This is a genomic window from Filibacter tadaridae (assembly GCF_900609045.1).
Taxonomy (GTDB): domain Bacteria; phylum Bacillota; class Bacilli; order Bacillales_A; family Planococcaceae; genus Sporosarcina; species Sporosarcina tadaridae.
The window spans coordinates 1-115343 of sequence record NZ_UXAV01000044.1; the positions used below are offsets into that span (position 1 = coordinate 1).

The window sequence follows — 115343 nt, forward strand, 5'->3', positions numbered from 1 at the left end:
AATAGGATGTATCCCTGTGGAATGAAAACACAAGACCTTTCCCGCTGCGGAAAGATGCCATTATAGAGTGTTCTGTGATTGTTGAGTTTCAAAAAAATAATAACCTGGGACTTTGGTTTCGTGCGGCCAAAATACATGAAACATAGCGCTTGACTTATTTCACATTAAACGCTGTGCAACAAAAAACAACCAACAATTCAACCAATTGTATAAATAGTCGATAAGTAGTAGACATTAACGCTTTTATCACATAAATATGTAATTGTAGTGTATTGTCGAAATAGTTTCACGCACAGGTACCCGAAATTTAGGATCTTTCCAGTCTTAACGACTGAGAAAATCTCGCTTATGATAATTGTAATATATCTCTTAATTCTTCTTCTCCTACCACAAAAGGTCCGTTTTCACCAATTAATGGATGCAACCTTAAATAAGTAATGGATTCATATCTCTTTTGAACGTCACGGGTGCCTTCCCCTGCATACAAACATACTACTCGATCTATACAAGGGCGATGCCCTGCCTCAGGAAGAACACAAAAATAACTATAATATCCTGACAGCTGCTCTTCCGTTTTATTTTTATATTGAGGGTTATAAATTGTTTTCAATTGACTAAATTTAGCATCCATAATCACTGAGTGTAGAAATAGGTTTCCTTCTTTCGTTTTTCTGAAAAAGTCAATTTTAAAATCGGGCCTTTTCTTAGGATTCGGTGTATAAAAAAGCTCCCCTTTATCTAAAGCCTCTTTTTCTGTATGAGCATGATAATGATCGTACCATATATGAACGACCTTCTCCTCGCTTTCAAGAACAAATTTCGTTCCTTCTTGGATACGGTCTGTAAGATAGAGATTCAAAACATCCTCATCTATACCTTGAATTAATGTATAACCTGAATCTATTAGCACCTTGATTACTCTAAATAAACAGAAGTATTCATAAACTAGCCATGTAGGTTTTAAAATAGGAGTTATTTGGTTGTTCTCCCCTTTATTTTCGCGAATCTTCTTCAATTCTTCAAAGATAGAATCTACTCGATAATATTGAATTTCCTTTAAAAAAGGTTTTCGAATCCCTCTTTCCACATCCCCTAGAAATGTACTATTAAGAAAGAAAATCAACTTACTTTCCATCTTTTTCAAGACATCCAGTTTTCCTTTCAAGATAGAAACTTTAATATTTGTATTCCTCATATCTTTCCCAATCATGATTAATTGACTTTTAACATTCCTTTTCGTGTTCTCACCTGAATCTCTCTTGCTCATAAGATATTCTTTTTCATCATATATACGAATATATTCCTCTTTCTGCTCTTTCAGCTTATTTCTATAGCTATTTAGGTCACGCTTAATATAAAAGGTTACATTCAATATATCTTTTTTCCAAATTAGAAGAATGTTTTTAATCCACCGATTTCCTTCAGAATCATAACTCGTAACTTTTTTTTTATTAAGCTGAAAATTACTGTGGTGATTACCCGCATTTTTTGCCAATCCCTTATTCGATACCGACCAACGAATACTTTTATGATCAATTTTACCCGAACGAATTGAAGCCTTATATAAAGACTCCATTCGATCTTTAGGATTTTTCTCAATTGCTGTCATGCAATACATAAACTCATAATATCTTTCATCGATCTTACGCGCATAATCATAATACCAATACCTCGGAAGTACTGTTTCATCATCATTGGAAAACGTCTTATTACTGTACACGAAATCATATATAATATCTTGAACTTGCTCATTGAGATAGTTGTGTATTTCTCTCACTTGTTTTTCATCCAAGTGGTTAGGAAGGACATTAATTCCCCCTATATACGTCTCGCCTTTGTAATAAACTTCCAAGAAGTATACTCCCATTCTCCAAGGAAACTCTTCCCCATTCCCCCCTTGATACAACCATCTCTTACCAGAACATCCAATACCCAAGGAATATTTTCGCTCTATTTGTCCATCCGTTTGGTCGTATAAATTTGTCTGAATGCTGCAATACGATTGTGGGTCATACTCTTCTTCATCTCCTACATAAAATTGAAGTCCAAAAATAGAACTCTCTTTTAATATTGGAAGTTTAGAAACTTCCATACCTACTTCACTTTTCCATAATTCCATCACTTCATACTTACGCTTATATTTATCCTCAAAGTAAAAAGAAAACGGCAACGGCTTTTCTTTATAATGTGTAACCATTTCTCATCAACTCTTTCGCTTTTTGCTCCAGATAAGCAATTGATTTCTCACAGTGCTGACGCTCTCCGCTTGTCAATACAATGCTAATTCTTCCATCTGAATAACCGTTCTCTTCATCATAACGACCAACCAATTTCTCGATTTGTTCTTTATGGCCTCGAATTTTTGATAAAATACGCTGCTTGATTTGGTTGTCAAAAGCTGTACCCCGGGATAGAAATGGGACGCCATTTTCATCCTTCGGGATATTGTCAAGGTAATGACCGATTTGCTCCGCGATTCGGAAGGATACCCCTGTTTGAGAATCAAAGTTACTAATTTCCTCATGAAGTTTATCTAAAATAGACAATTCTTGTTCCTCTAATGACGCTAGCCTTCGTCCGTTATTAACAATCCACCCATTATAGTTGTTGGCAGTAATTTCAGTATCAGGATTTTTGATTTCATTCTTTTCTTGATTCGCATAGTCATTAGGGTTTTCTATATTTTCATTTGTTTCGTGTTTATAAGCATCCCCAAATGTCATCTTTTCCAAAATAATCACATTACTACGGTCTAGCATCCGATTTGAGAAGTCTCGAGTGGTTTCATCGAAATTCGCTGTTCCCACAAATAGGATGTTGTCCTTAATAAGAATTCCGTCTCTTAAATGCTCTTGGACACACATGGCGCTTTTATTAAATAAGCGTAAACGCTTATTTTCGAGCTCCAAAATGGACAAGAAGTCACTGAAATAGTATTCTACTTGACCTAAGTTCATTTCATCAAATACAATCATATACATTTTCTCTGGTTTTTTACTTGCTTCGTACATAAAGGAGACCAAACCTACATCACTTTCTGTATAAACCCCTGTCTGTGGATTCAAAAACCCTAATAAATCACTTGGTTCAGTATAGGAAGGTTTCACTGGAATAAATAGTAGATTATCCCCTTCCTTCATCTTCATCGCCTCTGCATACAACATGGCCAGTTGGGTTTTCCCCGTCCCGCTCATTCCCCCTAGAATTGTAAAGTTCGATGTCTTCAGGGACGTATGGAAGTTATATAGATTTTCAAGAGAGTATCTTAATTTCTTCTTGCGCGCTAAATAATCAAGTCGAAGAATAAAGTCGCCTTCTGTCACCGTCTCTGCTAATACTTCTCCCACTAAACTTTCCGAAGTTACGGCATTGCCTGCTATCTTTTCTTTACTTTCTACCTTCTTCATCTCTTCTGTTTCTTGGATCGAAACCCCCTCATCATTGATCAAGTCAATCCAACTCAATCGAATGTCATTCGATATAAAAGCAATCTCTTTATGAACCATCCTCATGTTTCGTTCATAATCCTCAGGGATTTCTATCCGCATAACTTGCTCAGGCTTCCGACAAATATACATGTTGGAGTTGACTACGTATTTCTCTAGAACAGATTCATCAGGAATTTGATAGATATATCCATCACAAATGATGAACTCGGGTACGTCTAACGCATGATTATAGCAACTTAGCTCTATGGGTTTCTCATCTAATAACTTTCTTTCAAAACGAGTAGAAGGAACAGAGTTACTTAACACAGGTACAGGCAAAAAGTCTTGATAATTCTCATCTTCGGATTCCATTTTTTCTACTAAGAGAATCTCAAAGTTATAGTGATACCGCTCTTTTTTCATTTCATAATTTAATACCGGCTTGAACAAAATCAATTTACCTTTAAAGTGTTCTCTTAGAAACTCCACTCGATTTTCATTATTAAAATAACCGACTCTTTCCAAGTACCTTTTGTTTTTATTATCAAAAGAGATGTAAACATCGTCATTGTCTTTTCCTAGTAATCGTCTTAGTAACTCGGGCTCTCTCGATAGAGCAGTTAGATAAAATACCACCCTGTCCTCCCCATCTTTATGGTAGGCGACAGCTTTTTCTAATTCAGCGCCCAGTCGTGGTAACAGGCCATCGTCCGCTAATCTCCCTAATATGTAGCACTCCTCAATTTTCTGTCGATCTTCTCTACTAATCTCTTTATCCACAATTCCGTTCATCAATATATTCGCATCCTTTCTTTGTGGAGATTTTCAATAATTTGTTCAATATAACCGCTAATATCGTATCCAGATAACTCAAAGTAATAAATATTACTACTTTCAAAAAATCTTTTCGTCACCATCCATTCAGACGTGGAAACAAAAGAAGTTCTAGAAATGAGAACGGTTTTATCTTGATAACGATGTGTATTCTTCCCTTTACGGTGACAATGAAATTCTTGTACACCCTCCACATAATCCATAATCTCCATATTCCGGAAAAGTTCCGTATCACTCGTTACAATAATAGCTCTGTGTTTCGCCAATAAATTATGAAAGTATCTTAAGAAAGGTTCATTACTCTTTTGTATTTCAGATAACCGAACCAAGCTTGCCCTAAGCGCCTCATTATCTTGATTCACCTCAGTATATCGTTCTTTCAACCTTCCATAATGTTCCTCGACATCTTCCAATCGCTTACTTTCACCTTTTATCTCACACAATTCGTTTTCTTTTTTGTCAACCTCTTCTTCCAATCCATCGACCGTTCGATACACTTCAGTTAGTTTTTGATCATCAAATGATTGTATGACATGTTGAAGTAAGAAACTATAATTGGCTTCTAAGTACCTATTTTTTTCAATTAAAAAAGCCAACATAGGAATGTGACGGAAATTAGTTGGAGTCACAAATAATTCGTTTATAAAACTTTTTTCATCGCTATGATTAACCTTTCGGTGAACCTCTCCGTAAAATACTTCTCCTTTTTCTTCCTCTATTTGCGAAATATACTCTTTCAACCGACTATATAAATCAGCCTTGGTAAGTACTTCCTCTCTCAAAATATTCATTTTTTCATCGACGGTCAATTCCTTAAAAATCCCATTTAGTAAAGGTTCACCTTCTTTCATATTATCAGCCAGCTTCACTTTATACTCCTCATATTTGCTGGGGAATTTTGTATATACTAATGATAGAATGGCTCCTGGTGAGTACTCCAAACCCATTTCCACCATTAACCCCATTTCCTCTAGGGACAACTTTTCAAAATCAGGATGTTTCTGTGCAAAAGAAGAGCTTATTAATTCATAAACCTCTGGGATTGTTGTATTCTTCCGACCTTTGCGTTTTGGTCGTAAACCCTGCTTCAATTCTTTTATTAAAAAAGAACGTAACATTTCTATCGGAGCTAGTTCGAAATTTCTTTGAAAACCATGAATCTCAATTCTAAACCTTCTTACAACTGCTACCAATTCATCTTTAGAAAGCGCATTCACCAATACTTTTATTTCATCCATGGAACTCCCCTCACTTTGATGTAACTACTTTTTTGTTTTGTCAGAGTTTTATCACATTCCAAAGTTAATTACCCTCCCTGATTGATATATAGATATGAAGAATCTTATAACAACTTATTTAATGTAAAATCATTATATCTTTATAGTATAATGATTCATATGATTCAACCCAAAAAGGTGGGGTAGAATCATACGATTAATTCTTCGCTTCCATGAAAAAGAGAATCTACTGTTTCAACTAGTTTCTTTGAAGGTCGAATTTTACCTTCTTCGATACTTTTCGCAATTTCGAAGCCATCGCCTTCTGAAACATCATTTTTAAGTTTCGCAGCCAGTTCACGATCATTAAACTGAATGAAAATTGGTGTGTCTACTATGTAATTCGAATAGCGTGGGTCAAGTAACGGTTCATTATTCCGGGCTGGGATGTAATTATGCAAATAAGCACAAAAAGTTAAATTGATTGTTGAGTCCTGATAAAGGGCCTCATTAAAACTTTGGCGGTATCGTTTATAAGAACGCGCTTGATAGGATGGTTGAACGGTTTTTCGCTCTCAACCACCCAAGAATGTCCTGACAATCCCATCGCCTTTTTCCACCTTGGCTTTCTGCCATTGCTTTAATTCAACAATGACTGCATTTTTCCTTCCTTTTTTATCATGACCAGCAATTAGAAAGTCAATTCTTTTTTCTGTTGATGGCAACTTGTACTCGAGTAGTATATGCATATTGTCTTTCACGTCTGCGTCTCTGAGTACTTTCGCCATTTGCGGTAGTGAATTTTCCCATGATCTTAATTCTCTGGCTAAAATTGATTTATTCATAAGATGCTGTGCATTCTTTTGTAGTACATAACCAATATCATTATCAAGGATATGTTCCAAAAAACGTGATGACGGTTCATTATAGATAATCAATTTTACCCACCTCTTTTCACCTAAGAACTGCTAACCAACAGTACTTACTCAACTGTAGTGCACAATAAAACAATTGACTTGGTTCATTAGTAATTTGTTTATTGACATAACTTTACCACAGTTATCAAGTATATTCATACAACCTTTACCAAATTATGTTCCCTGGCTGAATTATAATTTGAGAATTCTTATAACAAAAAAAAACAAAAAAGTTGGTTGCAACATTTTCGGTTCTTTTGTTGATGCTTATTAAGTGGAGGAAAATACATATATAGCATGAAAAACACCTTTAACATTTGCTAGTGTTTTCAAGTTTGTACGATTATTAAATGGTCAGTCTCGGTCGCTTCCCCTCCAACTGCCCAAACAACTTCTCCACAGTCCCAATCCCAACATTCTCACACTTCGCCAAAATCACCAATTCCTTCAGCAACTGCCCAACCGTTTCTATCCAGTCTTCATTCATTCAAATTCGTCCAAGGCTCATCTGGTAGCTTTTCTGCTTAAATAACTTGCTGCAATATATTTTCTACGAATACTCTTGCATGTGTCAGCATTGTGCGCGGCCTAGTGAAGATACCGCTTTCAAGTTCACACACAACGTATGCAATTTCTTGTTATAGTATAATTTTATCATACTTCGGCATTCGGAAATCCTAATTTCTACAAATTCCACCTAAATAAGTTGAACTCATAATTCCATATAATCTCCAGCGAAGGCGCCTAACAGGGGTAGCCGAAGCAATAAGACTGATAGCGGTCTTCTATCAGGCTTATTGCGGGAGGCATCCCCGAGCGCCAAGCATTGTTGAGTGGACTCTATATGTCAACGTATAAATATAAAAGTGCCTACCTCCCGTACAGACAGAATCTGCAGGATTGGTAGGCACTCTTTTATTTACTTTTCTATAAGAAGCCCTGTTAAACTAACAATCCCCATATAATCTCCAGCGAAGGCGCCTCACCGGGGTAGCCGAAGCAATAAGACTGATAGCGCTTTTCTATCAGGCTTATCGCGGGAGGCATCCCCAAGCGCCAAGCGTTATTGGAAAGAGTACAACTCTACTTAAATAACTGATCAACCGCCCCAGCAACAGTAATCTCATCACCAAGCAAAGCTTTCTCCAATCTCCCCACTTCTTCTTTCTTACCAGGCTGGGTAAAAAACGAATCAATCAGCCGATCTGTAATCATCGAACGGAACCAATCCTTTGTCTGAGACCTGCGGCGCTCATCCCAAAAATCATTGTCCATCATCGTTTCTTTGAATTTCAACACCGTTTCCCAAACTTCTTTTAGCCCCGTTTCCTTTATAGACGATACCGGTTGTGATGTTGTTGTCCATCCTGGTGATGCCGGTTGTAGGAAATGGAGTAATTGGCGATATTCCCGAACCGTTTTTTTCGCAAGTTTCAAATTGTCACCATCCGCTTTATGGACAACGATACTGTCTGCAAGCTCCATAATTCCTTTTTTCATCCCTTGGAGTTCATCCCCCGCGCCCGTAAGGACAAGTAACATGAAAAAATCCACCATTCCGCGGACAACGGTTTCACTTTGTCCGACACCGACTGTTTCAACCAAAATCACATCATAGCCCGCCGCCTCACAAAGCAACATCGTCTCGCGGGATTTCTTATGAACGCCGCCGAGTGTCCCAGCGGTCGGGGATGGCCGGATGAAGGCCCCTGGATGTCGCGCAAGTTCTTCCATACGGGTTTTATCTCCAAGGATGCTACCGCCTGTTACTGACGAGCTCGGATCGATTGCAAGAACCGCCACTTTATGGCCTTTATCTGCAAGCATTAACCCAAATGCCTCGATGAACGTACTTTTACCCGCACCCGGCACACCTGTAATACCAATTCGGATACTGTTTCCCGCTTTCGGCAATAAATTGAGCAGTAATTGCTGTCCTGCCACTTTGTCTTCAGCTGTAATACTTTCTAAAAGCGTAATGCCTTTTGCAAGGTGTAGTCTCGACCCTTTTGCAATTTCATCTGCTATTTCTTGGACGGGAATGGTACGGTTTTTTTTCACAAATCGTTTCCGCGCCGCGGTGGCCATGCCGTCGTGTGAGGACGTGATACCGTCCATCACATTGAGCGCGCTATCGTCGGGTAGACGGTCATTGTTTTTCAATCCGATACTTCCTCGTAACCGAGTCTGCGGTAAATTTCTTCAATCACTTTTTGCGCAGCAACCGGGATGACCGTTCCCGGGCCGAAAATTGCAGCAGCGCCATTTTCACGTAGGAATGCATAGTCTTGTGCGGGAATAACACCACCGACAACAATCAGGATATCTTCCCGGCCGATTTTCTTCAGTTCCTCAAGTAGTGCTGGTACAAGCGTTTTATGTCCCGCAGCAAGTGAACTCACTCCGATAACATGCACGTCATTTTCAGCGGCTTGCAACGCAGTTTCCTCAGGCGTTTGAAAGAGTGGTCCGATATCTACGTCAAAGCCTAAATCCGCGAATGAAGATGCAATTACTTTCGCTCCGCGGTCGTGGCCGTCCTGCCCCATTTTCGCAACAAGAATACGCGGTCTACGTCCTTCATTCTCCAGAAAGTCTTCTGCCATCGCTTTCACTTCATCAATTTCCTCCGCGTTCGAGAAATTCGAACTGTATACACCACTCACCGAACGAATCACCGCCTTATGTCTTCCTGATACACGTTCAATCGCATCGGAAATTTCACCGATTGTTGCGCGTGCACGTGCTGCGTCCACCGCAAGTTCAAGCAAGTTGCCTTCGCCTGTGCGTGCGGCATTCGTCAATTCAGTGAGTGCAAGTGTTACTTCACCGGAATCACGGGTTGCCTTCATCGAATTAATGCGGTCAATTTGTTTCTGACGAACGACTGTATTGTCGATATCCAAAATATCGATTGGATCTTCCTTATCAAGTCGATACGTATTCACACCGATGATTGACTCGAAACGAGAATCGATTTGGGCTTGACGTATCGCCGCCGCCTCTTCAATTTTCATCTTCGGCAACCCTGTTTCAATTGCTTTCGCCATACCGCCAAGTTCTTCGACTTCATCAATCAATTCCCATGCTTTTTCCATCAATTCATCAGTTAGTTTTTCCACATAGTACGAACCGCCCCATGGGTCGATCACTTTCGTCATCAACGTCTCCTCTTGCAGGAATAACTGCGTATTGCGCGCAATACGAGCAGAAAAATCTGTCGGCAAAGCGATTGCTTCGTCGAGTGCATTCGTATGAAGTGACTGTGTATGTCCCATTGCAGCAGCATTCGCTTCAATCAGTGTCCGCGTAATGTTGTTGAAAGGGTCTTGTTCCGTCAAGCTCCACCCTGAAGTCTGCGAGTGTGTACGAAGCGCCAATGATTTCGGACTTTTCGGATTAAACGTCTGCATCATCTGTGCCCACATTTTACGGGCAGCCCGCATTTTTGCGACTTCCATGAAATAGTTTTTGCCGATTGCCCAGAAAAACGATAATCTTGGTGCGAATGAATCGATATCGATGCCTGCTTTCAAACCGGTACGCACATATTCCAATCCATCCGCTAATGTGTACGCAAGTTCGATATCGGCAGTGGCGCCTGCTTCTTGCATATGATAGCCGGAAATGGAAATGGAGTTGAATTTCGGCATCTTTTTGGATGTATATTCGAATATATCGGCAATAATCTTCATCGACATATCCGGAGGGAAAATATACGTATTACGTACCATATATTCTTTCAAAATATCATTCTGTATCGTGCCTGCTAACTTATCGCACGACACACCTTGTTCTTCTGCCGCCACAATGTAAAATGCCATAATGGGAAGTACTGCGCCGTTCATCGTCATTGAAACTGACATCTGATCGAGCGGGATACCGTCGAATAAGATTTTCATATCTTCCACTGAGTCAATAGCAACACCCGCTTTTCCAACATCACCCGTAACACGTGGGTGATCTGAGTCGTAACCACGATGGGTTGCCAGGTCAAATGCGACAGATAGCCCTTTTTGGCCCATCGCAAGATTGCGTCTATAGAATGCATTACTTTCTTCGGCAGTAGAAAATCCCGCATATTGGCGAACCGTCCAAGGTCTTGCAACGTACATCGTCGGATAAGGCCCGCGAGTGTTCGGCGCGATTCCTGGAAAATCATTTACATGTGCAACGGTTTCAATGTCTTTGTCGGTATAAATCGCTTTGACATCGATTCCTTCATTCGTCTGAAAAGGTTTTTTGGACGGGTTCGTTATCTTTTTCGCGGATTCCATACTAGCATGTAAATCCACTTTACTAAAATCAGGCTTGTTCATCAGTCACGCGACCTCCGTTCCATAAAGAAAAAATACGTTGTAGTTTGTCGACTTTGTTTTGGCCCGCATATATAAAACCATCTAACCCGGCTTGTAGCCACTTTTCTTCTAGTGCAGCATCATATTTTCCCGCTACATCTACAATCATTTTTTCGGGAGCTCCGGCCAAGAGTTGTTCCATTACGGTTTCTGTCATTGCAGGAGTCGCACAAACGATTGCATAATCCGGTAATTCAGCAGCAAGCCATTCATTTGCTTCCTCAGCATTTTTAAAAGCAGGGCTCCATTCTGACTGAAGGCCACCCGTCGCCAAAAATCCACTAACGAAGTCAGCACGTGGTTTGAAGTCCTTTAAATCACCGAAAGTTAACAACACCGTACGGATCTCTTCATCCGCAAATTGTGTTCTCAGTCTTTCAAATGGTCCAGCAAGACGTTCGACAGCTTGAATGCCATCCCAATCAGTGAGGGTCGTATCCGTCAGTTCAGCGTAGACATTCGTTCCGATTAATGATTTCTTGCCAGTTGCAACTTCAGCTTTGCGCTCCTCCAACAATGTGGCCAATCTACCTGATTCATCGAAAGCTTGATAGCCGCCAGACGCTTCAATTTCCAAAAACAATACCCAGGCATGTTCAACAAGTTCCGACGTCAATGTTTCGATGAAATACGTTCCACCAGCCGGGTCAATCACTTTGTCGATATGTGTCTCTTCTTTAATAACTAGTTGGATATTGCGTGCTATCCGTATAGAGCTATCTGTCGGGCCCGTCAAAATAGTATGCGGGTGAACAGTGATCATATCGGCACCACCTAATACAGCAGCGAGGGTTTCATTGCCCGCACGTAATACATTCACATAAGGATCTAGTTTCGAATAAGACCGAAGCGAAGTCGTCGCGAGAACTGGTATATAGGGTGCTTCTGTTACGTCATATGCGCTGCAGAATGCTTGCCAACAGATACGAAATGCGCGGAATTTCGCTATTTCCATAAAGAAATGAGTATCCACCGCAAAATGAACGAAGAATTCGGCGGCAAAATCAGCAAAGTCAGTTGCATTTGTAGCCTGTTCGGCACCTATTGCAAGGGCCAATGCAAGTTCAGTCACAGCGTCCGCTCCGTCATGATGCGCATGCCACATGTCTGCCCCGACTGATTTCACATTCGCATAACCGTTAGGAAGCGCCCAACCCTTCACAGAAACAGCTCCTGTTACCGCCGCGCGCTCCTCTGGTGCAACAAGTTCAAACACGTTTAAGATAGGATCATCCAGCTTGGTGTTTGTTAGATAAACGGGATAGTCTTTCATGAGGTTTGCCAGTTCTTGTTGGGACACTTCATCCCAAACCAGTTGCTTTGTACCATCGTAGACAATTGCTTCATTGCCACGGCTTATGGACGTTCTCAATCGGTCGAGGAAATCCTTCCCGTCTTCTCCGAATGTTTGCTGAGCAATTATCCAGCTTGCATCTTTTTTTATAGAACGTTTTTTATGTAGACGTTTTTCATAATCTTCTAGTGTATATAAAGGCTTTAGGTCAATTCCTTCAATGGTTTTTGTTACAAGCGATTCAAGAGGCTTCCCTCTCAAAGACTGAGTCGCTGCTTCTTTCCATTGGTCAACAGTCGACTTTTTAAATGTTGTCGTTTTCATCTTTTGTATCGTCATGATGGTTACGTCCCTCCCCCGATAATCTGTCTCTTTTAGTTTACACGACTGTGTATACCGTTGAAAGCTGAAAAATCCGAAACCGCTAGAAACGGTTTCGGATTTTCGACTACGTTAATAGACGGATGTATTTTCAGCAGTTACATTTTCAAGAATTTGTTTCACACGTGCAAGGAATTGTCCACATACAAGACCATCTAGTACACGGTGATCTAATGATAGACATAAGTTGACCATATCACGTACACCAATCATGCCACCATCCATTACAACTGGACGTTTCACAATGGATTCCACTTGTAAAATAGCGGCTTGCGGATGATTGATGATACCCATTGACTGAACAGAACCGAATGATCCAGTATTGTTGACAGTAAATGTACCGCCTTGCATTTCGGCTGACTTCAACTTGCCCGAACGTACTTTACCAGCAAGTTCTTGAATGTCGCGTCCAATGCCTTTAATCGTTTTGTCATCCGCATTTTTGATGACAGGTACGTAAAGTGAATCCTCTGTTGCAACGGCGATTGAAATATTGATATCTTTTTTCTGAATGATTTTGTCGCCTGCCCACATCGAATTCATCATCGGGAATTCTTTCAATGCTTGAGATACCGCTTTTACGAAAAACGCAAAGTATGTCAGATTAAAGCCTTCTTTTTGTTTGAAGTCCTTTTTCAATGAATCACGATAGTGAACTAGATTTGTTACATCCACTTCAATCATCATCCAAGCGTGTGGCGCTTCGTGTTTAGAACGTAGCATATTCGATGCAATCGCACGTCGAACGCCTGTAACAGGGATTTCAATGTCTCCTGCAGCAGTTGGGATATTCGTTGGCTCCGCGGCTTTAGGAGCTGGTTGTGGTGAAGGTGCTGGTTGTGCTGCACGTTCTGGAGCTTCTGGGCTAGGTGTAGCGGAAGCTGTAGGGATAGTGCCGCTTTCGATAATCGCTTTGATATCCTTGCGCGTGATACGGCCTTCATTGCCGGATCCTTCAACAAGTGTCAAGTCAATACCGTTGTCTTGCGCCAGGCGAAGTACTGCAGGTGAATAACGACCTGCTGCTGCCCCTTTTTCACGTTTTAAGGATGAACTTTGTTCACTTTTTAACGGAGAAGATGGTTCCAGAGCACCTGCTGCTGGCATTTCATTGGCAGGCTCACTTTTAGCAGGCGCCACCTCTACAGGTACTGCACTTCCACCTTCAGTTTCAATCACACAAACGATTGCTCCAACATCGACAGTTTCGCCTTCTTGTGCGATTAATTCTTTAATCGTCCCTGCGAATGAAGAAGGGACTTCGGCTGTAACTTTGTCTGTATTCACTTCTGCAAGCGGATCATATTTGTTGACCGTATCGCCTGGTTTTACAAGCCATTTCTCGATTGTGCCTTCAGTGACACTTTCCCCGAGTTGCGGCATTAGAATGTTTTCAATAGCCAATACACTTACCTCCATCTCGATTAAAATTCAGCGAGTTCACGTGCCGCTTTTTCGACTTTGTCCGGATTGACCATGAAGAACTTCTCCATTGTTGGTGCATATGGCATCGCAGGAACATCCGGTCCAGCAAGACGTTTAATAGGTGCATCCAAGTCAAAGAGGCAGTTTTCTGCGATGATTGCTGCAACTTCACTTATAATGCTACCTTCTTTGTTATCTTCAGTAACAAGTAGTACTTTGCCTGTTTTAGAAGCCGCTTCGATGATGCCTTCTTTATCTAATGGATAGATTGTACGCAAATCAAGAATATGAGCCGAAATTCCGTCCTCCGCCAGTCGCTCAGCAGCTTGCAATGCAAAGTGGACACAAAGGCCATAAGTGATGATTGTCAGGTCGTCCCCTTCGCGTTTAACATCCGCTTTTCCGATTGGAAGTACATAATCATCTTCTGGAACTTCACCTTTTATAAGACGGTATGCGCGTTTATGCTCGAAGAAAAGAACTGGATCTTCATCACGGATTGCCGCTTTAAGGAGCCCTTTTGCATCATATGGCGTTGAAGGGATCACAACTTTTAGTCCCGGTGTGCTTGCAAACATCGATTCCACAGATTGTGAATGATAGAGTGCTCCGTGGACTCCGCCGCCAAATGGTGCGCGGATAACAATCGGACAAGTCCAGTCATTATTTGAGCGATAGCGAATTTTCGCAGCTTCGGACACGATTTGATTGACAGCAGGCATGATGAAGTCAGCAAACTGCATTTCCGCAATCGGACGCAATCCGTACATCGCAGCACCAATTCCGACGCCTGCAATTGCAGATTCCGCGAGTGGTGTATCTAGCGCACGGTACTCTCCGAATTGATCGTAGAGGCCTGTTGTCGCTTTAAATACGCCACCTTTACGGCCAACGTCTTCTCCGAGAACGAATACACGGTCATCCCGTTCCATTTCTTCTTTCATTGCCAATGTGATGGCATCGATATAGGACATTACAGCCATTATTCGTTCCCTCCTTCAGCGTACACATGGAGCAGTGCAGATTCAGGTTCCGCATATGGCGTGTTTTCTGCATAATCCGTCGCTTCATTTACTTCTTTCATAATACGGGCATCTATTTCTTTTTCGAGTTCTTCCGTTAATACGCCAGCTTCTTTTAGATAAGCCGCGAATTTTGGAATCGGGTCGAGTTTACGTTCAGTTTCAAGTTCTTCAGCATCACGGTATAAACGTTGATCGTCATCTGACGAGTGAGCTGTAAGGCGGTAACAGATTGTTTCTACCAAGCTTGGTCCTTCGCCATTACGTGCCCGTTCAGCAGCTTCTTTGACCACTTTGTACACTTCAAGTGGATCAGTGCCATCAACAGTAACGCCAGGCATTCCGTAGCCGATTGCGCGATCTGATACATTCTCGCATGCGAGTTGTTTTTCGATAGGAACTGAAATTGCATATTTATTGTTTTCGACCATAATAATAGTTGGCAATTTGTGGACACCGGCGAAGTTCATGCCTTCATGGAAATCACCTTGGTTGGAAGAACCTTCACCAAGTGTAACGAATGTAACGAAGTCTTCGTTTTTAATCTTCGCTGCAAGTGCAACACCTACTGCATGTGGAAGCTGTGTCGTAACGGGTGATGAACCTGTGATGATACGATTTTTACGTTGACCGAAATGACCTGGCATTTGACGACCGCCTGAATTTGGATCTTCCGCTTTTGCAAACGCCGAAAGCATCAATTCTTTTGGTGTCATTCCGAAATGCAGGACAACGCCCATATCACGATAATAAGGAGCGATCCAGTCTTTCGTGTTATCAAGCGCATAGGCTGCGCCTACTTGTGCAGCTTCCTGTCCTTGACATGAAATGACGAATGGGATTTTCCCGGCACGGTTGAGGAGCCACATACGCTCATCGATTCGGCGGGCCATCATCATTGTTTCAAAAATGTGTAGCAGGTCTTCGTTCGTCAAACCAAGTTCCTCGTGACGATTTTTTGCCATCTTAGTTATCCCCCTTTATAAAAGAAAAAATGAGTGTTGTATATATGCGGCCAGGCGCTCGGGTCATAAGCCGTTCAGGCTGTACGGCAAAGTGCGCCGTTTCGCCTGACCGTCTTATGCCTGTCGCGCCTATGCAGGCCGCCTCCGCTTTTCGTTGTTGTCTAGCTCCGGCGGCCAGGAGCTCGGGTCATAAGCCGTTCCGGCTGTACGGCAAAGTGCGCCGTGTCGCCTGACCGTCTTATGCCTGTCGCGCCTGTGCAGGCCGCCTCCGCTTTTCTTTACATATGAATAGCTTTACCCTCTACTGCCAGTGCGGCTTCGCCCATTACTTCGGATAAGGAAGGATGTGGGTGGATTGTACTTGCTACTTCCCATGGGGTTGCGTCAAGTACCATTGCAAGCCCTGCTTCAGATATTAAATCTGTAACATGTGCGCCGATCATATGAACACCAAGAATATCATCTGTTTTCTTATCAGCAATAATTTTTACGAAGCCATCTGAATTACCGTTGACGAGTGCTTTTCCAATTGCCATGAACGGGAATTTCCCAACTTTGACATCGAAGCCTTGCTCTTTTGCTTGTTGTTCGGTAATACCGACACTGGAAGCTTCAGGGCTTGAGTAGATACAACGGGAAATTTTTGTGTAATCGATTGGTTCATTTTTTTGATTGGCAATATGCTCTACAGCTACGATTCCTTCATGTGAAGCAACATGTGCTAATTGAAGCCCGCCGATTACATCTCCAATCGCATAAATATGATGTTCTTTTGTTTGGAATGTCGGTCTTGTTTTGATATATCCTTTTTCAATTTCAATTTCCGTATTATCCATGCCGATTCCCTCGACATTTGCTTGTCGTCCAACGGATACGAGCATTTTTTCAGCTGTGTATTCTGTTGGTCCGCCTTTTAATTCGGCTGAAATTGTTACAGAGTCTTCCTTTTTAACAAGTGATTCCGGCATTACTTTAGCACTTGTCACAAAAGTGATTCCTTTTTTGGTCAATAGTTTTTTCATTTCTTTAGAAATGTCTTCATCTTCAGTCGGGATAATACGATCGGCATATTCAAGCACTGTGACCTCGACGCCGAAATCATTCAGCATAGATGCCCACTCGATTCCGATTACACCGCCACCAACGATGATGATTGATTTAGGTAATGTCTCCATAGACAATGCACCGTCTGAAGACATTACTTGTTTTTCGTCAATTTCCAAACCTGGTAACGTACGTGGACGGGATCCGGTTGCGATGATTAAATTTTTTAAAATAAGCATCTCGTTTTCTTCGCCGTTATTCATCTCCACAGAAATCGTTCCTGGCATAGGAGAGAAAATAGAGGGTCCGAGCATTCTTCCAAGTCCTTCGTAGACATCGATTTTCCCTTTTTTCATAAGTGCAGTAACGCCTGCGTGTAGCTGTTTGACCACGCCTTCTTTACGTGCTTGCACACGGCTGAAATCGAGTGTAACACCTGTTGTATCAACGCCAAAGTCAGCTGCCTTATTTTTTGCCGTATCGAATACTTCAGCACTTTTCAGCAAAGCCTTACTTGGAATACATCCTTTATGAAGACATGTTCCACCAAGTTCTCCTTTTTCGACAAGTGCTGTTTTAAGTCCTAGTTGTGCCGCGCGGATAGCTGCAACATAGCCGCCTGTCCCGCCGCCTAGTATTACTAAATCATATTCCTGTGCCATAGAAATGGCCTCCTTCATAACGACCCGTCAAGACGGGTAGATTTTAGCTGTCTCTTCCCCAGAAAGGACACGATTCGCGCCTTCCGCAAGAGCTTGCAGTTCATCTTCGCCAGGGTAGACGATAATATCAGCAATCCAGTCAACTTTTGACGAAATCGATTCGATGAATTCTTTGCCGTAAGCCAGTCCGCCCGTTAGGATAATTGCGTCCACTTTCCCACACAAAACCGCGGCTGAACTACCAATTTCTTTCGCAACTTGATAAGCCATCGCATCATAGATCAGTTTAGCTTGCTTATCGCCTGTTGCAATTCGTTTTTCTACTTTAACGGCGTCATTCGTTCCAAGATAACCGACAAGTCCACCATGACCAACCAGTTTTTTCATCACTTCATCACGGAAATGCTCCCCTGAAAAACAAAGTTCGACAAGGTCTCCCGCTGGTACTGTTCCTGCTCTTTCCGGGCTAAAAGGTCCATCACCGTGAAGTCCATTATTTACATCGATTACTTTTCCATATTCATGAACGCCGACTGTAATTCCGCCGCCCAAATGTGTAACGATTAGCTTAAGATCTTCATACTTTTTGCCGATTTGTTTAGCATACCGCCTTGCCACCGCTTTTTGGTTTAATGCATGAAAGATTGATTTTCGATCAATTAATGCAAAACCCGAAATCCGTGCAAGCGGCGCTAATTCATCAACAACTACGGGATCGACTATAAAAGCCGGGATATTGAGTGTGGTAGCAATTTCTTTTGCAAGTATTGCACCCAGATTGGAAGCGTGTTGCCCTGCATAGCCTTTTTTCAAATCAATGATCATTGCTTCATTGACCGTGTAAGTGCCACCTTCAATCGGGCGGAGTAAACCGCCTCGACCGCAGACAGCATCAAGTTCCTGTATGTTGATATCTTCATTTGAAAGCGCGTTTAGTATGCCGTCTTTTCGATATGCATACTGATCGATGATGGAAGGATACTGTTCGATTTCTTCAGTAGAATGTCGGAGTGTATTCTCCATCAACAGATTTCCGCCATCATAGACGCCAATTTTTGTCGATGTGGATCCTGGATTAATCACCAAGATTCGAAATGATTGTGCGCACACACGAGATCCTCCTTCCATCTCACCATCGATTAACTTTCACGAATGGAACCGTATTTTATAAAGCCTGATTATCTTTTTGAAAGAACACTTTTTTCATTTTGCAAGAATGTGCTACGTGTTTTAGCAACGCGCGCAATACGTTCTTCAGCCAACCGATCGGCTGCAACATATGTTGGGATGCCATCGCGTTTAGAAATTGCGAAAATTTTCTCGATTGTACCGTAGATACCTTCTACACGTTTAATAGCGCGTTCACGGTTATAACCATCAAGTTCATCTGCTACGTTAATAACGCCACCTGAATTGATAACATAGTCTGGTGCGTAGACGATTCCAAGTTCATGGATTTTGTCGCCGTGTGCAGGGTCTTTCAATTGGTTGTTCGCAGAACCTGCGATTACTTTCGCTTTCAATTGTGGAATTGTTTCATCATTGATAACAGCACCAAGCGCACATGGAGCGAAAATATCCGCTTCTTGTGAGTAGATTTCATCGATACCAACCGCTTTTGCACCAAAGTCATCTACTGCACGCTGTACAGATTCTTTGTTAATATCCGTAACAATCAGTTTTGCGCCTTCTTCATGTAGATGTTTGCATAGTGTGTAGGCAACGTTACCAACGCCTTGAACTGCAATGACTTTACCTTCAAGAGAATCAGTACCGAAAGCTTCTTTTGCCGCAGCTTTCATCCCTACATAAATGCCGTAAGCAGTGATAGGTGATGGATTGCCTGAAGAACCAAATTCAGCTGATACCCCAGTTACATAATTTGTTTCTAGGTGAATCAAGTCCATATCTTCTTCTGTTGTACCCACATCTTCAGCAGTTATGTAGCGACCGTTCAAACCTTCAATAAAGCGACCGAAAGCGCGGAACATTTCATCGTTTTTATCTGTTTTAGGGTTACCGATGATGACAGTTTTTCCACCGCCAAGGTTTAAGCCCGCAGCAGCATTTTTGTAAGTCATTCCTTTGGCAAGACGAAGTGCATCTTCTAGCGCATCTTCTTCACTTGCATATGTCCACATGCGTGTTCCACCAAGTGCTGGGCCAAGCGTTGTATCATGAATTGCGATGATTGCTTTTAGACCTGAATTTTTGTCCTGGCAAAGTACGATTTGTTCATAATCAGCAGATTCCATATATTTGAATAGTTCCATTGTTGTATTCCTCCTAGGGGTTATGTTCAATTTTGACTTTCATGATTACTTCAATTTCATTTTCTTATAGATAGAATAGCAAGTGCTAACGAATACAATTTACTTTCGGCACTGTCCGCTCTTGAAGTAAGAACAATTGGCGCTTTAGAACCTTGAACGATGGCACCGACTTTTGCATTCGCAAAATACATAAGTGATTTGTACAAAATATTGCCCGCTTCGATGTTCGGAACGACAAGCACATCCGCCTTACCCGCCGTTATGCTTGTGATACCCTTTTGTGCAGCGGATTTTGTAGAAATTGCATTATCCAGTGCAAGCGGGCCATCGACAATACAATCCGTAAGTTGTCCACGCTGATTCATTGCAACAAGTGAAGCAGCATCGATTGTGGGTGCCATAGCAGAATTCACTGTTTCCACCGCTGCAAGGGGCGCAACAATTGGCGTAGGTACACCACAGGCATGAGCGGTCGCGACAGCATTACGTATGATCTGCGCTTTTGCATCAAGGTCAGGAGCAATATTCATCGCAGCATCCGTGATGAAAAGCAGCCTATCAAACCCGGGGACTTCAAATGCAGCGACATGGGAAAGTATTTTTCCTGTTCGAAGACCATATTCACTATTTAAAACGGCTTTCAATATAACGGATGTCGGTAAGTTCCCTTTCATCAACACTTGCGCTTGCCCGCTTGAAACCGCTTTCACAGCATTGGACGCAGAGTCTACTTGACTGGAAGAATGATAGATTCGTACGTTTTCTTCACCAGCAAGATGTGGGAATTGCTTTTCGATTAGTTCAACCAGAAGTGTTTCATCGTCAAACAAGATAAATGAGGCGATACCTTTGGCAATCGAATTGCTGATTGCTTCAAGTACTTCAACATCGCCAGCTGATGCGACAGCGACAACTGGATTAAGTTCAAGTGCAGCCTTCTCAATAAGTGAATCGAGTGTAGCCATTGTTCTTCCTCCTTTACTGAACCGTTAGATGAGACTAAATTTCTCAAGTTTATAATAAAGGGATCGAAGCGAAATACCTAGCCTTGTAGCTGTTAATGATTTATTTCCTTTGTTTTCTCGTAGTGCTGTTTCAAGAATCGTCTTTTCGTGCCCATCCATAATAGATGCTAACGTGCTTTTTTCCGGAAGAATCTGTTCTTCAGCTTCGTTTCCATCCGAATACAGAGATTTTATAATGTCTTCCAGTCCAAGAACCATTTCACTTGATCCCATATAAATCATGGCGCGACTGATTACATTTTCAAGTTCGCGTACATTTCCCGCCCATTCATAATCCATAAGCCGATCCAATGCTTCGCGAGTGATTCTTTTCACATTCATACCGAACTCCTGATTCAATTTCACAAGTAAATGCTCGATTATAAAAGGAATATCTTTTTTCCGGGAACGGAGCGGTGTAATATGAATGGCTATCCGGTTTAAGAAGTAATACAATTCTTCGTTGAACCGTCCTTCGTTCATTGCTTTTTCTAATTTCTTGGAAGTTGCAGTGATAATACGGACGGATAACTGAATCGGTTGCGCACTCCCTATGTTATAAAGGATACCCTCTTTCAAAAAAACGAGCAGCTTTTCTTGAGAGTCTAATGGTAAATCCGTAATTTCATCAAGAAATAAAGTGCCTTGCTCCGATTCCTCAAGAAGTCCTTGTTTTCGCTGTCCACTTTGAGAAGTGCTTTCGACACTACCAAATAGCGTAGTTTCCAATCTGTTAGGATCCATAGCAGCACAATTAACACGGATGAACTTATTGAAACGTCTTTCACTGGAACTGTGAATGGCATGTGCGAAAAGCTCTTTCCCCACCCCCGTTTCTCCTCGTAAAAGGACGGGTAAATTAGATTTCGCGGCAAGCTTCGCCTGATCAACCGCAATTTCAATATCAGGGGAAACTCCGAAAATATCATCAAACGTATAGGTCGATTCAAGTTTACGGATAATCGTACGTGCTTGGTCAAGCTCTTTCATCAGGTTTCGCATCTCAGTTATGTCATGAATGACACCAACGCTTCCTTTCACCTGATGATCGACAATAATTGGTGCGACATTAACGATTACTTCCCGGTTGTTCTCACCAATCCGCATATTCACACCACGAACTGGCTTCCGCGATTTCAACACTTGCATATGAATGCTTTCACCTTCAGAAATGTCCGCATTTGCAGGTTTGCCAATCACTTCATTTTCGGTAAGTCCTGTGATTCGAGTATAGGCGGGATTCACCAAAATCCCGTTGCCCATGTCGTCGACCACCGAAATCGCATCATCACTTGAATGGATTATCGCCTCAAGCATTGTCTTCACTTTGTTTAAATCTGTAATTTCTTCGGCAAGCGCAAGAACACCTGTAATATCTTTAAATACAGCGAATGCACCGACTATATTGCCTACATGATCGAACAGCGGATAGCGGGATGTTACAATTTCCATTCCGTTACCTAAGATGAGTTCTCGATTGAGTTCCTGTTTTCTAGCTAAGAACACGCGTGGTAGCTCAGTTGAGGGAATGACCTCGGTAATGGGTTTGCCAATTGCCTCAGTAATGGGTACTCCTGTCATTCTCGAAGCGCTTTTGTTGAAGAAATTAACATTCCCCTCATGATTAATACCAATCATGCCTTCTTCGACCGAATCAAAAATCATCCGCTGTTTATGCATTTCAACACGAATCCGCTTAATGTATGTATCATTCTCCTTCAAAAGCTTTACAAGGAGATTTGCAACAGATCCGGGTATAAGCAGCGTGTGATTAGGTCTTGCAGCAAGCAATTCGGCAAATACCGATTCCTTGCCAGTTACATCAAAAATGATATGAACATCTGTTGTTAAATAATTTTTCCAGTCTATGCCGTAAGCAATCCCGATTTCTTTTGCATGGATGATTCCGGGAGCTTCTTCATCTGTATCGATGATAGCCAACACATTCATGAAATCTAAGTTTTGGAGAAGGTCCAGTAAGATAGAACCGCCTGTCCCTGCTCCCACAATGAGAACATTTTGCAATGATATTCATTCTCCTCTTTTGGATAATGCAATCTTTTGCAATAACAACTTAATCATACATCATTGCAGTCATCTTGACAATATAACTGAAGCAGGTAAAATAATATTCAGTAAGGAGTTGTTTGATATGGCCCGTCTCGCGGCTTTCATCGTTCTGCTGATTCCTGGAATCGCTGCAGCACTTGGCATAAAACTTATGCGCGATGCCATTTTCGGAGTATTATTTAATCCGTTTCCATACATATGGGTTCAGTTTTTCATCGGTCTACTCTTGTTCATCGCAGGGCTTTGGTTCTTTGCCGGATTTTTACTGCGTCGTGATCGAAGAAAAGGGCGCGTGCAAGCACGGAGAAAAAACTAACAAAAGACCAAGACAATTAGCTGTCTTGGTCTTTTTCTCTGTCTTCGAAACGGTTTGGATAATCAGTGATCCAACCGTCAATGAACGGAGGCGGATTGAAAGTGATTGCTTCTTTTCCCGTTACCGCGTACACGCGGACTATTTTGCCTGATTCAATAAGTTTACTTTGAAAGGGTTCAACTAGTAACTTTTTATGCAGATGAAAACCATCAGCACATGAATACTGCTCAAGATGTTCCCAATCAGTACTTTTTTTGCGGACTAACAAAGCTGTTTCCATTTCGGGATTGCACTCTTTCACTTTCTCGAGTAGATGGTAATCGAATGAAGAGATATGTACATTTTTTAAGCGAGAAATACTAGAGAGTATATCGACAACAGATTCAGGCCGATCAGAAACTGTCTCTTTCAATTCAACATTGAGAGCCATCCCATATTCTTCACAAAATAATACAACTTCGTTTAATAACGGAATACTGTGTCCTTTGAACAATCGACTATACTTTTTACCGATGCGAACTGTAGACATTTCCACGCCCGTCATTTCTGCAATATTCATCCGCAAACCAGCCACTCTATTCAAATCGGGATCATGAATTACATAACTGATGCCATCTTCAGTTACTTGTACATCTATTTCAATACCATCCGCACCTTGTTCGTAAGCCTTTATAAACGCTTGCATTGTATTTTCAAAATAAGCAGCCGATGCACCACGATGTGCGTAAACAGGTAGTTTAGACATTCAGTACATCATCCACAATCCTGAATAGCCCTCTTGCTGTTTGCTGAAGAGTAGTTGACCTACTGCCGATTTGAATAATTGTCCCCGGATACGCCTCTTTCGTTACTTCGATTTGCGGCGGTTTTGCACTTTTAATTTCCATTAGCTTCAGTTGAATATCCCTATCAAGCTCCATAATCATTTCATTGCTTATTTCAATTGTTTCCATTATCTTCGCGTATGCTTCTTCTTGTTGACTGGTACCTCCAACCGCGTCTTTATCGAATTGAGACGTATGTTGTTCCAATTTCTCCACGACATTTTGCCTCTCCTTTAATTCTTTAGCCATTTCTTGAATTTCTAGATATAGCGCATCTTTATCGGTTCCCTTTGCACAAAGATTGGTCATACGTTCGTGACTGTTTCCGGCAATCGCACTCTCTATGCTAACTACTACCTCAATTCGCCCGCCGATGATCTTTCCTGCATGTTTATCAACAAATACATTAGTTGCGATTATATCAGTGCCAAGAAGGTACAGACCCACATGTATATCTTCGCCATACAATTTACAGTTATTTGCATGTTTAATAAAAATGTCACCTTGCGCCTCGACGATTGTCGTGTTTCCGCCAAAAATGCCGCCCTTTATATAAATATCGCCCTCTTTAGATTGAAGCATTTTAGCATTTGTAATCCCTTCACTACCTTCAACAGCGATGTCCCCACTTGCAACGACGGAATAGCCTGCGAGGACCGTGCCATAAATCGTCACAGCACCTTCAAACGTAATAGATCCGGTTTCCGGTCCAACATCTCCATTAATCACTAAGTGTTTTACAACGCTTAGGACCCCTTCTTTATATACGAGAGCACCATCATGTGCTGCACGGAGTACAATTTTATCTAATTCCTGTTCTTCAATAACTGATTTACGGTCATAGACTAGGCGAACATCATCTCCAGCTACAGCTGGAACTCTATTTCCGTACACATCAGAACCATCAATTCCGGCTTGTGAAGGGATTTTCTCACCAAGCCAATCCCCCTGTTTCACCTGCGTGACAAAGTTCATTTCATAATGATTTGCGGAGCCATCTTCTTGTATAACTGGTTTGCGTTCAGGAATCACGATATACGTAATTTCTGCATCCACCCCTTTTTGTGGGGTACTTCCTAGAGCTGCAATGATTGGCTCACCGGGTGTGTATTCGTTATTTTTAATCGGGATCCTTCCATAACTGACACCTGTTTCATGTAATACTAATTCCGCTTGTTCTAGAATAGACTTTCTATTTTCTTCAAACTCATCTTTTGTGGTATTAATAAACAATTGGGCCATCATACCGTCTGCTGATACCATGACCTCGATTCTTGGTACCCATGTTCCAATGATATGATTCTCGTCTAAACCGGCAAGCGCCTTCGTTAAGATGGGAAATGAACTAATCTTTAGGCGGGGATAAGCCCTGGTGATTAAATTGAATGATTTTAGTGGGAAACCAATCTTTTTTGAATGAAGTATCACGTTGTTTTCCTGAATAAAAATGTCGAAAAAGTCATTCTGGATGAGCAATAGTTATCACCTTACCTCTCTTCTCTATTATAAGACAATCCATCCTGATTAGTTAGGCGATTCGATAAGTTCTGTCTCAAATTAACAATTTCACTTTCAACTCAAAAAGGTAAAAATACCCTTCGCACGACTATCCTAATTGCGCGAAAGGTATTTTTTGTATTCAAAACCTATTCTAATTTAACTAGCCATATGCTCAAGGCGTAATTTATCTGCAATCATTGCGATGAATTCACTGTTCGTTGGTTTGCTTTTTAAATGGTGGACCGTATAGCCGAACATTTTAGAAATCACATCATAATTCCCTCTATTCCATGCAACTTCAATTGCATGACGTATGGCACGTTCAACGCGCGATGGAGTTGTATTATATTTCTTTGCAATCTCAGGATAGAGAACCTTTGTTACAGATCCAAGGAGGTCGACATCGGTATACACCATTTGAATTGCCTCTCTCAAGAAAGCGTAGCCTTTAATATGCGCAGGTACCCCGATCTCTTTAATAATTGAAGTAATCGTTGTATCAAGGACTTTTTGACTTATAATACCAGGTTCAGCTATCATCACCGAATCTTGATGACTGTTCGATTTGGCTGGTTTCAAAGTACCGGCTACTTGGAAAATCTGATTAGCCAACCGATCAAATTCAAATGGCTTTAACATGAAATAAGAAGCGCCAAGACTTGCAGCTTGAGTCATTACATCTTCTTGACCAAAAGCTGTCAGCATAATTATATGCAAGTTCGTATTTTCGTCATTACTCGTAAGCGTCTCAAGTACTGCAATTCCATCAAGATGCGGCATGATAATATCTAATAGAAGAACATCCGGCTTTTTTTCCTCCAACATCGATAAGCAGACCTTACCATTATGTGCAGTCCAAAGAATTTCAATCTCAGTGTGTTGTTCAAAATAAGCCACCATTGTTTTCACAAGTTCTTTATTATCGTCAGCAATCGCTATTTTCAATTTCCCCATTCTCATTTCCCCCTTGGTTTTTATGTTAGTTATTATCTTCTTTACACGTAAAAGCACTCTTTCTCGCACTAATGAAAATTTCGACATTAAACATGATAACCCTTTTTATAAAGCAGAAAATGAATCTTCAGACATATGATTTCATCCCATTTCGACAAATACCATTGATATCTTCAAACTTGTCGAATCAGTTATCATAAGTTTACCATTAGACAAAAAAAGAGCCAACCTAAAATTTCAGGTTGGCTCTCTTCCTCATTCTTCACCTTCACGCATCATTTCCAAAAAGAGAGCAGCTCCCTTTTCAGGTTCATCGACAAACATATGCGTGACAGCGCCCGCAAACATGCCATCTTGGATAACAGGACTTCCACTCATTCCTTGCAGAATTCCCCCTGTCTTTTTAAGAAGGGCGGTATCTGTAAGGACAAAATGGAATTGATCTTTTTCAACCTTTGTAATTTCAATAGCAAAAGTTTCGACTTTCGTTCCTTTTATTGTCGTAAGAATTTCAGCTTTTCCTACTTTTACTTGGGTTGGGTGCATAATCTCAAGTGGTTCAGCTAACACTTTCTTATAAGCGCTGTTCCAAGTGCCGAAAATGCCGTAAACACTATTCGTTTGGATTGTTCCTAAGAAGTCTCCATCGTCTACAATTGTAGAGATTTTATAACCTGGAGAGCCCGGAGTACTCTTTTTAATTTGTCCAATTTCAGAAAGATGAATCGTTCCGTCTGTGAATAGGGGTGGTGATTTTAAAGCACTGTCGATAATTTGATGCCCGAGTGCTCCATAAATCCCTTTATCGGGATCGACATACGTTAATGTGCCTGTCCCTTCTGTCCGATCTTTGAGGAATGGAATGAGACGTTTCATCGCTTCCCCATCTGCTTTGATACGACTTGAATCTCCATTCCGCAACACCTGTAGTTCAATTTCCTTTTCGTCAGTCATCGTAGACAATGTTTTTTCAAAATCGGGTAATGTTTTAATCGATTTATCGCCTACTTGTTCAATCAGGTCACCTGCCTTTAACCAATTATCCTTGCTAATCATGACATCATTTGTTATAAACACGCCCGTTAACTCCATTTTAATGCCGATTGAATGACCCATCGGGATTAAATAGTCGCTTTTTGCAAATGCTGGATTCACAATTAGCGGTGTAAAAAGAAACAAGATACAAAACGACACGACTAATTTAAATTGTCTACTCCATTCCATATTTCACCTCCTTACTTGTGATACTGTTGGTATGTCCGTTAAGAAGGATGTTATGAGAGGGTAAATAAAGCAAAAAAGAAAAACGGCTTGATAAACGTTGAAAAACGTACACAATTGACTATGTACGTTTGTTTTTTATCTAAAGTTTTTTTTTCGTTCATGTGCCAGGTTAAGTAGTTCTTCTGCATGTTTTAATGTAAGCGGCGTAATTTCTGCGCCCGATAACATTCTGGATAGTTCGTCTGTTCTATCGGATTGAATGACATCGTGGATTGCAGTTCTTGTTCGATCACCTTGCACTTCTTTTTTAATGAGGTAATGATAATCCGCCATCGCTGCAACTTGTGGTAAGTGCGATATGCAGAGCACTTGCGAATGGGTAGCAATCATTGCTATCTTTTCAGCGATTGCTTGCGCCACCCTTCCACTCACCCCTGTATCGACTTCGTCAAAAATAAGTGACGTAACACCTTGATGTTTTGAAAAGATTGTTTTAAGTGCTAACATCACGCGGGAAAGTTCCCCACCTGAAGCAACTTTCACAAGAGGTTTCAACGGTTCCCCTACATTCGTCGAAATAAGAAATGAAACGTCATCAAAACCATTGGAATCGAAAATTCCGGTCGCCTTCTGCTTAATATCGACTTTAAAAGAAGCTTTGCCCATATGAAGTTGTTGAAGTTGTTCCATAATGGCGTCTTCCAATTGTATAGAGACCTCTTGTCGTATTATGGAGAGTTCGCCAGCTTCGATTTCCAAATCTTTTAAAAGGCTGGCAAGTCTTGCTTGTTCGGCGGATAAACGGTCATCCCTACTCAGTAAATTGTCGAGTTCATCTGCAATCTTATCACGATAGATAAGAATATCCTCAACGGTTTTACCGTATTTTCTTTTTAGAGAAATATGTAATGCCAATCGTTCTTCGACAATGTCAAGCCTCGCTGGATCGAATTCCATTTCATCCAATACATTTTTTAGTTCGTAAGCCGTTTCTTGCAAGGAATAGAAACTTGTTGCAATTATTTCTGCATGTGGTTTCATGTTTTTATCCACAGATGCTGCATCCTCAATGTCACTCATAGCAGATCCAACCCAATCCAGCGCATGTGTATCACCACTAATCGATTCGTAAGCATTATTCAAACGCTCAAATAACCGATTGAAATTTTGAAGCTTCTGCTTTTCATCCTCAAGCTCGTCCTCTTCCCCGATAATGAGAGCAGCTGCATTGATTTCTTTTAGTTGAAATGAATATAAATCGATACGTTGAGCAATTTGTTGTTCGTTTTCATTGGCGGTTTCGAGCTTTCGTTTCAACCTTTTGTAATGTCCATAAAGATCAGTATAGTTATGATGCGCGTTCGCTAGTCTTTCTCCTGCAAATTGATCGAGTAAATGAATATGTGTTCTTTCATGCATCAGTTCCTGATTTTCATGTTGCCCATGAATATCGATAAGATGTGAACCGATTTCTCTCATAATAGCAATCGTGACAAGCTTTCCATTGACACGGCAGACCGTTTTTCCATTCGAATTCAAATCCCGCCGTAATATGACAACGCCATCTTCTATTTCTATATCAAAGTCTGCCAGTTTACTGAAGACAGGGTTTTGTGGTTCATCAATTATGAACATGCCCTCCAGCTCGGCCTTTTTTTCTCCATGGCGGATGAATTCCTGGGATCCTCTACCGCCTACTAGAAGAGTAACAGCATCAATGATAATTGATTTACCCGCCCCGGTCTCTCCTGTTAGTACAGTGAGACCTTCGTTGAAAGTGACTTCCAGTTTTTCAATAATTGCAAAGTTTTTTATAGAGATTTCGCTTAACAATTGCTGTCACCTCTCTCAAAGCATCGCTAGCAATCTTTCCTTTAGTTCCATTGAAAAGTTTTCATCCCTGCAAATTATGAGACAGGTATCATCGCCGCAAATCGTGCCAAGTATTTCTTCCCAATCCAAATGATCTAAAAGTGAGCCAACCGCTTGTGCATTTCCCGGTAACGTTTTCAAAATTAAAAAATGACCCGCGCCATCAATGCTGACAAATGCATCAGTCAAAGCACGATGTAGCTTTTGTTCCGTATTGTACTTATGTACTTGAGGAAGACTATATTTGTAACGACCATCCTCCAATGGGACTTTAATAAGATGCATTTCTTTAATATCACGGGAAACGGTTGCTTGTGTCACATCTACGCCCGCGGCCTTTAGGCTATCCACTAATTGATCTTGCGTTTCAACTTCTAAGTTCGAGATAATATCCCGTATGCGTATATGTCGATGACCTTTATTCAATTTAATCACTCCGATACAAAGTATTGACCTCAACGGGCTAGGGATGCTGCATGAAAAGACTTGGATAGTATTGTTGTGTTAGTTCAATGTCTTGTAGGCATCGCGAATAATAGCCTCTAATGCTTCATCATTAAAGAGGTTTTCCGGCGTTGTTACAGAAGTTAAGTGGAAGAGAAATTCAATATTCCCCTCACCGCCTGTAACTGGTGAATAGGATATGCCGCACAGGCTAAATCCTTCTTGGATTGAGGCATTCGCGATTTTTTTCAAGACATCGAAATGGACGGAAAATTCTTTAACGACTCCTTTTTTTCCGACTTTTCCTTTCCCTGCCTCAAATTGCGGTTTAACTAGCGCAACAACATCTCCACCTAAAGCAAGTACATTTTTCAACGCTGGTAAAATAAGTGTCAAAGAGATGAATGATACATCAATTGTAGCAAATTGAGGGATCCCATCTTGAAACATTTCAGGTGTCGCATGTCTGAAATTCGTTTTTTCCATAACAGTTACGCGGGGATCTTGTCGTATTTTCCAGGCCAGCTGATTGGTGCCTACATCAAGTGCATAGCAATGGGCAGCGCCGTTTTGCAAGGCGCAATCTGTGAAGCCACCTGTTGAAGAGCCTATATCCAATACAATTTTCTTCATGACATCGACCTCGAAAACTTCTAAAGCCTTTTCAAGCTTCAACCCGCCACGGCTTACATATTTCAAAGACGTCCCTTTTATAATTAGCGGGGCATCTGACGGAATTTTCTCTCCGGGCTTATCCATCCTTGTTTCAGCTGAAAAAACGATTCCGGCCATGATAGAACGTTTTGCTTGTTCTCTTGTTTCCACCAACCCCCGCTCAACGAGAAGGATATCGACACGTTCTTTAGGAATACGGATTGTCATACCTTTTCCCTCTCTGCAACTTGATCATGAATCAGTGCTTTCATATTTTCAACAAGATGCCCCGCAGTAATGCCGATTTCATCCAACAACGCTTCTACATTTCCATGTTCGATAAATTGATCGGGTATTCCCATTCGACGAATAAGTTGTGTTGGGAATATGGAGTCATGCGTGTATTCTAAAATTGCACTACCGAAGCCACCTGCTAATACTGCTTCTTCAAGCGTCATTATAGGCATTCCTGTCGCAAGCATTCCGTCAAGCATTTCCGTGTCCAGTGGTTTAATGAACCTCGCATTGACAACCTTCACATAAATTCCATCCGTAGCTAGTATTTCTGCCGCTTCAAGAGCCATAGGTATTGTAGTGCCAAACGTCAAGATTACAGCATCATTTCCCTCACGTAGAACTTCCCACGAACCAATTGGAATCGGTCGTAGCGTTTCATCCATTGGCACACCAATACCATTACCCCGCGGATAACGCATCGCAATTGGACCACAATCATAGTCGATAGCAGTTTTCACCATATGTTGACCTTCATTTTCATCTTTTGGCATCATGATCACAAGGTTCGGCATCGATCTCAAAAATGAAATATCAAATACACCTTGATGAGTTTCACCATCAGCCCCAACAAGTCCAGCACGATCGATACCGATGAATACATTTAAATTTTGTCTGGAAATATCGTGCAACACTTGGTCATACGCGCGTTGCAGAAATGTCGAGTAGATAGCAAGAAACGGCTTCATGCCTTGAGTTGCTAGGCCCGCTGCCATCGTTGCAGCGTGTTGTTCTGCAATACCAACATCGAAAAAACGATTTGGAAATTCAGTTGCGAATGATTCAAGTTTCGATCCAACCGGCATAGCAGGTGTGATAACGGCAACTCTTTTATCATTTCGTGCAATCTTCCTGACCGTCTCAGCCACCAAGCCACTCCAAGAAGGTGCAACAGATGAGGTTTTAACAAAATCACCCGTCTCAATCTTGTAAGGACCTGTACCATGCCACGTACCAATTTTGTCGGCTTCAGCGGGAAGATACCCTTTACCTTTCTTTGTAATAACATGAAGGATAACGGGACCTTCCATCTTTTTTGCGTACTGAATATTACGTTCCAATTCAGTGAAGTCATGCCCATCAACCGGTCCAAGGTATGTGAATCCAAGTTCTTCAAAAAACACCCCCGATACGAGTAGGTATTTCAAACTATCCTTTACTCGTTCGGCTGCGGCTGCAATTGTACCGCCAATGGCAGGGATTTTTTTCAATATATATTCAAGTTCATCTTTGGCAGTATTGTATTTACCTGCAGTTCTTAACTTTCCAAGAACAGAATGAAGAGCACCAACATTTGGCGCTATTGACATTTCGTTGTCATTCAGAATCACAATCATGTTCGTTTTTTTGTGTCCGATATGATTGAGTGCTTCTAATGCCATACCACCTGTAAGCGCCCCATCACCGATTACGGGAATTACGTAATTCGTTTCCTCTTTAATATCACGGGCTGCAGCCATCCCCATAGCAGCTGAAAGAGATGTTGAGCTATGGCCGGTTTCCCATACATCATGTTCACTCTCAATCATCTTAGGAAAGCCACAAAGACCTTTAAATTGTCTTAGTGTGCCAAAATCTCCTGCACGTCCAGTTAGTATTTTATGGACATATGCTTGATGTCCAACGTCCCAAAGGAATTTATCGTTGGGACTGTCAAACAGCTTGTGAAGCGCGATTGTCAGTTCGACAACGCCAAGATTCGGTCCAAGATGGCCACCAGTAACAGATAATTTTTCTATAAGGAATACACGTATTTCTTCGGCAAGCTCCATCATCTGTTCCTTGTCGAGTTTCTTAATAAAAGATGGATTAGTGATTTCAGTGAGATCCATCATTATCACACACCTTCATAAATTGATTGCCACGGAAAAACCAATGTTTAGTACATTATAGCAAGTAAGTCTACCAGTACAAACATTACGTTCTCTTTAGGATTTACGTTCTACGATATAATCTGCGAATAAACCAAGAAGCGATTCTTCTTTTTCCAGAATGGAAAGCGCACTTTTTGCTAATTGTTGATGGCTCTTAAGTCGTTTTTCCGCATCTGCTAATCCAAGTAATGACGGATACGTTGACTTATCACTTGTCTCGTCGCTTCCTACAGTCTTTCCTAGTTCTTCAGTTGTAGACGTAACGTCAAGAATATCATCCCGAATTTGAAAAGCGAGTCCAATATTATGGGCGAAAGTCTTTAATTTATCAGTTTTCACAGCATCAGCACCAGCAATCAATGCCCCTGCTTCAATACAAAATGATAAAAGAGCACCTGTCTTATTAATATGGACGGTTTCCAATTCAAGTAATGATAATTGCTTTGTTTCACCTTCTAAATCTAACACTTGACCACCAACCATGCCACGTAAACCTGAAGCCTCTGCAAGGAGATGAATAATTTGAAGAACAACTTCGGCTGGTGTAGATGAAAGTTTTGTCAGGCAACCAAATGCGAGTGTCTGAAGTGCATCTCCTGCTAAAATAGCGACAGCCTCACCATAAATCGTATGGTTTGTCGGCTTGCCTCGTCTAAAATCATCATCGTCCATAGAAGGCAAATCATCGTGGATTAAAGAATACGTATGTATCAATTCCACGGCGCACGCGACTGTTATCGCATCCTCGGAGCTAACGTCTAAATCGTGAAGTGTTGCTAAGACAAGAAGAGGACGAATCCTTTTGCCTCCCGCATTCACTGAATAAGCCATTGCATCTCTTAACGTCAGTGATGAGGTTTCCGTTTCCAGTAATGTATTTAATCGTTCTTCAATTGCGGGCGTATGTTTACGTATGAATTTTTGCAAGCTATCATCCATTTGAGTCTGAGCCTTTTGTTGGGTCGAAAGCAATTTTGTCACCGCCTTTGTCAATAATTGAGATAAGTTGTTTTTCCGCATCTTGTAATTTGTTATTGCAATAAGCTGACAGTTCCATCCCTTTTTTATAAAGTGTGATGGCATCTTCGAGTGGGACATCTCCTGTTTCGAGCTTCTGGACAACTTCTTCTAATTTAAGCATCGCTTCTTCAAAGCGGATAGGTTGACTTTCCAATTAGCTTTCCTCCCCATCATTCGTTGTGATAGATTGAACTGTTGCGTTTACTGTTCCATCCTGCAGGCGAATCTGTACTTCCGATCCTACCTGAAAAGTTGCGACTGAATTGGTTACTATATCATTTTGGTAGACTATCGAATACCCTCGCTCCATAACGTCCAGTGGATTAAGCGCTTTTAGCATTCGAATAGATGTTTGAAATCTATCGTTCCGGATACGGATATCATGCTTCGCTGCCCTCGTCAGTCGATCATTCATACCCGAAATTTCACGGTATCCTTCTTTAATCCGTTGATTGGGAGACAAAGTGGCAAGCATCCCGTTCATTCGAAAAAGATTGGATTTTCTATTTCCAGTTACATTCTGTGCTGTTCTCAATAATCTTCCCTCAAAGCCCACTAGCTTTTCAGTAAACGGTCGATATAAACGTTCTGGAAATTGAAGTGGATATGCATTTTGATAGGTATCTAGCCGTTTGCGCTCATGTTTAATATGGCTGGACAAGGTTGTGTAAATCGATCGTTTTCGTTCCAGGATCCTTGCCACTAAATCTTCACGCGCAGGTACTGCAATTTCCGCCGCTGCTGTTGGTGTTGGGGCTCTCTTGTCAGAAACGAAATCAGCAATTGTCGTATCCGTTTCATGACCAACCGCACTTATTATAGGAACTTTACAAGAAAAGATGGCCCTTGCGACTGATTCCTCATTGAAAGCCCATAAATCTTCAATCGAACCGCCACCACGGCCTACGATAAGAACATCAATCAACCCGTATGCTTCTGCTTGTTCAATCGCTTGTACAATCGAAGGAGCAGCTTGTGGCCCTTGAACGATTGCAGGGAACAAGATGATTTCTGCAAGTGGATACCGTCTTTCAATTGTTGAACAAATATCTTGTATTGCAGCCCCGGATTGAGCTGTTACGACACCAATCGTATTTGGGTATTGGGGAAATGGCTGTTTCCAACGTCCCTCAAAAAGCCCCTCTTTACCAAGGCTTTCCTTCAGTTGTTCATACGCCAGAAATAATGCACCAATACCATCGGGCTGCATGGTTTGGGCATATAATTGATACTGTCCGCTCGCTTCGTAAACTGTCACATCACCCGTTATAAGGACGTTCATGCCGTTTTCTGGTTTGAATTTAAGTTGCGTCGCACTGGAGCGGAACATTGCCGACTGAATACGGCTCGAGTCATCTTTTAAAGTGAAATAAATATGACCGCTCGGATGGCTTTTGACATTCGACAATTCACCTTTAACGTACACATTACGCAAATGGGGGTCTGCATCGAATTTTCGTTTCACATATTTAGTTAATGCTTGGACAGATAAATATGGATTCCCAGTCAACAATCTCACCTCCCATTTTCCGGCGTATAGAAACGCTGTCTTTCTGACGAAAAACAGCGTCCTCCAAGTTTCATTATCATTATTGAGAACAGTTGCCTTTTTCATACGCTTTTTCAGCGCTATGGAGTGTGTTTTTGAGTAGCATTGTAATTGTCATCGGTCCTACTCCTCCTGGAACCGGTGTAATTGCAGCAGCTTTTTCTTTTACTGAAGTAAAATCAACGTCTCCGCATAACTTCCCGTTTTCGTCACGATTCATGCCGACATCTATTACAACAGCGCCTTCTTTTATATGCTCTGCATCGATAAATTTTGTTTTTCCGATTGCAACAATAAGAATATCCGCATCCTGTGTGTAAGAAGCAAGATTTTCAGTTTTTGAATGACAATACGTTACTGTCGCATCTCGTTGTAGCAATAGCTGTCCCATTGGTTTACCGACAATATTACTCCGACCAACGATGACTGCGTGTTTCCCTTTGATTTCAGTGCCTGTCCGTTCAAGAAGTTTGATGATTCCGTATGGTGTACAAGATAGGAAAGCTTGTTGACCAATAATCATTTTTCCGACATTCACCGGGTGGAATACATCTACGTCTTTTTCTGGATCAATTGCACTAATGACCTTATTTTCATCAATATGCTTGGGTAAAGGAAGTTGGACAAGGATTCCGTTAATGGAATTGTCTTTGTTCAATTTTGAAATATGACCGAGAAGTTCCTCTTCGGATACGGTAGAAGGAAGCTCTATAAGTTCCGACTTCATACCAACCTCTACGCTCGATTTTTGCTTATTTTTCACATATGTACGGGAAGCTTGGTTATCACCAACTAAAACTACTGCCAAACCCGGTTTACAACCATTGTCCAGTAAATTGCTTACCCTATCTTTAATTTCCAGTCTTATTTCTTTTCCAATAGCAGTTCCATCAATCAGTTTTCCAGACATACTGTTTCCCCCAACTGAAGTTATTTATTTTTCTTCAAACTTTGACAATACGCCATTGACAAAGCGCCCTGATTTTTCATCGCCGAATGTTTTACATAACTCAACCGCTTCATTGAGCACTACCCTATGCGGCACATCCGGATTGAAAAGTAGTTCGTAGGTTGCGAGTCGTAAAACAGTCCGCTCGATTTTAGGTAAACGCTCCAATGACCAGTTTTCCAGTTTTTCAACAAGAACATTATCGATTTCAGCTTTGTTTTCCACTGTTCCCCGAACTAGTTTTTCGTAAAAGGAATCAGAAGGACCTTCTGTAATATAAGTAATAGCTTCGTCTACAGACATTTCTGTCGTATCTAGTTGAAAAAGTGTTTGTATCGTTTTTTCTCGTGCTTCTCGTCGTTTCATAATCTTTTTTCTCCTCTACTGTAACTCTAATGCCTTATCATAGCATATTAAGCATGCTAAAATACAGCAAAACCGACTAAAAAGCATCATCCAGAAGGACGATGCTTTTTAAGTTAGATCGTGTCAGTTTCTGCCTCGAACTGTATCCCTGTTATATGGATATTCACTTCTTTTGTTTCAAGAGAAGTCATATGAAATATTGAATGTCGAATTTGTTCTTGGATTTCTTTCGCAACTTCAGGCACAGAATAGCCGTACTCAATCACGCAATAGACATCGATTGTCAATCCTTCTTCGGACCATTCTGTCTTAACGCCCTTACCATGCATAACCTTTCCAAACTTTTCCGCGACTCCCGTCGCGAAATTACCTCTAGTATTTGCGACCCCTGCTACTTCTGTCGTTGCTATTCCGATAATTACTTCAAGAACTTCGGGTGCTAGCTGTACACGTCCAAGCTCAACATCCCCTGACGGAGCCATTCCGACAAATGAAGGCATTGTCTTATCAGACATACCAATTCCCCTTCCTGTTAGTCCATAATATCGTATTTTTCCAGGAACTTCGTATCAAAATCTCCGGATTTGAAAACGTCATTGTCCATTAGATTCAAATGGAATGGAATGGTTGTTTCCACACCTTCAATGATGAATTCATCAAGCGCTCGTCTCATTCTTGCGACAGCTTCTGCCCTCGTATCCGCATGCACGATGAGTTTTGCAACCATCGAATCATAGAATGGAGGGATTGAATAACCTGTGTAAACAGCAGAATCGACACGCACTCCAAAACCGCCAGGAGCCATATACATGGTCACTTCCCCCGGTGAAGGCATGAAGTTTTTCGAAGGATTTTCCGCATTGATGCGGCATTCGATAGCCCATCCATTGACTTTAACATCTTGTTGTGTGTAGGCTAATTTCTCGCCTGAGGCAACTTTAAGTTGCTGGCTGATCAGGTCGATACCCGTAATCATTTCAGTAACAGGATGTTCCACTTGGATACGTGTATTCATCTCCATAAAGTAAAAATTCTTATTAATGTGATCGAAGATGAACTCAACTGTGCCCGCACCACGGTAATTAACAGCCTGTGCTGCTTTGACAGCGGCTTCTCCCATTTCACTACGGAGTTCAGGTGTCAGCGCGGGAGAAGGTGCTTCTTCCACAAGCTTTTGCATTCTACGCTGAATGGAACAGTCACGCTCACCAAGGTGAATCGTGTTGCCGTACTTATCGGCAAGTACTTGAACCTCAACATGACGGAACACTTCTACGAATTTCTCCAAATAGACGCCGGGATTACCAAAAGCGGCAGCCGCCTCTTTTTGTGTAATCTTAATCCCGTTTACAAGCTCTTCCTTATCCCTGGCAACACGAATCCCTTTTCCTCCGCCGCCAGCAGTTGCTTTAATGATGACAGGATAGCCAATTTCCTCTGCAACGCGTAATGCATTATCTTCATCCTCAACAATCCCAGTGGATCCGGGGACAATTGGTACACCGGCTTTCCGCATCGTCTCACGGGCAACGTCTTTTGTTCCCATGCGAGAAATCGCATCCGCTGTCGGACCGATGAATTCAATATTAACCTCTTCACACAACTCTGCAAAACTAGCATTCTCTGCAAGAAAACCATAGCCAGGATGAATCCCATCACAGCCAGTCATTTTTGCGACACTAATAATGTTGGAAAAATTAAGGTAACTGTCTTTCGACAACTTCGGTCCTATACAATAAGCTTCGTCTGCTAGTTCTACGTGAAGTGCTTCGCGGTCTGCTTCTGAATAGACCGCAACTGTTTTCATGCCCAATTCTTTACAAGAACGAATGATACGGACTGCTATTTCACCACGATTGGCGATTAATACTTTTTTCATATGTGAGCACCCCCTCAATTTGTTTTAACAAGGAAGAGAGGTTGTCCGTATTCAACGAGCTGACCGTCTTTTACGAGGATTTCAACAATTTCCCCTGTAACTTCCGCTTCGATTTCATTGAACAATTTCATTGCTTCAACGATACAAACAATCGACTCCGTATTTACTTTATCACCCTGTTGCACAAAAGCTGCTACTTCAGGTGAAGAAGCCGAATAAAATGTTCCTACCATTGGTGAAGTGATTTTGTGTAAAGTCGGGTCTTCCACAAGTTCAACTGCTGCCGGTGCAATAGGTGCTTCTTTTTTTACTTCAACCGGTTCCACTGTTGCCGCACGGACTTCTGCCACTTCTACCTGAACTGTAGGCTCTGTTTCCACAAGTGTTTTAACAGTTTTTGAGGCACTGCTCTTTTTCAAGACAATTTTTGTACCTTCCGATTCAAATGAAAACTTTTCAATTGAAGAGTGATCAATCAGTTTTATAATTTCACGAATCTCTTGAATTTTTAACATGATCCATTCCCCTGACTACATTTAATTTTACTTCCTCTCCATTTTAGACGTTTTCCCTTCATATTGAAACAGATATCGTTGATTTACCTCAAAAGTCTTAGTGGAAAAAGAAAAAGACCCTCATTAGGGCCTTTTCGTCTGAGTTCATTATTTTGCCATATCACCTTTAAATTCAACTTGTACATCGCGTGCTTCTTCCCAAGTAGTCATCACATAATGAGAGATTTCATCTGCCTGCGCTTTTGAATGGCCCTCTGATGATAGAACTGTAACACTTACAGCTCCGTTCTCCGCCCGTACAAATGCATCTGGGTAACCAAGAGCCATAATTTGCATTTCCATCAAGGCTTCAGTCGAATCCAGTTTCGTCAGTTTCGCCATTTCTTCGTATGCAGCATCTTTTTCTTCAGCGGTGTAATCCGCGGAGGATACTTTTGTAGTTAGCTGTTCTTTTAATTGGCTTCTTTCGTTACTTACTTCCATCCGCATATCTTCAAACAAATAGGCATCTGCAAAAACAGGTTGTGTCTTCGCTTTATCATCTGTTTTTCCGATGAGTGTTGTATTTGGCGCCTCGTCAGAGAAAATTGCGATCCCATCAAAAGGCATCGAACCCTTCTCCTTTACGTAGTAAATTGAAATAACGGCGACAAGACTTAATAACGTTAAAAACCATACTGTTCTTTTATTCGTCCTCATTGCTATTCCCCCTTTTTTCCATTTCTTGGATTACAATACGATGTTCAGGCAACTGTAGAACGGCAGATAATATTTTTAACAACTTGCTACGTACCCCATATTCCCCCGCGCCCTCTGCAACAACGAGAAGTCCCCGCAAAGGATTTTTCTCCTTTGTTGAAGAAGATGAAGTTGAAAAATAATTAGAAAGCGAATTTGCAGTCTCCTCATTTTCATAGTGGAAATATAAGGTGACCTTTCCAATGCCATCGATTTTCATTAATGCTTGTTCAAGTTCTGCATATTGCTGTACGTCATCCTCCTTTTTTTCCTTCCCTCCAATGCCAGAGCTCATGAAAATGATGACCAGGATAATAATCGCTCCCAGAAGGATGGTATGAGATTTCTTTGTTGGTTTTTGCATAACATCACCATTTTCATTCATTGGGTCGGTTAACTGACCTGTTATCCATAAATCATTTTATGCACTTTCATGAAGAGCTATGACCAAATAATAAGAAGAATGAACTTATTATCCAAATACCCATTGCTAGTTTGATGATCGGCATGAATTCGTCTTCTGCTTTTTCCGGAAATAATAACAGAATAATTGAAGATAATAATGTGATGGAAAGGATTCCACCTAAAAAAGTAGTTATCAAACCACCTCATTTCATCGTAGTGATCAGTTTTATGAGGATGATGGAAAAAAGAGCAGAATAGATAAATGCGAAAGCGATAAGAAAAGAGACTGCACATAAAACAAATAACGTCTTGCCGATATCGTCAAGAATTCCAGTAATGTCCTCATGTGCGTAGGGCTCTATCAGCGCTGCCGTCCATCTATAAAAAAATGCTGTTAGTAATGTCTTCATAGACGGAACGAGTGCAATTGTCCAAATACTTGAAATTAACCAACCACCTGCAACTACACTAGCACCTGAGGAGTAACGTCCAATCGTCCCCATGCTTTCGGTCATGAACGAACCGATAAGTGGAACGTTTTGACTTATTAGCTCTTTGATTGGCGCACTTGCAAATCCTGTCATCGCCCAGGACATGGTACCGCCAGTCGTGATGAAAATTGAATAGGCCGCAACAACAGCCGACACTGTCCCAAGAAGGGTCGTCCTAATCAGATCCGCCATCTTAGTAAACGATAATTCCGGCAGAAACCTGGAAACAAGATCAAAAATAATAGCAGCTGTCAATAGCGGGATTAGAAAGCGCTCCGTCAGTATTACTGCACCATTCGCAAATAGCAGCATAGCTGGTTGGAAATTCAACATACTGAAAGCGCCGCCTGAAGCTACCATACTTGCCGCCAAAATTGGATAGATGCCGATGAACATCATTGAAATTGAATGGGCAATATCCTTGATAAGCGTTAAATGTTCGAAAGCAGGTTGTAGCGCTACAGTAACGATAATAAAAAAGAGAATCATTCTCGTCCATTTCGCGAATGACGGAAATAGGAAATCAATCATTAGTGCCATGAATGCTGAGATGATAATGATGACAAAACTTGAGAATACTGCTCCGAGTGTCGCTTCAATAAAAGCAATCATAGCGGTCCCGTCCGATCATTTTGTAATAAGTGTAGAGAGTATCTCGACCAATTCTGTTGTTTGCTGAATCCAAAGTGTCAAAATGGTGATTTTAACTGCGAAGTGCGAAATAGTAGCAAGTGATCCATAGCCGGCTTCTGCGATATGCTTCGAAATAATATCGGATATAAAATATAGGATAGCGCTACCAATTAAAAGCCTGGCAAATGGGTCCGGCAAGGGCTCGAACAGTTCAACATACTGGATACTAAATGGGAAAATGACAGTCATAAGTAGGTAGAAAAAAAAGAGTAAGAAAATGGCTGTATACAACAACGGTTGTAATTTCGGGACGGTAAACGAGATTAAGAGCAAGATTAGGAAGACGACGATGGTTTGTAGTAATGTCAACATTAGACTGACATGGACAACCATTGAAAGAATTCGCTAATCTGCGTGAAGAAGACTTTAAGGAAACGAAGCATTTCGACCGTGATGTAAATGTAAGCGACGAAAAATAGAAAAAATGAAAATTCTTTTCTACCTGTCTGTTCAAAGAAAATATGCAAAAAACCGATGACTAATCCTATACCGGCTATACGAAGTAAATCATTTAGTTCCATCCGGTACTCCCCCCATTACAACATCCTATGTACGGACCCTGGGTCATATGAAAAAAAAAAAAAAAACACATTGTATCCCGGGTATGGGATGCAATGTGTTTTCAGTATCCAAAAAGCTACGTTATGCTCTTGATACGTATTCGGATTCCTCTGTGTTAATAATTAGTTTATCGCCAACGTTGACGAAGAACGGAACTTGAACAGTAAGTCCTGTTTCCAATGTAGCAGGTTTTGAACCACCACTTGTTGTATCGCCTTTAATGCCCGGCTCCGTTGCTGTTACTTCAAGTGTAACCGTAACAGGCAATGCAACACCTAATATTTCTTCCTTGAATTGGATTACATGAACTTCCATATTCTCTTTAAGGAATTTCAGTTCTTCTTCAATTTGTTTTGATGAAAGTTCAATTTGTTCATATGTTTCGTTATCCATAAACACGTGATCATCACCATTGGCGTATAGGTATTGCATACGACGGTTATCGATTTGTGCTTTTTCAACTTTTTCACCAGCACGGAATGTTTTTTCATTAACGTTACCTGAACGAATATTACGCAACTTCGAGCGAACGAAAGCTGCACCTTTACCTGGCTTTACGTGTTGAAAATCGATGACGCGCCAAATATCACCGTCAAATTCGATTGTTAGTCCTGTTTTAAAGTCGTTTACTGAAATCATGATGTTTCCTCCAATTGATTGATAGACTTCGATTATAAAATGATTAATTCTTTTGGTGCAACTGTTAAGCGTTCGTTACCTTCAGCAGTCATGATGATATCGTCCTCAATACGGACACCCCCGATACCAGGAAGGTAAATTCCCGGCTCCACTGTAACAGCCATATTCGGCTCAAGAACTGTTTCGGAACGGGATGACAATCCAGGTGATTCATGTACTTCCAATCCAATCCCATGACCAGTCGAATGTCCGAATGCTTCTCCGTAGCCTTTAGATTTAATATAATCTCGTGCAATGGCATCCGCTTCAATCCCAGTCATCCCGGGCTTGATGTTTTTAACAGCAAGTTCTTGGGCTGCAAGCGTGACCGCATAGATTTCTTTCAGTTTTTCGGAAGGTTCCCCTACCGCAACGGTACGCGTTATATCAGAAATATACCCATCGTAAAGAGCGCCATAATCGAGTGTGACCAAGTCGCCAGACTCAATCACTTTATCCGTTGCAACACCATGCGGTAACGCACCGCGTAGTCCCGAAGCTACGATTATATCAAAAGACGAAGAAGTTGCGCCTTGTTTTCGCATGAAAAATTCAAGCTCATTTGATACTTCAATTTCTGTAACGCCCGGTTTGATGAATGTGCAGATATGTGCAAATGCATCGTCTGCAATTTTAGCCGCTTTTTTCAAAATGACCAATTCATCAGCAGTTTTCACCATTCGAATTTTTTCTACGAGATTGGATACAGGTTTTAATTCGGCTTGGACCGCCTTTTTATAAAGTTCATAAAGCCCAAATGTTAAATCGTCTTTTTCAAACCCGATTGTGCCAAGCTTCATCAGGTTTGCTTGTTCAGCTACTTCTTCGATAATCGTTTTTGAATGCATGACGATTCGGAAACCGTCGATTTGTTTTTCTGCTTGTTCTGTGTATCGGAAATCTGTGATGAAGACAGCGTCATCATGTGAAATAAGAGCCAAACCGGCAGAACCTGTAAAACCGGTCATGTATCGTCGGTTAAACGTGTTTGTAACTAGAAGTGCGTCAATTTCATGTTCTTTTAACAGTTCACGTAATTTTTCCATTTTCATAATTGTCATACCCCTTTTCCCCGGAGGAGGAACGCTTGGAAGGCTAATTCATATCCATTTGTACCGAATCCTGACAGTTGACCGATACAAACAGGTGCAATAACGGATGTTTCCCTGAACGCTTCCCGGTTATGTATATTTGAAATATGGACCTCAATCACAGGCACATTGACTGAGGCGACAGCATCCCGCAGCGCTATACTGTAATGTGTAAATGCACCAGGATTAAAGATGATTCCATCTAACATCAACTCTTCCGCTTCATGGATTCTGTCGATTAAGTCCCCTTCTGAATTAGATTGGAAAAACGAAACGGAAGCACTATGCAGACTTGCAAGTTTGTCCAATTTTCGTTCGACATCAGCCAACGTTTCAACGCCATAGATTCCTGGTTCCCTTTTTCCTAGTCTATTCAGATTGGGCCCGTTTAGCATAAGTAGTTTCACCGTGCCATCATTCCCCTCACCGTTTTCTTTCCCATTTTATCATACCGTTCTTTAGTAGCAACTCATTTTATACTTTCAATTGAAAGTTTTTTCATGAAAACAGCCGTCCCGACAACAAATCTACAGGTGATTGCAATCATCACAAAAAAGGGTATTGAAATGGATTTAAGCGCAGCTCCCGGCGTTTCAGGTGATCCGATTGACCATTCCACGATGAAGACAATAATAATGCCCGCAATAATTGATGTAATGGAAGGTGGTATGGAATACGTGAATGATAAAGCTACATATAATAGTGCGATGATAATCATGAGTGCTAAAATTAGCAACGCCCACTTTACGCTGAAATGCGCTGATTCAAAGACTTTCCATTTTTTTGACCACCCTACAGGTGACCAGTTGATAAATTTGAATACATGTAAAAACTTCAAGCCGACTGCCATTAATAAGGCGCCCACAATTGCTGTCCAAGCTACTGTTGTTTTATTCATACAATCTCCTCCTAACTGAAGTGTCGGGAAACTCTTACAGATTTAAACGTCAACATGGAGCGTAGTCCTTATATTTAGTATAATAAACATAAATAAACGGCTGTTTCGAAAGAAAGCGTGGTTTTTTAGATGGATAAAAATTTTAAAACACCCACATATGGAGGCCAAGCAATTGTAGAAGGTGTCATGTTTGGCAGTACTAATCATACAGTGACGGCCATTAGGCGAAAAGATGATTCTATCGAATACTATTATGTTCCAAAAACAGCTAATAACCTGCTATCCGTATTAAAGAAAATCCCTTTTGTAAGAGGATTTGTAGCATTATTCGAATCAGCCCGTATGGGTTCAAAGCATTTATCCTTTTCTAGTGAGCGTTATGACGTCCTTCCCGGTGAAGAAGCCATTCCAAATACGAAAGATACATCCAATTTGACAATGGCAATCGGGGTTGCCATTGCCGGTGTGCTATCCTTCTTATTCGGTAAATTTGTTTTCACACTCGTTCCTGTATTTTTAGCAGGTGCATTACAATCCGTAGCACAAGGCAAAACAGCGCAAATCATACTGGAAACCGTCCTCAAACTTATTCTTTTGTTAGCCTACATTTCTATTGTGTCAATGACACCAATTATAAAGAAGGTGTTTCAATACCACGGTGCGGAACATAAAGTCATAAATGCATATGAACATAACCTGCCAATCACCGTTGATAATGTGCAGGCACAGTCAAGATTACACTTTCGGTGTGGAAGTAGTTTTATTCTATTTACGGTGATTGTTGGTATGTTCATTTATTTCCTTGTACCGACAGACCCGTTTTGGTTTCGCGTTTTGAACCGGATTTTACTCATTCCAGTTGTGCTTAGCATTTCGTTCGAAGTATTGCAGTTAACCAATTCGATGCGTTACGTTCCGATATTGAAATATCTAGGCTATCCAGGGTTGTGGCTACAGTTATTAACGACGAAAGAACCGGATGACAAACAAGTGGAAGTGGCTATTGCATCGTTTGAAAAACTGTTAGAAGTTGAAGAGATTGGAGTTGGCGCAATGGAGGTTAACAAGAATGCCAATTCGGCAAGTCATACAATTTTTTCGAATTAATTAAAAGGAAGGGACCTATAGTAGATCCCTTCCTTTTTTGTATTCAGTTATTGATAACAAATTGTTTGCGTCGTTTCTGCTTTGCTCTTAAAGGCCACATTTCAGTTGTGCGTTACAGTTTGTGCACGTATTACAACCGCCGATTTCTTCGACTCTTCCTTGTCTACATACAGGACATGTGTCGCCGATTTCAGACCCAATCGTCACATTTGTTGAACGAAGATCTTGAATCGTGTTTACAAGCACGATTTTTTGCTGTTCAATCACTTCTTCTACATAATCAGAATCCATCTCGTTCTCTTCTGCTTTAAGCGTAAGTACTTGTGAGTCACGGCTACCATCGACATAGACAGTACCGCCTTTTGCTCCACCTTTATACAAACGTTCATAGACACTTTCAACCTGTTCAACAGAATAGCCCCGTGGCGCATTTACTGTCTTCGAGATTGAACTGTCAATCCAGCGCTGGATGATGCATTGTACATCTGCATGCGCTTCTGGCGCGAGACTCATGGATGAGATGAACCATTCTGGTAAATGATCCGGATCCGCTTCTGGATGCTGTTCTAAATACTCCTCAACAATCTTCGCTTTTACTTCAATGAACTTCCCAAGACGTCCACTACGATAATACACAAAGGAAAAGTATGGTTCTAGACCCGTACTGACGCCAACCATTGTCCCTGTGGATCCCGTAGGTGCGACTGTCAACAAATGGGAGTTTCTGATACCGTGTTCCAAAATGGATTCACGAATGTCTTCAGGCATTTTTTTCATAAAACCAGTGTTAATGAAAGCTGTACGAAGCGTTTTTGTTTCCTCGTCCGTCTGACCGATAAGGAATGGGAAGCTTCCTTTTTCTTTCGCTAGTTCCACAGATTCACGATAAGCTGTCGTTGCAATTGTTTCAAATACTTTGTCGACAAGTACATTCCCTTCTTCGGATCCATATGTCTTTTCACAATAAATCAGAAGGTCCGCCATACCCATGACGCCAAGTCCAACTCGTCGCTCGCCAAGTGCTTGTACTTTATTTTCCGCTAAGAAATAAGGTGTTGCGTCAATCACGTTATCCTGCATCCTAACACCGACTCGTACGGTATCTATCAGTTTTTCAAAATCGACGGTTTTCGACTCTTTGTCCACCATTTCCGCAAGATTCACAGCCGCAAGATTACAAACGCTATATGGCGCTAGAGGCTGCTCCCCACACGGATTTGTGGCAACGACTTGCTGTCCATATGCTTTGGCATTGGTTTCGTTATTGGCATTATCAATAAAGAAAATACCAGGTTCTGCAGAATAAGTTGCACAAATATTGATGAGATCCCAAAGCGCACGTGCTTTTATCGTCCGATAGACACGTACTTCAAATCCTTGACGTTCCCACTCGCGTACGTCACCGACTTTGTGCCACTCTTCATTGTAGGTCGCCATTTGCGCCGGTGAATACTTTTCAACTGCTGGGAATCTAAGTTCATAATCAGCATCTGCCTCAACAGCTTTCATAAAATCATCTGTCAATGTGACAGAAATATTTGCGCCTGTAAGAAATTCCTGATTATGGACGGAATAAGTCCCGCCGTCCCGTAATTTCGTCTCGGCATCTTTTAAGATGGCTTCGCTGAATCCACCTAGACCAGGAATTGATCGGTAGTTTAGAACGCCTTGATACATCGCTTCTTCTTGTGCTGTAAGCGGTTTGAATTTTAGTTTTTCACTCGCAAGTTTTTTAATATTCTCGTCTTCCATATGTTCTAGAAGGTAACGAAGAATTCTCGGATTCTGCATTTTTGAGATGATAAATTCGCAAATGTCAGGATGCCAATCCGCTAACATGATCATTTGTGCGCCACGTCGACTTCCACCTTGCTCAACAAGATGAGTCAATTTCGCAATATCATCGAGCCATGATACAGAGCCTGATGATTTACCGTTAACGCCTCTTGCAAGTGTGTTACGAGGACGTAGTGTAGATCCGTTCGTACCCACACCTCCGCCACGGCTCATAATCTCCATCACTTGTTTCCGGTGATCCGAGATACCTTCGCGTGAATCAGCTACAAACGGCATTACATAACAATTAAAAAATGTTACGTCCGTATCCGAACCCGCCCCATACAACACTCGCCCTGCAGGTATGAAATTCAAACTGGATAACTGTCCGTAGAATTTGTCGTAAGACTCTTTCTTTTTTTCCTCAGTCTTTTCAGATGAGGCAAGGCCAGTCGCATTTCGTTTTGCAATCTGTTCATAAAAAACTTCAAGTGGTTTTTCGATGACGTCAATCGGTCTTGTAATAATGCCTTGTTCTTGCTCTTCAGGCTTATCAATAGCAGAACGATACTCTTTTTCAATACAAATATCCGCTTTTCCATTTTTTTCATCCAACGATACGATAAAGCCAAGACCGCGTGCTGGGAATTTCGGATCTTCCTTCACGGTTAAAACGACGAAATCGCCGACCTTCAACGTTTTCTTTTCTGTATCCTTAAATGAATACCGATCAATCATGACAAGTCGTGACACTCCGTCATGTTCAATTTTCATCTCTGGCGTAATTGGATGCACCTGTGGGAATTTTGCTATATCCGCATTTAACTGTGCCTTGTCCAAAATTGGTTCCTGATGCTTGGAAACGGTAACCATTAAAGCATCCTCCTTCTGGGAATATTCTAATTTAACACAACATGTTGTGTTTCTTCTTTACCCTAATCTACTACATATTGAAACAAGCTTCAATAGTGAGCAATTTACACTTAATGCCAAATGGTATATTGCCGCCTTTTTAATCTGTATGACTTTAAAAAAATAGAACCAAAGTTACAGCTTTTACTTTTTAAAAGTCCATTTATCGTTCGCATATTTCTTCCGTTCGATTTCCCGTACGAATTCCTGTTGTGTTGCTGTCAATTCAAATGGTTCAAGCGTGATATCGAGCGCTTCTTCAAAACCTTTTGAAAATGCGTGCACACATTCTTCCACTGAAATGGAACGACTTGCCAAGCGATCGATTGCCACTGCCTTTTCCGGCAAACTTTTACGCATACGTTCGCGCTGTGTTTCCGTTTCGAATTTAAACAGGGATACAAGCTTGTTCTCGTCAAGGCTCAGTAAAATTGCGCCATGTTGTAGAATAACACCTTTTTGCCGGGTTTGGGCACTTCCAGCCACTTTCTTTCCTTCAACAACGAGCTCATACCAACTTGGCGCATCAAAGCAAACAGCACTTTTAGGTTTTTTCAAATCCGTACTCTTTTCGACTGTATCCGGAACAGAAAACGCCGCATTCAAACCGAGGTTTTGAAATCCTTTCAAAACACCTCCCGAAATGACACGGTACGCTTCTGTAACCGTTTCCGGCATATCCGGGTATGCCTCGCTAACAATAACGCTATATGTAAGTTCATGCTCATGTAGAACGCCTCTGCCGCCAGTTGGACGTCTAACAAAACCGAGACCGTTTTTTTTCACTTCATCCAACTCAATTTCTTTCTCAACACTTTGGAAATAGCCAATCGACAGTGTAGCAGGCTGCCATTCATAAAATCGAAGCACTGGGCCGATTTCCCCTTTACTATGCCATTCCAACAATGCCTCGTCGAGTGCCATGTTGAATGAAGCAGTACATTTTCCCGAATTAATAAAATGCCAAACTGTTTTTCCCATCCCAAGTCCCCCTCTGCAACGTCTACCATTTTATCATTCTCATTGAACTAGCGCCAATATATCTTTATAATAAAAAGGTATAGAGAAAAAGGGGGAAGACGTTTTGGATTTTTATATTTTGGGGGCAGTATTGCTTGTCATTATCGTATATATGGTTGTCACCATGTTACGTCTTCGCAAAGCCGTCACTAACTTAACGCAAGGTGAATTTATCGAAGGCTATCGCAAAGCGCAACTCATCGATGTACGTGAAACAAAAGACTTTGATGCGGGACATATTTTAGGTGCACGGAACATTCCTTACTCCCAGTTCCGTCAACGGCACAAAGAAATTCGCCCGGACAAGCCTGTCTACCTGTATGATCAAAATGGTGGCAAAAGTGCTCGTTCTGCGCTTCTGTTAAAGAAAAAAGGCTATGAACAGCTCTACCATTTGCAAGGCGGGTTCCGTCAATGGACAGGCAAAGTAAAAAGTAAAGGATAACAAAGTTCTTCCTTCGGGGAGGGCTTTTTATTTAGTTAAAAGTTATTGCAGATAAAATTAATTTTTTCATCAAAAAACGATTCCCCTTTCGCAGGAGGAATCGTTTTTTTCTTTATGAAATTATTTTTTTATATAACGTAGCACGGGTTGACGAGCTGCTTTCGTTTCATCAAGACGACTGATGACCGTTGTATGCGGTGCATTTTGCACTACTTCTGGATTCTCTTCTACTTCTTTCGTAATTTGAATCATTGCCTCAATGAAATCGTCCAATGTTTCTTTTGACTCCGTCTCTGTCGGCTCAATCATCATGCCCTCTTCAACATTTAACGGGAAGTAGATTGTTGGCGGATGATAACCAAAATCAAGCAATCGTTTCGCCATATCAAGTGTACGGACACCAAGTTTTTTCTGTCGACGACCTGAAAGGACAAATTCATGTTTACAATGCTGTGAATACGGAAGATCGAAATACGGTTCCAATCTGCGCATCATATAGTTTGCATTCAGTACCGCATATTCAGTTACAGCTTTCAAACCATCAGGTCCCATTGAACGGATATACGTATAGGCACGCAAGTAAATGCCGAAGTTTCCGTAAAATGGTTTTACTCGACCGATTGATTGTGGTCTATCATATTCAAATGTTAACGTATTGTCTTTTTTAATTAGTACCGGTTTCGGCAGGTAAGGAATAAGCTCCTTCTTCACCCCAACAGGTCCTGAACCCGGTCCTCCACCACCGTGAGGTCCCGTGAACGTTTTGTGCAAGTTTAAATGGACGGCATCAAAGCCCATGTCGCCAGGACGTACTTTTGACATAACAGCGTTCAAGTTCGCACCGTCGTAGTACAATTTACCACCAACACCGTGAACAATTTTCGCCATTTCTAAGATATCTTCTTCGAAAAGACCAAGTGTATTCGGATTCGTAAGCATTAAAGCGGCAGTATCCGGTCCGACTTTCGCTCTCAAGTCTTCAATGTCAACAAGTCCATTTTCATTCGACTTAACTGTAATTGTGTCAAAGCCTGCAACTGTGGCGGATGCCGGGTTTGTACCATGGGCAGAGTCGGGAACGAGTACTTTTGTGCGCTCAAGATCACCATTCGCTTCATGGAATGCACGGATCATCATAAGGGCCGTCCACTCGCCATGTGCTCCCGCAGCCGGTTGGAGTGTCACTTCATCCATACCCGTAATTTCGTTCAAATGTTCTTGCAGGTCATACATAATCTCCAATGCACCTTGGACAGTCGACTCATCCTGCAACGGGTGGATATTTGCAAAACCCGGGAAACGTGCAACAGATTCGTTAATTTTCGGATTGTACTTCATCGTACAAGAACCTAAAGGGTAAAATCCAGAATCAATTCCGTGATTACGATTTGAAAGCGCAGTGTAATGACGCATAATATCGAGTTCGGAAACCTCCGGTAATTCAGCGACTTTTTCACGAACAAACCCTTCGGCCAATAACTCAGAAAGGTCTATTTCAGGGACATCAAGTTCAGGAAGACTGTAACCAATCCGACCCTCTTTAGTATTTTCAAAAATCAATGGTTGGTTATCTTTATGCATGAAGGGCCTCCATTTCCTGCACAAGTGCATCAATTTCTTGGACAAGTGCATCAATTTCCTCTTTTGTACGCTGTTCCGTAACAGCAATCAATGTATGATTAGCCAGTTCTGGATATGTTAAACCAAGATCATAGCCGCCGAGAATTCCTTTTGTGAAGAGATGTGCGTTCATTTCTTTCACAGGCATTTTACAATCAATAACAATTTCATTGAAATGTGCTCCATCAAATTTCACATTGAGGCCTGCTTTTTCGAATTCATTTTTTGCATATCTTGTTTTAACAATATTCTGATAAGCTATTTCCTGCGTGCCCACTTTTCCAAGGGCCGTCATAGCGACTGAAGCGGCAAGTGCATTCAGAGCTTGGTTCGAACAAATATTTGATGTCGCTTTTTCACGGCGAATATGTTGTTCACGTGCTTGAAGTGTAAGTACATACCCACGTCGTCCCTCGTCATCCGTTGTCTCGCCAATTAAACGTCCCGGAACTTTCCGCATCAATTTTTTGTTTACAGCGAAGTAACCGCAATGTGGTCCACCGAATGATTCAGAAATTCCGAACGGTTGTGCATCTCCAACTGTAATATCCGCTCCCAGTTTCCCTGGGGGTGTGAGTACACCGAGTGCTAGCGGGTTGGATGAAACAACGAATAACCCACCATTATCATGTGTAATTTCACCGATTTTTTCGATGTCTTCGATTTGACCGAAGAAATTTGGATATTGGACAAGTACTGCCGCAGTATTTTCATCAATTAATTCATTTAATGCAGCTACGTCCGTTATACCGTTTTTATGGGGAATTGTAACGACTTCAATTGATTGCCCAAATGCATAAGCTTGAACAACATCACGCGCTTCGGGATGTATCGTCTCAGAAACAAGTAATTTCTTTCTTCTTGTATGCCCTGAAGCAAGTGTACCCGCTTCAGCAAGAGCCGTTCCGCCATCATACATAGAAGAGTTCGCAATATCCATACCTGTCAATTCACATATCATTGTCTGGAATTCAAAAATCGCTTGTAGTTCACCTTGAGAGATTTCTGGTTGGTAAGGTGTATACGCTGTGTAGAATTCTGAACGGGAAATGACGTGATCAACTATAATCGGCTTATAATGATCGTAGACACCCGCACCAAGGAATGATGCGTATGAACGTGCATCCGCATTTTTTGCGGCCAACTGGGCTAATTCCTTTATCAATGAAGATTCTGATTTAGCTTTTTTAATCTTGTATTCACCTTTGAATCTTACTTCTTCAGGAATATCCGCAAAAAGTTCATCTACCGAAGTAATACCGATGGTTTGTAACATTTCATCTCGATCAGTTTCGGTCATTGGAATGTAACGATGGTTCATATCCACTTATCCCCTTTTCCTATAAGTTAATTGTTAAGAACGTTTATAAAATGGCGTTGCAATTAGGATAGCTTTCAACCGCTTTGTACGGATTTCGACTTCCACTTCCGTGCCCAATTCAGTATGTTCGCGGTTTAATAATGCAAATCCGATATTCTTTTTAAGTGTCGGCGATTGAGTACCCGTAGTCACTTCACCAATTTCCTCTTCACCCAGGAAGACTTTATAGCCAGTACGCGGAATCCCTTTATCAATCATCTCTATACCAACCAGTTTGCGCGGTATACCATTCTCTTTTTGAGAAATAAGCACTTCTTTACCATTAAAGTCTTCTTCCTTGTTCACTTTCACGACAAAGCCGAGACCTGTTTCAAGTGGTGAAATATCTTTTGTTAACTCTTGCCCGTAAAGTGGTAATCCAGCTTCAAAACGCAATGTATCACGGGCACCTAAACCTGCTGGTACAACACCTTCACTTTCACCTGCTTTAAGAATCTCAGGCCATAACGCAACGATTGCTTCAGGTGAACCATAAATTTCAAAACCGTCTTCACCTGTATAGCCAGTACGTGAAACAAGTACAGTGTGACCTGCAATCACGACATTGTCTTTAAAACGGAAAAACTTAATGTCTGCAAGAACTTCGTCTGTCAGTTTCTGAAGGACACTTTCAGCTGCAGGGCCTTGTAAAGCAATAAGTGCATAATCCGCTGATTTGTCTTCAATAACAACATCAGGTGTTGCAAATTTCTTCATCCATTCAAGGTCTTTTTCAATATTCGACGCATTGACAACAAGTAAATAATCATTTGTACCTCTTTTGTAAATAAGAAGATCATCCACTGATCCCCCGTCTTCATAGCACATAACGGTATATTGTGCTTGCCCGTCTTTTAACTTCGATACATCGTTTGTAACGATTTTCTGTAGATAAGATAATGCACCAGCGCCGCTTACAAGTATTTCACCCATATGGGAGACATCAAATAGCCCCGCTTTTGTACGAACTGCTTCATGTTCAGCTTTGATACTTGTAAACTGAACAGGAAGCTCCCATCCACCAAAATCAATTGTTTTTCCACCATAATTTTTGTAACTATCAAAAAGAGCAGTCCGTTTTAATGATTCAGTCAAAACTCATTCCCCCTTTAAATTCCGATAAAAAAAGACAGTGGTCCCCTATAGTAAGAGAACCCCTGTCCTTGTACCTGAAAGTTTCACCTTGCGGCTTTCCTCGTTGGTGGCCAGTTTAAACTGGCACTCTCCAGAGATGCGTCCTGTAAGAGTCTTTTTTGCCTGAGAGATTCATAACGATTGGTTACTTGCTCCTTCGGCGACGCTTTCGCGTTCTCTCCTCATACAATCATTCGCGTTATTCAATTCAATCGAAAACGATTAAGATTCGGACAACTAATGTCCTTTCGCCTTATATCTTAACATTAGATTTATGTAAGCGCAACAAATTTTAAATGCGGTGATTTTAACGAACAAAGTTGGTATACTTCGTAATGAATGTTCGTGTTTAAGCTAAAAAGAAAAGTTTTCATTTAATTAAAACGAAGAAAAACGGAAATCCAAAATAGACCTCCGTTTCCTTTCTACTTTTCTCCTTTTAATCTGCCAATTTGAAATGCAATATAATCTGTAATATCGCGCAATGATCGAAATTCTGTTTCAACTTTAAAGTGGGCAGTTTTTAAATAATGAGGCTTTCGCTCATTGAAAAGAAATTCAAGTTCGGCACGTGTCGACCGCTGTACAATTGGTCGATTCTTATCTGTAGAAATTCTACGCCAAATATCGCGAAAAGGTGCATTGAGGAAAAATACCAGGCCTGTTTTCCGCATGATTTCCCTATTTTCTCTTCTCATAGGTACACCACCACCTGTCGCGATAATACAAGATTCATCTCTAAATGAACGAAGAAACTCCGTTTCCATCTCCCGAAATCGTAATTCGCCGTACTTTTCAAAGATTTTTGGTATGGGCATTCCCATTTTTTTCACTATTTCTTTATCCATGTCGTAATATGGCATTTTCGTAACGAAACTGAGACGTTTACCAATCGCGCTTTTTCCGCATCCCATATAACCGACCAAATATACTTTTTTCATGTCATCACCCATCCGATAGGGCGCTTTCGAGTATTCACTCGCCCCGTTTCATCGTTTTCACCGTTTCGTTTTCATAGTATGTGCCTAGAGAATCATAAGTCCTGTATAGACTATCATGCCATGAAACGATAGAGAAAAGAAAGAGGCTAATGAAAAATAATAATACGATTGCCGCAACAAGCACCACTCCCCGCTCATTCCGGATAGAGTCCAACGACAAAACTCCTTCCTTTCCGGGTTCCGTCAACCATCAGAACGTCGGTGGTCAGTGTACTACCATCAAGTGAAAAAGTGACTTCTTTCACGTTCGTGAACAATGGGATATGACCATTCTCCTTTACTCTTTTCCGAATGGTGCTACTTCTTTGTTCGATAATGATTGAATCAGTTCCTTTCCATAAACGAAGTGAGCTACCATCAAGGGGATCATCAATAGCAGTAACATCCGACAACACAGACTGCATATCCACAGCGAATAATTCCCATTCTGTTGACGTGTAATCAGCATATTGGCGTTCAATAGGTCCTTTCCAGAAAAAGAACAGTAAGAAAAACTGGATGAAAATAGCCATTATAAGTAGATGAAACATACTTTCAAGAAGCGAATACCCTCCCTCATCCGATGAATTCAAAAATCGACACATTTGCTTAACTCCTCACCGAAAGGCGTGTAAGACACACATACTGACTGTTCATCGATAACCCAATCATAGTCTACATCTTTCACTTGTCGAGTTCCTTCTGTTAATCCATATGCACTAAAAGTGATAGCACCTTGATAAGCAGTTTCAGCTGCAACCATTGCGGCCTTTTTTAACTGAAGATTCACCGTCATCGTAGATGCAAAAGGGAGTAATGTTCCAAATGTGACCATTATGATCGCTAAAGCTAGCAACGATTCCGGCCATGAATACCCATCATCCTTTATGAAGAATCATCCTCCCTCTTTGAAATTGGAAAGTGATATTGATGGTACCTGAACTTGTTCCTATAGCTAAAACACCAAACTTCGCAATATCTCCGTTCGAGTAAAAATCAACATACTTTATCGAGCTGGAACTTATATACTTCATCCCTTTAGGGAATGTGGTTCTAGCAAACTCGGACCCTCCCTGAACAGAAGTAATATATGTCGTTCCTGAATTCGTGAATTGCAGTCTTGTCCTTACATTATTAGCAATTGAATAGGCTTGTAAGTTATGAATGGACGCAATTAGAGATTGTAGTGCAGCCTCCTCCGTTGTAGTCCGAATCCATTTGTCTCCAAGCGGTATGATAATCACTGTCATGATAGATACGACGGAAAGAACAAGCAGCAATTCAAGAAATGTAAAACCGCTGCTTTTATTCGCCACCGCTTGTCCCATCAGCTTTTCCAACTTTTCCATCTACATCTATTTTGAGTTGTGTACCGTCAGGACACTGTGCTCCTTCGGGGAGGTATCCCTTAGCCGAGAGTTCCTCTATCGATTTAGGAATACTGTGTTCGTCCATTTTATAAGCTTCCACCTCTCCTTGGACCATTTTCAAATATGCTGCACAGCCTTTTTCGTCAATCGATTTTGAGTGCTTTGTCACATTTGGGATGGCTATCAATATCAGAACTGAAATGATCAGCAACACAATCATCATTTCTATCAAAGTGAAGGCCTCTTCACCTTTTAATCGTTTCATCTTTTTACCCCCTTCAAAAGTTATCCATCATTCCATATACAGGTAATAGTAAGGCAAGATAAGCAGCTAAAATGCAAATGGCAATCAGACTAAATAAAATTGGTTGAAGTAAAGCCAATCCTTTTGAGAGCTGTCGATCAATCGTTTCATCAAGTTGTTCGCTATAAAGGGTCAATTCTTTTGGCAAATAACCACTATCTGCTCCATGTTTTGCAAAAGCGGACATTTGCGCCAGTAACCCATCTGTCATCTGAACGGCCATATGAAAAGGTTCACCGTAAACAACTAATTCACGTACATTTTTTGCCATTTCACCAAGTATTGGATCTAACTCCTGATTATTTAAAATATCTAATGCATCCTGCATAGATAAGCCCGAGTGGAGAAGACTTCCTAGTTCACCAGAAAATACTCTTGTTTTATATTCTGAAAAGAACACACCGATAATAGGTAGTGATAAAAGAAAACGGATTTTTTTTGCTGGCTCCATTTTCCTAAATGCAACATAACAACCAGTCGTGATAAGTAGCATGATAAGGATTACTCCAACGATGACATCTGGTATCTTTGACACAATTTGCGGAAGGGACGACACAAACCCATTCGATTGACCCTGTCTAGAAAGCGCTAAGGCCTCCATATTTGGCAAGAAAAATTTCCTGAAAGCGAAAAGCAAGGCTGCAATGAATACAAATAAAACAGCTGGATATGCAAGTAGATTTTTAAATTTCTTTTTCTTCTCTTCCGCACTTTTTAAACGTTCCGCCATTCCCCGTAAGGCATGAGCCAGTCGGCCGTCCATTTCCGCGATGGCGACAGGAAGTAACGCACTTGTTGTAAAACCAAGCCGCTTTAAGATATGCGTTACATCCTGCCCTTCCTTAAAATCATTATCTATAAGGGTAAGTACATCTGTATATTCCTTACAGTGATACGGCAATAATAGATTTAGACCATCATTGAATGTATACCCTTCCATTAAGAGGACGGAAAGCCTTTCGAGAAAAGCCGGTCGATTATCGAGAACAATACCCTTTCTAAAAGAAAAGTTTTTTATAGTTTTATCCATGACGACCTACATGTAGTGAATTGTATTTTTGAACAAGCGCCTCTATCCTTAATTCATCAGGCATATGGACTCGTTCTCCATTCATGATTGAATCGGTCATTTGATCGAGCATCTCCCCTTGGATAATTTCAAACACGGCACTGACTTCGTCATTTGCTTTTCTAACAAGTCGCTGTGTCGAAATACAAACAACCGTTTGTCTCAACTCTTCCGCCGAAATACCAAAATCCAACATTCTATAAAAACAGCCTGCCGGATCTTTGGAATGGACAGTTGTAAGGACTAGATGTCCAGTTAGCGCTGCCTGAACAGCTACTTTGGCAGTTTCACTGTCACGAATTTCGCCTATCATAATCACATCTGGAGAATGGCGTAGAATCGCCTTCAAACCTGTGGAGTATGTCATCCCCGAACGTTCATTGACTTGAATTTGTAATAAATGCGAGTGATTGTTTTCAACCGGGTCCTCAAGTGTAATAACATGTCGTTCTAGATTATTCACACAATGCGCAGTTAGCGAATAGATGGTTGTTGTTTTTCCACATCCGGTCGGCCCTGTCAATAGTATGAGTCCTTGCTGCTCGGATACTGCATTACGCAACATATTGCCCCAAGAATCTTCCAGACACAATTCGTCAATCGATACAATTTTGTCATGTTTTTGAAGACGAATCACAACACTTTCTTTCATCTGTATGGAAGGTATAGTTGAAACTCGAAATGAAAAATTTACACCTTCTATTTGTTTATGGAATGACCCACTTTGTGGTTTTCGTTTATCGCTTATGTCAAGTGACGAAAGAAACTTGTAAAATGAAATCATACGACTTGCAAGTTGTGGGGGAAGCGATCCATACTTATCGAGTCTTGCATCTTTTTTAAATGAAACATCATAGCCATCTAGTGTCGGCACAAGATGAATATCATTCGCTTCGTAAACAATGGCTTTTTCGAGTAATCGGAAGCATTTGTGTTCAACAACATTATGTTGCTTATCCATTCAACACCCCTCTTTCACCTAAAACGGGTAATTCGCGTTAAACTATAAAGCGGAAGACCACTTTCCGCAATGGAACGGATATTGCTTTCTCCGTCTTAGATCAAAGTATACGGATGAACGAGTAAGTTGGGAATGGTTTTCCTCAAAGCCGAATTGTGTATTCATTAAAATGGCCTATTTCTCGTTTTTGACCCCAAAATCCGCCTTAAAAACCCGTTTTCAAGAAATGGCGAACAGTTTATATTTTTTACACGTCTTTGTCACAATGAGAGAACGATTGTAGTTTACATCTACGGTCGCTATCCTTTATAATGAATGTGAGCTTATTGTAATGTTTTATAAGGAGGGACACACACATGGATAACATGTTCAAGCTGTTGGGCTTCTGGACAGGCATTTTCGCTGTAATGTTCTTTATTGGCGACATGCTACCAGCTGCACTTCTTTTTGTTGCGAGCACGGGGTTCTTCCTTCTACTTGGATATTTGAACCTGACTGAACGCATGTATATGTATTTATTTGGAGCTTATTTGATGGTTTTCATGGTCGGATTCAGCTACTACTCAACATTCATACATGTACCAGGTGCTGGTCACTAAAAGTACAAAACAAAAAAACAGCCAATACGGCTGTTTTTTGTTTACCTATTTTCAATTAAGTTAAAAGCCATTCAAAAACGGATTCGTATCTTTCTCGTCTATAGGTGTTGTCGATGCTTCGTGACCCGGGTAAAGTATAAAATCATCATCTAGCGTCAATAACTTATCATGGATCGAGGCAAGTAATTCATTCGTATTACCACCTGGTAAATCTGTTCTTCCAATACTTCGTTTAAACAACGTATCGCCAACGATTGCAAAATGATCATCGCTGAATACATATGTTACACTTCCTGGTGAATGACCTGGTGTATGCTTCACTTCAAATGTAAAGGGACCAATCTCCATCAAACCTTCTTTAGTTATAAGATGGTCTGCTTTTCGAATGCTGACCCGCGGCAGTGTTGGATAGCGCGCTGAGCCATTTAAATCAGCATTAGAAAGCCAATCCTGTTCATCTTCATGAATATATACTGGAATGAAAAACTTATCACGTACAATGTCAACTGCCCCAATATGGTCGAAATGCGCATGCGTCAAGAGAATTGCACAGGGTGTCAATTCCGCTTTCTTCACTTTCGCTATAATGCGCGCTCCCTCTTCGCCCGGATCTACAATCAAACAATTGCCTTTATTATCTTGTATAATATAACAATTTGTCTGAATCGGACCAAGCGGGTATGTACTCACTTTTAGCATATTATTATCCACCTCAATTATATAGTACAAAAATGTCTTGGCGTTTTCAATTAATCGTCACTAATTAGCCTCGACAAATACAGATGCAACTTGTACAATAGATATTGAGTATTGCTATATTGGCATTCATTTTTTTTACAGTTGAAAGGAGTGTCTTCTAAATGAACTTATTAATGATCATTTTTGGACTTATTGCGATTCTTGCAGTAGTTGGCACAGTTCAAGCCTTTAAAGAGCGCAACGTTTTAAGTATATTATTTAACGTAGCGACTGCAGTCGTATTCGGGGCTTTCACCGTTGCGACAATTGTGTACCAAGGATTTCCACCATCCCTACATTAATAATAAAAAACATCCATTGCTAACTGGCAATGGATGTTTTTTATTTACAGAATGAATTCCATTGAATCTGCCATAGCGCTAAGGGGGATGCCTCCCTCCTCTTATAAGATGTCTACGGCTGCACATACACTCTATTCAAGACACCAGGCCATCTGTGGGCTCTGCCCCTTCATAAAGTCTCGACTAAACAAGAGGCTATTGTTTTCCTTATGAAAATATAAGCCATTCTGTCTCTTTTTTCGATTCAATATCGATTAGTTTTTCCCCTTCATAACCTGTCAGACATCTATCACCCATCGGCGAGCAACGGAGTTTTCCCGCCACACTTTCATTTCGGAGAACCTCTCGCTGTCCATCAACCACTTGAATAAGCTGGTATGGTTCATCGAGCTCATCCAACAATCCACCCTTTTCCGGTCCGGTCATGATAACCTTATTTTCTGTTAACCAATCTATTTCAGTAAACACCCACTCCGAATAATTACTGACAGCTGCCATTGTCCATTGAGAACGTATTTCTTTATTCGAACCCATTATTGAGTAATTTATATTCCCTTGGTCATCTAATTGCCCGATAAGCGCTGAATCTTTAAATGTATCAATATAAATGACACCACTGACATCCCACTCATCCCAAGATTCATATGTATAGTCATAGACATGCAATTTTCCGCCATCCAATGAATGTCCTTCTACTTCTTGAGTAATAATTTTGTTTGTGCCCAGCCACTTCGGGAATGGAGCATCTATTGGAAGCAAGCCAAACTGCTCGTTATTACCATCAAATAGAAATATATCGAACGACCAATCCTGATGGAATGATGTGAAAAGGATAAGAGCAGGATCAATATCATTCCATTCAATTTCTAGTTCGCTAGAATCGATAGAAAACTCATGTTGAACAATCCCATCCAAGCCTATTAGTTTAATATCGGCAGATGTAGAATTATCACTTGTATGTAGTAAAATAGTCTTTTTCGAGGGATGGACAAGAACATCGATAATAATGGAGGAATCTTCATACAATGTGGTGGATTCACCCGTTCCAAAATCGAATGTATTCAGTAAATAAAAACCATTTCTTTTTTCGACATATAGTAACTTCGTTTCAGATAACCAATCCGCAACGAAATGAAATGTAGCTCGATCAGTCTCAAGTTTATTTAGGCTTTTTTCATTTTCATCAAGAGTTGATACCTCTGGCTTCTCTGACTGTAATTCATCATTAGTGCCATCCATCTTTTGGGTTCACCCAGTTAAAAGCGGAATCATCAAAGCGATGGCACACATCCCTCTTTTCACCGCATTTCCTCCTTTCTTATTTCATTTCATCTATGTATAAGTAAAAAAATTCTGCACGAGTAAACCCGTGCAGAACGTTTTTACTTATTTTGAGGCGTCCTTTTCCGGACTAACTTCATTTTTTTCTTTGAATCTAAGTAAATCACCATTTATTATCAAATCAGAATAACCAAGTTCTGTTGCTGTTCGTTCTATGAACGGTTCACATTCAGCACTATCTGTTTCCTCACCTGTTTCACTATCATAACAAACCTCTTTCGCATAGACATTTTTGTCAGTGACAAAACGTCCGTCACGGAAAGGTACGAATTGTTCGTGATCTGGTGAGAATAAATCTGCACCCATTTGCATGTCGCCTTTTGTATCAATACCGGCTAAATGCAAGATTGTTGGTCTCAAATCAATTTGACCTGCCACTTCTTTTACTTCATGACCTTTTCCATATCCAGGAATGTGGATATAAAGCGGAACTTTTTGCAAAGTCGCATTATCGTAAGGTGTTATTTCTTTATCCAAATACATTCCCATTGCTTTGTTATGGTTTTCTGAAATTCCGTAATGATCCCCATACATAATAATAATCGAATTATCATATAAGCCGCTTGCTTTTAAATCATCGAAAAAGAGTTTTACTGCTTCATCCATATAACGAACTGTTTGGAAATACCTATTTAACGTGTTTGAATTCGAATCATATTCTGGAATAGATATATCCTCTTCCCCTAAAGTGAACGGGTGATGATTCGTTAACGTAATCATTCTTGAATAGAATGGTTTTGGCATACCCTTCATTATCTCAACAGATTGGTCGAAGTATGGCTTATCTTTCAAACCCCAACCGACAGAATTACTTTCATCTACGTCGTAGCTTTCCACATCATAAAACTTTTCTGTACCCAGTGCTCCATACATAATATCCCGATTCCAGAAACTACGGTTATTCGCATGCATTACATTTGTGTAATAACCATTTTCACCTAATCGTTCGGACAGTGAATCAAATGTATTCCCACTATTCGTGAAGAATACTGCACTATCACTTTTACCAAATAGTGAATTTTCTAGGATGAACTCTGAATCTGACGTTTTACCAAGCCCAGTCTGGTGATAAAATTCCGAGAAATAGAATGTGTCAGGATCACGAGTAAGCTCGTTCAAGAAAGGAGTGATTTCATTTCCATTCATTTCATTATTAATGACAAAATTTTGTAGTGATTCTAATGAAACTGTGATAACGTTGCGTCCTTTCGCAATTCCGTACATTTCTGGATCCGGAGCCGCGTAGTTTGCATTGATATAGTTACCTACTTCCACTAATTCACTGCCATCTGCAAGTGCACGCTGAGCGTGTGTTTTAGACTGAATGAATAAATCATAGATATGGTAGTTATATGTTCCAATATTTTTCACTAATAGCTCTCTATCAAAACTACGTGTTAAGAGTTGAGGCCTTTCCATTTCAGCGAGTCCAAGGTTAATCATTAAAATCGCGGCAGTCGCGACAAAATAAAGTTTACGACCAATTTTGCTCCGTATATCATTATGATCCCCTTGAGGAATATAACGAATAGCCAAAGCAATAATAATGACATCTGTAAAGAAAAAGACATCCAACAAATGCATATTTGTAGTTACTGAAGAAGATAAATCTCTGAAATTACTTGTTTGAAATAGAACAGGTAATGTGATGAAGTCGTTGAAAAAACGATAAAAAACTGCATTACTAAACATAATAATAGAGGTAATTATACTAATGGAAAGTATATATATGTTGCGTTTTTTTGCATTCTTTATAAACAAAGCGATTCCATATATGAGCAATAAAAAGCTTAATGGATTCATGAAAAGAATGAACTGTTGCATTACGTTTTCGATTTTAAGATTAAAGCTTGTCAAGTACCCAACATATGTTGTAATCCATGTTGCAATGATTGCAATGATGAGTACGGAATGTTTCTTCCAGGCTACTTTCTTCATTCCATCTCTTCCTTTCAAAAAAAAATAGTGTGTATATAGGTTGAACTAAAGATTTATTCCATCCAAAACCGCTACAGCGCTTCAAGTCTGCCGTCAGGCGTATAGATACGGCTATTCCTTGTAAGGCGCTTTTGCTGGTTTTCATATTGAATCATTAATACAACATATATAGGTTTTGTATTATCATATAAGGCACGCACTATATAATAGACGGTCGAAACAACGAAAAGTTTCAAATGCAGTTAAAAAAGTTTCAAAGTACCTACCACAAAGGTCTTTCCTCATAGCTCTGACAACTTACGCCTTACTATAAGTACCGCCATTAAATAATCCTCTTTCAGGATTAACCCGTTATCATAAAGGCTTTTTACTTCGGATTGTATAAGTTCGATATCCGACTTACGGTCTCCAGTATACACATAAATGCCGAATCTTTTCAATAACTGAAGTACTCCATAGTAATCTTTCATTTCCCACCCGCTTTACAACGTATGAAGCCATTTTCAGTGATAATCAAGCCGAGAGGAATATCATGCATTTCCTTAGGCACGTTTTTGTGACCCGTTTGAAACTCAAATGCAAGAGCGAGTATCTTTCCTTTAAAACCGGGCAGATAACGATCATAATAGCCGCCTCCAAAACCTATTCGATACCCTTCTGGAGAAAAAACAACTCCAGGAACAATTTGAAGATCAATATTTCCTTTTCCAACTGATTCCGTTTCCGTAATAATCGGCTCCAATAAGCCCATATAAACTGTCTCTAAATTATCATACGATGAAATGGTCCTAAAATCCATAGCCCGTGTATCATTGTTGCATTTTGGAACACAAACACGTTTTCCATTCTTCCATGCAGCTTCGATAATTGGCCGCGTATCTACTTCTGGGAATTTGGAAATTGTCAAACCTATTGTTGAAGACTCTCTGAATTCATCAGATTCAATTACCTGGTTAGCAATTTTTTGGGACAATCTTTGATACTGCGAACTGTCCATTGTTTTTAATTGGTTTAGTATTTTAGTTCTCAAAAGTTTTTTACTCATTTACTATACCCCCATAATGGAAAGAAAAAACCAAAACCGGTAAAGGTTTTGGCATGAGCGATTATTTTGTTTCACGATGCAAAGTTTGTTTCATTTCACGTGAGCAATATTTTTTCATTTCAAGTCGTTCCGGATTGTTACGCTTGTTTTTCTTAGAAATATAATTGCGTTCACCGCATTCTGTGCAAGCTAGTGTTACATTTACGCGCATGATTGTCCCTCCACTCATCAGGAATATAAAATGTATATGAGCATGATTTATACGACTTACCAATTGTACCACATGATTAATAGATGTCCAGCGGAAAGAATGAAATTTCTTTAATGGATTCGGTATGATAAAATGATGGTTAGTATGTATTCTAAGGAGTGGTGAAATGAACATTGCGATAATCCTACTCATTATTGGACTCATAAGTATTCTAGCCTCTTTTTTCTTCGGACATTCCGCACGTAATTATGAAGATGAATTGGAGAAAGTTTCAATTAGTCTCCATCAAGAGACGAGCAACTTGAAAAAAAGACTAAAAGTCGTCGAAGAAGAGTTAATGGTTGGTGTCAATCCGATTCCATCAGCAAGAAGAAGCGTCAGGGGTCACCAACGTCCATCAAAATCGAAACCCGTACATGAAATCATCGTCAATCAAATCCTATCTTTGCACGCCCAAGGGTATTCTATCGACGCTATTGCTAAACGGTCTTCTTTGTCGAATGATGACGTGACCGTAGTATTACGTTCGAAAGGCGTGGTTTTATGATTCGTGAAGTCTTGCGAACGATTGGTGTTGCATGCATAGTAGCTGGTGGTTTACTATATTTCATATCTAGCGGGGATATAGGAGGGCAATCTGATGGAAAGCGGCTTCAAGTCAAACTAGACCAATTACAAAAGGAACTAGATCAGACGAAAGAGATGCTAGCAATTGCCCAAACAGTCTCTTCATCCGAAAAAAAGCCAGTTGAACAGAAGAAAAAAAAGAAGGAAGAAAAAGCTATATCTAAAACCGAACCTACTAAACCAATTGTGAAAACCATTTTAACGATTGACCCTGGTTCAAATTCAGCAGTTGTTTCTGCACTATTAGAAAGGACTGGCGTCATCGATGACGCAGCGGCATTTGATGCCTACCTTGCGGATAATAAGTTAACAGGAAAAATACAAATTGGAGACCATGAGGTAGATTCCTCCATGGACTTTCAAACAATTGCCAAACAAGTGACCTCGGTCAATTAAAAAAACAGCACATAAGTGCTGTTTTTTTAATTGAAGAATAAAAATGTATCCGCATTTTAACAAGTATATTTATGACTCTTCATAAATATACTTTTACTTTCCTTCTTTTGTATCCTCTGGGTAAGCGGGTTTTATCTGGAAAGCTGTCGTTGGATCATTTACTTTTGATCTTTTCTCTTTTAACTCAAAATACAAATCTGCTGCCGCTCGAGCAAGGTCGTTATTCGGATGAGGGTATTTATTATAAGACGTCGATACATGCGGAACAACAACTGCGTAAGCAATTTCCGGCTTGTCAAACGGTGCAAAACCGACATGCGTTACAGATACTGTTGGAGTTCCCCATTTACTGCGGTCTTCTCCATCATAATAAGAAGTTTGTGAAGTTCCTGTTTTCCCCGCCGCCGTATATGAGGTGCCTTTGAAGGTACTCCCTCCTGTCCCCCTGGATCCATAATACGTATATTGCATTCCCCGCTTAACTTGTTCAATCTCTTTATCTGTGTTTTCAATGCGATTCAACACATTAACTTCGGTTTCCTGAAGTAATGGACCAAATGTTTTACCGTCAACGGACGGCTCATGAATTTCTTTTAATAGTTTCGGAGCAATGCGGTAACCCCCGTTTGCTACAGTAGAAACATATTGGGCAAGTTGTAGAGGTGTGTAATTGTCATATTGACCTATCGCCAAGTCCAATAACTTACCTGGCTCACTTAGAATAAGGGCTGGTGGGTCGTCAACTCTCTCACCAGGTAAATCGATACCCGTTCTTGCTCCTAAACCAAATGATGCATAACTTTCCCGTAACTTATCAAAAGCATCAAAATCTATTTTCAAACTAGATCCTTTTCTATAAGAATAGTTACCGATTCCCATAGCAATTTTAAACATATACACGTTGGAAGAGCGTCCAATCGCTTCGATATCATTTATCGCAACTCGTGAATATTGATTGAAAAGTGATGATTTTTCAGAGCCACCATAAAAGTATAGTCTTTCATCTATTTTCACTTCTCCGACACGGGCTGCTCCATATTCATATCCAGCTAGGAGCGTTGCCATCTTCACTGTGGACCCCATCGCATACGAAGTTGTAAATGTGCCGAAAGCATAATCTCTTATTTCAAGCCTGCCCGTTTCTTTATCCCGAACCACTTTTTTACCAACAAGTGATAAAATTTCACCGGTATTCGGATCCATCATTATTACAAAAGCTCGATCCAATAAAGAGGAACCCGCGCCTTTCTTCAATTCCAATAGTTTTTTGGAAACGATATCCTCTAGCTTATATTGTAATTCACTATCAATCGTTAAGATTAAATCTTTACCGGGCTCGCCTTCTTTAATGGTTTTCGTTTCTACAACATGATTGTTCCTATTTTTCACGTTTTTCACAACTGTTTTTTGACCTTTTAGTAATTCTTCATAATATTGTTCTAGATAGCTTCTTCCAACACGGTCATTTCTTGAATAATCTCTTGCCAAGTAATAGTCTAAATGCGATTTCGGAATGCCTTCAATCGGACTTGTCGTTGTACCTAGTATCGTGCTCGTTGATAATTTGACCCGATCCCAGTCTGTCGTCGTGTCAACGCCTGGCAGCTCATTAAGCCGTTCAGAAACAGATGCAAATTCTTTTTCAGTAACTCCGTCACTTTTTACAATTTGTGGAGAATACGCATACCCCGACATCATTTCACGATATATAGCAAGTACTTCAAGTTGCTCATCCGAAAACGAGTTCAATTCTTCTTCTGTAATACGTTCACGTGTAAGACGATTGATTTTACGTTGTGCTTCCGACCGTGAAAGTGAACTTTCTCTTTCAATTATAAGTTGTTCCTTTTTTGTAACCTTCTTTAATGCTTCTTCTTGATTTGTTAAAATCCAAAAGTCCCGTTTATCGCCAATCGTTACACGTTTCGTATCTTTCTCAATAAAAATTGCAAGTTTTCTTGCGATATCTAACATGTCATGAGATGTGGTCAATGACGTCTTTGTATATGTAATGGCATTCTTCGGTTCATTGTCAACCAATATTCTACCCGTGCGGTCAAATATCCGGCCTCTGGGAACACTGGTGTTAACAGGGATTTCTTCAGTCCGTTCGAGTTCGCGCGTGTATTCTTCACCTTTTACAATTTGTAAATAGCCTAGGCGAAGAATAAGCAATGAGAAGAGGATGAATATCGAAAAGAATAAAAAGTTCATCCGAAATGCAATATGTTTGCGTTGTCGTATTTTTGCCTGATCCGCTTTTCGAACCTGCTTTTTCATAATTATTCCCCTCCTTCTTCAAGTTCCCTATAGGATTATAACATCCAAAATAGAAAAAGCACACATCTTGACGTACAAGATGTGTGCTTAGTTCCCGTTTCGCTATTATTTACCGTAACGTTTTGCAACTTCGTCCCAATTGACAACATTCCAAAATGCAGAAATGTAATCAGGACGACGGTTTTGATAGTTCAAATAGTACGCGTGTTCCCAAACATCAAGACCGAGGAGAGGTGTTTTACCTTCCATAATCGGCGAATCCTGATTTGGTGTTGACATTACTTCAAGTTCACCATTATTTAGTACAAGCCAAGCCCATCCTGAACCGAAACGAGTTGCTCCAGCTTTTGCAAATTCTTCTTTGAATGCATCAAAGCTTCCGAACTTCTTGTCGATTGCTTCAGCAAGTGTGCCGGAAGGTTTTCCGCCACCGTTCGGTGAAAGAATTTCCCAGAAGAATGTATGGTTAGCGTGTCCTCCACCATTGTTACGGACAGCAGTTCTTTTCGCTTCAGGAACAGCGTCAAGATTTGCAATAAGATCCTCAATTGACTTGCTAAGAAGTTCTTCATTTCCTTCAAGTGCATTATTCAAGTTTGTTACATACGCGTTATGGTGTTTGTTGTAATGGATATTCATCGTTTCTTTGTCAATATGAGGTTCTAGTGCATCCTGTGCATAAGGTAGTTCTGGTAGTTTGTAAGCCATTTGTCCATTCCTCCTAGTGAGTTTCATAAATATGCTGCATAGTTAACATTATCAAAACTATGATTTTCTTTCAAACAAAATGGACTATTTTTCTTAATCATTCACTTCTCATTTTACGAACATTACAAATACGACAATCATCACACCCATAACAATCCCTTTTGTCAAAACAGATGTAAAAAATCCAACCAGAGAGCCTATACCCGTCTTGATGGATTGCTTAACCCCCGACCTTGAGACAACGAGTTCAGCAATGACTGCACCTAAAAACGGACCTACGAGAATGCCAAATACAGGAATGACAAACGGTCCGATTAGAAGACCGATTGTACTTCCCCACATTCCAGCTTTAGATCCTCCAAACTTTTTGACACCTACTAGATTCGATAATGTATCTGCACCAAAAAGTAATAGAATGAACAACACTTGAATAACCCAAAATAGAACAGTCATTCCTTCGAACGTATCGAACAATCCATATAGAAGAAATCCACTCAATATAAAAAATGCAGAAGGAATAATTGGGTAGACAAGACCGATAAAAGCCACGATGAACATGATGATTGTAAGTACCCATGCGATTATCTCCATAATTGTCTCCCCCAACTATTTATATTATATCCGGTCTCCAAGAACCGCCTCCGCAATATTCACAGCATGATCGCCAATTCGTTCAAGATTCGAAACAATATCAACGAATACCATTCCTGATTGCGCAGAACATTGTCCTTCGTTAAGCCGCATAATATGGTTCTTTCTGAATCTTCGTTCCATTTTATCGATCAAATCTTCTTGCTCTGCAACTGTTTTTGCTAACTTAATATCACTTAAGTTTAGTGATTCGACCGCTTTCCCGACCGTTCCGATTGTCAATCCAAACATTTCAGTAAGGTCTACCATGGCACTTTCGGTCAGTTTAACACGGTTTACGTCACGATAATCGATTAATTCCACAATATTTTCAAAATGATCACCAATCCGTTCAATATCCCGAACCGTATCCATTAACATGAAATGACGAGCGGATTCGACAGGCGATACGCCTCCGGTAGATGAAATTTCGATTAAGTAATCCGTAATTTTTCGATCTAAGTTATTAATCGCATCCTCGATTTGGTAAGCTGTCTCTGCATGTTTTTTATTGGCTGTTTTCAGGTATTCAAATGACTCTTGTAGTCCCTGTACAGCAAATTCACCCATGCGAATAATTTCTTCTTTCGCTTGTCCCATTGCAACAGAGGGTGACTGATCAATGAAATGACGATCTAAATGTTTCGGCTTATACTCAATAGTAACATCTTCCCCAGGAATTAGTTTAGTTACTAACCACGCCCATGCCCCAATTAACGGAAATTGGATGATTGTATTGGCAATGTTGAAAGAACCATGTGCGAACGCAATCTGCATTTTATTTTCAAGCATAAGAAGAGAAGAAAGATATTCAACATAGGCAGTAAAAGGGACAAGTAACAACATGAACAAGACCGATCCTACAATATTGAATAATACGTGAGTCGCTGCTGCACGTTTCGCTGCTACTGAAGCGCCGATTGAAGCAAGTACTGCTGTAATCGTTGTTCCAATGTTATCGCCAAAAAGAACAGGTAGGGACGCTTGCAATGTAACGAGATTTTCAGCATAAAGCCCTTGTAAAATACCCACTGTCGCACTTGAACTTTGTACGACCAGTGTAAAGACTGTTCCAACGACTACACCGAGTATTGGCTGATCGCTTAGCGAAACCATGAGGTCCGTAAAAGTACTTAATTCACGTAATGGTTTCATCCCGTCACTCATTAATTCTAAACCGAGGAAAAGTCCACCGAACCCAAATACAACTTCACCAAAGTTTTTAACTGAGCTTTTCTTTATGAAGAAGATAAGAAATGCACCGAACGCCATTATCGGCAGTGCGTATGCGCCTACATCCAATCCAATGATAAACGCAGTTATTGTCGTTCCGATATTTGCGCCCATTACGACTCCGATTGCTTGACGGAGCGTCATGAATCCTGCGCTGACAAGTCCAACTGTGATGACTGTCGTTCCTGAACTAGATTGGATAAGAACAGTTACAATAATACCGACAAGTACACCCATGAAAGGATTCGTCGTAAAGCGATCAAGAATTGTCCGAAGCCTGTCCCCTGCAGCTTTTTGGAGACCATCACCCATATACTTTATAGCGAATAGGAAAATCCCGAGTCCGCCAAGAAATTGAAAAGCCATTTCCTGCCAGTTTGTTTCCATTGAGCGGTCAACCTCCATCATACGTTTTACTTTTCAACCTATTATGCTTATACCAGTTGTTGAATGTAAATAGAAATGAAGCAATCTTTACATTCCCTTAACAATCGGTTTACAAAAAGCCATCAATCTGTCGATTTTATTTTTCACACCTAGTTAGAAAGAAAATGGTAGACTAGTGAGATGTGAGGAGGTGTCGTTGTGAAGTTCCATCAAATTTTTAAAGCTGCCATTCACGAACCTAAAAAACTTGCGGCTTTTCGTTTACTGCCTATCGGTAAAGTATTCCGTTACGTCTTTATATTCGTTACACTCCTTACGCTCATCTCCTTTTCCCGCTATTTGATAGGCGATACAGCCTTTTTCGAATCATCACCGGAACTTAAGAAGCATGGAGAAAAGATTGGTTGGCTCATTTACCCGATAGCTTTCGTGTTGCAAATTGTTATTAGTACGTTTTACGTTTTCATCCGTATAAGTGTTTTTGCGTATATTGGTCTCTTATTGGTAAAATTAATGAAAAGACGCGGCCAATACCAGCACATGTTCAAAACGTCCGCTATTGCGATGACGGTCCCTATACTTTTGACTATTTTGTTGGATTTCAATCCTTTGCTGGGTATTATCAACTTACTCATATCATCAGTCATCCATTTCATGTATATCGGCGCAGCAGCAAGGTATTATCCAAAAAAGTTAAAATGAATAATCCTCCCAATCGCGCATATAGTGGCTGAAGGGGGGATTTCCATGAGAATACTACTACTCGCAGCTTTATTATTTATCACAATCCATTTTATCCGTCTTGATCTTGCGGAAGGTACAATCCCACTTGCCTCTTTTTCCGCTAAAGAAATGCAATGTGAAGATAAAAAAGACATTCAAACTATTTCGGTTAAGGCGGTTGAAGGCGATACTATTGAAAGTCTATTCGCATTATATCCTGATCCCACTTTAAGTTTTGTGGAAAGGTTAGCTTCTTTTTATGCCTTGAATCCGCATTTGCAGAACCAGGGGATCATAGGAGGAATAAAAATTGTGTTGCCTCTTCCTCAATTAGCAACTGAATCATGCATAGAATTGGGCTGATGAGAGTTGTCCCTTGTCTTTTTAGTATATTGATTGATAAAATAGTAATAGCTTTGAGGCTATGGCCAATTAAGGAGAGAGAATCAAATGAATGAAATGATAAAAAGAACAAATACACGGCCCGTACGAGTTGGGAATCTAACAATCGGCGGTAGTAACGAACTTTTCATCCAAAGTATGACAACTACTAAAACACACGATGTGGATGCGACAGTAGCGGAAATTTTACGACTTGAAGAAGCAGGTTGCCAAATTGTCCGTGTTGCCTGTCCCGATGAACGTGCAGCTTATTCCATTGGCGCAATCAAAGAGCGTATCAATATTCCGCTAGTTGTTGACATACATTTTGACTACAAGTTAGCTTTAATCGCAATTGAACAAGGGGCGGACAAAATCCGCATCAACCCAGGCAATATCGGTAGACAAGCTAAAGTAGAGGCTGTCGTCAACGCAGCTAAAGCGAAAGGTATTCCAATCCGTATCGGGGTTAACGCCGGTTCACTTGAGAAAAAGATACTTGAAAAATACGGATACCCGACGGCGGACGGTATGGTTGAAAGTGCACTTCATCACATTAAAATTTTAGAAGACCTCGATTTCCATGACATCATCGTGTCTTTAAAAGCATCTGATGTAAGTCTTGCGGTTGAAGCATATCAGAAAGCCGCTGCTGCATTTGATTATCCTTTGCACTTAGGCATAACAGAATCGGGTACTCTATTTTCAGGTTCTATCAAGAGTGCAGCAGGACTTGGTACACTGCTCTCCGCAGGCATCGGTAACACAATGCGTGTTTCGTTAAGTGCAGACCCCGTCCAAGAAGTGAAAGTTGCACGTGAATTACTGAAAATATTCGGTTTATCGTCAAATGCTGCGACACTTATTTCGTGCCCGACATGTGGACGGATTGAGATTGACCTAATCAAGATTGCCAATGAAGTGGAAGAATATATTTCGCATATTAAAGCACCACTAAAAGTTGCTGTTTTAGGCTGCGCAGTAAACGGTCCCGGTGAAGCACGCGAGGCCGATATCGGTATAGCAGGTGCACGTGGAGAGGGCCTTCTCTTCATGAAAGGGAAAACAGTTCGTAAAGTGCCTGAGGCAACAATGGTCGAAGAATTAAAAATAGAAATTGACAAACTGGCTGAAGAATACTTTGAAAATAAAAGGCAAGAAGAATTACTCGTACAAGCTGGGAAAGCAGAATGAGAAACCTTCGTTTCGGTATTGATATAGATGGTACGGTAACGAGTCCAACCTCATTACTACCGCATATCAATGCTCAATTCGGATGCAATCTTATCCTTGACGATATTAAAGAGTATGACCTAACAAAAGCCCTTACAGTCGACAAGAAATTATTTTACGAATGGTATAGCAGTGCGGAGGAAACAATTTACAGCACTTCCCCTGCACAAGAAAAAGCTAAAGAGATTTTATCTGGCTGGAAAGAGCAGTTCGAACTGTTTTACATCTCTGCCCGTGGCAATAACGTATACGATTGCACAGTGAGATGGTTTGAACAGCAAGAAATTCCATATGATCATATCGAACTCATTGGCAGCCATCATAAAATCGAAGCTGCCAAAAAGTTTCAGGTTGACGCGTTTTTCGAAGACAAACACGACAATGCCGTCGATATTCACGAAGAGCTTAACATCCCTGTCATCTTATTCGATACACCTTATAACCGAGCACCTGTTCCTGAAGGTGTTATACGGGTCTACAACTGGCAAGAAGCAGATCAATGGATTAATAAACTTTTCCTCGTTGAAAAAGCTGTAAAATAACGAGTGTGACAGCCTCCAAGTTATGAGGCAAGATGTTTTTATTCCTAATCGCAAAATGTATACGTATCAGTAAAAAATACTGTATGTGAACCTTTCAAAAGGTTCACATACAGTATTTTTAATTCATTATACAGTTTGGGCATTTGCCATAAATCTCAAACTTATGGCCTTCCACTTCATAATCCGGTAAATTAACGGTGATCATTTCCATTGGACAATGTGCGATACTACGGGTTTTTCCACATGCTGTACAGATGAAGTGATGGTGGTGTACACCCGGGTCACATTGCATCCTGAATCTACGTTCCCCGTTTAAATCAGTTTCCTCCAATATACCAAGTTCCGCAAATGTCGTTAAATTACGGTATATCGTATCAAAGCTAATACCAGGATTATCCTTTTCCATGGCGTTCTTCACAGCTAAAGCCGTCATATAGCGATCGTTTTTAGAGAAATATTGTAAAATTGTTACTCTGTTCTTCGTTCGTTTAAATTGATGTTCTTGCAGAATACGCCATGCTTCATCCAGCGTCATACAATCCCCTCCTCAACGATGCGTGCGTTCCTTTTACCTTGTATCTTTTTCCAAGTAAGTACGAACAATAAAATTCCAATTGACGTAACAACAATTGTTCCACCCGGTGCAATGTCAAGGTAATACGCAATAATAAGACCGACGATAACCGCTGCTTCTCCAAAAATAATGGAGTAAATCATCGCCCCTTTAAAACTTTTCGCTTGTTGCATAGCTGCTGCCACAGGAATAGTCATTAAAGAAGAAACCAACAAAATTCCTACAATTCGCATTGAAGCACCAATGACAAGTGCTGTGATGACCATAAACACCATCTGAATATACTTTGAATTGACTCCTGACACTTTCGCATAATCGGGGTCAAAAGAGAGAACAAACAACTCTTTATATAAAAAACGGATATAGGCAATCACAATAATGGCAATAACGATGACAATGACAAGATCTTGTCTACTTACCGCTGATACGGAACCAAACAAATAACCAACGAGGTCAGAACCAAAACCTTTTGATAATGAAATGAAGATTGCCCCGAACCCAATTCCGGCAGATAAAATGACGGGAATTGCAAGTTCTTCATAATGTCGGTACATCCCCCGCAACTTTTCAATGAGCAACGAGCCCCCTACAGCTGATGCAATCCCAAAGTAAACTGGATTCAATCCCGTGAAAAATAACACTTGCTGACTTAGGTACAGACTGCCTGCAATCCCTGCGAGCGCAACATGACTAAGAGCATCCGCAATCAGCGCAAGACGCCTCACAACGATGAACAGCCCGAGGAGCGGAGCAATGAATCCGATAATAAGTCCCGATAAAAATGCGTTCTGTAAAAATTCATAAGATAAAATGGCGCTAATCACTGGTCCACCTCCGTTTCAAACTGGTGAACGCGACGGACAGGATGTCCATACCAGTTGGAAATGTCTTCATCATCCATTTTTTTATAATCGGATTGAATACCATGGAAGTGGATTGAACGATTCAAGCAAGCTACATGCGTCGCTAGATCGGTAACCAAATCGATTTCATGTGTCACTAGCACAATTGCAATGCCGTGGTCACGATTCAACTCATTCAGCATAGAATAAAAAGACGCGACATTTTGTTGGTCGATTCCTACTGTCGGTTCATCCATTATCAGTAAATCAGGTTCACCTACAAGTGCTCTTGCTATGAACACTCTTTGTTGCTGGCCTCCTGATAATTCACCGATATTCTGTCTTGCAAAAGATTCCATACCGACAATCCCAAGCGATTTCAAGGCTTTTTGTTCATCTTTTTTCGAAAAGCTTCTAAACAATCCAGATTTACGAGTTAAACCACTTCGAACGACTTCGAGTACGGTCGCCGGAAATCCAGAATTGAACGAATTCGATTTCTGTGATACATATCCGATGCGTTCCCGATGCTTAAACGAGTTAATATCTGAGCCAAAAAGTTCTACAGATCCGGAAGAAGGCTTTAGTAAACCAAGAATGATGTTGATAAGCGTTGATTTACCCGAACCATTTGGGCCAATCAATGCCCAAAACTCCCCTTCCCCGACTTCAAGATGAATATGATCAAGGACGATGGAATGATCATAACTGAAACTGACATCGTCTAATTGAATAATATGGTTTGTCATGTATTATCCCTTCTTTCAAACAGGAATCATTACGATTCACTTGTAAGATTATATACGAAAATACGAAGGGAAACAACTTTTTAAATTCTATCTAAAGAAAGAGGGAATGATTTATGGATTACGCTCAACTTTTAAATGAAGTGAAATTGAGAAGTGATGAAGAAGTGAGGATCATTGCAAGGCAGTATGATATCGACCTATCTTTGGCGGAAATAAGGGCACTACGCCCTTTACTAGACGAAATATCGTTTCATTGGCTTTTCACGGGTGTCCCTGAAACATTCATATCAAAAGTCAGAGCTGCTATCGGCGATAGTAAAACCGAATTATTATTCAATAAATACATCAATGCGTCAAAATAAATAAAGTCTGTCTGCAAAATGGTTCATTTGCAGACAGACTTCTTCACTTATACGCGTAACAAATCAATCTTACCGGGTTCAAATGATTTCGCTTTGAACATTTCGATTTCGAACTTATAAGGTGCTGTCTTTTTCTTTGGATCTGCCCCGACGAACGGTGTTTCAAGAATTTTAGGTATCGCCGTAAAGTCTGGGTGATTAACAATATAATTAAGTGGTTCGAATCCGATATGACCAAATCCAATGTTTTCATGTCTATCTTTCATTGCACCTTGCTCATTTTTACTATCATTAATGTGAATGACGGAAATTCTGTCAACTCCGACAATCTTATCGAATTCGTTCAACACGCCATCGAAATCCTCGACAATCGCATAACCTGCATCATGAACGTGGCATGTATCAAAACAAACGGATAGCCGTTCGTTATGTGTGACGCCATCGATAATTTTAGCGATTTCATCGAAACTCCGACCGCATTCCGTCCCTTTACCAGCCATCGTTTCCAGCGCAATTCTTACGGGAAAGTCCTGGGAAAGAACTTCGTTAAGTCCTTCGATAATTTTAGCGATTCCAACGTCGGGTCCAGCACCAACATGTGCGCCCGGATGAAGTACGATTTGATTTGCACCTAGTGCCGCCGTCCGCTCAATCTCGCTTTGTAGGAAATCGACACCTAATCTGAATGTCTCTGGCTTGAACGTATTCGCGATATTAATAATGTACGGTGCATGAACGACGATATCAGTCAGTCCGTTTTCTTCCATATGCAAACGACCCGCAGCGATATTCAAGTCTTCAATCGGTTTTCTCCTCGTATTCTGAGGCGCTCCTGTATAAATCATGAATGTAGTTGCTCCATAACTTGCCGCTTCCTCACTGGAACCGAGCAGCATTTTACTGCCGCTCATTGAGACATGCGAACCAAGCAACAAAGGTTGTCGGTTTGTCATTTTTTACGATTCAATCTCCTTTCCCGTTTCTTCACTTTCTCGACTTCTTGAGCCATTTTCTTTTTATACCCCGGCTTTACTTTAGCTGGTTTACGAACGAAAGAATTTGCTTTACGATCAATGTCATCTGCCCCTTTAACACGATTTTTTCTCGCATGGCGTTCTTTCACTTCAATCCATTCACCATTTTTCACGTCTTCATGGACAAATGGAATTCCTAGCTTCTCTATCTGTACAATTTTATCTTCTTCAGTAGGCTCGTACAATGTAATAGCTGTGCCCTCAAGTCCTGCGCGCGCAGTACGACCAACGCGGTGAATGAAGAACTCAAGTTCATCCGGTAATTCGAAATTAATGACATGGCTGACGCCGGGAATATCAATTCCTCTAGCCGCAAGATCCGTTGCTACTATATATTGATACTCCAAATCACGGATTTGCTTCATCATACGTGTTCGTTCACGGGGCGATAAGTCTCCATGAATTCTACCCGCTTTAATGCCGTTCTCCGCAAGATAATTTGCAAGTCCATCTGCATTTTGTCTTGTATTCGTGAAGATAATAGCCAAATATGGGTTAATCCCTTCCAATACAGTTAATAACTTTTTCTTTTTATTCATACTACGGACAGGAACAAGGGTATAACGCATTCCCTCCGTTAACGGCTTTCGATCTCCTATCTTCACATGAACAGGTGATTCCATATACTTGGTAAGGAATGGTTTAAGTTTTTCAGGAATTGTCGCCGAAAATACATACATTTCAAGTTCTACAGGCATTTTCGAGGCAAACTTGTCGATTGCTTCGATAAAGCCCATATCAAATGCTAAATCTGCTTCATCTATCACAAGTATATTGGCGGTATGAATAGCAAGTGCACCACTTTCCGCCATATCCGAGATACGTCCCGGTGTTCCCACTACGATATGCGGATTAGATTTAAGCTTACTAGCGGATCGTATTTTATCTGTTCCACCAATTAAAAGTGAAGAACGAATATCCGTGCCTTCAGTCATTTTCGTAAGTTCATTGAAAAGTTGTGTAGCTAATTCCCTTGTTGGCGCGGTAATGACGGCCTGTAATGCTTCGACTGATGAATCCACCCGTTCCAGTACAGGTATGATAAAACTATGGGATTTCCCTGTACCTGTATGTGCTTGCCCGATTGCATTCGTCCCTTTAAGGATAAGCGGTATGATTTCTTTTTGAATCGGTGTCGGGTTTTCAAAGCCGAGCCTCCCGATTGCTTCCCGTAAAAACGGTTTAAACTGATAATCTGTAAATTTTGACATGTAAATGCCTCCTAACGTACACCTATTATATCATGATTCCGTTCCGCCGTATGCGCATTTCGCATACTATACAATGTGAAAGTATAAAATGATCACACGAAAGGGGTTAATTATGAGGTATGCATCCTTCTATCCATTCGCTCGCCAGCAACCACCCGCTCCACCACCTGGCGGACATTCAGGCTTTGGACTGCCTCCACAACAGCGGCCACCAATGCAAAGACAACCATTCCAAAATGGGCCCAATCAAACTGGGCCGATGGGAAATCCTTTTGCAGGTCCACCGACCGAACCGCCTGCGCAAGGTCCATCAAAACTAGATGGTTATATGCAGACTGCTAACCGATTCCTAAATACGGCACAGCAATTTGCACCAGTCGTACAACAATTTGCACCCATGATGCAAAACTTACCTGCCATGTGGAAACTCTATAAAGGTTTCCAATCCCTTCCCTCAGCGGGAACAGGAGCAGCGGGAGCAGCGGGGACTGCAGGAACAGGAGTAGCAAGAGCAGCAACGAGTTCGGCGGCGTCCGCAGCACAATCCGTCGCGCGTACTCCCGGGCCTTCCATTCCACGTATATTCCAACCACCCAACCTCTAGCTTTGAATCAATCAACCACTTCCGCTATAATGGATGATAGATCCTATTAGAGGAGTGAAAATGAATGAAAGTGTTGAAGATTTCACCAAGAGGTTATTGTTACGGGGTTGTCGATGCGATGATTATCGCAAGAAATGCAGCACTCGACAAAACGTTGCCACGACCCATTTATATATTGGGAATGATTGTTCACAATAAGCATGTGACGGACGCGTTTGAAGAAGATGGCATCATTACATTGGATGGTGAAAACCGTTTCGAAATTCTTGAAAAAGTGGAAACCGGAACGGTTATTTTCACTGCACATGGCGTATCACCGGAAGTTCGCGAACTAGCGAGAAAGAAAGGTCTTGTATCGATTGATGCTACATGTCCTGACGTAACCGTTACCCATGACTTGATTGAAGAGAAGACTGCTGAGGGGTATGACATTATCTATATCGGTAAGAAGCATCATCCTGAGCCGGAAGGTGCAATTGGTGTAGCACCGGACGCTGTTCATCTCATTGAAACAGTTGAAGATATAAAAGATTTGGCTATTACGAATGACAAATTACTCGTAACGAATCAGACAACGATGAGTCAATGGGACGTCGTTCATCTCATGGAGGCACTCAAAGAAAAGTATCCCCATATCGAAGTGCATAAAGAAATTTGTCTCGCAACGCAAGTAAGGCAAGAAGCAGTCGCAGATCAAGCTGGTGAAGCCGATTTACTTATCGTTGTGGGTGATCCACGAAGCAACAACTCTAACCGCTTAACGCAGGTCTCTGTAGAAATTGCGGATACACCATCTTACAGGATTTCTGATGTCTCTGAACTTGACGTGAAATGGCTGGACGGCATTAAAACAGTAGCAGTTACAGCGGGGGCTTCAACTCCAACATTGATTGTTAAAGAAGTCATTTCGTTCTTGGATAAATTCGATCCGGAAGATTCTACTACTCACCAACCAGAACGGAAATTCCGCCTGGAAAAAGTTCTTCCGAAGATTAAGAATCCGACACCGGTTGAAAGAATCGAACCATACACAGTTTCATAAGTATAGTATTGAACGTCAGTAAGCATCATATACTGAAAACATCACAATTTATATATATATATGTTGTACTAATGATTCCATTTAATCTCCAGCGAAGGCGTCTCATTGAGGTAGCTGAAGCAATAAGCCGGACAGCGATTTTCTGTCCGGCTTATTGCGGGAGGCATCTCCGAGCGCCGAGTGTTGTTGAAAGGATTCTTTATGTCAACATATCTAGTAATTAAACCGGCCTCTACCATTATGGTAGGGGCCGGTTTTCATTTCACATAAAGTGAAAAGGTTCTGTAATTACTTCTGATTCGATGAACGTTACATCGTAGTGAGCTTCTTCACATGCTTTTTGCATATGTTCTGCTACCCCCTCAATCATCACCTTTTCAATATTATGACCAGGATCAATAACAGCAAGACCTAATGCATCGGCGTCATGCGCAATATGGTAGTATAAGTCGCCTGTTACAAGTACATCTGCTCCACGCCGTTTGGCCGCAGTAATATACTTGTTTCCATCTCCACCAAGCACAGCCACTTTACGGATTACCTTATTCGGATCACCGACAAAACGGACAGCGGGAACATTAAATGTGCTTTTAACTTGTTCTGCAAATTGTGCCAACGTCATACTTTCTTTCAATTTCCCGATTCTGCCTAACCCATATTCATTTGTCCGTTGGTCCAGAACAAAAAAATCATATGCTGGCTCTTCGTAAGGATGTGCCGCCAGCATCGCTTTTAACACTTTTTCTCGGATTATACTAGGTAGCACAACCTCGATTCGTTCTTCTTCCACCTCTTCCGCCGCACCGACTTCCCCAATATACGGCGTAGCCCCCTCAACCGGCGTAAAACGTCCTGTCCCAAGCGTTGTATAGCTACAGCCTTGATATTCACCAATGGCTCCCGCTCCCGCTCGAGCGAGTGCCTGACGTATTTGAGTCGCATGAGTGATTGGGCTGTAAACAGCTAATTTATAAAGAGCCTCGGTAAATGTCGGCTCCACAATCTTCGTGTCTGTAAGTCCAAGCTTGGCAGCGAGCATATCATTCACACCGCCTGGCGCAACATCTAAGTTTGTATGGGCCGCATATACGGATATATCATGCTTAATGCATTTCTCGATCATTCTGCCTTGAGGTGTATCTGTTAAAATATTTTTCAACGGTCTAAAAATCGGCGGATGATGTGCGATGATAAGATTCGCTTTTCCTTGGATCGCCTCATCAATCACTTCTTCATTGACATCCAGAGTGACAAGAACTTTATCGACCGGGCGGTTCAATTGACCGATGTGCAGTCCCACGGGATCCCCTTCCATTGCAAAACGTTTCGGCGACCACTGTTCAAACAGCGAAATAATCTCATGACCATTCACTTTTTTCATGATTCCAACACCTTTCCAACTAGTTCAATTTGTCTTTTCAACTGTTCTTTTTTTAACGTAACGGCAGCAGTGCTGTCCGCAGTTTCAAGAGAACGTAGGACACGATTCCATTCCACCAGTTCCCTATTCCATTTTTCGCTAAAGACAGCAGATTTTGAGGCAAGCAGAAAAGGTCCTGCTAGAAGATCCAACTCATCGTAGGTCATCTGTCCTCTTTCTAACACAATAATTTCGTAAATTTTGCCGTCTTCCTTCAAAATGGCCTCATCCGTTATTTCCCAACTATTTGAAACTGCCCATTCCCTGATTGCTTTTGCATGTAAATTCGGCTGTGCAATAATTCTCTTCACTTGTTGAAGCTTTTCTTTCCCACTTTCCAAAATAGAAGCAATCAGTGTCCCTCCCATTCCAGCAATTACAACTGTATCAACCGCATCATGATCCTCAATAGCGAACAATCCATTAGCTAATCGGACAGTAACTGCATCTGACAATCCCTTACGCTGAACATTTTTAACTGCAGATTCAAACGGACCTTTCACAACCTCACCAGCAACCGCTTTTTGCGCTTTCCCGGTATTGATAAGGAAGCAAGGGAGATACGCGTGATCACTGCCAATATCCGCAACAACAGCTCCCGCCTCAACATAAGAAGCAACCGCCGCAAGTCTGTCCGATAATCTTTCTGTATTCAATCAAATCCCGCCTTTCGTTACTAGTAGTGTATAAGAATTCGGATCTTTTTGCACTCTGTAAACATACACGTAACAGCATCTTTACCCCTGTTTATACCAACGCTATCCATATTCAAATTTTCACACATAAATAAAAAGCTATTCGCCAACAGAATGACTCTGCAGGTGAATAGCTTTTCGCAAGTTACAACTTATTTAAGTGAAAGAATATAATCCGCCATCGCGTCAAGTTCTGCATCATCAGTAACTAGACCTGCCGGCATTCCGCCGTCTGTACCATTTTTGATGGTGTCTTTGATTTCATCTTTAGAAAGGCTAGTACCAGCTAATGCAGGTCCCATACCTCCTTCAAAATTACCACCATGACAACCGATACATTTCCCTTGAGCTACTGCTTCAGCATCGAAATCGGCAGTATCTTCTGCACCTGCCGCTTCTTCAGATTTTCCGTCTTCACCTTGGGATGCGATTTCTTTCTTCTGATCGCCCCCGTAGAGGGACATAAAGAAAATAAGACCAATTCCAAGTGCAAAAATTAAAATGTAAGGTACTATAGGATTTTTCCTCATTGAATTACCCTCCTTTGTCAGAAACTATTCTGTAGTAAATACAGTTCACAGTTATTATTGTACTGTATTCAATAGAAAACTGAAAGAGTTATCGATTAAGTTTTCTCTGTTTGTGACAAATTCGACATAAATCCAATCGTTAGCAGCCAATAAGCCTCGCAATAACCATGCGTTGTACTTCGGAAGTACCTTCCCCGATTTCAAGAAGTTTAGCATCTCGCATATAGCGCTCAACCTCATACTCTTGCATATAACCATATCCACCATGGATTTGAACCGCTTCGTTTGCAACCTGCATAGCGATTTCAGACGCATATAATTTACACATCGATGCTTCCTTGGAGAATGGACGACCTTGATCTTTCAGCCACGCTGCTTTATGGACCATATTGCGGGCCAGTTCGATTTTCATGGCCATATCAGCTAGTTTAAATTGAGTGATCTGGAATTCGGATAATGTTTTACCGAATTGCTTCCGCTCTTTTGAGTACCGCAGTGCACGATCAAATGCCGCTTGCGCTATTCCGACAGCCATCGCGCCAATTCCAATCCGTCCCCCGTCAAGTGTGACAAGGAATTGACGGAAACCATTTCCGCGAGTCCCTAATAAATTTTCTTGCGGGACACGAACATTATCAAGTACAAGTTCTGTTGTGTTTGATGCGTTCAAGCCCATTTTTTCATATTTATCGAGTACTGTGAATCCTTCTGCATCTGTGGGTACAATAACTGCGCTAATTTCCTTCTTACCGTTATCATTACCTGTAATTGCTGTAACAGCGAGATGTTTCGCATAGCTTGCATTGGTAATATATACTTTTGATCCATTTAAGACAAAGTCATTGCCATCTTCTTTTGCAGTCGTTTGCGTTCCCCCAGCATCCGACCCAGCATTTGGTTCCGTCAATCCGAATGCACCGAATGATTCCCCTGTACAAATCGGCGTCAAATACTTGTGTTTTTGTTCCTCTGTTCCAAATAGATTGAGTGGTGCCCCGCCCAACGAAATATGTGCAGAGTACGTAATTCCAGTCGATGCACATGCACGGCTAAGTTCTTCCGTAACAATCGCAAAACTGACAGTGTCCGCTCCAGCTCCCCCATACTCTTCGGAGAATGGCAACCCCATCATTCCCATTTCAGATAGCTGCTTAAATATCTGCAACGGAAACGCCTTAGTTTTATCACGTTCGATCGCACCTGGTGCAACTACTTCATCTGCAAATTCTCTGATCATCTTTTTGATCATTTGTTGTTCTTCAGTCAAATCGAAATTCAATTTCTACATCCCCTTTGTTGTGAACGCTTACAATTTCAATTATAGCGAATAATCGGGGATATTGACAATAAAAATTTATGATAAAAAAGTGTTAACTCAGAACAATAGGTAACTGATAGTCAACAAAAGACCGGCGGCGCCCGAAATTGTGAAGTAAAGTAGTTTTAAAAGTCTTCCCGCAAACAACCATAATATACAATTTAAAAGCAGTAATCCAATGAGTAACATATTGTTCCCTTCGAAAAAAACGAGCCACAGTTTCAATGACATTGCTAGAAGAATGAATGAAGATGATATGTATAAAAAAGGTACGATTGATGTTTGAATCCAGCTTTTTCGGAATGTCAATGAAATAAATAGCAATGTAGTGGCTGATGCGATACCAAGTGTAATGCCCGGATGGTGTGAAAAGAAAAATAGGCTTCCTATTGTCAGTAATGCTAGAAGCATTACCGACATAACTTTCCGATTCATCTTTCTTTTTTCTTCAACAAGAATCGGGTATGGTACCTTTTCTGCTTGCTCATTTTCTTCTTCACCTTGCGTATAAAGAGTAATAAGAAAGTCACAGTAATGCCCGGGTAGTAATTTATTTTGTTTCCAATATTTTATTTCCGAGATAATAATACGTTTTCGTTGTGGATTCATTTCACCCTATCATCCCTTCAGGAAAGTAAAAAGCATCGACATTAACGTATGTCGATGCAAATCGATTATTCAAGAAAATCCTTAAGCCTTTTACTCCTTGAAGGGTGTCTCAGCTTGCGTAATGCTTTCGCTTCAATCTGACGGATACGTTCGCGTGTAACGCCAAACACCTTCCCGACCTCTTCCAGTGTTCTTGTACGACCATCATCAAGTCCAAACCGTAAACGGAGAACATTCTCCTCACGATCTGTCAGTGTATCAAGGACATCTTCCAATTGCTCTTTTAACAATTCATAAGCCGCATGGTCTGATGGGGATTGTGCTTCGGAGTCTTCGATGAAATCACCAAGATGCGAGTCATCTTCTTCACCGATTGGCGTTTCAAGGGAAACAGGTTCTTGGGCAATTTTTAAGATTTCACGTACTTTTTCCGCAGTCAGTTCCATCTCTTCACCAATTTCTTCAGGAGAAGGTTCGCGACCAAGGTCTTGTAGTAATTGGCGTTGAACACGGATTAATTTGTTAATCGTTTCAACCATGTGGACGGGTATACGGATTGTTCGCGCCTGATCGGCTATTGCACGAGTAATTGCTTGACGAATCCACCACGTCGCATACGTACTGAACTTGAAGCCTTTCGTATGATCGAACTTTTCAACAGCCTTTATAAGCCCCATGTTTCCTTCCTGGATCAAATCGAGGAATAGCATGCCACGACCCACATATCTTTTTGCAATACTAACAACTAGACGGAGATTCGCCTCCGCAAGTCTTTTCTTCGCTTCTTCGTCTCCCGCAATAATACGGATGGCAAGTTCAACTTCTTCAGCACCTGTTAATAAGTCAACTCGTCCAATTTCTTTCAAATACATGCGTACAGGATCATTTATTTTGACGCCCGGTGGGACGCTAAGATCATTCAAATCGAATTGCGTTTCTTCAGTTACCGGTTTGGGGCCGCCTTCACTTGCATCCCCATCAGTTTTCCTTTCCATATCGATTCCTTGCGCTTCAAGAACATCTAAAAATTCTTCGAATTGTTCCGGTTCCATATCGAACATTGATAATTTTTCCGTAACCTCTTCAAGCGTTAGCTCTCCGCTTTTCTTACCTGCTTCCAATAAACTTGCCTTTGCCTCTTCTACAGTCAATTCATGTTCTACATCTTGTGGTTGTTCGTTTTTAGTCATCTTACCCGTTCCTCCTTAGTTCACCGGAATGCGACTATAATGCCGACATTGATTTCCGGAGCTGTATAATTTCCCTGGCCAGCTCCAGCGCCCGGGTATGATCATTTTGTTTTTCAGCTTCTTTCGATTCATGCATCTTTTCCTGGATTGTCAATCCGACCCGGTATCTATCGAGATGACCGATGCAATCATCGATTTCTTCTTCTGCATGTTCGGGATCTTTTTCTGCCATAGCGGCCTCAAGTACGATCTTGCGCAAATTACGATCTTCCAAGGTCTCCGCGAACCTATGAAAGTCGGGCGTTCCATGTTCTTCATAAAACCCGGCAAGGCGAACAAAAATGGCGGCATACTCATCTCGAACAAACAATTCCTGCCTATTTACCCGAATCCGGTCATATAAAGCCCCATCATTCAATAAATGGGATAATAATAAACGTTCTGCACGCTCTGTACCCGTTTTCTTCTTAGGCGGACCGGGATCTGTGTGTTTTACGCTATCATCTGGACCGTGATTCATTTTTGATTGTTTTACGTGTTTTCCTACCATTTTCATAAATTGCTGATGTATTGCTTCGACTGTGATCCCTGTTTCAGTCGAAAGTTGGTGTATATATAAATCCCGTTCAATCGGGGAAGAACGCGAAGCTAGTTCTTCAAGTACTTCGTGGATATATTGCAAAACGTCATTTTCATACGAAAGATTTTTTGATCGTTTTGCATAGGACATAATGAAGGACATATAAGAATGCGGATTGGCAATAATCTTTTCACGGAATGCTTCTTCACCATATTCTGCAATATAGTCATCGGGATCCATACGACCAGGTAATAAAGCGATTCGGACTTCCATTCCTTTTTTTAAAGCCATAGAAGCAAAACGTTTCGATGCCTCCCAACCGGCATCATCTCCATCGCAACAGATAATAATTTCCTTTGCGATCCTTTTTAGTTTTATAAGATGCGTTTCGGACAAAGATGTACCCATTACGGCAACGCTGTTTTGAACACCTGCCCGATCCGCAGATATCGTGTCCATAAATCCTTCAAACAGTATTACTTTACCCGTTTTCCGCACGTTAAGACGTGCATTGTGGAAATTATATAATAATTGACCTTTTTCGAATATAGGCGTTTCAGGACTATTGAGGTATTTCGCTTCTTGTTTTCCACTGGATAATGTCCTACCTGAAAATGCGACAACATTCCCAAGGTCATCACAAAGGGGAAACATAATACGACCTCTAAATCGATCGAAATAGCCTGTCCCATCATCTTTCATAATACAAAGCCCGGCCTGTTCCATTTCCCGCAGCTCAAAACGTTTTCTTTTTAGGAGGTCACTAAGTGCACTATAATCATTAAGTGACCACCCGATTCTATATTTTTCGATACTCTCCCTCGAAAATCCTCTTTTTTCAAGATATTGTAGTGCTTCTTCACCCTCTACTGTATTTAGTAGTAAATGACTGTAAAAGTTTGCCGCCAATGTATGTGCCTCAACCATATGCTTAAATTCATTGTTTGGTTTTTCGGAAGAAACACTGCTAACATCTGCGTCAATCTCAATACCTGTCCGCTCTGCAAGTTTAATGACCGCTTCAGTAAATGGACTATTCTCCATATCCATAATAAATGTGATTGCATTACCGCTTGCCCCACAACCAAAACAATGAAAAAGTTGCTTGTCTTCAGAGACAGAAAATGAAGGTGTACTTTCACCATGAAATGGGCAAAGTCCAAACCAGTTCTTACCTCTTTTTGTCAACTGGACAAATTCACCAATCAAATCAACGATATCGGTTTTAGAACGGATAGCTTCTATCTGCTCTTCTGGTATTCTAGTCATCCCATCACCATTTTCTGTTCTACTTACTTAAATTCGATATAGAATACAAAAATCCTTTTTATTCGACAAACTTTTTTTTGGTTTACTACGAAATTACTATTCTACACTACTTTATCGATAATTTCCGTTACTATATTCGCTGAGATAAAAAATATCATTGAGTTCGCTTCGACGCGCGGAGATGCCTCCCACCACAAGCCAGAAAGCTTCGCCGTTAGTCTAGGCTCGCGACTCCACCTTGTAAGGCGCCTAGGCTTAAACTATATAGATAGCCTATTGTTCAACAAATATAGAAAGCGCATTTCTTCCGCAAAAGAAGAACCTGCCCATTCTAAGTGGGTGGTCCTTCTATTTTACTTATTTTGTGCGGTTCACAATCTCACTAAGGATCACATTAGCAGTCTCTTCTACAGCACGGTTTGTCACATCAATGACTGTACAACCGATTTTCTGTATGACATTACGGAAGTGAATGATTTCTTCTTCGATTCTATCAAGTCTAGCATAACTTGCATCATCCTTTAAACCGAGTGCAATCAGTCTTTCTTTTCTGATGAAGTTAAGCTTTTCAGGAGAAATAACAAGTCCGAAGCATTTCGCCGGGTCGATTTGGTATAATTCTTCCGGTGGCTCCACTTCTGGAACGAGTGGTACATTCGCCACTTTAAAGCGTTTATGTGCAAGATACTGAGATAACGGCGTTTTGGAAGTCCGAGAGACACCTACTAAAACGATGTCCGCTTTTAATATCCCCCGTGGATCACGTCCATCATCATATTTAACCGCAAACTCAATAGCTTCTATCTTTTTAAAATAATCATCATCCAACTGCCTAACAAGGCCAGGTTCTTCAAGTGGCTGCTCACTTAGTTCCAAACTGATTTGGTTAACAATCGGACTTAAAAGATCAATACAATGAATTCCTTTATGCTGGCATTCCTCTTTTAGTTTAAGGCACATGTTCATTTTCACAAGTGTATAAATAATAATTGCTTGTTGTTGTTTTGCCAAATAAACAATTTCAGCTACTTGTGACTCATCTTCAACGTGTGAGAAACGCTTCATCGAAATAGTTTCAAGGCCTTGTCTAAATTGACTAGCTGCTGCTTTTGCAACAAGATCTGCTGTCTCTCCAACAGAGTCGGAAACGATGAATAATGTTAACTTTCCCACTCGAGCCCTCCTCATAATTCATGATCATCTGCAAGCGATATAAAGGCCGCAGTTATATTTGTTTTTGTCATTCTACCAACAACTTCCAATCCATTTCCGCTATCATGAACAACAGGAAGCGAGTCGATTTGCTTGTTCATTAGTTTCTTCGCCACTTGCAGTAAAGTATCCTGCTTTTCACAATAAGTGATGTTTGGCATCCTGGTCATAATAACGTGAACTGGAATTTTATCAAGGTCCGTATTCCCTATGCTTGTACGTAAAAGATCTTTTCTGGAAAGGACACCTGTCAGATGTAAGGATTCGTCTACAACGAATAATGTTCCCACATCTTCTAAAAACATATGGCAAATTGCGTCATAGACCGAAACGTGTTCTGCAACGACGACAGGAATCGATTGAAAGTCACGTACTTTCATGCCAATCATGCTATCCGCTACTGATTGTACAGGTTTTTTACCCGAATAAAAATAGCCAACACGCGGTCTTGCATCCAAATAACCCGCCATTGTCAAAATAGCCAAGTCAGGACGAATAGTAGCTCTTGCCAAACGAAGGCGCTCAGCAATCTGCTCGCCCGTTATTGGTCCATCCTCTTTGACAATTTCAAGAATTTCCTGCTGGCGCTTATTCAGTTCCATTTGAGTCACCGTCCTAAGCGTTCAATTCTATATCAACCTTGACTATTATATATGAAGATGTGTTCTATTGCGAAGAAAGAGGAATCATGCTAAGCTAAAAAAGAACTGAATAGGTGAAGACGGGACAATAAGTAATGTCGAAAAAAGAGCGAACGGGGATGGTGTAAGCCCGTACCGACATGAAAAGGCACCCTTGAGCCATTATTTTGAAGTGGGCTGGATATCCAGCCAATCGAGGTGGAACCGCGGGGCATTACGCACTCGTCCTCGGACAATATGTCCGAGGATGAGTGCTTATTTTAATTGGAGGGATATAATTATGTCAATGGAACAGATTGTAAATTTAGCGAAACAAAGAGGTTTTGTATTTCCAGGCTCAGAGATTTACGGAGGGCTTGCAAACACTTGGGATTATGGTCCTTTAGGTGTTGAACTAAAAAACAATATTAAAGAAGCCTGGCGGAAGAAATTTATTCAAGAATCCCCGTACAACGTCGGCTTAGATGCAGCTATTTTAATGAATCCGAAAGTCTGGGAAGCGTCGGGTCACATCGGCAATTTTAACGATCCCATGATTGACTGTAAAAAATGTAAGACACGCCATCGTGCAGATAAATTAATTGAAGATGTACTTGAAGCAAAAGGAATTGAAATGATTGTCGATGGCTTGTCTTTCGATAAAATGGAAGAACTCATTACTGAACATAATGTTGTCTGCCCGACATGTGGTGCGTTGGACTATACGGAAATCCGCCAGTTTAACTTGATGTTCAAAACTTCACAAGGAGTGACGGACTCTTCCTCTAACGATATTTTCCTTCGACCAGAAACTGCTCAAGGGATTTTCGTTAATTTCAAAAACGTTCAACGCTCAATGAGAAAGAAAATGCCCTTTGGTATTGCGCAAATCGGAAAAAGCTTCCGTAACGAAATTACACCAGGAAACTTTACATTCCGCACACGCGAATTCGAACAAATGGAACTTGAATTTTTCTGCAAACCCGGTGAAGACATGGAATGGTATGTATTCTGGCGTGATTTCTGTAAAGAATGGCTATTAAAACTCGGTTTGTCAGAAGACAATATGCGTTTGCGGGAACACGATGAAGATGAGCTGTCTCATTACTCAAAAGGAACCGTTGATGTCGAGTACAAATTTCCGTTTGGATGGGGAGAGCTTTGGGGTATCGCAAACCGTACGGACTTCGACTTAAAGCGTCATATGGAACATTCAGGCGAAGATTTCAATTACCAAGACCCGATTACAAATGAAAAGTTTGTACCCTACTGTATCGAACCATCCCTCGGTGCAGATCGTGTGACACTTGCATTCCTTTGTGATGCATATGCTGAAGAAGAGCTTGATAATGATGATAAACGTACAGTCCTTCGCTTCCATCCGGCGCTTGCACCGGTCAAAGCGGCTGTTCTTCCTTTATCCAAGAAACTTGCAGAAGGCGCGGATGAAGTGTACGCCGAACTCCGTAAACATTTCGTCGTTCAATATGATGATGCACAATCGATTGGTAGAAGATACCGTCGTCAGGATGAAATCGGTACACCTTTCTGCATCACATATGACTTTGACTCTGAAGAAGATCGTCAAGTCACAGTAAGACACCGCGACTCGATGGAGCAAGTACGTATGCCAATTACAGAAGTAAAAGACTATATTGCGAAGCACTTGGAATTCTAATAGAAAAAACCGGATGATAAAGGTTAGGTAACCTTTTCATCCGGTTTTTTCTTTTTCGGAAGTAGTTCAGGTGTAGATTCTAGCTGATCAAGAAATGATCTCGACTTAAGCCGGATCCCCACTTGTTCATCATAAATCGTACGGACAATTTTTTTCATGAAATCCTTCGTCGTTTTTTTAAGCGTTAGGTTGCCGATTCGATGGATGGGTACCGTAGAAAAAGTGCGGATCAATTTCAATTGGTTTGGCGTAATTCGAATCAAATATCGATCCACATGAAAACAGCGATGGCAAAGGAAACCTATTTCTTTGAATGAAAATGCAAATTCCCCTTCGGTCGCCCCGCAGTTTGCACATTGATGGACAATCGGATGAATGCCGGCGACAGGAAGCATCTTCCATTCTACGAATAAGGCAATCGCTTCCGGATCGTATTGTTCATTGATGGCATGTAGCGCATCATGAAGGAGTCCGTATACACCACCTACGCGTTCGTTATCATCTGAAAGACGGTCAATAAGTTCAACGATATAACTCGCATAAGCAGTTGCTTCAAGGTCTTCTCGAATGAAGCGCATCGAGTCAAGCTGTTCACCTTGTTCCAATGTGCCCATACCTTTTCCTTTACGTATAAGAAAAGATCCATGTGTAAACTGCTGTGTGATAGCAGCCAACCTACTCGCGGGCTTTTTTGCTCCACGGGCCATTGCAGTCAATTTGCCTGCTTCCCGAGTAAATAACGTCACAATTTTGTTCGTTTCCCCGTATGGAATGCTTCGGAGGACAATGCCCTCCCATTTGTTCATCAAAATGTTCAGCCCCTTTTATAAAAAAGTTTAAAAAGAGCAGACTTATGCCAATTCTAACTGGCAAGATTCATATTATTAATATTCATCTTCCCTAAACCCAAATTCTTTCAGTTGCCCTGGTTTGTTTCGCCAGTCTTTCTGCACTTTCACCCACAATTCGAGGAATACTTTCGAACCGAGAAGCATTTCGATATCATGTCTTGCTTTTGTTCCGATATCTTTCAAAAGAGCGCCTCTTTTACCGATTACAATTCCTTTTTGGGAATCACGTTCAACAACAATTGTCGCATTGACATTTACCATGTCCCGTCCTTCTTCCCGGCCAATCTTCTCGATGACAACGGCGATTGAGTGTGGAATTTCCTCCCGAGTGACATTTAGTACTTTCTCACGGATAAGTTCGGAAATGATGAATCGTTCAGGATGATCAGTCACTTGATCGTCTGGATAATATTTAGGACCTTTTAGCAAATATGTTTTCAACGTCTTAAGCAGACGATCTACATTATTGCCGTTCTTTGCGGAAATCGGCACAGTTTCTGCAAAGTCGTATTCACTTGTATACGACGTGATGATTTTAAACAACTCATCAGGATGAACAAGGTCAATCTTATTAATAACTAGGAAAACAGGTGTCTCCGTATTCTCAATCATTTCCATAATGAAACGGTCACCACGTCCAATTGGTTCGTCTGCGTTAACCATGAACATAATCGCATCGACTTCTTTTAGCGTGTTTTTTGCCGTTTTCATCATAAAATCACCAAGCTTATGCTTCGGCTTATGAATTCCCGGTGTATCAATAAAAACAAGCTGTGAATCGTCTGTTGTAACTACACCTTGTACTTTGTTACGTGTCGTTTGCGGTTTGTCGCTCATAATCGCAATCTTTTGACCGACAACTTGGTTCAAAAACGTTGATTTCCCAACGTTAGGTCGTCCTATAATTGAAATAAAGCCTGATTTAAAACTTTCATTTTTTTGCTGCAAAGTCGAGATCCCCCTTCGAAAACGCGCCAGGTAATAATTCTGCCACGGTTGTTTCACTTAACGCACCATCCAAATTAGTCAAATAGACGGGCATGGAACCTTCGCAAAACTCCGCAATGACTTGCCTGCAAGCCCCACATGGTGATATGGGTCCCTTTGTATCTCCGGTTACCGCAAGTGCTGTAAATGTCCGAACACCTTCTGAGACGGCTTTAAAAAATGCTGTTCGCTCTGCACAATTCGTCATGCTATACCCTGAGTTTTCTATATTGCAACCGTGATAAACAGTCCCATCTTCAGCGAGCAATGCAGCCCCCACCGGAAATTTAGAATACGGGACATACGCTTTTTCACGTGCTTTTTTTGACTCCTCAATTAAATTCTTATAATCCATATAAACACCTCTTCTTAGTAGTTAAACCATTTTGGGATAAATAATAATAGCCCTATCACTGCACTTGCAACGGCAAAAATGAGCACAGCTCCCGCAGCAATGTCCTTGGCTTCTTTTGCAAGCGGATGCTGTTCTACTGTCACAAGATCGACAACACGTTCTATCGCCGAATTCATCATTTCAAGCGCAAGCATACCAGCTATCAAAACGAAGACGATGAACCATTCTGTCCCGGTTAGCCCGGTTGCAACACCGGCGCCAATCACTACAATTGCGGCAAACATATGAAATTTAAGGTTCCGCTCCGACCTAAACCCTTCCAAAATCCCATTCCACGCGTAGATAAATGCTTTGAAAAAATTCCGCATGATACATCTTACCTTTCGAGGCCCAGAGTAGCTAATATCTCCTTTTGTCTACCGAACATCCTCTTTTCTTCTTCTTCATTCATGTGATCATAACCTAGAAGATGAAGAAAGCCATGGAGGGCAAGGAATCCAATCTCCCTGTTAAAGTCATGCCCATATTCTTCGGCTTGTCTCTTAGCTGTTTCCACTGAAATGATTATATCACCTAAAACCGTTGGAATTCCCTCTTCAGCCACTATTGCCACTTCACCATCCGTCATTTCTTCAAGTGCAAATGAAATAACATCTGTAGGCGTATCCTTGCCACGGTACTGCGCATTTACAATTCGTATTTCTTCATCTGTCATGAATGTCACGGAAACCTCGGATTCGCCTTTCAATCCTTCTTCACTTGCTGCATGTCGCAAAATCTTTTGGATTAATTCCAAGACTTTTTCATCCATAGATTCTTTTTCATTATCAAAATAAAGTTCAAGCATTCCAGCAGCTCCTTTTTACTTATTCGGGATATTCAATACGGTTATGAAATGTACCATTCAGTGTTTCGCAAATAACTTTTTCTACCTGTTTTAATTCTTTCATCGATATATCACATTCATCAAATTGGCCATCGTTCAACTTATCACTGACAATATTCCGAACAAGAGCTGCTATTTTTTGTGACGTCGGTTCTTTCATGGAGCGAACAGCGGCTTCCACACTATCTGCAACTGAAATAATGGCAATTTCTTTTGTTTGGGGCTTGGGTCCTCTATATCGATACTGTTCTTCTGTGACGTCAACTCCGGAATCACGCGCTTTCACAAAAAAGAACTTCAGCAAACTTGTTCCGTGGTGTTGACGTGCGATATCGATAATTTCAATAGGCATTTTATGTCTTTCAAGCAGTTTTGCACCATCTTCTGCATGGGCAATGATAATATCTCTACTTTTTTCGGGTGGTAGATCATCATGTGGATTTTTTCCAGCATGCTGATTTTCGATGAAAAATCCTGGACGGATTGTCTTTCCAATATCATGGTAATAACAGCCAACCCGGGCGAGCAAGCCATTTGCTCCAATCGATTCACAAGCTGCATCCGAAAGGTTCGCAACCATAATACTATGATGGTACGTACCCGGGGTTTCTGTAAGCACTTTTTTTAATAAAGGATGATTAGGATTCGACAATTCAATTAACCGCATATCGGAAACCAAACGGAAAGCCGTTTCGAAAAAGGGCATGAGCCCAATTGTTAGGGCACCTGAGAGAATACCAGACGTAATTGCCGCAATCGAATAGAATATCAATTCTTTTAACTCATAGGTTGACTGTGTCATAAGTAAATAAAAGGCGATGAATAGCATATTGAAAAACGCGACACCTAAGCTAGTTTGCAAAATAGTAGAGCGTTTTCCGCCATTACCTAAGAAATAAAGACTTACCATTCCACCTAATAATATGTACAATGCTACTTCCATTTGAATGATTTGTGCAAATCCTTCTTGGAGCATAACACCTGCAGTGGCAGCTGTAATAATTGTCGTCATTATGGCAAGGCGCTCATTTGTTAATAATTTAACAAGCATTGGTGCGAGTGCGGTCGGGAATAAGAACGCAAGCAGTACATCGAAATCCTTCTCGATAAGTGATATAAGTTTCATCAGTATGACAAGTAAGAAGAAAATCGTAATCACTATGAAAAGAGCCTTCTTCTTTATCGAACTATTGGCCCGCCAAGTATTAAAATGCAAAAAAAGGATGAAGGCTATGAATAGCACAAACAAACTGAGACCTGCAATAGGCTTGACGGATGATTGGTTCGTTAGTAAGCCCGCAAGTTTCAACTGCCTATGTACGTCACGATCAACAACTTGCCCTTCACGGACGATAACTTGTCCTTGCAGTATACGTGTAGGTTCAATCGACTCTTTCGCTTGTGCAATTTGAGCCTTTGTTTGCTCCTCATTTTCTTTTTCCGTTTCTACTACCAATGAACGACCAATCGCTTGCATACTTTGTATTGTCGCCTGTGGAAATACGTCATCAAGGCGGATTTTCCGTTCCACTTCGTATCGACTAGTTGATAGATCCCCAGTCCTTATCGGTTTTGACATTTCTTCACCTAAAATTGAAACAAGTCTTTTTTGCATATTCATAAGAATATCCGTATCAAGCGTCAATAAGGTGGCGATTGCATCATCGCTAAGTTGAAGTTCAGATACTTCCGCTTCAAGTTTTTCAAGTTTTTTTCGCATTTTAGCAATCTGTTCTTTTTTTATCTTCTTCAATTCCTCTGCATCGGGCGGATCCTCTGATTCCGTCTTTGGACCTTTCACTTCAATAAGAAAATCGAAAAACGATGTCGCGATTGCTTGTCTATTTTTTGCAATGTCTTCAGAGAAGTGATAAACGGGACTAACCTCGTTTGCAGCCCTTTGCCTTTCCTGTTCTGTTTTCACAGTATCTTCAACCGTTTTTACCGATCGAATCGTATCAGGCGCAATTTGAAATTCTTTTAATTCATATGTTTCTTTTTTTACGTTTCCATACATAAAAGAAAAAAGAAGAATTGCTGTCAACCCAATTACGAATAATGATAGATAATTAAAGTTCAATGATTTTATAAGATTCTTGAGTGGTTGAAACATCGGAATTTCTCCCCCTTATCCCTTTCCAACTACCATTATTTAAAAAAAGAAAAGCGACAGTGCCTTGGTCAGGGGCGACGGGCATAAGACAGACCTGCGGAGCGGCGTACTTTGCCGCACAGCAGGGCTGGCTTATGACCCAAGCCACTAGGCGCTGGAGCTAGACAATAAGAAAAGCGACAGCGCCTTGGTCAGCACCGAAAAGTAGGAGGGATAAGGTTCAATCCCTCCTTGCTGTAGCTAAATCATAAAAAGAGCTGAAAGGCGTACACTTTCTTATCTTTTGAAAAAGCAGTCACGAAGACTGCTCTTTATCATACGCTTCAATTATTTTGGCAACGAGCGGATGACGCACAACATCGCCCTGTTCCAAGTATTGAAAATGGATATCAGACACATTTTGAAGAATGGCTTCTGCTGCCATTAGACCTGACGCGGTTCCTTTTGGTAAATCGACTTGCGTCTTATCACCATTAATAACCATCTTAGAGCCAAAACCTAGCCGTGTTAGAAACATTTTCATTTGTGCTTTTGTTGTATTTTGTGCTTCGTCCAGAATGACAAAAGCATCATCGAGCGTACGACCTCTCATATACGCCAAAGGTGCAATTTCAATAACACCTCTTTCCATCAGCCGTTCAGTATGTTCTGCTCCAAGAATGTCATGCAGAGCATCATACAACGGACGAAGGTAAGGGTCGACCTTCTCTTTCAAATCGCCTGGAAGAAAGCCTAGACTTTCTCCCGCCTCAACCGCCGGACGTGTTAAGATTATTCGTTTTGCTGATCCTGTTTTCATCGCTTGCACAGCTAAAACAACAGCCAAGTATGTTTTTCCAGTACCTGCGGGTCCAATACAAAATACGAGGTCCCTATTACGAATCGCCTGGACATACTCACGCTGACCAATAGTCTTCGCACGGATTGCTTTTCCTTTTGTATTGCGTGCTATTTCTTCGTCATACAGCTCGGAAAAGTATTCGATTGTGCCACTCTTCACCATTTCAATCGCAGTAGAAACATCTCGTTGATTGATATTGATACCTTTTCGAATTACTTTTAACAATTGTTCTAAAAGCATTTTCCCTGAATCTCGATTTTCCTCAGCACCGCTAAGAGAAATCGTTTCTCCTCTAGTCATGATTACAATGTCAAGTTGTTCTTCAATCAATTTCATGTTTTGGTCGGAAATCCCGAGAAGCATGACTGCTTCGTTCGGGTCTTCGACATGCAGTTGAATCAATTGTTCATCCAATTTTTTAGTCTCCTTGGGAAATCGGTCTTTTAATCGCAATATTATCGTTGATATGAAACAGTATAGTCCCACTAACTTTATCATTATCGAATGTTACGTGCAAAATTTTATCATCTTTAATAATCGCTTGTGGAGAAGCTTGTGATAAATACTTGTTTTTCAGCAAGGGTACAATAACTGTTTCTTCCATTCCTTTCGTTAATTCAAATTGCCCTGTTTCCACCTTCGTATGCCGATCTGTCTTCACAAATGGCCATTCAAATTTACGTTTCTCACCATCATTCTCTTTTTGATCTTTGGTTTCCTTCCAGGGAAGTGAAAACGAAAGTTCGACGACTTCTTCACCTTGTAATCGGTAAGTTGTTGTTTTGGGAATACTAAATGTATATTCCATCCAATAATCTGCAAAGACAGCACCTTCTGCACCAACAACCGTCGTCTTATCCCCCTGTTCAAGCGTGCCTGTAGCTAGCACGTCCCCTTTTTTAACAGTCTGATGGACGTGGCCCACCCTTTCCCCTCTTTTAAGCTCAAAGCGACTAATAACACCCCCTGTACGTGCAACAAGATCTGACGGTCGGCTTTCTTTTTCTGTAACAGTATCTAAAGTGGGGGAAAGCATTGGAATAATTGTGAGTGATGTACCCACTCGCTTAAATCTCACCCATGATAAGGAAGGATCATCGAGCATCAAATCCCGGCGTATTTCACCTTCCTCGGGGATTAACATGAGTGGTCGCAGTGGAATGATGGATGACTTTTCCAACTTCTGTTCAATTCTTTCTACAACTTCTGGTATATCCGACTCAACTTCGATAGTCCAAAGAAAGAACGATGCGGCAAACGGAATGACACAAGCGATAAGAAATCGATAAGAAGAAAATATTCGTTGTGCCCCCGTCACGTACCCGACTTGTGAAAAAAGTATTTTCAAACCGTACCGTCTTCTTATACGTCGTATTCTGCTGATCCCTTGCTTATCCGTTTGAAACCGGGCTACGCCATCAACGATTGATAACGACATGACTTTTGTTTTGTCCGAAACAAGTTTTGTTAGAAACCCCGAAATATCACCTTTACCAGATACCTTTACATCATACCGTTTACGAACCATACAATGCCCCGCGTTCTTGCTTATTCGAGACATTCATTGCCGTAATCGTTGTGAATGTGAAAACTGCTACTTCTTCTTGTAATACATCGACGGTTAAATCCTCTCCCGACACTTCAATCATGTAGTCACCACATTGTACGTTAGCAAAGTCGGGGCCTAGCTTCAGTAAAGCATAAGGACCATTGATCTGCATAGTCGAGAATTCTTCAATTACAACAGATGAGCCAGTATTAAATAGTTTCCTCAAATTAGATAACCCCCTATCCTCATCGTATGATTTGAATAGGGGGTCAATGATTATCGTTTTGATTTTGGTGGTCCTATTATTTCGGAAAAAACAATTCCTTTTACTAGATCATGATGATTTTTCGGTATTAAATCAGAACTTTCTTTATGAATTACCGATTCTATTTGTGCGCCATGAGTTGAGAGACGCCCGCGATGCACACCCCTTGACGTCTCTGCATGCACGTTAATAGGTATCCTGTCTGTTTTTATTGCTACGGTTTTGGGTATAGATGCTTTTTCAGGAAGAACAATTTGAGGTGTTTGCCTACTCGACGGTTCGCCGATTTCATTCTGCATTTCTCTTTGTAATTCCCGATACATCTCTCTTGATTTTTCTTTCAACTTATCTATTGGACTATCTGGTACATGACTTGGCGTAGCGAAAGGTTTTGGCTGTTCTTCCGGGGGGGTTTCTTTCTTCCCTTTATTACCAAACAATGCTCCAACAATAAGCATTATAATGACTGGTATTAGCCCTTCCATTTCATGCATCCCCTTTCCGGGAAATCACATCTTGTCTAATTGTTTCACTCACTATCTGATGGGTGATGTTCTCCACCGGCTTTACTGATTGAATCACGCATTCCTGTATCAGCTTGGATATTTTTATAATTCATGTAATCCATGACACCAATATTGCCGCCACGAAGTGCTTCTGCCATCGCAAGTGGCACTTCTGCCTCTGCACTTACAACTTTTGCACGCATTTCTTCAACTTTCGCTTTCATTTCCTGTTCGTTTGCAACAGCCATTGCACGACGTTCTTCAGCCTTGGCTTGGGCAATATTTTTATCTGCCATTGCTTGTTCCGTCTGTAATTCTGCACCGATATTTTTACCAATATCAACGTCGGCAATATCAATCGATAGAATTTCAAAAGCTGTTCCGGAATCTAGCCCTTTCGCCAAAACAGTTTGGGAAATCATATCAGGGTTTTCCAACACTTTCGCATGATCGATTGAAGAACCGATTGTTGAGATGATACCTTCGCCAACACGCGCTACGATTGTCTCTTCACCAGCACCTCCGACAAGGCGATCGATGTTTGCGCGCACTGTAATACGCGCTTTTGCTTTCACTTCAATTCCGTTCATCGCAACGCCCGCTATGAATGGTGTTTCGATAACTTTCGGATTAACGGACATTTGTACAGCTTCTAGTACATCACGACCCGCAAGATCGATTGCCGCGCCGCGCTCGAATGTAAGTTCAATATTTGCACGGTGAGCAGCGATTAAAGCATTAACGACACGGTCGACGTTTCCGCCCGCTAGGTAATGACTTTCCAACTTATTAATACCGATATCGAGTCCAGCTTTATGTGCTTTAATAAGCGGATTGACGACACGACTTGGAATAACCCGTCGTAAACGCATCCCAATCAATGTAAAGATACTTACCCGTACGCCTGCTGCCATCGCTGAAATCCAAAGTGTTACTGGAACTAATGTAAAAAACACAGCCAAAATGATTATCGCTACAACAACTATAGCTATAACCCCAATTAGTCCACCTGCACCTACTATTCCTGCCATTATTTAATTTCCCCCTTTTCTACTGATTCCCTGACTACAATCCGGGAACCTTCAACTTTCACAATGATAACACTCTTTCCTTTGTCAATGTAACTACCTTCTGAAACAACGTCAATACGTTCTCCATCAAGTTCAATTGCACCGGCTGGTCTGAGTGGTGTAGACGTTTTAGCAAGTCGACCAAGTAATTCGACACGGTTAACGTTCGACACGTAACCACTTTCTGTGTCCGTTGAATCCATCAAAACAACTTTGTTGAGCAAATGCAACTTTCTACCAAAAAATTTCATAATGACCACCATCCCTGTCACGGCAATGGCAATCGCGATAAGGACTGAAATCGCCATATACATCGGATTGCCGCCCGCCAAAATGATACTGCCTACTATAGCGACCGACCCGGCTATTCCTGCTATACCGCCCGGTAAGAAAAACTCCGCAAAAATCAGGATGATTCCGATGATGAAAAGAATGATGGACTCATAGCCCGCTAACCCGGCAACTAGATGTCCATAGAAAAACAGAATCAAAGCTGTAATTCCCATCGTCCCAGGAACACCGAACCCAGGGGAATATAATTCCAACACAAGACCAAGCCCTGCAATCGACAACAGGATTGGAACGACTATCGGATTGGTGATGAAGCGTGCAATTTTCTCACTAACAGTTTCACTTGTCGTAATAACTTCTGCATCTTCATAGCCCGTTTTACGAAGTACTTCTTCGAAAGACGAAACTGTTCCTTCGCTATACCCGACCGCTTCTGCTTCACTTGCCGTAAGCGTTAACAATTCACCAACCTTCGCCCGGTACTTAGGCATGTCAACAGATGGATCAGCCATCGCCAATGCATATTTCGTTATTCGATTAGAAGATTTCGCAGCGTTTATCATATCGGCACGCCACGCACTATCCGACTTCTTATCTGCAGCATTTCCGGATGAAACGATTACTTGCGCTGCTCCAATCTTTCCGTTGGGAGACATATAGATTTTATCTGCATGCAAGGCGATAAATGCGCCTGCCGACAAGGCCCTTGGATGAACGTAGGCTATCACTTCCACTTTCTGTCTCGCATCATCCATTAACTCGGCTATATCCCCCGCTGCATCTGTAAAGCCTCCAGGTGTATCGATTTCAATGAAAACCGCTTCAGCTCCTGCTTCTTCAGCCTCAGTGAAAGATCGTTGCAAAAAAGAATAAAGTCCTTTTTCGACCTCGTTTATTAAGGGGACTTTATATACTTTGGCAGTAGCTGCACTGGTCTCTGCAAACGGTAATAAGGCTGTTGAAATAAATAAAATGAACAGGAGGAATTTCCCTATCATTTTATACATTTGAATTTCACCTCTTTCTACTATAATCAATTATATCTCTATATACGTGTTAAATGCGCGAAAGTTTCACTTTTTTCATAAGTAATTCCAAAGCTGTTAATTACATCGGGCACTTAATTTGCTAAATTCGACAAAAAATCGTTATAAAATACGCTTCGGCGTTCTTCGCTAGTTCGTATTACACACCCGGCGCCGGTTTCTGACACCATTTGTACACTTCAAATTGTGGCAGAAGCTGGCCCCGGATTCAATAAAAACAAATAAACCGGAAAACCCATTACGGGCCTTCCGGTTTATCGAAATGTAATTTCATAACAAAAAAGTGAACTCTTTACTACAGGGTATCAGAATTTACGTTTCCTAGCAGCTTCAGATTTCTTTTTACGTTTTTCACTTGGTTTCTCATAAAATTCGCGCTTTCTTACCTCTTGTATTGTTCCACTTTTGGATACAGTACGTTTGAAGCGGCGAAGAGCATCTTCAAGCGATTCGTTTTTACGAACAACAGTTTTCGACATATCTCTTGTCCCTCCCTCCAAACACACTCTAAACATAGACAAGTGCCATGTACTCAAAAATTATACCGCATTTTTTAAATGTCGTCAATAATAACTTTTCAAATTAATAGTTTGAATCCGCTTGTAAACCTTTCATTATCTGAACGCCTGAACTCGCACCAATTCTAGTAGCGCCGGCATTAAGCATCTTTTTCATATCTTCAAGACTACGAACTCCACCAGATGCTTTAACGCCCATTTCCGGTCCGACTACCGAGCGCATTAGTTTAACGTCTTCTTCCGTCGCCCCACCTGTAGAAAAACCTGTCGAAGTTTTAACGAAATTAGCGCCTGCAAGAACTGCTAATTCACAGACCTTTCTTTTTTCCAGATCTGTAAGTAGTGCTGTTTCTATAATCACTTTCACAATCGCTTTGCCTTTTGCCGCTTGTACAACTGTTTCCATATCTTTCCTCACCGCTTCATCATCACCACTTTTAAGCGCACCGATATTAATAACCATATCGATTTCCTCAGCACCGTTTTGAATCGCATTCAACGTCTCGAATGCCTTCACGTCTGAAGTGGACGCTCCTAGCGGGAAGCCGATGACTGTACATACTTTAACCGGAGATCCCTCAAGTGTAGCTACCGCAGTTTTTACCCATGATGGATTTACACAAACAGAAGCAAAAATGTATTCCCGTGCCTCTTCACATAGCTTTACGATTTCCTCTTTTGTCGTATCTGCTTTCAACGCTGTATGATCGATATAAGTTGCATAATCTGTATTCAAATGAATACCTCCCTAAAGTTGTACGTACTTCTTTAATCATATCAAGAAGACGGATAATGTGCACGAAAAAGGCTGTTCCAATCCGTTTAGAAAGGAACAGCCCTGAAATAAACTTTTTAAACCGACAAAGCCTGATCTTCGATAACCCGGACAAACTGCCCCTTGTTATACGGATAGCCTGATTCCAAAACTTTCACACGAACAATTTTGCCTACCATCGATTCATCTGCCGGGATGGTGACTTTCAAATAATTGTCTGTGTACCCTTCATAAAGTCCGCTATCAGGGTCCAGTTTGTATTTCTCTTCCGGGATAACTTCAAGTATTTCGCCTTCAAAAGAAGAAGCATACTCTTTTGCTAGCTGGTCATTCAGCTCGATTAATCGGTGGACCCGCTCATTCTTACTATCTTCGTCAACTTGGTCGTCCATTCTTGCTGCAGGTGTGCCTGTCCGTTTCGAATAAGGAAACACGTGCAACTCCGAGAAGCGATGATCGCGGATAAAGTTATATGTATCCATGAATTCCTCTTCCGTTTCTCCCGGAAAACCCACGATGACATCTGATGTAATCGCAAGATGCGGCAAAGCCTCACGCAATCTATCCAATCGTTCAGCGAAAAATGCCATTGTATACTTCCGGCGCATGCGCTTAAGTACTGTATCCGAACCGGATTGGATTGGGATATGCAGATGGCGAACAATTTTTGTTGAATTACGGAGGACATCGATGACCTCATCTGTTAATTGGCTCGCTTCAATTGAACTGATTCGAAGGCGTTTCAATCCTACCACTTGCGTTTCGAGGTCACGTAAAAGTCGCGCAAGGTTATACTCTTTCAAATCCTCACCGTACCCACCTGTATGGATACCTGTCAAAACGATTTCCAAGTAGCCTGCGTCAACCAGTTGTTGTGCTTGCCGTACGACTTCCTGTGGATTACGTGAACGCATTAGACCTCTTGCCCATGGAATGATGCAAAACGTACAAAAGTTATTGCATCCTTCTTGGATTTTAAGGGAAGCTCGCGTACGATCCGTAAACAAGGGCACATCCAGTTCTTCGTAAACTCTGTTTTTCATAATATTGCGGACTGCATTGATGGGCTGACGTTCTGAACGAAATTCATCGATGAGACCCAACAATTTTGTACGATCTTGTGTTCCTACGACAATATCGACACCAGGAATCGCCATAATTTCGGCAGGCGATGTTTGTGCATAACAACCTGTTACACAAATGACGGCATCCGGGTTTTTCCGGACGGCGCGACGGATAACTTGGCGACTTTTTTTATCGCCAGTATTCGTTACTGTACATGTATTGATAACGTAGACATCAGAATTTTTTTCAAAATCGACTCGATCATAACCAGCTTCTTTGAAAAGTTGCCAGATCGCCTCAGTTTCGTAATGATTCACTTTACAGCCTAATGTGTGGAATGCAACAGACGACACGGACTGCTCACCTCTTTCATTCAAATTCGTAGGACATTGCGGACAATAAATACATAGGCGCCGTTTCCGTACGAAGGATACGGGGGCCTAAAGCGATGGGCAGAAAACCAGCGGAACGCAATGTATCCGCTTCTTTTCGTGACAATCCGCCTTCAGGGCCAAATACGGCAAGTACTTTCTGATTTGGATGTACCTGTTTGAGCCGATCAGCTATCCGATGCGGCTCTCCACTTTTTGCATCCTCCTCATCAGCGACTAATAATACATCATAACGAGTCGATTGCTCGATTAATTGGCGGAAAGAAGATGGTGATTCCACCTCCGGAATAACCGTTCGGTGGCATTGTTCAGCAGCCTCTTTTGCAATTTTGCGGAGTCGTTCGACTTTCTTACTACCCTTTTTGTCATCCCATTTGACAATGGAACGTTCTGCCTCAAAAGGGATGATTGCTGCCATACCAAGTTCAGTTCCTTTTTGGACAATGGTATCGAGCTTATCGCCTTTGGGCAAACCACACGCGATTGTCACTTCCACTTTCATTTCATTTTCCGGAAGCGGCCCCTCTACACGATGAACTACTACGCCATCGGGCAAGATATGCGTAATTGAAGAGATATACGCTTTCCCCTCTGAAACGGTAATGACTTGATCATTTACATTCATCCGCATGACACGCATAATATGCTTGCTGTCATCCCCGATAATCGTTGCATTTTCCTCGGCGTCCCATGGTGTTTGCAAGAAATAGCGTTGCAAAGGTCACACGCCCCTTTTCCGGGCAACAATCGCGACCCAGTCTTCCATTAAAACGGATTCCATAATTTCAAACCCTTTTTCAATCAGGTCTTCTTTGACAAGGTCCCGTTTTTGGCCAATTATACCCGAGACGATGAATAGGCCATCTGTAGGCAGTATTGCGTACGCATCTCCTGAGAACGATAGAATGACTTCGGCTAGGATGTTCGCAATAATGATATCTGCTGGTTCTTTAACGGAATCGAGAAGATTACCATGTGTAACCGTCACTTTATCATCCACTTTGTTCAGCAGGATATTTTCTTTCGCAGCAACCACTGCAACATCGTCCAAATCAAGTGCATGGACATGTGCGGCACCTAAAAGGGCAGCTCCGATTGATAATACACCCGAACCTGTTCCAACATCCACAACTGTATCTTGAGGTTTAACGTACTTCTCCAGCGCTTGTAAACACAACACAGTCGTTGGATGCGTACCCGTTCCGAACGCCATGCCCGGATCCAGCTCAATGATCAGTTCGTCCGAATCGACAGGCTCATAGTCTTCCCAAGTTGGAACGATTGTAAAGCGGCCGGAAATTTTAACCGGATGGTAATACTTTTTCCATGAAGTTTCCCAATCTTCTTCATCTACTTCGTTCGTTTGAATGCCGTTTTTTCCCACATCCAATCCGAATTTCGCCAAACCTTCTATAGACAGATTGAGTTCTTTCATCGTTTCATTTAAAAAACTATTGACTGGTAGGTACGCTTTTACAATAACGCCATCAACCGGGAAATCATTTTTATCTAGTTCATAAATTTCCCCATAACGGTCTTCGTGAATCCGATCGGGTTCTACTGAATCTTCTATAACAACGCCACTGGCTCCTGCTTCATGTAAAATATTTGCTACGGCTTCAGTTGCTTCATGCGTTGTATGAATGGAAACTTCTGACCACTTCAAATTACGTTCATCCCTTTCAATCGCCTTTGATTGTCCGTTTGATTTTATCGAATAATGAACTGGAATACTCATCAGGTCGATCTCCGCTGATAGCCGCGAATTCACGCATCAATTCTTTTTGTTTTTCTGTCATTTTTTCAGGAGTCACAATTTTCACCACGACGTGTTGATCGCCTATTCCACGACCATGTACGTTCTTCACGCCTTTACCTTTCAGACGGAAACGTGTACCCGTTTGTGTGCCTGCAGGAATCTTCAGCTTAACTGACCCTTGAACAGTCGGCACTTCAATCTCGTCACCCAGCGCTGCTTGCGGATAAGTAAGGGCGAGTTCCAAATAAATATCATCTTCTTCACGGATAAATTTATCATGTGACCGTACACGGAATACGATATAAAGATCTCCCCATGGTCCACCATTTACGCCTGGCTCACCTTGACCTCCGACACGTAGTTGTTGACCATCGTTAACACCTTCAGGAATTGTTACTTTAATTTTTTTCTTTTTAGTCACTGTACCTGAACCATGACAAGTCGTACATTTTTCAGGAATAATTTTCCCAGTTCCCTGACAATGATGACAAGTTCTCCGATTCACCATTTGGCCAAGTGGGGTATTTTGCGTAACACTGATTTGACCAGTTCCGCTACAATGTGTACATGTCTTCACAGACGTTCCTTTTTTAGCGCCTGAACCATGGCAAGTGTCACATGTTTCTTCTTTTGGAATTTCAATTTCAGTTTCTTTTCCGAATATCGCATCCATGAAATCAATTGTCATGGAATACTGAAGATCATCGCCTTTTCTAGGTGCATTGGGGTCTCTTCTACGACCGCCTCCGCCTCCAAAGAAACTACCGAAGATATCATCGAAGCCAAAGCCGTCTCCACCGCTACTGAAGCCACCAAATCCTTGTGATGGCCCTGCATGGCCATATTGGTCATAATTCGCTTTTTTGCTTTCATCACTAAGCACTTCATATGCTTCAGTTACTTCTTTAAATTTGTCAACTGCATTTGCTTCTTTGTTTAAATCCGGATGGAACTTTTTTGAAAGCCCCCTGTACGCTTTCCTGATTTCCTCTTTTGTTGCAGACTTGGAAACTCCAAGTACTTCATAATAATCTCGTTTACTCATTTTCTCACTCTCCCGAAAACATTGGCATGTTGCCTATTGTATCATGCAAATTTAAAAAGCGTAAGCGCTTGTCGGTCTGAACTATATTTGTCCCTGACTTAAAGTGCACAAGCTCCTAACAGTGAAATCCAGTCTTGAAAAACGAAAAAGCCAAAGCCGGAATATCGGACTTTGACTTTTCCGTCAATGCTTTTCGCTTATTTTTTTTCGTCGTTTACTTCTTCAAAATCTGCATCCACAACGCCGTCTTCTGCTGGTTCACCAGCATTTTCAGCACCTTCTTCAGATTCAGCTGCAGCTTGTTCATACAATTTCATTGTCATTTGTTGAACAATTTCTTCTAGTTTTTCTTTTTTCGTACGCATATCTTCGTAGTTCGCTGCTTCAATTGCAGTTTTCAACTCTTCTTTTGCATCTTCAACGCTTTTCACTTCTTCTTCAGAAACTTTTCCTTCAAGATCCTTCATTGTTTTTTCAGCCATGAAGACGAGTTGGTCAGCTTCGTTTTTCAAATCTGCTTCTTCTTTACGTTTTTTGTCTGCATCCGCATTTGCTTCAGCGTCTTTTACCATGCGTTCGATTTCATCGTCGGAAAGTCCTGAGCTTGCTTGAATCGTAATGTTTTGCTCTTTTTGTGTTCCAAGGTCTTTTGCTTTAACAGTTACGATACCATTTTTGTCGATATCAAACGTTACTTCAATTTGTGGAACACCGCGTTGTGCCGGTGGAATATCCGTTAATTGGAAACGACCAAGTGTTTTGTTGTCTGCTGACATTGGACGCTCACCCTGTAGTACATGGATGTCAACTGCCGGTTGGTTATCCGCTGCTGTCGAGAACACTTGTGATTTACTTGTCGGGATTGTTGTATTACGTTCAATTAGTTTTGTGAACACGTTACCCATTGTTTCAATACCAAGTGAAAGTGGTGTAACGTCAAGTAGGACTACGTCTGTAACGTCTCCACTCAAGATTGAACCTTGGACTGCTGCGCCGAGTGCTACAACTTCATCCGGGTTAACGCCTTTATAGGGTTCTTTACCTGTTTCTTTTTTGATTGCTTCCTGTACAGCCGGAATACGAGTAGATCCACCTACAAGGATAACACGGTCGATTTCTGATGCAGAGAGACCTGCGTCTTTCATCGCTTGACGAGTAGGTACCATCGAACGTTCAACAAGATGTCCTGTCAATTCGTCAAATTTCGCGCGTGAAAGTGAAACTTCCAAGTGCAAAGGACCTGCATCGCCTGCTGTAATAAATGGAAGTGAAACTTGTGATGTCGTCACGCCTGACAAATCTTTTTTCGCTTTTTCAGCAGCGTCTTTCAAGCGTTGCATAGCCATTTTATCTTTTGAAAGATCAACGCCGTTATCTTTGCGGAATTCTTCTACAAGATAACCAATGATGACATCGTCAAAGTCGTCTCCACCTAGTTTGTTGTCGCCCGCTGTTGAACGGACTTGGAATACACCGTCACCCAATTCAAGAATAGAAACGTCGAATGTACCACCGCCAAGATCATAAACAAGAATGACTTGGTCTTCATCCATTTTATCGAGTCCGTAAGCAAGTGCTGCAGCTGTCGGCTCGTTGATGATCCGTTCTACTTCAAGACCAGCGATTCGTCCAGCGTCTTGAGTAGCTTGACGCTGTGCATCACTGAAGTAAGCAGGCACAGTAATAACTGCTTTCGTTACTTTTTCGCCAAGATATTCTTCAGCATAACCTTTCATGTACTGTAGAATCATTGCGGATACTTCTTGTGGTGTATATTCTTTTTCTTCAGCTTTTACTTTGTAGTCTGTTCCCATATGACGTTTCACGGACATAATCGTATTCGGGTTTGTGATGGATTGACGCTTCGCTACTTCCCCTACCTGGCGTTCCCCGTTTTTAAATGAAACGACTGAAGGTGTAGTACGGTTGCCCTCCGGATTTGGAATCACTTTCGGTTCTCCGCCTTCATACACTGCTACTACTGAGTTTGTTGTTCCTAAGTCAATACCAATAATTTTGCTCATAATCAAATTCCTCCTATTAAATAGATCTGCGTTTGTTATTCGTTCACTTTGACCATAGTAGGTCGAAGAACACGATCTTTCAACATATATCCTTTTTGCAATTCCTCAAGTATGGCACCCGACGGCTTGTCTTCTTCCGTTCCTGTCATGATTGCTTGATGGAAGTTGGGATCGAATACTTTACCAAGTGCTTCGATTTCAACGAGCCCTTCTGATTTAAGCGCATCGACGACATTCCGGTAAATCATTTCCATTCCTGTCATCATGGAAGTTGCTTCTTCAGATTGCGCTTCATGGCTAAGTGCTCGGGAAAAATTATCAAGAACCGGAATGAGATTCGTGACAATGCTTTGTGCACGATATTTCTGCATAGCTTCCTTATCAAGCGAAGCTCTTCTTTTGAAGTTGTCGTAATCGGCTAGCAATCTAAGTCGTTTACTTTCTTCTTCTTGAAGTTTCGCCGTCAATTCTTCTACAATACTGTCTTTCCCGTTTTCTTCTATTTCAACCTCATTATCAAGGTCGAGAGAATCTATATTTTCAACTGTTACATCAGTAGATTCTTCGTCTTGTGGTACTTCTTTTTCATGCTCATTTTTTACTTCGGTCACTTTTTATTCCTCCCAGCTGATCCACCGTTAATTGTCATTCTTGCCAATTCAGATGACAAATCGCTGCTCATTAAGTCCAGCATCGTGATGACTCGTCCGTAATCCATCCGTTTAGGTCCTATTATGGCAATCGAGCCTGTCATATTGTCTCCGGCTGTATACGTCGCTGTTATCACACTGCAATCTTCCATTGCAATATGTTTATTTTCGGAACCGATACGAACCCGTATGCCTAATTTGTCATCTTGGAAGAATGTTGTTGCAGGTACACCTTTTTCCATAAGATCAAAAATCGTTTTCATTTTTTGAAAGTCATTGAATTCCGGTTGTTTCATCATGTTCATTTTCCCGCCGAAATAGAGGCGTTCTTCCGGTTCAATCATAATTGCACGTTGAAACGAATAGTACAATTCGCCGGCATGATGAATGTGTTGATTTAAAACTGTTCTCGTTTCCTCGGCCAACATCTTTTGGAGTTTGCTCAGGGGTGTTCCGATGAGTCGCTCATTTAGGATATTGACCATTTTTTCAATGTCCGAAGCAGTGAAGCCTTTCGGTACATTGAACAATCGATTTTCTACCCGGCCGTTGTCAGTAACAATTATCGCAACAGCCGTTTGCTGATCCAATGGAACAATTGAAAAGCGTTTCACTGCATGCAACGACGTATCGGGTCCGAGAAGAATAGACGTATAATTAGTCAAGTCGGAAAGGATTGTTGCCGACTTTTTTATCAATTCTTCCGATTCCACGATTTTCTCTTGAAAGACCGAGCGCAATTGAATACTATCTTCCGAATTCAACTTTTCCGGTGTCAATAAATGATCAACATAAAACCGGTATCCTTTTTCGGAAGGTATCCGTCCTGAAGAGGTATGCGTTTTCTCAAGATAACCCATCTCTTCCAAATCAGCCATTTCATTACGTATAGTTGCCGGGCTAAAAGGAGCTTCCGGTTTTTTGGAAAGCTGCCTTGAGCCGACAGGTTGTGCGGATTCGATGAAATCATTAACCGTCAGTTGCAATATAAGCAATTGCCTGTTTGTCAACATGATCATCACTCCTGTTAGCACTCTTCAATGTCGAGTGCTAATACTATTGATAATTTATCAAATGTACGTATACATGTCAACGAATTGACTCAAACTCATTTAAGAAATTCTTGAAATACATCATTTCCCCTGTATACGCCCATTCTTGTCAACTTCGTCCGATCTCCTACTTGTTCAACAAGACCTCGTTCTATCAGTGACTGTACAGTCTTTCCATATACCTCTTGCAACGATTGCCCAAACTTTTTCTGAAATAAGGCTGCTGAAACACCGTTTGCCGTTCGTAGGCCAAGGAACATTTCTTCTTCCATCGCTTCTATTTGCGTCACGTTATGTGTCTGTTGCAAAGGTCGTTCTCCATTCGCTGTTTTACTCATGTATTTTGCAAGCGGTCCGATGTTCGAATATCTTTTACCTGCTAAATAGCCGTGTGCACCTGCCCCCACTCCTGCATACGAATCATTCTCCCAGTAAATCAGGTTATGAATCGATTCGTTTCCGGGAATCGCAAAATTACTGATTTCGTAGCGATGTCGACCTTCCTTTTCCATATAATCCATAAGCATAGAGAACATTTCAGTTTCAATATCTTCTCCCGGAAGTGGTAATTTCCCTTTGTTCATCAAATTATAAAAGACGGTTTTCGGTTCAACAATGAGCGAGTACCCCGAATAATGGGGCAAGTCGAGTGCAGACGCTTTCTCCAAAGTGTCTTGCCATTGTTCAATCGTCTGTCCCGGCAAGCCATAGATAAGATCGATACTGATATTATCGAAACCTGCTCTTCTTGCGTCATTCACCACTCTTACTGCATCATCCGGTCCGTGCGTTCTACCGATTTTCGTCAACAGTTCCGCATCGAATGACTGAACACCTATGCTTAATCGATTCACGCCGCCATTTTTCAGTACAAGCAGTTTTCCATATGTCAATTCGTCTGGATTCGCTTCTGTCGAGAATTCTTTAAGCGAACTGACATCGACATATTCTTGAATAATGGCAAGTAGACGTTCCAACTGCTTTTCGGATAATGAAGTCGGCGTACCTCCGCCTAAAAATACCGTTTCAACATTTTCGAAGGATACACCTTCATTCGCCATTATCGATAGTTCTTCACCAATTGACTCTATATATTCATCCACCGGTTGATTTTTGAAAAATACTTTATTGAAATCACAATAGTGACAGATCTGATGGCAAAACGGGATGTGGATATACATTCCTCGCATGTCGCTGCCTCCTTTCTTAACGGCAAAAAGAGGGCTTGGATGCCCTCTTTCGCCATCTAAAACAATTAATCCTCGTCCATCTTGAGTACCGCCATGAATGCTTCTTGAGGGACTTCTACAGAGCCGACTTGCTTCATGCGTTTTTTACCTTCTTTTTGTTTATCAAGAAGTTTACGCTTACGGGAAATATCGCCCCCATAACATTTCGCAAGAACGTTTTTACCCATAGATTTAATCGTTGAACGTGCAACGATTTTCTGTCCAATCGCCGCCTGAACAGGTACTTCGAATTGTTGACGCGGAATTAGCTTTCTTAACTTTTCTACAATCGCTTTACCGCGTTCATAGGAGAAGTCTGTATGGACAATGAAGCTGAGCGCATCAACCTGCTCGCTGTTGAGCAAAATATCCATCTTCACGAGTTTCGATCGTTTATAACCGATCAGTTCATAATCAAGGGACGCATACCCTTTCGTCCCCGATTTCAATTGATCAAAGAAATCGTAGACAATTTCAGCTAAAGGTAGTTCATAAATAATATTGACACGTGACGCGTCAAGGTAGTCCATTGTCACGAAATTTCCACGCTTATGTTGGCATAGTTCCATAACAGATCCAACATAATCATTCGGCACCATGATGGATGCTTTTACATAGGGTTCTTCTACATAATCCACTTTTTGAGCATCCGGCATCATTGCAGGGTTGTCCACTTTCAATTGACTACCATCTGTCATAACGACATTGTAAATAACACTAGGTGCAGTGGTGATCAAATCAATATTAAATTCACGTTCAATCCGTTCTTGAATGATTTCCATATGAAGTAATCCAAGGAAACCACAACGATAACCGAATCCGAGCGCTTGGGAAGTCTCCGCTTCATATTGAAGCGCTGCATCATTCAACTCCAGTTTTTCAAGCGCATCACGGAGGTCATTATATTTCGATGTATCAATCGGATACAAACCGCAATAGACCATTGGGTTCATACGACGGTAACCTGGAAGCGGATTGCTAGCAGCATTTGCCACACTTGTTATCGTGTCCCCTACTTGTGTATCTCCCACAGTTTTAATCGCAGCAAATAAGTAGCCCACGTCACCGACTGTCAATTCCTCACGTGGTGTAGCGTGTGGTTTGAATACGCCAACTTCAATCACTTCAAACGTTTTGCCCGTAGCCATCATTAATATTTTATCGCCTGGTCTAACAGTACCCTGGACCACACGGATATTGACGATAACCCCTTTGTACGCATCATAATGCGAATCGAAAATAAGTGCTTGAAGAGGCGCTCCTGGGTCACCTTGGGGAGCCGGGACTTTTTCTACAATCTGTTCCAGAATTTCGTCAATACCTATACCTGCTTTAGCGGATGCAAGGACCGCTTCAGAAGCATCCAATCCTATAACGTCTTCAATTTCTTTTCTAATGCGTTCCGGTTCTGCAGCCGGCAAATCTATTTTATTGATAACCGGTAAGATTTCAAGGTTATTATCAAGTGCCAAGTATACGTTTGCAAGTGTCTGGGCTTCAATTCCTTGTGCAGCATCGACAACGAGTATCGCTCCTTCACAAGCAGCAAGGCTTCGTGATACTTCGTATGTAAAATCGACGTGTCCAGGCGTATCAATAAGATGGAAAGTATATTCCTGACCGTCTTTCGCCAAATACGTCAATTGCACAGCGTTCAATTTAATTGTGATTCCACGTTCACGTTCTAGATCCATCGAATCGAGTGTTTGTGCTTTTAATTCCCTCGATGTCAATGAATGCGTTTGTTCCAGGATTCGATCTGCTAGTGTTGACTTCCCATGATCTATATGGGCGATGATAGAAAAATTTCGTATGTTTTTTTGGCGTGCATTTCTTTGCTCTTGATTCATCGTTAATTCACTCCTATTTAAGCTAAGTGAATTATATCAAATTACTTAGCAACATGTTAGCAATTCTTATCCAAAGGTTATTATTTCAATGTTTTTCTTGTTTCATGATGAGACTAGACTCAGTATTCTCCATTAAAAACGCTTAGTATGTCAGGTAATGATACCCTAAGCTAAAAGGAAAATATACTCATAGAGACAAACGTTTATAATTTACAATTTCTATGTTGAACCCATGCTTACATTTTAATTTATTAATAGTTGTACTGTCACAGGATGGGGATATTCTTACCTTAACCAGATCATCTTTATAGCCATCAGATGTTTTAGAAAGAATTTCAATTCTTACAGAAACATCGTAGGAATGATTGTCATTGTAAGTTATACCCTCAATCCTTTTCCATTCCCAGCCAGAAAGAGTATCCTGCCCATACTCTTTCACCACTCTTTTATCAATAGTTGGGAGTACGATATCCAAAATAATATCCTCTGTTGTGACATATATTTCTTCTTCATTTAAAACGGTTTCTGAATTAGCGACTTGCGTAAGAGTAAATGCCAAAAATGATAATCCTAATACCGAGAAAATTAAGTACTTCTTAACCATTAAGATTCACCTCAGATTTGTGTTTG

119 protein-coding genes and 2 riboswitches are annotated in these 115343 nt (G+C 41.2%); of the genes, 15 read left to right on the forward strand and 104 right to left on the reverse strand.

Annotation, left to right across the window (positions count from 1 at the left end; genetic code table 11):
- Positions 1-346: 346 nt before the first annotated feature.
- The 17 genes from FILTAD_RS13035 to FILTAD_RS13110 form a co-directional block, all read right to left on the reverse strand.
- Positions 347-2197, reverse strand: coding sequence for a hypothetical protein (locus tag FILTAD_RS13035; RefSeq protein WP_124071410.1), 1851 nt, complete (start codon positions 2195-2197; stop codon positions 347-349).
- Positions 2181-4220, reverse strand: a complete 2040-nt coding sequence (locus tag FILTAD_RS13040; RefSeq protein ID WP_238988258.1) for an McrB family protein — start codon at positions 4218-4220, stop codon at positions 2181-2183. Before FILTAD_RS13040 ends, FILTAD_RS13035 begins: the two co-directional genes overlap by 17 nt.
- A complete protein-coding gene (locus tag FILTAD_RS13045; protein ID WP_124071412.1) occupies positions 4220-5500 on the reverse strand; it encodes a hypothetical protein in 1281 nt (426 codons plus the stop codon). Before FILTAD_RS13045 ends, FILTAD_RS13040 begins: the two co-directional genes overlap by 1 nt.
- Before the next feature lie 188 nt (positions 5501-5688).
- A complete protein-coding gene (locus tag FILTAD_RS13050) occupies positions 5689-5940 on the reverse strand; it encodes a hypothetical protein (RefSeq protein ID WP_124071413.1) in 252 nt (83 codons plus the stop codon).
- 114 nt (positions 5941-6054) lie between these two features.
- Positions 6055-6417 (reverse strand): hypothetical protein, encoded by a 363-nt coding sequence (locus FILTAD_RS13055; RefSeq protein WP_124071414.1) that lies wholly within the window; start codon positions 6415-6417, stop codon positions 6055-6057.
- A gap of 325 nt (positions 6418-6742) precedes the next feature.
- Positions 6743-6883 carry a hypothetical protein gene (locus tag FILTAD_RS15995; RefSeq protein WP_203229718.1) on the reverse strand — a complete coding sequence of 47 codons (141 nt, stop codon included), beginning with the start codon at positions 6881-6883 and terminating at the stop codon, positions 6743-6745.
- A 596-nt stretch (positions 6884-7479) separates the two neighbouring features.
- On the reverse strand, positions 7480-8514 hold the full coding sequence (meaB, locus tag FILTAD_RS13060) for a methylmalonyl Co-A mutase-associated GTPase MeaB (RefSeq protein WP_124071690.1): 1035 nt from the start codon (positions 8512-8514) through the stop codon (positions 7480-7482).
- A gap of 41 nt (positions 8515-8555) precedes the next feature.
- Positions 8556-10715: a methylmalonyl-CoA mutase gene (gene scpA / locus FILTAD_RS13065; RefSeq protein ID WP_124071415.1), complete on the reverse strand. Its 2160-nt coding sequence runs from the start codon at positions 10713-10715 to the stop codon at positions 8556-8558.
- The gene (locus FILTAD_RS13070) at positions 10702-12387 is read right to left on the reverse strand and encodes a methylmalonyl-CoA mutase family protein (protein WP_124071416.1); all 1686 of its coding nucleotides are present in this window, start codon (positions 12385-12387) and stop codon (positions 10702-10704) included. Before FILTAD_RS13070 ends, scpA begins: the two co-directional genes overlap by 14 nt.
- Positions 12388-12501: 114 nt before the next feature.
- A complete protein-coding gene (locus FILTAD_RS13075; protein ID WP_124071417.1) occupies positions 12502-13833 on the reverse strand; it encodes a dihydrolipoamide acetyltransferase family protein in 1332 nt (443 codons plus the stop codon).
- A 20-nt stretch (positions 13834-13853) separates the two neighbouring features.
- Complete coding sequence (locus FILTAD_RS13080; RefSeq protein ID WP_124071418.1) at positions 13854-14837, reverse strand: alpha-ketoacid dehydrogenase subunit beta; 984 nt, start codon at positions 14835-14837, stop codon at positions 13854-13856.
- Positions 14837-15841, reverse strand: coding sequence for a thiamine pyrophosphate-dependent dehydrogenase E1 component subunit alpha (locus tag FILTAD_RS13085; RefSeq protein ID WP_124071419.1), 1005 nt, complete (start codon positions 15839-15841; stop codon positions 14837-14839). Before FILTAD_RS13085 ends, FILTAD_RS13080 begins: the two co-directional genes overlap by 1 nt.
- Positions 15842-16119: 278 nt before the next feature.
- A complete protein-coding gene (gene lpdA, locus FILTAD_RS13090) occupies positions 16120-17547 on the reverse strand; it encodes a dihydrolipoyl dehydrogenase (RefSeq protein WP_124071420.1) in 1428 nt (475 codons plus the stop codon).
- A 27-nt stretch (positions 17548-17574) separates the two neighbouring features.
- A complete protein-coding gene (gene buk, locus FILTAD_RS13095) occupies positions 17575-18675 on the reverse strand; it encodes a butyrate kinase (protein ID WP_203229719.1) in 1101 nt (366 codons plus the stop codon).
- Between the two features lie 50 nt (positions 18676-18725).
- Entirely contained in the window at positions 18726-19820 is a 1095-nt protein-coding gene (gene bcd, locus FILTAD_RS13100) for a branched-chain amino acid dehydrogenase (RefSeq protein WP_124071422.1), read from the reverse strand.
- Between the two features lie 56 nt (positions 19821-19876).
- Positions 19877-20785: a phosphate butyryltransferase gene (yqiS, locus tag FILTAD_RS13105; RefSeq protein ID WP_124071423.1), complete on the reverse strand. Its 909-nt coding sequence runs from the start codon at positions 20783-20785 to the stop codon at positions 19877-19879.
- Between the two features lie 24 nt (positions 20786-20809).
- Positions 20810-22849: a sigma 54-interacting transcriptional regulator gene (locus tag FILTAD_RS13110; RefSeq protein WP_124071424.1), complete on the reverse strand. Its 2040-nt coding sequence runs from the start codon at positions 22847-22849 to the stop codon at positions 20810-20812.
- Positions 22850-22976: 127 nt separating this feature from the next.
- Here FILTAD_RS13110 and FILTAD_RS13115 point away from each other — a divergent pair, with 127 nt between their 5' ends.
- Positions 22977-23210: a DUF2627 domain-containing protein gene (locus FILTAD_RS13115; protein WP_124071425.1), complete on the forward strand. Its 234-nt coding sequence runs from the start codon at positions 22977-22979 to the stop codon at positions 23208-23210.
- Positions 23211-23226: 16 nt separating this feature from the next.
- Here FILTAD_RS13115 and FILTAD_RS13120 read toward each other — a convergent pair whose 3' ends face one another.
- The 26 genes from FILTAD_RS13120 to FILTAD_RS13240 all read right to left on the reverse strand — a co-directional run bounded on the left by FILTAD_RS13120 (position 23227) and on the right by FILTAD_RS13240 (position 44683).
- The gene (locus FILTAD_RS13120; protein ID WP_124071426.1) at positions 23227-23955 is read right to left on the reverse strand and encodes a glycerophosphodiester phosphodiesterase; all 729 of its coding nucleotides are present in this window, start codon (positions 23953-23955) and stop codon (positions 23227-23229) included.
- Positions 23948-25510, reverse strand: coding sequence for a flagellar assembly protein A (locus FILTAD_RS13125; protein WP_124071427.1), 1563 nt, complete (start codon positions 25508-25510; stop codon positions 23948-23950). The genes FILTAD_RS13120 and FILTAD_RS13125 overlap by 8 nt, the downstream gene beginning before the upstream one ends.
- A gap of 180 nt (positions 25511-25690) precedes the next feature.
- Positions 25691-26488 (reverse strand): sporulation transcription factor Spo0A, encoded by a 798-nt coding sequence (gene spo0A, locus FILTAD_RS13130; RefSeq protein WP_124071428.1) that lies wholly within the window; start codon positions 26486-26488, stop codon positions 25691-25693.
- Between the two features lie 255 nt (positions 26489-26743).
- Positions 26744-27712 carry a SpoIVB peptidase S55 domain-containing protein gene (locus FILTAD_RS13135; protein ID WP_124071429.1) on the reverse strand — a complete coding sequence of 323 codons (969 nt, stop codon included), beginning with the start codon at positions 27710-27712 and terminating at the stop codon, positions 26744-26746.
- 135 nt (positions 27713-27847) lie between these two features.
- A complete protein-coding gene (gene recN, locus FILTAD_RS13140; RefSeq protein WP_124071430.1) occupies positions 27848-29545 on the reverse strand; it encodes a DNA repair protein RecN in 1698 nt (565 codons plus the stop codon).
- A gap of 15 nt (positions 29546-29560) precedes the next feature.
- Positions 29561-30010, reverse strand: a complete 450-nt coding sequence (gene ahrC, locus FILTAD_RS13145) for a transcriptional regulator AhrC/ArgR (RefSeq protein WP_124071431.1) — start codon at positions 30008-30010, stop codon at positions 29561-29563.
- A gap of 78 nt (positions 30011-30088) precedes the next feature.
- Positions 30089-30910: a TlyA family RNA methyltransferase gene (locus FILTAD_RS13150; protein ID WP_124071432.1), complete on the reverse strand. Its 822-nt coding sequence runs from the start codon at positions 30908-30910 to the stop codon at positions 30089-30091.
- Positions 30907-32808, reverse strand: coding sequence for a 1-deoxy-D-xylulose-5-phosphate synthase (gene dxs, locus FILTAD_RS13155; protein ID WP_124071433.1), 1902 nt, complete (start codon positions 32806-32808; stop codon positions 30907-30909). The genes FILTAD_RS13150 and dxs overlap by 4 nt, the downstream gene beginning before the upstream one ends.
- Positions 32809-32904: 96 nt before the next feature.
- Positions 32905-33789, reverse strand: a complete 885-nt coding sequence (locus tag FILTAD_RS13160) for a polyprenyl synthetase family protein (RefSeq protein WP_124071434.1) — start codon at positions 33787-33789, stop codon at positions 32905-32907.
- On the reverse strand, positions 33782-34024 hold the full coding sequence (locus FILTAD_RS13165; protein ID WP_282432588.1) for an exodeoxyribonuclease VII small subunit: 243 nt from the start codon (positions 34022-34024) through the stop codon (positions 33782-33784). The genes FILTAD_RS13160 and FILTAD_RS13165 overlap by 8 nt, the downstream gene beginning before the upstream one ends.
- Positions 34025-35380 (reverse strand): exodeoxyribonuclease VII large subunit, encoded by a 1356-nt coding sequence (xseA, locus tag FILTAD_RS13170; protein ID WP_124071435.1) that lies wholly within the window; start codon positions 35378-35380, stop codon positions 34025-34027. It abuts the gene before it with no gap.
- A 79-nt stretch (positions 35381-35459) separates the two neighbouring features.
- Positions 35460-36329 (reverse strand): bifunctional methylenetetrahydrofolate dehydrogenase/methenyltetrahydrofolate cyclohydrolase FolD, encoded by an 870-nt coding sequence (gene folD / locus FILTAD_RS13175; protein ID WP_124071436.1) that lies wholly within the window; start codon positions 36327-36329, stop codon positions 35460-35462.
- 24 nt (positions 36330-36353) lie between these two features.
- A complete protein-coding gene (gene nusB, locus FILTAD_RS13180) occupies positions 36354-36734 on the reverse strand; it encodes a transcription antitermination factor NusB (RefSeq protein ID WP_124071437.1) in 381 nt (126 codons plus the stop codon).
- A 113-nt stretch (positions 36735-36847) separates the two neighbouring features.
- Positions 36848-37249 carry an Asp23/Gls24 family envelope stress response protein gene (locus tag FILTAD_RS13185; protein WP_124071438.1) on the reverse strand — a complete coding sequence of 134 codons (402 nt, stop codon included), beginning with the start codon at positions 37247-37249 and terminating at the stop codon, positions 36848-36850.
- Between the two features lie 17 nt (positions 37250-37266).
- Positions 37267-38613 carry an acetyl-CoA carboxylase biotin carboxylase subunit gene (gene accC / locus FILTAD_RS13190; protein ID WP_124071439.1) on the reverse strand — a complete coding sequence of 449 codons (1347 nt, stop codon included), beginning with the start codon at positions 38611-38613 and terminating at the stop codon, positions 37267-37269.
- A 14-nt stretch (positions 38614-38627) separates the two neighbouring features.
- On the reverse strand, positions 38628-39128 hold the full coding sequence (accB, locus tag FILTAD_RS13195) for an acetyl-CoA carboxylase biotin carboxyl carrier protein (protein ID WP_124071440.1): 501 nt from the start codon (positions 39126-39128) through the stop codon (positions 38628-38630).
- A 147-nt stretch (positions 39129-39275) separates the two neighbouring features.
- Positions 39276-39827, reverse strand: a complete 552-nt coding sequence (locus FILTAD_RS13200; protein WP_124071441.1) for a SpoIIIAH-like family protein — start codon at positions 39825-39827, stop codon at positions 39276-39278.
- Complete coding sequence (locus tag FILTAD_RS13205) at positions 39814-40230, reverse strand: hypothetical protein (protein WP_148085403.1); 417 nt, start codon at positions 40228-40230, stop codon at positions 39814-39816. Before FILTAD_RS13205 ends, FILTAD_RS13200 begins: the two co-directional genes overlap by 14 nt.
- Before the next feature lie 67 nt (positions 40231-40297).
- A complete protein-coding gene (locus FILTAD_RS15840; protein ID WP_160117611.1) occupies positions 40298-40468 on the reverse strand; it encodes a hypothetical protein in 171 nt (56 codons plus the stop codon).
- 6 nt (positions 40469-40474) lie between these two features.
- Positions 40475-41374, reverse strand: a complete 900-nt coding sequence (locus tag FILTAD_RS13210; RefSeq protein ID WP_124071443.1) for a stage III sporulation protein AE — start codon at positions 41372-41374, stop codon at positions 40475-40477.
- A gap of 15 nt (positions 41375-41389) precedes the next feature.
- Positions 41390-41767 carry a hypothetical protein gene (locus FILTAD_RS13215; RefSeq protein WP_124071444.1) on the reverse strand — a complete coding sequence of 126 codons (378 nt, stop codon included), beginning with the start codon at positions 41765-41767 and terminating at the stop codon, positions 41390-41392.
- The gene (locus tag FILTAD_RS13220; protein ID WP_124071445.1) at positions 41767-41976 is read right to left on the reverse strand and encodes a SpoIIIAC/SpoIIIAD family protein; all 210 of its coding nucleotides are present in this window, start codon (positions 41974-41976) and stop codon (positions 41767-41769) included. The genes FILTAD_RS13215 and FILTAD_RS13220 overlap by 1 nt, the downstream gene beginning before the upstream one ends.
- Positions 41977-42097: 121 nt before the next feature.
- Positions 42098-42655, reverse strand: coding sequence for an elongation factor P (gene efp, locus FILTAD_RS13225; protein ID WP_124071446.1), 558 nt, complete (start codon positions 42653-42655; stop codon positions 42098-42100).
- A gap of 32 nt (positions 42656-42687) precedes the next feature.
- A complete protein-coding gene (locus FILTAD_RS13230; RefSeq protein ID WP_345788910.1) occupies positions 42688-43749 on the reverse strand; it encodes a M24 family metallopeptidase in 1062 nt (353 codons plus the stop codon).
- A gap of 2 nt (positions 43750-43751) precedes the next feature.
- Entirely contained in the window at positions 43752-44192 is a 441-nt protein-coding gene (gene aroQ, locus FILTAD_RS13235; protein ID WP_238988254.1) for a type II 3-dehydroquinate dehydratase, read from the reverse strand.
- A gap of 62 nt (positions 44193-44254) precedes the next feature.
- A complete protein-coding gene (locus tag FILTAD_RS13240) occupies positions 44255-44683 on the reverse strand; it encodes a hypothetical protein (protein WP_124071448.1) in 429 nt (142 codons plus the stop codon).
- 129 nt (positions 44684-44812) lie between these two features.
- Here FILTAD_RS13240 and FILTAD_RS13245 point away from each other — a divergent pair, with 129 nt between their 5' ends.
- Positions 44813-45790: a DUF1385 domain-containing protein gene (locus tag FILTAD_RS13245; RefSeq protein WP_124071449.1), complete on the forward strand. Its 978-nt coding sequence runs from the start codon at positions 44813-44815 to the stop codon at positions 45788-45790.
- Between the two features lie 87 nt (positions 45791-45877).
- Here FILTAD_RS13245 and FILTAD_RS13250 read toward each other — a convergent pair whose 3' ends face one another.
- Positions 45878-48439, reverse strand: coding sequence for a vitamin B12-dependent ribonucleotide reductase (locus tag FILTAD_RS13250; RefSeq protein WP_124071450.1), 2562 nt, complete (start codon positions 48437-48439; stop codon positions 45878-45880).
- 183 nt (positions 48440-48622) lie between these two features.
- Positions 48623-49459 (reverse strand): lipoate--protein ligase family protein, encoded by an 837-nt coding sequence (locus FILTAD_RS13255; protein WP_124071451.1) that lies wholly within the window; start codon positions 49457-49459, stop codon positions 48623-48625.
- A 151-nt stretch (positions 49460-49610) separates the two neighbouring features.
- Between FILTAD_RS13255 and FILTAD_RS13260 the strand changes: the two genes are divergently transcribed.
- Positions 49611-49943 carry a rhodanese-like domain-containing protein gene (locus tag FILTAD_RS13260; protein ID WP_415579253.1) on the forward strand — a complete coding sequence of 111 codons (333 nt, stop codon included), beginning with the start codon at positions 49611-49613 and terminating at the stop codon, positions 49941-49943.
- Between the two features lie 120 nt (positions 49944-50063).
- On the opposite strand, the gene gcvPB is transcribed toward FILTAD_RS13260, so the two are convergent.
- The 11 genes from gcvPB to comGA form a co-directional block, all read right to left on the reverse strand.
- Positions 50064-51524 (reverse strand): aminomethyl-transferring glycine dehydrogenase subunit GcvPB, encoded by a 1461-nt coding sequence (gcvPB, locus tag FILTAD_RS13265; protein ID WP_124071453.1) that lies wholly within the window; start codon positions 51522-51524, stop codon positions 50064-50066.
- Positions 51517-52884 (reverse strand): aminomethyl-transferring glycine dehydrogenase subunit GcvPA, encoded by a 1368-nt coding sequence (gene gcvPA, locus FILTAD_RS13270; RefSeq protein ID WP_124071454.1) that lies wholly within the window; start codon positions 52882-52884, stop codon positions 51517-51519. The genes gcvPB and gcvPA overlap by 8 nt, the downstream gene beginning before the upstream one ends.
- A gap of 33 nt (positions 52885-52917) precedes the next feature.
- Complete coding sequence (gene gcvT / locus FILTAD_RS13275; protein ID WP_124071455.1) at positions 52918-54018, reverse strand: glycine cleavage system aminomethyltransferase GcvT; 1101 nt, start codon at positions 54016-54018, stop codon at positions 52918-52920.
- 58 nt (positions 54019-54076) lie between these two features.
- Positions 54077-54156: riboswitch (glycine riboswitch) on the reverse strand.
- 1 nt (position 54157) lies between these two features.
- Positions 54158-54251: riboswitch (glycine riboswitch) on the reverse strand.
- A gap of 231 nt (positions 54252-54482) precedes the next feature.
- A complete protein-coding gene (locus FILTAD_RS13280; RefSeq protein WP_124071456.1) occupies positions 54483-54998 on the reverse strand; it encodes a shikimate kinase in 516 nt (171 codons plus the stop codon).
- Between the two features lie 34 nt (positions 54999-55032).
- On the reverse strand, positions 55033-55212 hold the full coding sequence (locus tag FILTAD_RS13285; protein ID WP_124071457.1) for a hypothetical protein: 180 nt from the start codon (positions 55210-55212) through the stop codon (positions 55033-55035).
- The gene (comGF, locus tag FILTAD_RS13290; protein ID WP_124071458.1) at positions 55193-55642 is read right to left on the reverse strand and encodes a competence type IV pilus minor pilin ComGF; all 450 of its coding nucleotides are present in this window, start codon (positions 55640-55642) and stop codon (positions 55193-55195) included. The genes FILTAD_RS13285 and comGF overlap by 20 nt, the downstream gene beginning before the upstream one ends.
- Complete coding sequence (locus FILTAD_RS13295; RefSeq protein ID WP_148085404.1) at positions 55627-55893, reverse strand: hypothetical protein; 267 nt, start codon at positions 55891-55893, stop codon at positions 55627-55629. The genes comGF and FILTAD_RS13295 overlap by 16 nt, the downstream gene beginning before the upstream one ends.
- Positions 55894-55915: 22 nt before the next feature.
- The gene (gene comGD, locus FILTAD_RS13300) at positions 55916-56377 is read right to left on the reverse strand and encodes a competence type IV pilus minor pilin ComGD (RefSeq protein WP_160117612.1); all 462 of its coding nucleotides are present in this window, start codon (positions 56375-56377) and stop codon (positions 55916-55918) included.
- Positions 56343-56672 (reverse strand): competence type IV pilus major pilin ComGC, encoded by a 330-nt coding sequence (gene comGC, locus FILTAD_RS13305; protein ID WP_124071461.1) that lies wholly within the window; start codon positions 56670-56672, stop codon positions 56343-56345. Before comGC ends, comGD begins: the two co-directional genes overlap by 35 nt.
- Before the next feature lie 13 nt (positions 56673-56685).
- Complete coding sequence (comGB, locus tag FILTAD_RS13310) at positions 56686-57741, reverse strand: competence type IV pilus assembly protein ComGB (RefSeq protein ID WP_124071462.1); 1056 nt, start codon at positions 57739-57741, stop codon at positions 56686-56688.
- Positions 57734-58741, reverse strand: coding sequence for a competence type IV pilus ATPase ComGA (gene comGA, locus FILTAD_RS13315; protein ID WP_124071463.1), 1008 nt, complete (start codon positions 58739-58741; stop codon positions 57734-57736). The genes comGB and comGA overlap by 8 nt, the downstream gene beginning before the upstream one ends.
- A gap of 356 nt (positions 58742-59097) precedes the next feature.
- Between comGA and FILTAD_RS13320 the strand changes: the two genes are divergently transcribed.
- Entirely contained in the window at positions 59098-59340 is a 243-nt protein-coding gene (locus tag FILTAD_RS13320; RefSeq protein WP_124071464.1) for a DUF2626 domain-containing protein, read from the forward strand.
- A gap of 60 nt (positions 59341-59400) precedes the next feature.
- On the opposite strand, the gene FILTAD_RS13325 is transcribed toward FILTAD_RS13320, so the two are convergent.
- Entirely contained in the window at positions 59401-60039 is a 639-nt protein-coding gene (locus tag FILTAD_RS13325; protein WP_124071465.1) for an MBL fold metallo-hydrolase, read from the reverse strand.
- Positions 60040-60200: 161 nt separating this feature from the next.
- Here FILTAD_RS13325 and FILTAD_RS13330 point away from each other — a divergent pair, with 161 nt between their 5' ends.
- A complete protein-coding gene (locus FILTAD_RS13330; protein ID WP_124071466.1) occupies positions 60201-60380 on the forward strand; it encodes a DUF2759 domain-containing protein in 180 nt (59 codons plus the stop codon).
- Positions 60381-60587: 207 nt separating this feature from the next.
- On the opposite strand, the gene FILTAD_RS13335 is transcribed toward FILTAD_RS13330, so the two are convergent.
- The 5 genes from FILTAD_RS13335 to rpmG all read right to left on the reverse strand — a co-directional run bounded on the left by FILTAD_RS13335 (position 60588) and on the right by rpmG (position 64915).
- Positions 60588-61619, reverse strand: coding sequence for a YqgU-like beta propeller domain-containing protein (locus tag FILTAD_RS13335; protein ID WP_124071467.1), 1032 nt, complete (start codon positions 61617-61619; stop codon positions 60588-60590).
- A 147-nt stretch (positions 61620-61766) separates the two neighbouring features.
- The gene (locus FILTAD_RS13340) at positions 61767-63659 is read right to left on the reverse strand and encodes an LTA synthase family protein (RefSeq protein WP_124071468.1); all 1893 of its coding nucleotides are present in this window, start codon (positions 63657-63659) and stop codon (positions 61767-61769) included.
- Positions 63660-63940: 281 nt separating this feature from the next.
- Complete coding sequence (locus tag FILTAD_RS13345; protein WP_124071469.1) at positions 63941-64129, reverse strand: YqgQ family protein; 189 nt, start codon at positions 64127-64129, stop codon at positions 63941-63943.
- Positions 64126-64704, reverse strand: coding sequence for a 5-formyltetrahydrofolate cyclo-ligase (locus tag FILTAD_RS13350; protein WP_124071470.1), 579 nt, complete (start codon positions 64702-64704; stop codon positions 64126-64128). Before FILTAD_RS13350 ends, FILTAD_RS13345 begins: the two co-directional genes overlap by 4 nt.
- A 61-nt stretch (positions 64705-64765) precedes the next feature.
- Positions 64766-64915, reverse strand: coding sequence for a 50S ribosomal protein L33 (rpmG, locus tag FILTAD_RS13355; protein WP_124071471.1), 150 nt, complete (start codon positions 64913-64915; stop codon positions 64766-64768).
- Between the two features lie 166 nt (positions 64916-65081).
- On the opposite strand from rpmG, the gene FILTAD_RS13360 reads away from it, so the two are divergent.
- Together FILTAD_RS13360 and FILTAD_RS13365 are read left to right on the forward strand one after the other, a co-directional pair.
- Positions 65082-65462, forward strand: coding sequence for a helix-turn-helix domain-containing protein (locus tag FILTAD_RS13360; RefSeq protein WP_124071472.1), 381 nt, complete (start codon positions 65082-65084; stop codon positions 65460-65462).
- Complete coding sequence (locus FILTAD_RS13365) at positions 65459-65938, forward strand: hypothetical protein (RefSeq protein WP_124071473.1); 480 nt, start codon at positions 65459-65461, stop codon at positions 65936-65938. The genes FILTAD_RS13360 and FILTAD_RS13365 overlap by 4 nt, the downstream gene beginning before the upstream one ends.
- A gap of 93 nt (positions 65939-66031) precedes the next feature.
- Here the strand turns inward: FILTAD_RS13365 and FILTAD_RS13370 are convergent, their stop codons facing one another.
- From FILTAD_RS13370 to FILTAD_RS13385, 4 genes are all read right to left on the reverse strand, one after another.
- On the reverse strand, positions 66032-68218 hold the full coding sequence (locus FILTAD_RS13370) for a peptidoglycan D,D-transpeptidase FtsI family protein (protein WP_124071474.1): 2187 nt from the start codon (positions 68216-68218) through the stop codon (positions 66032-66034).
- 105 nt (positions 68219-68323) lie between these two features.
- Positions 68324-68926 (reverse strand): superoxide dismutase, encoded by a 603-nt coding sequence (locus tag FILTAD_RS13375; RefSeq protein ID WP_124071475.1) that lies wholly within the window; start codon positions 68924-68926, stop codon positions 68324-68326.
- 108 nt (positions 68927-69034) lie between these two features.
- On the reverse strand, positions 69035-69517 hold the full coding sequence (locus FILTAD_RS13380) for a DUF456 domain-containing protein (RefSeq protein WP_124071476.1): 483 nt from the start codon (positions 69515-69517) through the stop codon (positions 69035-69037).
- Positions 69518-69541: 24 nt separating this feature from the next.
- Positions 69542-71176: a Na/Pi cotransporter family protein gene (locus FILTAD_RS13385; RefSeq protein WP_124071477.1), complete on the reverse strand. Its 1635-nt coding sequence runs from the start codon at positions 71174-71176 to the stop codon at positions 69542-69544.
- A gap of 198 nt (positions 71177-71374) precedes the next feature.
- Between FILTAD_RS13385 and FILTAD_RS13390 the strand changes: the two genes are divergently transcribed.
- From FILTAD_RS13390 to FILTAD_RS13405, 4 genes are all read left to right on the forward strand, one after another.
- Entirely contained in the window at positions 71375-71878 is a 504-nt protein-coding gene (locus FILTAD_RS13390) for a DUF1189 family protein (protein ID WP_124071478.1), read from the forward strand.
- A gap of 45 nt (positions 71879-71923) precedes the next feature.
- Positions 71924-72262: a tail protein X gene (locus tag FILTAD_RS13395; protein ID WP_124071479.1), complete on the forward strand. Its 339-nt coding sequence runs from the start codon at positions 71924-71926 to the stop codon at positions 72260-72262.
- An 87-nt stretch (positions 72263-72349) separates the two neighbouring features.
- Positions 72350-73474: a flavodoxin-dependent (E)-4-hydroxy-3-methylbut-2-enyl-diphosphate synthase gene (gene ispG, locus FILTAD_RS13400; RefSeq protein ID WP_282432589.1), complete on the forward strand. Its 1125-nt coding sequence runs from the start codon at positions 72350-72352 to the stop codon at positions 73472-73474.
- Positions 73471-74055, forward strand: coding sequence for a 5' nucleotidase, NT5C type (locus tag FILTAD_RS13405; protein ID WP_124071480.1), 585 nt, complete (start codon positions 73471-73473; stop codon positions 74053-74055). The genes ispG and FILTAD_RS13405 overlap by 4 nt, the downstream gene beginning before the upstream one ends.
- A 118-nt stretch (positions 74056-74173) precedes the next feature.
- Here the strand turns inward: FILTAD_RS13405 and FILTAD_RS13410 are convergent, their stop codons facing one another.
- From FILTAD_RS13410 to FILTAD_RS13420, 3 genes are read right to left on the reverse strand one after another with little or no spacing between them, the layout of a single operon-like run.
- Positions 74174-74590 (reverse strand): Fur family transcriptional regulator, encoded by a 417-nt coding sequence (locus FILTAD_RS13410; protein WP_124071481.1) that lies wholly within the window; start codon positions 74588-74590, stop codon positions 74174-74176.
- Entirely contained in the window at positions 74587-75453 is an 867-nt protein-coding gene (locus FILTAD_RS13415; protein WP_124071482.1) for a metal ABC transporter permease, read from the reverse strand. Before FILTAD_RS13415 ends, FILTAD_RS13410 begins: the two co-directional genes overlap by 4 nt.
- Positions 75450-76220, reverse strand: coding sequence for a metal ABC transporter ATP-binding protein (locus FILTAD_RS13420; protein ID WP_124071483.1), 771 nt, complete (start codon positions 76218-76220; stop codon positions 75450-75452). Before FILTAD_RS13420 ends, FILTAD_RS13415 begins: the two co-directional genes overlap by 4 nt.
- A gap of 113 nt (positions 76221-76333) precedes the next feature.
- Here FILTAD_RS13420 and FILTAD_RS13425 point away from each other — a divergent pair, with 113 nt between their 5' ends.
- Complete coding sequence (locus tag FILTAD_RS13425) at positions 76334-76582, forward strand: hypothetical protein (RefSeq protein WP_124071484.1); 249 nt, start codon at positions 76334-76336, stop codon at positions 76580-76582.
- Between the two features lie 47 nt (positions 76583-76629).
- On the opposite strand, the gene FILTAD_RS13430 is transcribed toward FILTAD_RS13425, so the two are convergent.
- A complete protein-coding gene (locus tag FILTAD_RS13430) occupies positions 76630-77517 on the reverse strand; it encodes a deoxyribonuclease IV (protein WP_124071694.1) in 888 nt (295 codons plus the stop codon).
- Positions 77518-77531: 14 nt separating this feature from the next.
- Positions 77532-78827: a DEAD/DEAH box helicase gene (locus tag FILTAD_RS13435; RefSeq protein WP_124071485.1), complete on the reverse strand. Its 1296-nt coding sequence runs from the start codon at positions 78825-78827 to the stop codon at positions 77532-77534.
- Positions 78828-78939: 112 nt separating this feature from the next.
- Between FILTAD_RS13435 and vrrA the strand changes: the two genes are divergently transcribed.
- Positions 78940-79431 carry a VrrA/YqfQ family protein gene (gene vrrA / locus FILTAD_RS13440; RefSeq protein WP_124071486.1) on the forward strand — a complete coding sequence of 164 codons (492 nt, stop codon included), beginning with the start codon at positions 78940-78942 and terminating at the stop codon, positions 79429-79431.
- 64 nt (positions 79432-79495) lie between these two features.
- Complete coding sequence (locus tag FILTAD_RS13445) at positions 79496-80473, forward strand: 4-hydroxy-3-methylbut-2-enyl diphosphate reductase (RefSeq protein WP_124071487.1); 978 nt, start codon at positions 79496-79498, stop codon at positions 80471-80473.
- A gap of 262 nt (positions 80474-80735) precedes the next feature.
- Here the strand turns inward: FILTAD_RS13445 and FILTAD_RS13450 are convergent, their stop codons facing one another.
- The 9 genes from FILTAD_RS13450 to ccpN form a co-directional block, all read right to left on the reverse strand.
- Positions 80736-81854 carry a Nif3-like dinuclear metal center hexameric protein gene (locus tag FILTAD_RS13450; RefSeq protein ID WP_124071488.1) on the reverse strand — a complete coding sequence of 373 codons (1119 nt, stop codon included), beginning with the start codon at positions 81852-81854 and terminating at the stop codon, positions 80736-80738.
- The gene (locus tag FILTAD_RS13455; protein ID WP_124071489.1) at positions 81851-82549 is read right to left on the reverse strand and encodes a tRNA (adenine(22)-N(1))-methyltransferase; all 699 of its coding nucleotides are present in this window, start codon (positions 82547-82549) and stop codon (positions 81851-81853) included. The genes FILTAD_RS13450 and FILTAD_RS13455 overlap by 4 nt, the downstream gene beginning before the upstream one ends.
- Positions 82550-82740: 191 nt before the next feature.
- Positions 82741-83118 (reverse strand): cytochrome c550, encoded by a 378-nt coding sequence (gene cccA / locus FILTAD_RS13460; protein ID WP_124071490.1) that lies wholly within the window; start codon positions 83116-83118, stop codon positions 82741-82743.
- 139 nt (positions 83119-83257) lie between these two features.
- Positions 83258-84397, reverse strand: a complete 1140-nt coding sequence (locus tag FILTAD_RS13465; protein WP_124071491.1) for an acyl-CoA dehydrogenase — start codon at positions 84395-84397, stop codon at positions 83258-83260.
- Positions 84398-84493: 96 nt separating this feature from the next.
- Entirely contained in the window at positions 84494-85045 is a 552-nt protein-coding gene (locus tag FILTAD_RS13470) for a hypothetical protein (protein ID WP_124071492.1), read from the reverse strand.
- A gap of 65 nt (positions 85046-85110) precedes the next feature.
- Positions 85111-86235: an RNA polymerase sigma factor RpoD gene (gene rpoD, locus FILTAD_RS13475; RefSeq protein ID WP_124071493.1), complete on the reverse strand. Its 1125-nt coding sequence runs from the start codon at positions 86233-86235 to the stop codon at positions 85111-85113.
- 34 nt (positions 86236-86269) lie between these two features.
- Positions 86270-88084 carry a DNA primase gene (gene dnaG / locus FILTAD_RS13480; RefSeq protein ID WP_124071494.1) on the reverse strand — a complete coding sequence of 605 codons (1815 nt, stop codon included), beginning with the start codon at positions 88082-88084 and terminating at the stop codon, positions 86270-86272.
- A 357-nt stretch (positions 88085-88441) separates the two neighbouring features.
- Entirely contained in the window at positions 88442-89257 is an 816-nt protein-coding gene (locus FILTAD_RS13485; RefSeq protein WP_124071495.1) for a pyruvate, water dikinase regulatory protein, read from the reverse strand.
- An 11-nt stretch (positions 89258-89268) separates the two neighbouring features.
- Positions 89269-89898, reverse strand: coding sequence for a transcriptional regulator CcpN (gene ccpN, locus FILTAD_RS13490; RefSeq protein WP_124071496.1), 630 nt, complete (start codon positions 89896-89898; stop codon positions 89269-89271).
- 316 nt (positions 89899-90214) lie between these two features.
- Between ccpN and FILTAD_RS13495 the strand changes: the two genes are divergently transcribed.
- Complete coding sequence (locus FILTAD_RS13495; RefSeq protein ID WP_203229724.1) at positions 90215-91594, forward strand: glycine--tRNA ligase; 1380 nt, start codon at positions 90215-90217, stop codon at positions 91592-91594.
- Positions 91595-91617: 23 nt separating this feature from the next.
- Here FILTAD_RS13495 and recO read toward each other — a convergent pair whose 3' ends face one another.
- From recO to FILTAD_RS13615, 24 genes are all read right to left on the reverse strand, one after another.
- Positions 91618-92403, reverse strand: coding sequence for a DNA repair protein RecO (gene recO, locus FILTAD_RS13500; RefSeq protein ID WP_124071498.1), 786 nt, complete (start codon positions 92401-92403; stop codon positions 91618-91620).
- Between the two features lie 75 nt (positions 92404-92478).
- Complete coding sequence (gene era / locus FILTAD_RS13505) at positions 92479-93393, reverse strand: GTPase Era (RefSeq protein WP_124071499.1); 915 nt, start codon at positions 93391-93393, stop codon at positions 92479-92481.
- Positions 93377-93787 (reverse strand): cytidine deaminase, encoded by a 411-nt coding sequence (locus FILTAD_RS13510; RefSeq protein WP_124071500.1) that lies wholly within the window; start codon positions 93785-93787, stop codon positions 93377-93379. Before FILTAD_RS13510 ends, era begins: the two co-directional genes overlap by 17 nt.
- Positions 93788-93801: 14 nt before the next feature.
- Positions 93802-94155 (reverse strand): diacylglycerol kinase family protein, encoded by a 354-nt coding sequence (locus tag FILTAD_RS13515; protein WP_124071501.1) that lies wholly within the window; start codon positions 94153-94155, stop codon positions 93802-93804.
- A gap of 8 nt (positions 94156-94163) precedes the next feature.
- Positions 94164-94634 carry an rRNA maturation RNase YbeY gene (ybeY, locus tag FILTAD_RS13520; protein WP_124071502.1) on the reverse strand — a complete coding sequence of 157 codons (471 nt, stop codon included), beginning with the start codon at positions 94632-94634 and terminating at the stop codon, positions 94164-94166.
- Positions 94635-94653: 19 nt separating this feature from the next.
- Positions 94654-96786: an HD family phosphohydrolase gene (locus tag FILTAD_RS13525; protein WP_124071503.1), complete on the reverse strand. Its 2133-nt coding sequence runs from the start codon at positions 96784-96786 to the stop codon at positions 94654-94656.
- Positions 96787-97081: 295 nt separating this feature from the next.
- Positions 97082-98041 carry a PhoH family protein gene (locus FILTAD_RS13530; protein ID WP_203229721.1) on the reverse strand — a complete coding sequence of 320 codons (960 nt, stop codon included), beginning with the start codon at positions 98039-98041 and terminating at the stop codon, positions 97082-97084.
- Positions 98042-98045: 4 nt separating this feature from the next.
- On the reverse strand, positions 98046-99155 hold the full coding sequence (locus tag FILTAD_RS13535) for a sporulation protein YqfD (RefSeq protein ID WP_160117613.1): 1110 nt from the start codon (positions 99153-99155) through the stop codon (positions 98046-98048).
- Positions 99145-99402 carry a hypothetical protein gene (locus tag FILTAD_RS13540; RefSeq protein WP_124071506.1) on the reverse strand — a complete coding sequence of 86 codons (258 nt, stop codon included), beginning with the start codon at positions 99400-99402 and terminating at the stop codon, positions 99145-99147. The genes FILTAD_RS13535 and FILTAD_RS13540 overlap by 11 nt, the downstream gene beginning before the upstream one ends.
- A gap of 50 nt (positions 99403-99452) precedes the next feature.
- Entirely contained in the window at positions 99453-99935 is a 483-nt protein-coding gene (locus tag FILTAD_RS13545; RefSeq protein ID WP_124071507.1) for a hypothetical protein, read from the reverse strand.
- Between the two features lie 35 nt (positions 99936-99970).
- Entirely contained in the window at positions 99971-100978 is a 1008-nt protein-coding gene (gene floA, locus FILTAD_RS13550) for a flotillin-like protein FloA (protein ID WP_124071508.1), read from the reverse strand.
- A complete protein-coding gene (locus FILTAD_RS13555) occupies positions 100978-102315 on the reverse strand; it encodes an NfeD family protein (protein WP_124071509.1) in 1338 nt (445 codons plus the stop codon). Before FILTAD_RS13555 ends, floA begins: the two co-directional genes overlap by 1 nt.
- A gap of 344 nt (positions 102316-102659) precedes the next feature.
- Positions 102660-102833: a 30S ribosomal protein S21 gene (gene rpsU, locus FILTAD_RS13560; RefSeq protein WP_124071510.1), complete on the reverse strand. Its 174-nt coding sequence runs from the start codon at positions 102831-102833 to the stop codon at positions 102660-102662.
- Positions 102834-102936: 103 nt separating this feature from the next.
- Complete coding sequence (gene deoC, locus FILTAD_RS13565; RefSeq protein ID WP_124071511.1) at positions 102937-103608, reverse strand: deoxyribose-phosphate aldolase; 672 nt, start codon at positions 103606-103608, stop codon at positions 102937-102939.
- 116 nt (positions 103609-103724) lie between these two features.
- Positions 103725-105065, reverse strand: coding sequence for a tRNA (N(6)-L-threonylcarbamoyladenosine(37)-C(2))-methylthiotransferase MtaB (mtaB, locus tag FILTAD_RS13570; protein ID WP_124071512.1), 1341 nt, complete (start codon positions 105063-105065; stop codon positions 103725-103727).
- A gap of 16 nt (positions 105066-105081) precedes the next feature.
- Positions 105082-105822, reverse strand: coding sequence for a 16S rRNA (uracil(1498)-N(3))-methyltransferase (locus FILTAD_RS13575; RefSeq protein WP_124071513.1), 741 nt, complete (start codon positions 105820-105822; stop codon positions 105082-105084).
- Positions 105823-105825: 3 nt separating this feature from the next.
- The gene (gene prmA, locus FILTAD_RS13580; protein WP_124071695.1) at positions 105826-106770 is read right to left on the reverse strand and encodes a 50S ribosomal protein L11 methyltransferase; all 945 of its coding nucleotides are present in this window, start codon (positions 106768-106770) and stop codon (positions 105826-105828) included.
- 16 nt (positions 106771-106786) lie between these two features.
- A complete protein-coding gene (gene dnaJ / locus FILTAD_RS13585) occupies positions 106787-107908 on the reverse strand; it encodes a molecular chaperone DnaJ (RefSeq protein ID WP_124071514.1) in 1122 nt (373 codons plus the stop codon).
- Positions 107909-108105: 197 nt separating this feature from the next.
- On the reverse strand, positions 108106-109932 hold the full coding sequence (gene dnaK, locus FILTAD_RS13590; RefSeq protein WP_124071515.1) for a molecular chaperone DnaK: 1827 nt from the start codon (positions 109930-109932) through the stop codon (positions 108106-108108).
- Positions 109933-109967: 35 nt separating this feature from the next.
- Positions 109968-110543 carry a nucleotide exchange factor GrpE gene (grpE, locus tag FILTAD_RS13595; RefSeq protein ID WP_124071516.1) on the reverse strand — a complete coding sequence of 192 codons (576 nt, stop codon included), beginning with the start codon at positions 110541-110543 and terminating at the stop codon, positions 109968-109970.
- Positions 110540-111595: a heat-inducible transcriptional repressor HrcA gene (gene hrcA / locus FILTAD_RS13600; protein WP_124071517.1), complete on the reverse strand. Its 1056-nt coding sequence runs from the start codon at positions 111593-111595 to the stop codon at positions 110540-110542. The genes grpE and hrcA overlap by 4 nt, the downstream gene beginning before the upstream one ends.
- A gap of 95 nt (positions 111596-111690) precedes the next feature.
- On the reverse strand, positions 111691-112824 hold the full coding sequence (hemW, locus tag FILTAD_RS13605; RefSeq protein WP_124071518.1) for a radical SAM family heme chaperone HemW: 1134 nt from the start codon (positions 112822-112824) through the stop codon (positions 111691-111693).
- Positions 112825-112889: 65 nt separating this feature from the next.
- Positions 112890-114713 (reverse strand): translation elongation factor 4, encoded by a 1824-nt coding sequence (gene lepA, locus FILTAD_RS13610; protein WP_124071519.1) that lies wholly within the window; start codon positions 114711-114713, stop codon positions 112890-112892.
- 187 nt (positions 114714-114900) lie between these two features.
- The gene (locus FILTAD_RS13615) at positions 114901-115317 is read right to left on the reverse strand and encodes a hypothetical protein (RefSeq protein ID WP_124071520.1); all 417 of its coding nucleotides are present in this window, start codon (positions 115315-115317) and stop codon (positions 114901-114903) included.
- Positions 115318-115343 lie beyond the last annotated feature (26 nt).

Excerpts from the sequence above, each read along its gene's own strand:
- FILTAD_RS13035 (WP_124071410.1), bottom strand. The coding sequence starts at position 2,197 with ATGGTTACACATTATAAAGAAAAGCCGTTGCCGTTTTCTTTTTACTTT.
- FILTAD_RS13040 (WP_238988258.1), bottom strand. The coding sequence starts at position 4,220 with ATGAACGGAATTGTGGATAAAGAGATTAGTAGAGAAGATCGACAGAAA.
- FILTAD_RS13045 (WP_124071412.1), bottom strand. The coding sequence starts at position 5,500 with ATGGATGAAATAAAAGTATTGGTGAATGCGCTTTCTAAAGATGAATTG.
- FILTAD_RS15995 (WP_203229718.1), bottom strand. The coding sequence starts at position 6,883 with ATGAATGAAGACTGGATAGAAACGGTTGGGCAGTTGCTGAAGGAATTG.
- meaB (WP_124071690.1), bottom strand. The coding sequence starts at position 8,514 with ATGGACGGTATCACGTCCTCACACGACGGCATGGCCACCGCGGCGCGG.
- scpA (WP_124071415.1), bottom strand. The coding sequence starts at position 10,715 with ATGAACAAGCCTGATTTTAGTAAAGTGGATTTACATGCTAGTATGGAA.
- FILTAD_RS13070 (WP_124071416.1), bottom strand. The coding sequence starts at position 12,387 with ATGACGATACAAAAGATGAAAACGACAACATTTAAAAAGTCGACTGTT.
- FILTAD_RS13080 (WP_124071418.1), bottom strand. The coding sequence starts at position 14,837 with ATGGCTGTAATGTCCTATATCGATGCCATCACATTGGCAATGAAAGAA.
- FILTAD_RS13085 (WP_124071419.1), bottom strand. The coding sequence starts at position 15,841 with ATGGCAAAAAATCGTCACGAGGAACTTGGTTTGACGAACGAAGACCTG.
- lpdA (WP_124071420.1), bottom strand. The coding sequence starts at position 17,547 with ATGGCACAGGAATATGATTTAGTAATACTAGGCGGCGGGACAGGCGGC.
- buk (WP_203229719.1), bottom strand. The coding sequence starts at position 18,675 with ATGGAAGGAGGATCTCGTGTGTGCGCACAATCATTTCGAATCTTGGTG.
- bcd (WP_124071422.1), bottom strand. The coding sequence starts at position 19,820 with ATGGAACTATTCAAATATATGGAATCTGCTGATTATGAACAAATCGTA.
- yqiS (WP_124071423.1), bottom strand. The coding sequence starts at position 20,785 with ATGGCTACACTCGATTCACTTATTGAGAAGGCTGCACTTGAACTTAAT.
- FILTAD_RS13115 (WP_124071425.1), top strand. The coding sequence starts at position 22,977 with ATGGCCCGTCTCGCGGCTTTCATCGTTCTGCTGATTCCTGGAATCGCT.
- FILTAD_RS13120 (WP_124071426.1), bottom strand. The coding sequence starts at position 23,955 with ATGTCTAAACTACCTGTTTACGCACATCGTGGTGCATCGGCTGCTTAT.
- spo0A (WP_124071428.1), bottom strand. The coding sequence starts at position 26,488 with ATGGGGAAATTGAAAATAGCGATTGCTGACGATAATAAAGAACTTGTG.
- FILTAD_RS13135 (WP_124071429.1), bottom strand. The coding sequence starts at position 27,712 with ATGGAATGGAGTAGACAATTTAAATTAGTCGTGTCGTTTTGTATCTTG.
- FILTAD_RS13150 (WP_124071432.1), bottom strand. The coding sequence starts at position 30,910 with ATGACAATCCGTATTCCTAAAGAACGTGTCGATATCCTTCTCGTTGAG.
- dxs (WP_124071433.1), bottom strand. The coding sequence starts at position 32,808 with ATGGATCTCACTGAAATCACTAATCCATCTTTTATTAAGAAACTCGAC.
- FILTAD_RS13160 (WP_124071434.1), bottom strand. The coding sequence starts at position 33,789 with ATGGATGATAGCTTGCAAAAATTCATACGTAAACATACGCCCGCAATT.
- folD (WP_124071436.1), bottom strand. The coding sequence starts at position 36,329 with ATGTCTGGAAAACTGATTGATGGAACTGCTATTGGAAAAGAAATAAGA.
- nusB (WP_124071437.1), bottom strand. The coding sequence starts at position 36,734 with ATGAAACGACGAGAAGCACGAGAAAAAACGATACAAACACTTTTTCAA.
- FILTAD_RS13185 (WP_124071438.1), bottom strand. The coding sequence starts at position 37,249 with ATGTCTGATAAGACAATGCCTTCATTTGTCGGAATGGCTCCGTCAGGG.
- accC (WP_124071439.1), bottom strand. The coding sequence starts at position 38,613 with ATGAAAAAAGTATTAATCGCCAATCGTGGTGAAATAGCAGTCCGTATC.
- accB (WP_124071440.1), bottom strand. The coding sequence starts at position 39,128 with ATGTTAAAAATTCAAGAGATTCGTGAAATTATAAAACTGATTGATCAC.
- FILTAD_RS13200 (WP_124071441.1), bottom strand. The coding sequence starts at position 39,827 with ATGAGGACGAATAAAAGAACAGTATGGTTTTTAACGTTATTAAGTCTT.
- FILTAD_RS13205 (WP_148085403.1), bottom strand. The coding sequence starts at position 40,230 with ATGCAAAAACCAACAAAGAAATCTCATACCATCCTTCTGGGAGCGATT.
- FILTAD_RS13210 (WP_124071443.1), bottom strand. The coding sequence starts at position 41,374 with ATGATTGCTTTTATTGAAGCGACACTCGGAGCAGTATTCTCAAGTTTT.
- FILTAD_RS13215 (WP_124071444.1), bottom strand. The coding sequence starts at position 41,767 with ATGTTGACATTACTACAAACCATCGTCGTCTTCCTAATCTTGCTCTTA.
- FILTAD_RS13220 (WP_124071445.1), bottom strand. The coding sequence starts at position 41,976 with ATGGAACTAAATGATTTACTTCGTATAGCCGGTATAGGATTAGTCATC.
- efp (WP_124071446.1), bottom strand. The coding sequence starts at position 42,655 with ATGATTTCAGTAAACGACTTTAAAACAGGACTAACAATCGAATTTGAC.
- FILTAD_RS13240 (WP_124071448.1), bottom strand. The coding sequence starts at position 44,683 with ATGAATAAAACAACAGTAGCTTGGACAGCAATTGTGGGCGCCTTATTA.
- FILTAD_RS13245 (WP_124071449.1), top strand. The coding sequence starts at position 44,813 with ATGGATAAAAATTTTAAAACACCCACATATGGAGGCCAAGCAATTGTA.
- FILTAD_RS13250 (WP_124071450.1), bottom strand. The coding sequence starts at position 48,439 with ATGGTTACCGTTTCCAAGCATCAGGAACCAATTTTGGACAAGGCACAG.
- FILTAD_RS13255 (WP_124071451.1), bottom strand. The coding sequence starts at position 49,459 with ATGGGAAAAACAGTTTGGCATTTTATTAATTCGGGAAAATGTACTGCT.
- FILTAD_RS13260 (WP_415579253.1), top strand. The coding sequence starts at position 49,611 with ATGGTTGTCACCATGTTACGTCTTCGCAAAGCCGTCACTAACTTAACG.
- gcvPB (WP_124071453.1), bottom strand. The coding sequence starts at position 51,524 with ATGCATAAAGATAACCAACCATTGATTTTTGAAAATACTAAAGAGGGT.
- gcvPA (WP_124071454.1), bottom strand. The coding sequence starts at position 52,884 with ATGAACCATCGTTACATTCCAATGACCGAAACTGATCGAGATGAAATG.
- FILTAD_RS13280 (WP_124071456.1), bottom strand. The coding sequence starts at position 54,998 with ATGAAAAAAGTATATTTGGTCGGTTATATGGGATGCGGAAAAAGCGCG.
- comGF (WP_124071458.1), bottom strand. The coding sequence starts at position 55,642 with ATGTGTCGATTTTTGAATTCATCGGATGAGGGAGGGTATTCGCTTCTT.
- comGC (WP_124071461.1), bottom strand. The coding sequence starts at position 56,672 with ATGAAACGATTAAAAGGTGAAGAGGCCTTCACTTTGATAGAAATGATG.
- comGB (WP_124071462.1), bottom strand. The coding sequence starts at position 57,741 with ATGGATAAAACTATAAAAAACTTTTCTTTTAGAAAGGGTATTGTTCTC.
- comGA (WP_124071463.1), bottom strand. The coding sequence starts at position 58,741 with ATGGATAAGCAACATAATGTTGTTGAACACAAATGCTTCCGATTACTC.
- FILTAD_RS13320 (WP_124071464.1), top strand. The coding sequence starts at position 59,098 with ATGGATAACATGTTCAAGCTGTTGGGCTTCTGGACAGGCATTTTCGCT.
- FILTAD_RS13325 (WP_124071465.1), bottom strand. The coding sequence starts at position 60,039 with ATGCTAAAAGTGAGTACATACCCGCTTGGTCCGATTCAGACAAATTGT.
- FILTAD_RS13330 (WP_124071466.1), top strand. The coding sequence starts at position 60,201 with ATGAACTTATTAATGATCATTTTTGGACTTATTGCGATTCTTGCAGTA.
- FILTAD_RS13335 (WP_124071467.1), bottom strand. The coding sequence starts at position 61,619 with ATGGATGGCACTAATGATGAATTACAGTCAGAGAAGCCAGAGGTATCA.
- FILTAD_RS13340 (WP_124071468.1), bottom strand. The coding sequence starts at position 63,659 with ATGAAGAAAGTAGCCTGGAAGAAACATTCCGTACTCATCATTGCAATC.
- FILTAD_RS13345 (WP_124071469.1), bottom strand. The coding sequence starts at position 64,129 with ATGAAAGATTACTATGGAGTACTTCAGTTATTGAAAAGATTCGGCATT.
- FILTAD_RS13350 (WP_124071470.1), bottom strand. The coding sequence starts at position 64,704 with ATGAGTAAAAAACTTTTGAGAACTAAAATACTAAACCAATTAAAAACA.
- rpmG (WP_124071471.1), bottom strand. The coding sequence starts at position 64,915 with ATGCGCGTAAATGTAACACTAGCTTGCACAGAATGCGGTGAACGCAAT.
- FILTAD_RS13360 (WP_124071472.1), top strand. The coding sequence starts at position 65,082 with ATGAACATTGCGATAATCCTACTCATTATTGGACTCATAAGTATTCTA.
- FILTAD_RS13365 (WP_124071473.1), top strand. The coding sequence starts at position 65,459 with ATGATTCGTGAAGTCTTGCGAACGATTGGTGTTGCATGCATAGTAGCT.
- FILTAD_RS13370 (WP_124071474.1), bottom strand. The coding sequence starts at position 68,218 with ATGAAAAAGCAGGTTCGAAAAGCGGATCAGGCAAAAATACGACAACGC.
- FILTAD_RS13375 (WP_124071475.1), bottom strand. The coding sequence starts at position 68,926 with ATGGCTTACAAACTACCAGAACTACCTTATGCACAGGATGCACTAGAA.
- FILTAD_RS13380 (WP_124071476.1), bottom strand. The coding sequence starts at position 69,517 with ATGGAGATAATCGCATGGGTACTTACAATCATCATGTTCATCGTGGCT.
- FILTAD_RS13385 (WP_124071477.1), bottom strand. The coding sequence starts at position 71,176 with ATGGAAACAAACTGGCAGGAAATGGCTTTTCAATTTCTTGGCGGACTC.
- FILTAD_RS13395 (WP_124071479.1), top strand. The coding sequence starts at position 71,924 with ATGAGAATACTACTACTCGCAGCTTTATTATTTATCACAATCCATTTT.
- ispG (WP_282432589.1), top strand. The coding sequence starts at position 72,350 with ATGAATGAAATGATAAAAAGAACAAATACACGGCCCGTACGAGTTGGG.
- FILTAD_RS13405 (WP_124071480.1), top strand. The coding sequence starts at position 73,471 with ATGAGAAACCTTCGTTTCGGTATTGATATAGATGGTACGGTAACGAGT.
- FILTAD_RS13410 (WP_124071481.1), bottom strand. The coding sequence starts at position 74,590 with ATGACGCTGGATGAAGCATGGCGTATTCTGCAAGAACATCAATTTAAA.
- FILTAD_RS13420 (WP_124071483.1), bottom strand. The coding sequence starts at position 76,220 with ATGACAAACCATATTATTCAATTAGACGATGTCAGTTTCAGTTATGAT.
- FILTAD_RS13425 (WP_124071484.1), top strand. The coding sequence starts at position 76,334 with ATGGATTACGCTCAACTTTTAAATGAAGTGAAATTGAGAAGTGATGAA.
- FILTAD_RS13435 (WP_124071485.1), bottom strand. The coding sequence starts at position 78,827 with ATGTCAAAATTTACAGATTATCAGTTTAAACCGTTTTTACGGGAAGCA.
- vrrA (WP_124071486.1), top strand. The coding sequence starts at position 78,940 with ATGAGGTATGCATCCTTCTATCCATTCGCTCGCCAGCAACCACCCGCT.
- FILTAD_RS13445 (WP_124071487.1), top strand. The coding sequence starts at position 79,496 with ATGAAAGTGTTGAAGATTTCACCAAGAGGTTATTGTTACGGGGTTGTC.
- FILTAD_RS13450 (WP_124071488.1), bottom strand. The coding sequence starts at position 81,854 with ATGAAAAAAGTGAATGGTCATGAGATTATTTCGCTGTTTGAACAGTGG.
- cccA (WP_124071490.1), bottom strand. The coding sequence starts at position 83,118 with ATGAGGAAAAATCCTATAGTACCTTACATTTTAATTTTTGCACTTGGA.
- FILTAD_RS13470 (WP_124071492.1), bottom strand. The coding sequence starts at position 85,045 with ATGAATCCACAACGAAAACGTATTATTATCTCGGAAATAAAATATTGG.
- rpoD (WP_124071493.1), bottom strand. The coding sequence starts at position 86,235 with ATGACTAAAAACGAACAACCACAAGATGTAGAACATGAATTGACTGTA.
- dnaG (WP_124071494.1), bottom strand. The coding sequence starts at position 88,084 with ATGACTAGAATACCAGAAGAGCAGATAGAAGCTATCCGTTCTAAAACC.
- ccpN (WP_124071496.1), bottom strand. The coding sequence starts at position 89,898 with ATGGAACTGAATAAGCGCCAGCAGGAAATTCTTGAAATTGTCAAAGAG.
- FILTAD_RS13510 (WP_124071500.1), bottom strand. The coding sequence starts at position 93,787 with ATGGATTATAAGAATTTAATTGAGGAGTCAAAAAAAGCACGTGAAAAA.
- FILTAD_RS13515 (WP_124071501.1), bottom strand. The coding sequence starts at position 94,155 with ATGCGGAATTTTTTCAAAGCATTTATCTACGCGTGGAATGGGATTTTG.
- ybeY (WP_124071502.1), bottom strand. The coding sequence starts at position 94,634 with ATGCTTGAACTTTATTTTGATAATGAAAAAGAATCTATGGATGAAAAA.
- FILTAD_RS13525 (WP_124071503.1), bottom strand. The coding sequence starts at position 96,786 with ATGTTTCAACCACTCAAGAATCTTATAAAATCATTGAACTTTAATTAT.
- FILTAD_RS13535 (WP_160117613.1), bottom strand. The coding sequence starts at position 99,155 with ATGGTTCGTAAACGGTATGATGTAAAGGTATCTGGTAAAGGTGATATT.
- FILTAD_RS13545 (WP_124071507.1), bottom strand. The coding sequence starts at position 99,935 with ATGCATGAAATGGAAGGGCTAATACCAGTCATTATAATGCTTATTGTT.
- floA (WP_124071508.1), bottom strand. The coding sequence starts at position 100,978 with ATGGCAGGAATAGTAGGTGCAGGTGGACTAATTGGGGTTATAGCTATA.
- FILTAD_RS13555 (WP_124071509.1), bottom strand. The coding sequence starts at position 102,315 with ATGTATAAAATGATAGGGAAATTCCTCCTGTTCATTTTATTTATTTCA.
- rpsU (WP_124071510.1), bottom strand. The coding sequence starts at position 102,833 with ATGTCGAAAACTGTTGTTCGTAAAAACGAATCGCTTGAAGATGCTCTT.
- dnaJ (WP_124071514.1), bottom strand. The coding sequence starts at position 107,908 with ATGAGTAAACGAGATTATTATGAAGTACTTGGAGTTTCCAAGTCTGCA.
- dnaK (WP_124071515.1), bottom strand. The coding sequence starts at position 109,932 with ATGAGCAAAATTATTGGTATTGACTTAGGAACAACAAACTCAGTAGTA.
- hrcA (WP_124071517.1), bottom strand. The coding sequence starts at position 111,595 with ATGTTGACAAACAGGCAATTGCTTATATTGCAACTGACGGTTAATGAT.
- hemW (WP_124071518.1), bottom strand. The coding sequence starts at position 112,824 with ATGCGAGGAATGTATATCCACATCCCGTTTTGCCATCAGATCTGTCAC.
- lepA (WP_124071519.1), bottom strand. The coding sequence starts at position 114,713 with ATGAATCAAGAGCAAAGAAATGCACGCCAAAAAAACATACGAAATTTT.
- FILTAD_RS13615 (WP_124071520.1), bottom strand. The coding sequence starts at position 115,317 with ATGGTTAAGAAGTACTTAATTTTCTCGGTATTAGGATTATCATTTTTG.